Source organism: Saccharibacillus sacchari DSM 19268, from assembly GCF_000585395.1.
Classification (GTDB): Bacteria; Bacillota; Bacilli; order Paenibacillales; family Paenibacillaceae; genus Saccharibacillus; species Saccharibacillus sacchari.
In genome coordinates, this window is record NZ_KK073875.1 from 2,826,045 (window position 1) to 2,941,387 (window position 115,343).

At 55.8% G+C, this 115,343-nt stretch carries 95 protein-coding genes and 1 pseudogene (2 of these 96 cut by a window edge); 58 read left to right on the forward strand and 38 right to left on the reverse strand.

The annotated features are described in order from the left end of the window. From SACSAC_RS12165 to SACSAC_RS12180, 4 genes are all read left to right on the forward strand, one after another. A protein-coding gene (locus SACSAC_RS12165; protein ID WP_037286696.1) for a DUF2339 domain-containing protein crosses the window boundary here: on the forward strand, positions 1-2,553 show its 3' portion. It extends 66 nt beyond the left edge of the window; the window shows 2,553 of its 2,619 coding nt (coding positions 67-2,619); its start codon lies beyond the left edge, outside the window; the stop codon is at positions 2,551-2,553. Between the two features lie 40 nt (positions 2,554-2,593). Further along, positions 2,594-4,003, forward strand: a complete 1,410-nt coding sequence (locus SACSAC_RS12170) for a DUF3999 family protein (protein ID WP_169833770.1) — start codon at positions 2,594-2,596, stop codon at positions 4,001-4,003. Next, the gene (locus SACSAC_RS12175; RefSeq protein WP_051507070.1) at positions 4,000-4,404 is read left to right on the forward strand and encodes a DUF4085 family protein; all 405 of its coding nucleotides are present in this window, start codon (positions 4,000-4,002) and stop codon (positions 4,402-4,404) included. The genes SACSAC_RS12170 and SACSAC_RS12175 overlap by 4 nt, the downstream gene beginning before the upstream one ends. Before the next feature lie 166 nt (positions 4,405-4,570). After that, positions 4,571-5,275: an NAD(P)H-dependent oxidoreductase gene (locus SACSAC_RS12180; RefSeq protein ID WP_051507071.1), complete on the forward strand. Its 705-nt coding sequence runs from the start codon at positions 4,571-4,573 to the stop codon at positions 5,273-5,275. Positions 5,276-5,470: 195 nt separating this feature from the next. Here the strand turns inward: SACSAC_RS12180 and SACSAC_RS12185 are convergent, their stop codons facing one another. Next, the gene (locus SACSAC_RS12185) at positions 5,471-7,102 is read right to left on the reverse strand and encodes a formate--tetrahydrofolate ligase (protein ID WP_037286700.1); all 1,632 of its coding nucleotides are present in this window, start codon (positions 7,100-7,102) and stop codon (positions 5,471-5,473) included. Positions 7,103-7,388: 286 nt separating this feature from the next. After that, positions 7,389-8,801 carry a family 43 glycosylhydrolase gene (locus SACSAC_RS12190; protein WP_037286703.1) on the reverse strand — a complete coding sequence of 471 codons (1,413 nt, stop codon included), beginning with the start codon at positions 8,799-8,801 and terminating at the stop codon, positions 7,389-7,391. A 401-nt stretch (positions 8,802-9,202) separates the two neighbouring features. On the opposite strand from SACSAC_RS12190, the gene SACSAC_RS12195 reads away from it, so the two are divergent. The 7 genes from SACSAC_RS12195 to SACSAC_RS12225 all read left to right on the forward strand — a co-directional run bounded on the left by SACSAC_RS12195 (position 9,203) and on the right by SACSAC_RS12225 (position 19,789). Beyond that, positions 9,203-10,525: an extracellular solute-binding protein gene (locus SACSAC_RS12195; protein ID WP_037286706.1), complete on the forward strand. Its 1,323-nt coding sequence runs from the start codon at positions 9,203-9,205 to the stop codon at positions 10,523-10,525. 3 nt (positions 10,526-10,528) lie between these two features. Continuing rightward, positions 10,529-12,343, forward strand: coding sequence for a cache domain-containing sensor histidine kinase (locus SACSAC_RS12200; RefSeq protein WP_037286709.1), 1,815 nt, complete (start codon positions 10,529-10,531; stop codon positions 12,341-12,343). Next, positions 12,336-13,955 (forward strand): response regulator, encoded by a 1,620-nt coding sequence (locus tag SACSAC_RS12205; RefSeq protein WP_037286712.1) that lies wholly within the window; start codon positions 12,336-12,338, stop codon positions 13,953-13,955. Before SACSAC_RS12200 ends, SACSAC_RS12205 begins: the two co-directional genes overlap by 8 nt. Positions 13,956-14,545: 590 nt before the next feature. Further along, positions 14,546-15,871 carry an ABC transporter substrate-binding protein gene (locus SACSAC_RS12210; RefSeq protein ID WP_037286714.1) on the forward strand — a complete coding sequence of 442 codons (1,326 nt, stop codon included), beginning with the start codon at positions 14,546-14,548 and terminating at the stop codon, positions 15,869-15,871. Between the two features lie 195 nt (positions 15,872-16,066). Then, entirely contained in the window at positions 16,067-17,002 is a 936-nt protein-coding gene (locus SACSAC_RS12215) for a carbohydrate ABC transporter permease (protein ID WP_211251338.1), read from the forward strand. A gap of 27 nt (positions 17,003-17,029) precedes the next feature. Beyond that, positions 17,030-17,842, forward strand: a complete 813-nt coding sequence (locus tag SACSAC_RS12220; protein WP_037286717.1) for a carbohydrate ABC transporter permease — start codon at positions 17,030-17,032, stop codon at positions 17,840-17,842. A gap of 150 nt (positions 17,843-17,992) precedes the next feature. Continuing rightward, on the forward strand, positions 17,993-19,789 hold the full coding sequence (locus SACSAC_RS12225) for a glycoside hydrolase family 2 protein (protein WP_037286720.1): 1,797 nt from the start codon (positions 17,993-17,995) through the stop codon (positions 19,787-19,789). Positions 19,790-19,956: 167 nt separating this feature from the next. Here the strand turns inward: SACSAC_RS12225 and SACSAC_RS12230 are convergent, their stop codons facing one another. Continuing rightward, the gene (locus SACSAC_RS12230; protein WP_037286722.1) at positions 19,957-20,373 is read right to left on the reverse strand and encodes a hypothetical protein; all 417 of its coding nucleotides are present in this window, start codon (positions 20,371-20,373) and stop codon (positions 19,957-19,959) included. 261 nt (positions 20,374-20,634) lie between these two features. Between SACSAC_RS12230 and SACSAC_RS12235 the strand changes: the two genes are divergently transcribed. The 4 genes from SACSAC_RS12235 to SACSAC_RS12250 all read left to right on the forward strand — a co-directional run bounded on the left by SACSAC_RS12235 (position 20,635) and on the right by SACSAC_RS12250 (position 23,690). Further along, entirely contained in the window at positions 20,635-20,820 is a 186-nt protein-coding gene (locus tag SACSAC_RS12235) for a hypothetical protein (protein ID WP_037286726.1), read from the forward strand. A 291-nt stretch (positions 20,821-21,111) separates the two neighbouring features. Then, positions 21,112-21,393 carry a hypothetical protein gene (locus tag SACSAC_RS12240; protein WP_037286729.1) on the forward strand — a complete coding sequence of 94 codons (282 nt, stop codon included), beginning with the start codon at positions 21,112-21,114 and terminating at the stop codon, positions 21,391-21,393. A gap of 205 nt (positions 21,394-21,598) precedes the next feature. Then, complete coding sequence (locus SACSAC_RS12245) at positions 21,599-22,723, forward strand: alpha/beta fold hydrolase (RefSeq protein WP_051507072.1); 1,125 nt, start codon at positions 21,599-21,601, stop codon at positions 22,721-22,723. Positions 22,724-22,814: 91 nt separating this feature from the next. Further along, entirely contained in the window at positions 22,815-23,690 is an 876-nt protein-coding gene (locus tag SACSAC_RS12250; RefSeq protein ID WP_037286732.1) for an SDR family oxidoreductase, read from the forward strand. A 101-nt stretch (positions 23,691-23,791) separates the two neighbouring features. Here SACSAC_RS12250 and SACSAC_RS12255 read toward each other — a convergent pair whose 3' ends face one another. Genes SACSAC_RS12255 through nikA form a run of 5 tightly spaced genes read right to left on the reverse strand, consistent with a single transcriptional unit; the run spans position 23,792 to position 28,710 of the window. Beyond that, complete coding sequence (locus SACSAC_RS12255) at positions 23,792-24,571, reverse strand: ABC transporter ATP-binding protein (RefSeq protein WP_037286735.1); 780 nt, start codon at positions 24,569-24,571, stop codon at positions 23,792-23,794. Further along, the gene (locus SACSAC_RS12260; protein WP_037286738.1) at positions 24,568-25,365 is read right to left on the reverse strand and encodes an ABC transporter ATP-binding protein; all 798 of its coding nucleotides are present in this window, start codon (positions 25,363-25,365) and stop codon (positions 24,568-24,570) included. The genes SACSAC_RS12255 and SACSAC_RS12260 overlap by 4 nt, the downstream gene beginning before the upstream one ends. Next, positions 25,362-26,222, reverse strand: a complete 861-nt coding sequence (gene nikC / locus SACSAC_RS12265; protein WP_084778029.1) for a nickel transporter permease — start codon at positions 26,220-26,222, stop codon at positions 25,362-25,364. Before nikC ends, SACSAC_RS12260 begins: the two co-directional genes overlap by 4 nt. Next, complete coding sequence (gene nikB, locus SACSAC_RS12270) at positions 26,219-27,166, reverse strand: nickel ABC transporter permease (protein WP_037286740.1); 948 nt, start codon at positions 27,164-27,166, stop codon at positions 26,219-26,221. Before nikB ends, nikC begins: the two co-directional genes overlap by 4 nt. Beyond that, positions 27,166-28,710 carry a nickel ABC transporter substrate-binding protein gene (gene nikA, locus SACSAC_RS12275; RefSeq protein ID WP_169833809.1) on the reverse strand — a complete coding sequence of 515 codons (1,545 nt, stop codon included), beginning with the start codon at positions 28,708-28,710 and terminating at the stop codon, positions 27,166-27,168. The genes nikB and nikA overlap by 1 nt, the downstream gene beginning before the upstream one ends. 182 nt (positions 28,711-28,892) lie before the next feature. On the opposite strand from nikA, the gene SACSAC_RS28000 reads away from it, so the two are divergent. Beyond that, positions 28,893-29,066: a hypothetical protein gene (locus SACSAC_RS28000; protein ID WP_156950994.1), complete on the forward strand. Its 174-nt coding sequence runs from the start codon at positions 28,893-28,895 to the stop codon at positions 29,064-29,066. A 516-nt stretch (positions 29,067-29,582) separates the two neighbouring features. Here the strand turns inward: SACSAC_RS28000 and SACSAC_RS12285 are convergent. Both SACSAC_RS12285 and rluF read right to left on the reverse strand, forming a co-directional pair. Next, on the reverse strand, positions 29,583-30,044 hold the full coding sequence (locus SACSAC_RS12285; protein WP_084778030.1) for a DoxX family protein: 462 nt from the start codon (positions 30,042-30,044) through the stop codon (positions 29,583-29,585). 387 nt (positions 30,045-30,431) lie between these two features. Continuing rightward, positions 30,432-31,145, reverse strand: a complete 714-nt coding sequence (gene rluF / locus SACSAC_RS12290; protein WP_037286747.1) for a 23S rRNA pseudouridine(2604) synthase RluF — start codon at positions 31,143-31,145, stop codon at positions 30,432-30,434. A 291-nt stretch (positions 31,146-31,436) separates the two neighbouring features. Here rluF and SACSAC_RS12295 point away from each other — a divergent pair, with 291 nt between their 5' ends. After that, positions 31,437-32,207: a virulence RhuM family protein gene (locus SACSAC_RS12295; protein ID WP_425414806.1), complete on the forward strand. Its 771-nt coding sequence runs from the start codon at positions 31,437-31,439 to the stop codon at positions 32,205-32,207. A gap of 12 nt (positions 32,208-32,219) precedes the next feature. Here the strand turns inward: SACSAC_RS12295 and SACSAC_RS12300 are convergent, their stop codons facing one another. From SACSAC_RS12300 to desA, 3 genes are all read right to left on the reverse strand, one after another. Next, complete coding sequence (locus SACSAC_RS12300) at positions 32,220-32,822, reverse strand: response regulator transcription factor (RefSeq protein ID WP_037286750.1); 603 nt, start codon at positions 32,820-32,822, stop codon at positions 32,220-32,222. A gap of 3 nt (positions 32,823-32,825) precedes the next feature. After that, complete coding sequence (locus SACSAC_RS12305; protein ID WP_037292725.1) at positions 32,826-34,001, reverse strand: sensor histidine kinase; 1,176 nt, start codon at positions 33,999-34,001, stop codon at positions 32,826-32,828. Between the two features lie 180 nt (positions 34,002-34,181). Further along, a complete protein-coding gene (gene desA, locus SACSAC_RS12310; protein ID WP_037286752.1) occupies positions 34,182-35,267 on the reverse strand; it encodes a Delta(5) desaturase DesA in 1,086 nt (361 codons plus the stop codon). 258 nt (positions 35,268-35,525) lie between these two features. Between desA and SACSAC_RS12315 the strand changes: the two genes are divergently transcribed. The 3 genes from SACSAC_RS12315 to SACSAC_RS12325 are packed head-to-tail and all read left to right on the forward strand — an operon-like array spanning position 35,526 to position 38,195. Next, entirely contained in the window at positions 35,526-36,536 is a 1,011-nt protein-coding gene (locus tag SACSAC_RS12315) for an ABC transporter substrate-binding protein (RefSeq protein WP_211251339.1), read from the forward strand. Between the two features lie 43 nt (positions 36,537-36,579). Beyond that, complete coding sequence (locus tag SACSAC_RS12320; protein WP_084778032.1) at positions 36,580-37,404, forward strand: ABC transporter ATP-binding protein; 825 nt, start codon at positions 36,580-36,582, stop codon at positions 37,402-37,404. Further along, positions 37,401-38,195: an ABC transporter permease gene (locus SACSAC_RS12325; RefSeq protein ID WP_245608630.1), complete on the forward strand. Its 795-nt coding sequence runs from the start codon at positions 37,401-37,403 to the stop codon at positions 38,193-38,195. Before SACSAC_RS12320 ends, SACSAC_RS12325 begins: the two co-directional genes overlap by 4 nt. A 552-nt stretch (positions 38,196-38,747) precedes the next feature. Here SACSAC_RS12325 and SACSAC_RS12330 read toward each other — a convergent pair. The 3 genes from SACSAC_RS12330 to SACSAC_RS12340 form a co-directional block, all read right to left on the reverse strand. Next, positions 38,748-40,304 carry an S-layer homology domain-containing protein gene (locus tag SACSAC_RS12330; protein ID WP_037286755.1) on the reverse strand — a complete coding sequence of 519 codons (1,557 nt, stop codon included), beginning with the start codon at positions 40,302-40,304 and terminating at the stop codon, positions 38,748-38,750. Between the two features lie 27 nt (positions 40,305-40,331). Continuing rightward, a complete protein-coding gene (locus SACSAC_RS12335) occupies positions 40,332-42,389 on the reverse strand; it encodes a YheC/YheD family protein (protein ID WP_037286758.1) in 2,058 nt (685 codons plus the stop codon). A 189-nt stretch (positions 42,390-42,578) separates the two neighbouring features. Further along, on the reverse strand, positions 42,579-43,454 hold the full coding sequence (locus SACSAC_RS12340) for an AraC family transcriptional regulator (RefSeq protein WP_037286759.1): 876 nt from the start codon (positions 43,452-43,454) through the stop codon (positions 42,579-42,581). Between the two features lie 267 nt (positions 43,455-43,721). Between SACSAC_RS12340 and SACSAC_RS27080 the strand changes: the two genes are divergently transcribed. The 6 genes from SACSAC_RS27080 (at position 43,722) to SACSAC_RS12370 (ending at position 54,340) form a co-directional block, all read left to right on the forward strand. Beyond that, on the forward strand, positions 43,722-48,911 hold the full coding sequence (locus tag SACSAC_RS27080) for a DUF8202 domain-containing protein (RefSeq protein WP_245608736.1): 5,190 nt from the start codon (positions 43,722-43,724) through the stop codon (positions 48,909-48,911). 84 nt (positions 48,912-48,995) lie between these two features. Further along, a complete protein-coding gene (locus tag SACSAC_RS12350; RefSeq protein WP_051507074.1) occupies positions 48,996-50,009 on the forward strand; it encodes a response regulator in 1,014 nt (337 codons plus the stop codon). Positions 50,010-50,150: 141 nt separating this feature from the next. Beyond that, positions 50,151-51,752, forward strand: a complete 1,602-nt coding sequence (gene dcuS, locus SACSAC_RS12355) for a DcuS/MalK family sensor histidine kinase (protein ID WP_037292733.1) — start codon at positions 50,151-50,153, stop codon at positions 51,750-51,752. Continuing rightward, positions 51,749-52,471, forward strand: a complete 723-nt coding sequence (locus SACSAC_RS12360) for a response regulator (RefSeq protein ID WP_037286761.1) — start codon at positions 51,749-51,751, stop codon at positions 52,469-52,471. The genes dcuS and SACSAC_RS12360 overlap by 4 nt, the downstream gene beginning before the upstream one ends. Positions 52,472-52,505: 34 nt before the next feature. Next, a complete protein-coding gene (locus SACSAC_RS12365) occupies positions 52,506-53,351 on the forward strand; it encodes a GNAT family N-acetyltransferase (protein WP_051507075.1) in 846 nt (281 codons plus the stop codon). Positions 53,352-53,383: 32 nt separating this feature from the next. Beyond that, on the forward strand, positions 53,384-54,340 hold the full coding sequence (locus SACSAC_RS12370; protein WP_037286763.1) for a helix-turn-helix transcriptional regulator: 957 nt from the start codon (positions 53,384-53,386) through the stop codon (positions 54,338-54,340). A 100-nt stretch (positions 54,341-54,440) separates the two neighbouring features. On the opposite strand, the gene SACSAC_RS12375 is transcribed toward SACSAC_RS12370, so the two are convergent. Beyond that, positions 54,441-55,019 carry a TetR/AcrR family transcriptional regulator gene (locus SACSAC_RS12375; RefSeq protein ID WP_037286765.1) on the reverse strand — a complete coding sequence of 193 codons (579 nt, stop codon included), beginning with the start codon at positions 55,017-55,019 and terminating at the stop codon, positions 54,441-54,443. 244 nt (positions 55,020-55,263) lie between these two features. Between SACSAC_RS12375 and SACSAC_RS12380 the strand changes: the two genes are divergently transcribed. From SACSAC_RS12380 to SACSAC_RS12390, 3 genes are all read left to right on the forward strand, one after another. Then, complete coding sequence (locus tag SACSAC_RS12380; RefSeq protein WP_037286769.1) at positions 55,264-58,308, forward strand: hybrid sensor histidine kinase/response regulator; 3,045 nt, start codon at positions 55,264-55,266, stop codon at positions 58,306-58,308. Positions 58,309-58,400: 92 nt separating this feature from the next. After that, positions 58,401-58,805, forward strand: coding sequence for a LytR/AlgR family response regulator transcription factor (locus SACSAC_RS12385; protein WP_051507076.1), 405 nt, complete (start codon positions 58,401-58,403; stop codon positions 58,803-58,805). Between the two features lie 5 nt (positions 58,806-58,810). Then, on the forward strand, positions 58,811-59,956 hold the full coding sequence (locus SACSAC_RS12390) for a response regulator (RefSeq protein WP_037286772.1): 1,146 nt from the start codon (positions 58,811-58,813) through the stop codon (positions 59,954-59,956). A 623-nt stretch (positions 59,957-60,579) separates the two neighbouring features. Here SACSAC_RS12390 and SACSAC_RS12395 read toward each other — a convergent pair. Further along, complete coding sequence (locus SACSAC_RS12395; protein WP_037286775.1) at positions 60,580-61,305, reverse strand: DsbA family oxidoreductase; 726 nt, start codon at positions 61,303-61,305, stop codon at positions 60,580-60,582. Between the two features lie 106 nt (positions 61,306-61,411). Further along, positions 61,412-62,308: a LysR family transcriptional regulator gene (locus tag SACSAC_RS12400; RefSeq protein WP_037286778.1), complete on the reverse strand. Its 897-nt coding sequence runs from the start codon at positions 62,306-62,308 to the stop codon at positions 61,412-61,414. 129 nt (positions 62,309-62,437) lie between these two features. On the opposite strand from SACSAC_RS12400, the gene SACSAC_RS12405 reads away from it, so the two are divergent. Together SACSAC_RS12405 and SACSAC_RS12410 are read left to right on the forward strand one after the other, a co-directional pair. Further along, the gene (locus SACSAC_RS12405) at positions 62,438-63,181 is read left to right on the forward strand and encodes an acetoacetate decarboxylase (protein ID WP_037286780.1); all 744 of its coding nucleotides are present in this window, start codon (positions 62,438-62,440) and stop codon (positions 63,179-63,181) included. 123 nt (positions 63,182-63,304) lie between these two features. Next, on the forward strand, positions 63,305-64,336 hold the full coding sequence (locus tag SACSAC_RS12410; RefSeq protein ID WP_037286782.1) for a ketopantoate reductase family protein: 1,032 nt from the start codon (positions 63,305-63,307) through the stop codon (positions 64,334-64,336). A gap of 175 nt (positions 64,337-64,511) precedes the next feature. Here SACSAC_RS12410 and SACSAC_RS12415 read toward each other — a convergent pair whose 3' ends face one another. The 4 genes from SACSAC_RS12415 to pepT form a co-directional block, all read right to left on the reverse strand. Then, positions 64,512-65,132, reverse strand: a complete 621-nt coding sequence (locus tag SACSAC_RS12415) for an acetate uptake transporter (RefSeq protein WP_037286784.1) — start codon at positions 65,130-65,132, stop codon at positions 64,512-64,514. A gap of 263 nt (positions 65,133-65,395) precedes the next feature. After that, complete coding sequence (locus SACSAC_RS12420; RefSeq protein WP_037292737.1) at positions 65,396-66,331, reverse strand: aldo/keto reductase; 936 nt, start codon at positions 66,329-66,331, stop codon at positions 65,396-65,398. 205 nt (positions 66,332-66,536) lie between these two features. Then, on the reverse strand, positions 66,537-67,142 hold the full coding sequence (locus SACSAC_RS12425) for a pentapeptide repeat-containing protein (RefSeq protein ID WP_037286787.1): 606 nt from the start codon (positions 67,140-67,142) through the stop codon (positions 66,537-66,539). An 18-nt stretch (positions 67,143-67,160) separates the two neighbouring features. Then, complete coding sequence (pepT, locus tag SACSAC_RS12430; protein ID WP_037286790.1) at positions 67,161-68,396, reverse strand: peptidase T; 1,236 nt, start codon at positions 68,394-68,396, stop codon at positions 67,161-67,163. 321 nt (positions 68,397-68,717) lie between these two features. On the opposite strand from pepT, the gene SACSAC_RS12435 reads away from it, so the two are divergent. Further along, entirely contained in the window at positions 68,718-69,266 is a 549-nt protein-coding gene (locus SACSAC_RS12435) for a guanylate kinase (RefSeq protein ID WP_037292738.1), read from the forward strand. A gap of 476 nt (positions 69,267-69,742) precedes the next feature. Here the strand turns inward: SACSAC_RS12435 and efeB are convergent, their stop codons facing one another. The 3 genes from efeB to SACSAC_RS12450 form a co-directional block, all read right to left on the reverse strand. Further along, a complete protein-coding gene (efeB, locus tag SACSAC_RS12440) occupies positions 69,743-70,981 on the reverse strand; it encodes an iron uptake transporter deferrochelatase/peroxidase subunit (RefSeq protein WP_037292739.1) in 1,239 nt (412 codons plus the stop codon). 170 nt (positions 70,982-71,151) lie between these two features. Continuing rightward, on the reverse strand, positions 71,152-72,438 hold the full coding sequence (gene efeO, locus SACSAC_RS28005) for an iron uptake system protein EfeO (protein WP_051507077.1): 1,287 nt from the start codon (positions 72,436-72,438) through the stop codon (positions 71,152-71,154). A gap of 38 nt (positions 72,439-72,476) precedes the next feature. After that, positions 72,477-73,940, reverse strand: a complete 1,464-nt coding sequence (locus SACSAC_RS12450) for an FTR1 family iron permease (protein WP_037286793.1) — start codon at positions 73,938-73,940, stop codon at positions 72,477-72,479. A gap of 307 nt (positions 73,941-74,247) precedes the next feature. On the opposite strand from SACSAC_RS12450, the pseudogene tatA reads away from it, so the two are divergent. The 14 genes and pseudogenes from tatA to SACSAC_RS12520 form a co-directional block, all read left to right on the forward strand. Further along, positions 74,248-74,406 (forward strand): annotated as a pseudogene (gene tatA, locus SACSAC_RS28435) (twin-arginine translocase TatA/TatE family subunit); the annotation flags it as partial. A 109-nt stretch (positions 74,407-74,515) separates the two neighbouring features. After that, on the forward strand, positions 74,516-75,235 hold the full coding sequence (gene tatC, locus SACSAC_RS12460; RefSeq protein WP_037286796.1) for a twin-arginine translocase subunit TatC: 720 nt from the start codon (positions 74,516-74,518) through the stop codon (positions 75,233-75,235). A 316-nt stretch (positions 75,236-75,551) separates the two neighbouring features. After that, entirely contained in the window at positions 75,552-75,752 is a 201-nt protein-coding gene (locus SACSAC_RS12465) for a cold-shock protein (protein WP_018976919.1), read from the forward strand. Positions 75,753-75,887: 135 nt separating this feature from the next. Beyond that, a complete protein-coding gene (locus SACSAC_RS12470; protein ID WP_037286799.1) occupies positions 75,888-76,103 on the forward strand; it encodes a cold-shock protein in 216 nt (71 codons plus the stop codon). Between the two features lie 233 nt (positions 76,104-76,336). Next, entirely contained in the window at positions 76,337-77,335 is a 999-nt protein-coding gene (locus SACSAC_RS12475; protein WP_037286803.1) for a beta-ketoacyl-ACP synthase III, read from the forward strand. Positions 77,336-77,356: 21 nt separating this feature from the next. Beyond that, positions 77,357-78,730: an ATP-grasp domain-containing protein gene (locus SACSAC_RS27085; RefSeq protein ID WP_051507078.1), complete on the forward strand. Its 1,374-nt coding sequence runs from the start codon at positions 77,357-77,359 to the stop codon at positions 78,728-78,730. Positions 78,731-79,300: 570 nt separating this feature from the next. Then, positions 79,301-80,311: an NAD-dependent epimerase/dehydratase family protein gene (locus SACSAC_RS12485; protein WP_037286805.1), complete on the forward strand. Its 1,011-nt coding sequence runs from the start codon at positions 79,301-79,303 to the stop codon at positions 80,309-80,311. Further along, complete coding sequence (locus tag SACSAC_RS12490) at positions 80,308-81,312, forward strand: MBL fold metallo-hydrolase (RefSeq protein ID WP_245608631.1); 1,005 nt, start codon at positions 80,308-80,310, stop codon at positions 81,310-81,312. Before SACSAC_RS12485 ends, SACSAC_RS12490 begins: the two co-directional genes overlap by 4 nt. Positions 81,313-81,360: 48 nt before the next feature. After that, positions 81,361-82,704: a F390 synthetase-related protein gene (locus tag SACSAC_RS12495; protein ID WP_037286807.1), complete on the forward strand. Its 1,344-nt coding sequence runs from the start codon at positions 81,361-81,363 to the stop codon at positions 82,702-82,704. Then, positions 82,682-83,923, forward strand: coding sequence for a GNAT family N-acetyltransferase (locus SACSAC_RS12500; RefSeq protein WP_051507079.1), 1,242 nt, complete (start codon positions 82,682-82,684; stop codon positions 83,921-83,923). The genes SACSAC_RS12495 and SACSAC_RS12500 overlap by 23 nt, the downstream gene beginning before the upstream one ends. Positions 83,924-84,213: 290 nt before the next feature. Beyond that, a complete protein-coding gene (locus tag SACSAC_RS12505; protein ID WP_037286809.1) occupies positions 84,214-85,338 on the forward strand; it encodes an ABC transporter ATP-binding protein in 1,125 nt (374 codons plus the stop codon). Beyond that, the gene (locus SACSAC_RS12510) at positions 85,328-86,146 is read left to right on the forward strand and encodes an ABC transporter permease (protein WP_037286811.1); all 819 of its coding nucleotides are present in this window, start codon (positions 85,328-85,330) and stop codon (positions 86,144-86,146) included. The genes SACSAC_RS12505 and SACSAC_RS12510 overlap by 11 nt, the downstream gene beginning before the upstream one ends. Beyond that, positions 86,143-86,964 carry an ABC transporter permease gene (locus SACSAC_RS12515; protein WP_037286815.1) on the forward strand — a complete coding sequence of 274 codons (822 nt, stop codon included), beginning with the start codon at positions 86,143-86,145 and terminating at the stop codon, positions 86,962-86,964. The genes SACSAC_RS12510 and SACSAC_RS12515 overlap by 4 nt, the downstream gene beginning before the upstream one ends. Next, positions 86,961-88,031 (forward strand): ABC transporter substrate-binding protein, encoded by a 1,071-nt coding sequence (locus SACSAC_RS12520; RefSeq protein WP_037286817.1) that lies wholly within the window; start codon positions 86,961-86,963, stop codon positions 88,029-88,031. Before SACSAC_RS12515 ends, SACSAC_RS12520 begins: the two co-directional genes overlap by 4 nt. A 114-nt stretch (positions 88,032-88,145) precedes the next feature. On the opposite strand, the gene SACSAC_RS12525 is transcribed toward SACSAC_RS12520, so the two are convergent. Beyond that, on the reverse strand, positions 88,146-88,727 hold the full coding sequence (locus SACSAC_RS12525) for a hypothetical protein (RefSeq protein WP_037286820.1): 582 nt from the start codon (positions 88,725-88,727) through the stop codon (positions 88,146-88,148). A gap of 213 nt (positions 88,728-88,940) precedes the next feature. Between SACSAC_RS12525 and SACSAC_RS12530 the strand changes: the two genes are divergently transcribed. Continuing rightward, entirely contained in the window at positions 88,941-90,872 is a 1,932-nt protein-coding gene (locus SACSAC_RS12530; protein WP_037286824.1) for an acyltransferase family protein, read from the forward strand. Positions 90,873-90,989: 117 nt separating this feature from the next. On the opposite strand, the gene SACSAC_RS12535 is transcribed toward SACSAC_RS12530, so the two are convergent. Beyond that, positions 90,990-91,508: a hypothetical protein gene (locus SACSAC_RS12535; RefSeq protein WP_037286826.1), complete on the reverse strand. Its 519-nt coding sequence runs from the start codon at positions 91,506-91,508 to the stop codon at positions 90,990-90,992. 523 nt (positions 91,509-92,031) lie between these two features. On the opposite strand from SACSAC_RS12535, the gene SACSAC_RS12540 reads away from it, so the two are divergent. The 3 genes from SACSAC_RS12540 to SACSAC_RS12550 all read left to right on the forward strand — a co-directional run bounded on the left by SACSAC_RS12540 (position 92,032) and on the right by SACSAC_RS12550 (position 93,943). Beyond that, on the forward strand, positions 92,032-92,400 hold the full coding sequence (locus tag SACSAC_RS12540; RefSeq protein ID WP_037286828.1) for a potassium channel family protein: 369 nt from the start codon (positions 92,032-92,034) through the stop codon (positions 92,398-92,400). A 20-nt stretch (positions 92,401-92,420) separates the two neighbouring features. Continuing rightward, the gene (locus SACSAC_RS12545) at positions 92,421-93,053 is read left to right on the forward strand and encodes a pyroglutamyl-peptidase I (RefSeq protein WP_037286831.1); all 633 of its coding nucleotides are present in this window, start codon (positions 92,421-92,423) and stop codon (positions 93,051-93,053) included. 326 nt (positions 93,054-93,379) lie between these two features. Beyond that, positions 93,380-93,943, forward strand: a complete 564-nt coding sequence (locus SACSAC_RS12550; RefSeq protein ID WP_156950995.1) for a hypothetical protein — start codon at positions 93,380-93,382, stop codon at positions 93,941-93,943. A 408-nt stretch (positions 93,944-94,351) separates the two neighbouring features. Here SACSAC_RS12550 and SACSAC_RS12555 read toward each other — a convergent pair whose 3' ends face one another. Then, positions 94,352-95,797, reverse strand: coding sequence for an aminotransferase-like domain-containing protein (locus SACSAC_RS12555; RefSeq protein WP_037286835.1), 1,446 nt, complete (start codon positions 95,795-95,797; stop codon positions 94,352-94,354). Between the two features lie 112 nt (positions 95,798-95,909). On the opposite strand from SACSAC_RS12555, the gene SACSAC_RS12560 reads away from it, so the two are divergent. Further along, positions 95,910-96,545, forward strand: coding sequence for a LysE/ArgO family amino acid transporter (locus SACSAC_RS12560; protein ID WP_037286838.1), 636 nt, complete (start codon positions 95,910-95,912; stop codon positions 96,543-96,545). A gap of 28 nt (positions 96,546-96,573) precedes the next feature. On the opposite strand, the gene SACSAC_RS12565 is transcribed toward SACSAC_RS12560, so the two are convergent. Beyond that, positions 96,574-98,073 carry an alpha-amylase gene (locus SACSAC_RS12565; RefSeq protein ID WP_037286841.1) on the reverse strand — a complete coding sequence of 500 codons (1,500 nt, stop codon included), beginning with the start codon at positions 98,071-98,073 and terminating at the stop codon, positions 96,574-96,576. Positions 98,074-98,462: 389 nt separating this feature from the next. Here SACSAC_RS12565 and SACSAC_RS12570 point away from each other — a divergent pair, with 389 nt between their 5' ends. Then, positions 98,463-99,050: a nitroreductase family protein gene (locus SACSAC_RS12570; RefSeq protein WP_037292747.1), complete on the forward strand. Its 588-nt coding sequence runs from the start codon at positions 98,463-98,465 to the stop codon at positions 99,048-99,050. A gap of 92 nt (positions 99,051-99,142) precedes the next feature. On the opposite strand, the gene SACSAC_RS12575 is transcribed toward SACSAC_RS12570, so the two are convergent. Together SACSAC_RS12575 and SACSAC_RS12580 are read right to left on the reverse strand one after the other, a co-directional pair. Next, positions 99,143-100,054, reverse strand: a complete 912-nt coding sequence (locus SACSAC_RS12575) for a DUF72 domain-containing protein (RefSeq protein WP_037286843.1) — start codon at positions 100,052-100,054, stop codon at positions 99,143-99,145. Positions 100,055-100,153: 99 nt separating this feature from the next. Next, positions 100,154-100,609: a pyridoxamine 5'-phosphate oxidase family protein gene (locus SACSAC_RS12580; RefSeq protein WP_037286847.1), complete on the reverse strand. Its 456-nt coding sequence runs from the start codon at positions 100,607-100,609 to the stop codon at positions 100,154-100,156. 124 nt (positions 100,610-100,733) lie between these two features. On the opposite strand from SACSAC_RS12580, the gene SACSAC_RS12585 reads away from it, so the two are divergent. Further along, positions 100,734-101,666, forward strand: a complete 933-nt coding sequence (locus SACSAC_RS12585) for a helix-turn-helix transcriptional regulator (protein WP_037286850.1) — start codon at positions 100,734-100,736, stop codon at positions 101,664-101,666. A 20-nt stretch (positions 101,667-101,686) separates the two neighbouring features. Then, positions 101,687-102,049: a nuclear transport factor 2 family protein gene (locus SACSAC_RS12590; RefSeq protein WP_037286853.1), complete on the forward strand. Its 363-nt coding sequence runs from the start codon at positions 101,687-101,689 to the stop codon at positions 102,047-102,049. A 67-nt stretch (positions 102,050-102,116) separates the two neighbouring features. On the opposite strand, the gene SACSAC_RS12595 is transcribed toward SACSAC_RS12590, so the two are convergent. The 3 genes from SACSAC_RS12595 to SACSAC_RS12605 form a co-directional block, all read right to left on the reverse strand. Next, positions 102,117-103,616: an amidase gene (locus tag SACSAC_RS12595; protein ID WP_037286856.1), complete on the reverse strand. Its 1,500-nt coding sequence runs from the start codon at positions 103,614-103,616 to the stop codon at positions 102,117-102,119. A gap of 85 nt (positions 103,617-103,701) precedes the next feature. Continuing rightward, positions 103,702-105,303, reverse strand: a complete 1,602-nt coding sequence (locus tag SACSAC_RS12600) for a histidine kinase N-terminal 7TM domain-containing diguanylate cyclase (RefSeq protein WP_037286859.1) — start codon at positions 105,301-105,303, stop codon at positions 103,702-103,704. A 129-nt stretch (positions 105,304-105,432) separates the two neighbouring features. Then, positions 105,433-105,936, reverse strand: a complete 504-nt coding sequence (locus tag SACSAC_RS12605) for a cupin domain-containing protein (RefSeq protein WP_037286863.1) — start codon at positions 105,934-105,936, stop codon at positions 105,433-105,435. Between the two features lie 174 nt (positions 105,937-106,110). On the opposite strand from SACSAC_RS12605, the gene SACSAC_RS12610 reads away from it, so the two are divergent. Both SACSAC_RS12610 and SACSAC_RS12615 read left to right on the forward strand, forming a co-directional pair. Beyond that, a complete protein-coding gene (locus tag SACSAC_RS12610) occupies positions 106,111-106,713 on the forward strand; it encodes a TVP38/TMEM64 family protein (RefSeq protein ID WP_037286866.1) in 603 nt (200 codons plus the stop codon). Positions 106,714-107,237: 524 nt separating this feature from the next. Then, positions 107,238-109,337, forward strand: a complete 2,100-nt coding sequence (locus tag SACSAC_RS12615; RefSeq protein ID WP_037286869.1) for a glycoside hydrolase family 36 protein — start codon at positions 107,238-107,240, stop codon at positions 109,335-109,337. A gap of 365 nt (positions 109,338-109,702) precedes the next feature. Here SACSAC_RS12615 and SACSAC_RS12620 read toward each other — a convergent pair whose 3' ends face one another. Continuing rightward, positions 109,703-109,885, reverse strand: a complete 183-nt coding sequence (locus SACSAC_RS12620; protein ID WP_037286872.1) for a CsbD family protein — start codon at positions 109,883-109,885, stop codon at positions 109,703-109,705. Between the two features lie 479 nt (positions 109,886-110,364). Between SACSAC_RS12620 and SACSAC_RS12625 the strand changes: the two genes are divergently transcribed. Beyond that, positions 110,365-111,900: a hybrid sensor histidine kinase/response regulator gene (locus tag SACSAC_RS12625; protein ID WP_037286876.1), complete on the forward strand. Its 1,536-nt coding sequence runs from the start codon at positions 110,365-110,367 to the stop codon at positions 111,898-111,900. A 92-nt stretch (positions 111,901-111,992) separates the two neighbouring features. Here SACSAC_RS12625 and SACSAC_RS28440 read toward each other — a convergent pair whose 3' ends face one another. Together SACSAC_RS28440 and SACSAC_RS12635 are read right to left on the reverse strand one after the other, a co-directional pair. After that, positions 111,993-113,492 (reverse strand): HNH endonuclease, encoded by a 1,500-nt coding sequence (locus SACSAC_RS28440; protein ID WP_245608632.1) that lies wholly within the window; start codon positions 113,490-113,492, stop codon positions 111,993-111,995. Between the two features lie 55 nt (positions 113,493-113,547). Beyond that, positions 113,548-114,912: a TrkH family potassium uptake protein gene (locus tag SACSAC_RS12635; protein WP_037286879.1), complete on the reverse strand. Its 1,365-nt coding sequence runs from the start codon at positions 114,910-114,912 to the stop codon at positions 113,548-113,550. A gap of 152 nt (positions 114,913-115,064) precedes the next feature. Between SACSAC_RS12635 and SACSAC_RS12640 the strand changes: the two genes are divergently transcribed. Next, positions 115,065-115,343: the start of a 1,4-dihydroxy-2-naphthoate polyprenyltransferase gene (locus SACSAC_RS12640; RefSeq protein WP_037286882.1), read on the forward strand. The gene runs 675 nt beyond the window's last position; only the first 279 of its 954 coding nucleotides appear in the window; it begins with the start codon at positions 115,065-115,067; its stop codon lies beyond the right edge, outside the window.

A 115,343-nucleotide genomic window follows, 5' to 3' on the forward strand; every position in this document is an offset into this window, starting at 1 on the left:
CAGGAACTGCTCAAAGAGTACGAATCGAGCGATTTGATCCACGAGAACGAAAGGCTTCGCCGCGAAACCGAGGAAGACAGGCGCAAGCTGAACGAACTTCGGCAGGAATCCGCAAAGTTGAAAAAAGAAAACGCGGATCTGCGGGTATCGCTCAGCGAACAGATTTTGGATGAGAAGTTGAATATTTTGCGGTTGTCGAACCGCAAGCTGGAAACCTATTTTGCCGGAGAAGATTCTTTGCGCAAAAACCGTCTGCGGCAGTTCGAAGAAACGACGCGCGAGCGGATACATAAGATGATGCAGGCTTCGCGCAGGCTGACCGACGGCGAGCAGCAGGAGTTCCGCGCCAGATTGGACGATCTTTCCCTTCATTTGGAGCGCAGTCTGGAACACCAGCGAAGAATGCAGGAAGAAGCGAACCGGCGCACGTTGGGCCCGCTGAACGAAGAATACAACCGGATGACGGACGAAGGGGTCGACGAAGCGACGATTCAGCGCCGCATCCGTCAGAATCGACTCGAAATGAAGATCGGATTGAACTGGATCAACAAACTGGCGATTCTGCTGATTCTGATCGCGGTAGGATTGGCGTTCAGCTACGGGTACTCCAACTGGTTCAACGATTATGCGCGCGGCATCGCGTTCTTCGCGTTCGGTGCGCTGCTGCTCGGAGCCGGAGAATTCCTGTATCGGAAAAACCGCCGGACCTTCGCGCTCGGGCTGCTCGGGGGCGGGACGGCGGTACTGTACGGATCGATATTCTACAGTTATTTTTTACTCGGCATCATCGGGATGTTCGTGGCGTTGGGACTCTCCGTGCTGGTCACGCTAACCACTGTCCTTCTTGCCTTGCGCTATGATTCGAAAACGATCGGCGCGCTCGGACTGGTCGGCGGCTATCTGCCTCTGCTGTCCTACGGGTTGGCTGAAGGGCTGACAGGAACTGCCGCATACGCGGCGATGGTCTATCTGCTCCTGCTCAATCTGCTGCTGCTTCTGGTGTCGCTGCACAAACGCTGGACGGCGGTCGCTTATATCAGCTTTATTTTGAATACCCCTGCCATGCTGCTGCTCGTCTGGTTGGCAGACAGCCGTTGGATCGGCGCAGGCTACGCGTTCGTCACGTTCCTGATGTACCTCGGCTCGACGCTGGCCTATCCGCTGCGCTTCAAGCAAAAACTGGCGGAATGGGATGTCGTCTTGCTCGGCGTCAATACGTTCGTCGGCTGCGGCATCATGTATGCGCTGCTCGAATCGTCGGGCGCGATCGAGTTCCGGGGACTGCTCGCTTTGCTGTTCGGCCTGCTGTACGTGGGGCTCGGGCGGCTAGCGGAGAAGTTCGTGCCCGAGGAAAAGAATACCCGTCTGCTGTTCTACGTTACCGCACTGGTCTTTGCAATTCTGATCGTACCGTTCCAGCTTCAGTGGGAGTGGGCGGCGCTGGGCTGGTTGGCCGAAGCTCTGGTGCTCTGCATCTACGGAAGCCGCGCCGGTTCGAAAATGCTGGAAAGAGCCGGCTGGGCGGTCTTGCTGCTCTGCATGCTCGCCTTCGTGCTGGTTGATCTGCCGCAGCACGGCCTGAGCCTTCTGATGGCGGCAAGCGAGAATTCCGGCGTCTTCATGATCAAATACACGCTCATTACGTTGGGAACGCTCGGCCTGTCGTTGTTCTACGTCTGGGAATGGCGGAAGAACGGCAAAGCGGAAGGCGGTGCGTCTGCCGTATCCGACGGTCATGCGCCGCGCGGAAGCTATTCGTCCGAAGAACGCCATCTGCTCATGTTCATCCGGTATGCGGCGATTCTGAACACCTGGTTCTACGGGCTGTATGAAGCCTTTTACGTCTACGATCTACTGCGTTCGTCTTCGGACGCGCATTACTTATTCTATAAAGCGCTGCTGGCGGCAGGCGTCACGGCTCTGCTGTCGCTGGGCATCTCCCGTTTGCCGCTGATCCAGGATCGGATTACGAGAGTGTACGCGCAAATTCAGTACGGCGTAAGCTGCTTTATCGGGATTGCGCTCATGCTGACGGTTCCGGTGCTGCATCGAGATTGGAGCCTGAACGGAGCAGCCGACTATATCGCTTTGTTGGTGCTGTTGGCGGTGAACGTCCTGATTTTCTGGAGCGTCAGTCAACGCTTGCAGCATGCGGTGCGACGTTATCCCGAAAACGGAGAATGGTATCCGGTCGGGATCGCGGTCTATGGTCTGATCATGCTTAGCGCGTTGCTCGGCGTGCAGCTGCACGTGGAAAACGCGGGTATGGTCTACAGTCTGGCGTATCTGCTCGTGGCGCTGGCGTGTATCGTCTACGGGTTCCGCCGTCGCTATGTGTACATCCGGCGCATGGGCCTTGCGCTCACCCTGCTGTGTACGGCCAAGCTGCTGGTCTTCGACCTCGGGCTTAACAGTACGGGCAGCCGCATCATCGCGTTTTTCGCTGCCGGATTTATCTTGCTGGGCATCTCGTATATGTACCAGCGCGTATCGAACCGTCTGGAAGAGGAGGCGGCAGGGAAGGAGAATGAAGATGCGGAAGCGGAGAATTAATCGAAGCCGGGGCGGGCCGGGAAAAGTCGGGAGCCTGCGTATGAAAAAAGGACTGGCTGCCGCAAGCGCGATGCTTGTCCTGCTGGCGACGCTTGCGCTGCCGGGAACGCCTGACTTCGGAGGAACGGCTTCTGCGGCGAATGCGGATACAAGCAGCGTAAAAGCTGCGACCGCGATAGCATCGACCATGCAGGCCAGACCCGCCGAAAACAACGCGGAAGCGTCGGACAGCTGGGCATTCGCCAAAGAAATTCAAGTCGCGCAAGGCGCGCAATATCAGGCGCTGTTCTTGGACCCTGACATTTACGGAAGGGCTGAAGAGAATTTAGGCGATGTGCGTATCGTCAATGCGTCGGGGCAATTCATGCCTTACTATACGGATTCCGGCGAGGAAGGCGAGCGTGGATTGGATCGCGAATACCCGCTGGAGCTGATCGATCGCGCAGACGGGAAAAAAGAAATCCGGTTTGACTTTCGCGTCGTTCAGGCAGCGGAGAACGAAGACGTTCGCGGCAGTCGGTTAACGTTCTCGCTGCCGCAGGCTTCGTTTCTCAAAAAAGTCAGCTTGGACGGCAGCTACGACGGACAACGTTGGGAAGCCGTGACCACGGGCGAGCTGTATTCGACGGGCGAAGGCGCGTTCCGCAATGTCATTGAATTGAACGAGCCGGCCAAATACGGGTATTATCGGGTGAAGGTGCCGAACGGACCGGAGCCGTTCGATCTGGAAGGCATGGCGCTGATCGACGTGGGAACCGCCGTGAGCGGGGAAGACTTCCGTCGGACGAAGGAGATTCCTTTCAATGTGGAGTCCTCGTCGGGCATGTCGGAAGTCGTGATGTACAACGCGGACAAGCTCCGGATCGATCGGATCAAGCTGAACGCCGCCGCTTCGGACGGTTCCAGCGGATTCAGCCGCGCATTCTACGTGAACCGGGAAAAAGGAACCGGAGCCAACACCCGGATTTTATCGCCCGGCCGACTCAATCGGCTTGAGCTTGCAGGATCGACGGTCGACGATACGGAAATACGGTTGGCCGATCCGATCCGCAACGAAAAGCCGATGGTCGTGATCAACAACGGCGAAAATCCGCCGTTGGACATCGCTTCGATCGAGATCGGATACCGGGTCGACCGATTGGTATTCGAAGATACGGGAACAGGTCCTTACCGTCTGGTTTATGGCGCGGAAAGACAAGAGACGCCCCAATACGACATCTCGGCTTTCCGCACACAGATCGAACAATCCGGCCCGGGCGAAGCGACGCTCGGCAAGGAAAACGCGTCGCAGTTCGTGCCGCCTGCCGCAGAGGAAGCTTCGGGAGCCTATGATGGCGAAGGTCCTCAAATCGGCGCGAGCGCCTCGCTTCAGATCACGTTCAACTTGATCCTGGTTGCGGTAGCGTTGGTGTTGATCGTGTTTTTGGGAAGGAAGTTGAAGAAGAAGTGAAGTTTTTTTCGGAAGAGGATTACCGTAAGACGCAAATCAGCGGCATGTTGGCATTCCCGCTGAGCCGCGAAGGTTGGGACGAATATTTGGAATTTATGCGCGGGATCGAGGTCGACTACGAAGAGCAGGCCAAAGCAAGTCTTGAACGCAACCGAGAGAGCCTGCTGGCCTTGCTGCCTTCAAGCCTGCATCCTTATATTCACAATGGAACGATCAACCGCCCGTATACGCCGCCGGATTTGGCACAGCTGATTGCGGACTGGAATCAAGAGCTGCTGGATCGCAATCGTGAACAGGGGCGGAAGTGGAGAGAAGCTTACGAGTCGATCAAAGACCGGCTTCCGTCCGGCGCCGTCGAACTGAGCATCGAGGCGGAGGATTTGAGATTGGAAAGCGTTTGAGTTTGCGGAAAATTAGATAGCGCCCGGAAGAAGAGATTTGGCCTTTGCGGGCCGAATCTCTTTTTATATGCCCAAGTGGTTGCAGAACTAAGAATCGGGATGAAGGATGAAGCGTAAGGTCAAACTGCGGTAAGATAGATGCAAAGATACGGAGGAGGAGAAAAAGATGACCGATCAAACCCAAAATACCCTGGAATCATCGAAAGAAGCAATCAAAACCCAACTGCTGAACGCCTACAAATTTCGCCATGCGGTAAAAGATTTCGATCCGGAACGTAAAGTGACGAAGGGGGACTTCGACTTTATTCTGGAAGCGGGCCGTCTGTCGCCAAGCTCGTACGGCTTCGAGCCGTGGAAATTCGTCGTCGTGCAAAGTCCTGAGCTGCGTGACAAGATTGCCGTACATGCAGGCGGCGCGCGCCGCCAATTGGCATCCGCCAGTCACGCGATTCTCGTTTTGGCGCGGCTTCCGCACGAAATGGTCGCGGACTCCGAATACATCTCGCATATGCTCAGCGACGTGCAGCGTCTGCCGGAAGAAATCGCGAAGATGAAGCGAAGCACGTATGACTCGTTTCTGCGTACTGGCTTCGCGCTGCAAGACAACGAACGCGCGATGTTCGAATGGGCTTGCCGCCAGACGTATCTGGCGCTCGGCAATATGATGACGGCTGCGGCGATGCTCCAGATCGATTCTTGTCCGATGGAAGGCTTCGTGAAGCATGAAGTGGAGCGCGTATTGGCCGAGGAGGGCCTGATGGACGACAGCCGCTTCGGCCTGGCTTGCATGGCGGCCTTCGGCTACCGGGCAGGCGATTCGCCGACGCCGAAAACCAGACAGCGGACGGATGAAGTGGTGGAGTGGCGATAATTCGTCAGACGCTAACGGAACGCGATGATGCTCAGAGCTATACGTTCCGTTAGCGGTTCGGTTCAAGTCTATTGAAAGGCTTCGCTTACAACAGTAGAGATAAGGGAGGAGGCCGATAGCGGCATCCTCCCTTATTTTTGCACGATTCGATACAGCTTCGATTACGTGATTCCGCCGGCTTCGCGACGGGCGAAGCTACAACAATCCCTCGATCGTGCCGTCCGTCTCCAACCGCATCCGCGAAGCCGCCGGAACCTTCGGGAGGCCCGGCATGGTCATCGCATTGCCTGTCTCGACGACCACGAAGCCGGCGCCGGCGGATAGCGATACGCGCGACACGCTGACGGTAAAGCCTTCCGGCGCGCCGAGCAGAGACGCCCGGTCGGAGAACGAATACGGCGTTTTCGCCATGCACACGGGCAGTTCGCCAAAGCCGCGCCGTTCAAAATCAGCCAACGCTTTCGAAGCGGCCGGCGCGTAAGAGACGTCGCTTCCGCCGTACAGCCGGGTCACGATCGTTTTGATTTTGTCTTTGAGACTCAGCGAAGCTTCGTACAACGGCGCATACCGCGAAGGCTTCTCCTCTAGGATCCGCATCAGGCTGCGGGCAAGCGCCGCGCCGCCCGCAGCGCCTTCGGCCCAAACGTCGGACAGCTCGGCCGCGACGCCGAGTTCGCGGCAGGCGTCGAAAATCAAGCGCAGCTCGCTCTCGTGATCGGCGGCAAAATGGTTGACCGCGACCAGCACCGGCACGCCGAAAGCTTGAAGATTGCGCAGATGCCGCTTCAGGTTGTCCATGCCTGCCGCCAAAGCCCGCGTATTTTCTTCGCCAAGCTCCTTCGCCGGCACGCCGCCGTTATATTTGAGCGCCTTCGCGGTCACGACCAATACGGCGGCATCCGGTCGAAGACTGGCCTGGCGGCATTTAATATCGAAAAATTTCTCTGCGCCCAGTTCGGCCCCGAAGCCCGCTTCCGTCACGACCACATCGCCCAGTTTGAGCGCCGTCTTCGTTCCGATCACGCTGCTGCATCCGTGCGCGATATTGGCGAACGGCCCGCCGTGCACGATCACCGGCGTTCCGTCCAGCGTCTGGACAAGGTTCGGCTTAATTGCGTCTTTGAGCAGGATCGCCATGCCTTCCGCCGCGTCCAGCATAGCCGCCGTAACCGCTTCGCCTTCGAACGTATAGCCGACGACCATCCGCTCCAACCGCTTTTTGAGGTCCGCGGCGTTCTCGCTCAGGCAGAGAACGGCCATGACCTCCGAAGCGGACGTGATCAGGAACCCGCTCTCCTGCGGCAGTCCGTTACCCGCCCCCAAGCCCGTCACGATGCTGCGCAGCCCGCGGTCGTTCATGTCGACGGCGCGTTTCCAGACGACCTTTTTCGGATCGAGGCGCAGCGCGTTGCCTTGGTAGATATGATTGTCGATCAGGGCCGACAACAGATTATGCGCGGACGAAATGGCATGCAGATCGCCCGTGAAATGCAGATTGATGTCTTCGGCGGGCACGATCTGCGCTTTGCCGCCGCCTGTCGCGCCGCCTTTCATGCCGAAGCACGGTCCGAGCGACGGCTCGCGCAGCGCGGCGACCGCGTTCACGTCCAGCGCCTGAAGCGCCTGCGTCAGCCCGATGGTGGTCAGCGTCTTGCCTTCGCCGGCCGGCGTCGGGTTGACCGCGGTGACCAGCACCAGCTTGCCGTTCGGACGGTGCTTCCGTTCCTCCGTCAGCGAAGGATTCAGCTTCGCCTTGTACTTGCCGTAGAGCTCCAAATGCTCTTCGTCGATGCCGGCTCTTGCGGCCACTTCAATAATCGGTTTCATGCCGTAAACGTACCCCCTGCTTTGCAATAATGCGAACAGGGGTATTATCGTCGATCGCCGCCGGGGATGCAACGGCGTACGTCACGCCTACGCAAGCCGCCGCTCGAAGGCGAATGCTCGATTTGACCTGCGGCGCGCTTGCGAAAAGACGCCCTCACCTGTTTGCGCATCAAAAAAACGGATCCCGGAATGACTTCCGGGATCCGCCTATCATTCGTTTGCGCTGTAACTGCAAGAGCTCCGTGCTTGAGCCGGAGATTGTTTTTCAACCTGCCGCCGCGCCGTCTTACTTCCCGATCCGGAACAAATCGAACCCGTCGATCTCCGCGTAGCCGTCCCCTTTGGAAAACCGGATCGTGTGCTTGCCTTTGGTCAGGCTCATTTTTTGCGTGGAAGTTCCCCAGTTGTCCCAGCCCTGGTTGGTCACGTAGAAGTCGCTCGGGGTCCCGCCGTCCACGGACAGCTTCAAGGTCGACCAGTTTCCGCCCGCCGTGCCGTTGCCCGTGCGCGCATACAGGACGTACGTCCCGTTTTTAGGCACGTCCACGTCGATCTCCACATAGCTGTCCGGCGTGTCGATATAGCCGACCTTCGCGCCGCCCGAGCTGTCCGGATGCTGCGAGACTTTCGCGGTTCCGGCCAGCCGTCCGTTTTCCGCTTCGTACCGGTCGCGCTCCGGCTCGCCGCTCGGCAGTTCGATCGGCGCGTTCGGATTCACCGGTTCGCCGAAGTTCGGCGTTTTATCCGCGTTCCACGTGAAGCGCTGCGCCCGGACTTCTCGATCCCAGCCGGAGCCCTGACGTTTGGCCGCATGGTACACGATCCAATCTTCGCGTCCGTCCGGCGATTCGGTGAAGCTGGCGTGGCCCGGTCCGTAAACGCCGTTGCCGCTTTTGAATACCTGGTCCGGCCGCTTGGTCCACGAAGCCGGATCCAGCAGGTCGGCGCTTTTTTTAGACGTCAGCAGGCCGAGCGAATAATCGTCGGTCCAGCTGCCGCTTGCGGAGTAGACGACGCTGATGTCGTTGCCTTTGGTGAGGATCTGCGGTCCTTCGTTGACGAACGGCGTATGGTTGGTTTCCCAATTATGTTCCGGACGCGCGATCTCGACTCTCGGCGAATCGATCGTCCACGGGTTGCTCATATGCGCGATGTACAGGATTTGCTGCACGTTTTCCGTGCCTTCCCAACCCGACCAGATGAAATACAGCTCGCCGCGGGCTTTCAGCACGGTGCCGTCGATCGCCCAGCGGTTGGTGGAATCGGCGATCGGCCCTTTGTCCGTCCACGTGCCTTTCGTCGGGTCGAGCGAACGGTTCTCCATCACGTACATGCGATGGTTGGCGTTGTCGCCGTCGTCTTTCGCGTAATAGATGTACCAGGCTCCGTCGATATGATGCAGCTCGGGCGCCCATACGTTGTGCCCGCCCGTTTCGATCACCGTCGTCTCGCCCGCGTCGATGCCGGTCATCGTTTTCGATTTCCACAGCGTGACGTTGTTTCCGGTCGTTTTGGTGTAATAGTAATAGCCGTCGGCGTGCCGGTACATGAACGGGTCCGCGCCGTCCTGCATGATGACGTTGTAGAAGTCGGTTTTCGTCGTCGAAGCGGCTTTTGCCGTATCGAAAGTGCCGCCGCTGAGCGTCGTGCCGAGCAGCATGAGCGCAAGCCCTCCCTTGATCCACGTTTTGCTCTTCATTTCTCCGTCTCCCCTCGAGTAGTCTTCCATAGTATCTTATCAACGCTAAAAGTAAGGTTATGCCCGCCTGAAACCCACCTAAAGCGTGTGGGTTTCAGGCGAACATCATCCTCTGATTAAGAGTTGATAAGCTACTAGATAAGCGCTTACAAAAACCTCTTCGTGCATGGTGCGGAAAAGTACGTCTTCACCGTAACGCAGCCGCAAAGCCTTGAACAGGACGGATCTTTGGAGCGACCCGTCTTATTTTTTGAAAAAAGCTTTCTTTTACGGGGGAATGGACATATTTTTAGGTGTAGACGGTATTTTGGGGAAAAGTCGAAAAGCGTCGCTTGCGCGGCATTTGGATTTACAATGGAGAAAAAGCGGGAACGGATCGGATAACGGAGAGGAGACACGCGATGCGCCGTTCGGATTTTTGGTATGGGAAAAGGACGCCGCTGTGGCTGGTGCCCGTGCTGATCGTCGGGGTGCTGCTGCTCGGGCTGTGGCTGACGGGCGAAAATGAAAGCGGATACGAAAGACCGGCCGCCGCGGAAGAAAAGGTGTCGATCGAGTTCTGGACGCCGTTCAGCGGAGGAGACAGCTCGTTCATGAACGCGCTCGTGGCGAAGTACAACGAAGAGAATCAAGACGGGGTAGCGGTGCGCATGAACAACAACAAGCTGGACGACTACTACGCGAAGCTGTCCACGGCCATCGTGACGGGCGAAGCGCCGGATATCGCGATCGTGCACGTGTCGAAGTATGCGCAGTACGTGCCCGCGGAATTCGTGTCGGTCGTCGGGGAAAAGGAAGCGGAGGAAGCGGGCGTGGACTGGGACGGCTACAATCCGAACATCCTGCGCAAAACGGTCGTGGACGGCAAACATTACGGCGTGCCGCTGGATGCCCATTTCGGCGTGCTCTACTACAACAAAAAATGGCTGGAGCAGGCGGGGTTATACGAGGACGGCATCGTCAAGATGGGACCGGGCGAAGAAGGCTTTACCGATTTTTTGAAAAAGCTTCGCGACGAAGTGCCCGAGGACGTGGCCCCGCTCGCCGTGCCGAACATCCGCATCGACTCGCTGTGGCTCTGGTGGTCGCTGTACAGCCAGATCGACGGAGGCGGCAAGCTGTATGACGAAACGGGCACGCGTGCGCAGCTGAACGAACAAGCGGCGAAGCGTTCGCTCGATTACGTCGACTCCTTGTATCGCCAAGGCTTGATTCCGCCGGACATCAACGACGCGACCAGCCAGTTCGCCCGGGGACGCGCGGCCACGCTGTTTCTCGGCGTATGGTCGATCGGCTTGTTCGAGCAGGCCGACGATCTGGACTTCGGCGTGATGCCGCTGCCGCAAATTTACGACCATCCCGCTTCGTGGGGCGACGCGCATACGCTTGCGCTGCCGGCCCGGGCGGACGCCGATCCGGCAAAAAGGCAGGCCGCGCTCAAGTTCGCGGACTGGCTGACGCAGCACGGCGACGTTTGGGCGCAAGCGGGGCATATTCCGGCGTACGAAGCGGCCGCGAATTCGCCGGAATTCCTGGCGCTGCCCCGCCGCGAAGATTACGTGAACGCGGCCGACGACGTCGCCTATTTCCCTGACCATCCCAAGCAGGGGAGGATCAACGACGAATTGGTCGCCGAGCTGGAGCGGCTGTGGTCGGGCAGTCTGACGGTCGACGGCCTGCTGAAGCGGATCGGGCCGAAAATCGACCGGATTTTGGAGGAATAGCCTATGCGGAAGATCGCGGCTTATTGGAGAGACCGATACTGGAAAGACCGGGGCCTCGCGTTCAAGCTGATCTGGATCAATCTGGTGCTCATTGCCGTGCCGCTGCTGCTGTCCTCGCTGCTGAGCGGGATCGGGTACTCCAAGTCCACGCAGCGCAACGTAGGCACGTACCAAGCGGATGCCGTGCGGGAATTCAGCGCCAATCTGGACATCTATATGAACGAGCTGGCGCTGCTCACGACGCTGCCTTACCAGACGCCGGATCTGCTCGATTACCTGGAACGCCGGGACGCGGACCAGTCGACGCTGTACGAGGAACGGAAGCTGTTGGAAGATTTCATGCGGCGCATCCGCGTGAACGGCCGGGTAGACACGATCGGGATCACGCTTCAGGCGGAAAAGGTGCGTTCCTACGTGGAGCCGCCGGACAGCCCGGGGCGTTTCACCGAAGGATACGATCCCGATCTGAGCGCCTTTTTGTCGCAGGCTTCGTCCGGCCTTGCCGTGTTCGTCAGGCCGCACGCCGTGCTGTCGGACAACGGCTCGACATACGAGGTATTCTCCGCGGTGCGCGTGATTCGCAGCCTGGAAAGCGGCGAACCGCTCGCCATTTTGAAAATCGACGTGCCGGCGAACGACCTGAACGAACGGATCGCCAATCTGTCGGGCAGCGGGGAACGCTCGGTCGCGGTGCTCGACGGCAAAGGCACTCCGATCTACGAAAACGGAAACTTTCCCGACTCTACCGGCAATCTGGGCGCGTATCGGGGCGAAGGCACGGTCACGCTGGGCAGCGGCCGCTCCGCCGTGCTGATGACCTACGTAACGTCGCCGGTGACGGGCTGGACGGTGCTTCAGGCGGTGCCGCTTAGCGTGCTGCTCAAAGACGCCGAGACGGTCAACCGGCAGATGCTGCTGGTCGGGCTGGTCTGCCTGGCCGCTTCGATCTTCGTATCCGTGCTCTATTCGCTGCGCATCACGCGGCCGCTGAGCGTGCTGCGGCGTTCGATGAAAAGGGTGGAAAAAGGCGAGTTCGGACTGTCGATCCCGGTCGAAAGCGAAGACGAGATCGGCCACCTCAGCCGCACCTTCAACCTGATGGTTTCCCGGCTCGGCAGCTTGACGTACCGGCTGTACGAGACGGAGATTCGCGAGAAAAACGCGGAGATCGCGTCGCTGCAAAGCCAGATCAATCCCCACTTTTTGTACAACACGCTGGGTTCGATCAGCATGTACGCGGAGCTTGAAGGCAACCGGGAAGTCGTCAGCATGACCAACCATCTGAGCGCCCTGCTGCGCTACAGCATGGGCGGAGGACGTTCGGAGGTGACGATCCGCGAAGAAATCGAGCATATTCGCGGCTATCTGGCGATCCAGAGCATCCGTTACGAGGAACGGCTGCGCTACAAGATCGAAGCCCGGCCGGGGCTGCTGGAGCAGCCGATCATCCGGCTGACGCTTCAGCCCGTGGTGGAAAACGCGATCGTGCACGGGCTGGAGCGCGGAAGCGGCGAAGTGGAGATCGGGATCGCGATATCGGCGGAGAACGGACAGGTGTCGATCGCGGTCGAAGATAACGGTCCGGGCATGGACGACGAGGCGCTGCGGCGTCAGAACGCCAAGATGGAGGAGGGGCTGCTGCCGGACGGCCCCGGCGGTCACGGGCTGGTCAACGTGCACCGCAGGCTGGCGCTCAAGTACGGCCGGGGGTTCGGCGTTCGGTTGGAGCGTTCGGCAAGCGGCGGCATCCGCGCGAACATCATGCTGCCGCGCGCAGCGGAAGAAGAATCGGAAGAAGGGAGAGAGGGCCTTGGATAAACGAACGGTATTGGTCGTCGACGACGAAGCGATCTTTCGCAGAGGACTGCGCCATCTGATCGGCACGTCGGGCAAAGATTGGGAAGTGGTCGGGGAAGCGAAAGACGGCCTCGAAGCGTTGGAGGAGATCGAGCGCCTGAAGCCGGAGCTGGTCATCACGGATATCCGCATGCCGCGCCTCGACGGCATCGGATTGCAAGAACAGATTCGCGAGCGTCACCCGAATATTCGCTGCTTCGTGCTGAGCGGGTACAACGATTTTCGTTACGCGCAAAGCTCGCTGCGTTACGGCGCCCGGGATTACCTGCTTAAGCCGGTAGACAAAGAAGAGCTGTACCGGGTGCTGGATCAGGTGGAGCGCGAACTGCTGCAAAAAGAAATGCAGCAGGAAAAACGCCTGCCCGCGCAAAGCGCCGCCGCTTCTTCCGAAGAACGCGAACGGCTGCTGGACGGGCTGGTGCGCGGCGAACTGCCGCACGCGCGTCCGGGCGAACTGCGCAGAGCGGGCATCGAGTTCGAGCGCGGCATCTACTGCCTCGTCGTCGAGCTGGACAAAGACTCGGTCGAGCGGACCCGTTACGAACGGCAGGAAGCGGAGCTGTTCTCGCTGTATATCCGCCAATTCGTCGAGGAAGCGCTGACCGGCGTCCGGGCGGGCTTCGTGTTCCGCCGCGGCGAAAGCGTCGTGGCGCTGCTCGACGCCGAAGTCTCGGCGGAATCCCGCGAAGAGATCGCGGGGCTGTCCCGGCATATCGCGGCGAAGATCAGACGCGAAGGCAACTTGACGATCACCATCGGGATCGGGGGAGGCGTGCACGGCATCGAAGAAGCGTCGAAGTCGTACGGCGAAGCGAAGATCGCATTGCTGTACCGGCTGACGTCCGGCGGCAACCGGGTGCTGCTGTATGAAGACCCGCCGCGCCAGGAAGCGTCGTCGGCCAAAACGCCGCTGACCCACCGCGGCTATCTGGAGCAGGCGCTGCTCGAAGGCGGCGACGACGATCTCGGCGAACGGGTCCGCGAAGGCATCGAGCAGCTGTGCGGTTCCGCCGCTAGTCCCGGCGTCATTCACGAGCAGGTCTGCCGGATGCTGCTCGAAGCGTACGGCTTGGCCGTGGACCGCGGATTGCAAAGCGATTGGCCGGAAGGCCGCGATATCGGCGGAGCGCTGCAAGGCGCGCTCGCGATCAGCTCGCGAACGGAGCTGGCCGCCTACTGCGCCGGGATGCTCCGTTCGCTGCAAGCGCTGATCCGCCGCAGCGACGAAGGCGGCGGCATGCACGCCGTGGACAAGGTCGTCCGGCATATCGAGGAGCATTACGCGGAGCCGATCACGCTCGGCAGCATGGCGGAACTGGTGTATCTCAACGCTTCGTACTTGAGCAGTCTGTTCAAAACCCGCCTCGGCCGCTCGTTCGTCGAGATCCTGACCGCCGTTCGGGTGCGAGAAGCATCGAAGCGCCTGCTGCACACCGACGACAAGATCGCTTCGATCGCCTACGAGACCGGGTTCTCCAATATCCGGCATTTCAACCGCGTGTTCAAAACGGAAACCGGACGCACGCCGAAAGAATTCCGTGAGACGCTGCGCCCCGACCGGGCGAAGGCGTGATCGGAATTCGATCGGAGGAAAGAGGCGAGCAGGACGGAAGCTATCGGTCAGGCGGCAAAGCGGGTAATCGCGTGCAGCGGGACTCGTACCTTGTCGACGCTAAAAGTAAGGTTACGCCTGTCTGAGATTTCGTACCTACAGCGTGCACGAAGCCTCTAACGGATCGCATGTCCTTTAAACGCATCAATCCAGCCTGTTTTGGATTTTAACGGATCGCATGTCCGTTAAAATGCCGAAACAGGCTTTTTTGCGCTCTAAAAGCACCTTCATTCGCTTTAAGCGTCACCTGAATCCGTTAGCCGTCTCGCGCCCTCGAAAAAGGCTTCTAAGCGTCGCCTGAATCCGTTAAATGTTCGCGCAAGCCCGGGAACGGCAGCGTTACCCTATAGCGGCACGGCTTGTCGGAACGAAACCCAAACATATGTCCACTTCCCCTAAAGAAGCGTCATTCAGTCCCGCGGCGTTCAGCCTTATGATTGATTTGTAAGCGCAATCAATAAATGTCGCGGGGTTAATGGGCACTCGAATTATCGGGCACTCGGAGAAGTTCGACAAAGATTCCAAAGCATATTCATAAGGGAGGCTCAACCATGAGAAAAAGACATCTGTTCCAAACTGCCGTACTGTCGTTGGCGCTCATGCTGCTGCTCAGCGCCTGCGCGGCGGGAGACGCCGGCACGAGTTCGGGAACGACCGGAACGACCGACGCCGGAGGCGAGGGCGGCGAAGCGCCGGCCGGCAAAACGACCATCTCGTACTGGACGCCGTTCAGCGGCGGAGACGGCGAGTTCATGACCCAGATGATCGAGAAGTTCAACGCGGAGAACCAAGAGATTCACGTGGAACAACTCGCGAATCCGGCAGCGGATTATTACACCAAGCTGCAAACGGCGATCGCGTCGGATCAGGCGCCGGATCTTATGGTGCTGCACTCCTCGCGCATGCCGCAGTTCGTCCCGTCCGGCTTCGTGACGCCGCTCGACGACCTGGCCGCCGAAGCCCAGCTCGATTGGGGCGAGTTCAACCCGACGATCCTGGAATCGACCGTGTACGACGAGAAGCATTATTCCGTTCCGCTCGATACCCACGCGATCGTCATGTATTACAACAAAGAACACCTGGAGAAAGCGGGCGTGCTCGGCGAAGACGGCAAGCCGGTCTACGACCAATCGCCGGAAGGCTTCACCGAATTCCTGACCAAGATCAAAGACGCGGTTCCCGCCGACGTTGCGCCGCTGGCGCAGCCGGACGTGCGGATCGACTCTTACTGGATGTTCTGGGCCTTCTATAACCAATTGGCCGAAGGCGGCACGTTCTACGACGACGGCGGCAAAGCCGCGCTGAACAATCCGCAGGCGCTGCAAGCGCTGGAATACGTCGACAGCCTCTATACGTCGGGACTGATCCCGCCGAAAATCAACGATGCCGTCAAGCTGTTCCAAGACAAACGCGCGGCGGTGCTGATCACCGGCGTATGGAGCACGGGCGCTTTCGAAAGCGTCGAAGGATTAGACTTCGGCGTCGTGCCGATGCCGCAGATTTACGACCAACCGGCGACTTGGGGCGATTCGCATACGCTGGCGCTGCCGAAGCACGGCACGGAAGATCCGGCCAAGCAAAAAGCCGCGCTGATCTTCGCCAAGTGGCTGGCCGACAACGGCGAGCTGTGGGCGAAAGCCGGCCATATCCCGAGCGTGACCAACGTGCTGGAATCCCAAGCCTTCAAAGACATGCCGTACCGCAGCGATTACGCGGCTTCGGCGGACTTCGTCAAATACTGGCCGCGCAACGAAAAGCAGGGCCAGGTCAACGACAACGTGGTCAAAGAATTCGAGAAAATGATGGCCGGCAAGCAGGACGCGAAAACGACGCTCGAAAAAGCGAACGCGGCGATCGATAAAACGACGGGCCAATAAACCGCGGATCACGACGACAAGCAAGCGAAAAGGCGGTCCCGCCGCGGACCGCCTTCCTTGTTTCGAAGAACGGTCCCGCGGTGCGGCAGCCGAAGCTTCCGTTCGCGATCCGTCGTGCCGATGCCGCATCATCTTCGCTTTTCCCGTTACCGGGTTTTCCGTTCTTATCTTCCTTATCCGAAAGGAGCGACGATCATGGCTACCCAAACATTGGCGGACGGCAAAAAAACCGGAGCTCCCGCCCGCGCGCCGCGAAGCTCGCTGCGTCGACAGGGCTGGGTCACCGGCGTCCTGATGGTGCTGCCGTACACGATCTTTTTCTTGCTGTTCTCGATGATTCCGATCCTGTACGGCTTCGGCGTCAGCTTCTACGATTGGTCGCTGCTCGGCGACAAAACGTTTATCGGCTTGCAAAACTACGTCAACCTGATGCAGGACGAAGAGTTCCGCGCCAATCTGCTGAACACGGTGCTGTTCACCGTCGTCAGCGTGCCGCTGATCACCGGGGTAGGCCTTTTGCTGGCGGTGATGGTGAACGGCATCCGCAAAGGGCAGGCGTTCCTGCGCATTTCGTTCTTCATGCCCTACGTGCTGTCGGTATCCGTCATCTCCAGCATCTGGGTTATCTTTCTTCAGCCGTACACGGGCCTGCTGAACCGGGTTCTGCGCGGCATCGGATTGATCAACAGCGAAATCTTCTGGCTGTCCGATTCGACGCTGGCCTGGGCTTCGATCATCATGGCGACGCTGTGGTGGACGATCGGCTTCGTGTTCGTGCTGTTCCTCGCCGGTCTTCAGGACATTCCGGAGTCGTATTACGAAGCGGCCGGGCTGGAAGGCGCCAACCGCTGGCAGACGTTCCGCTATATCACGTTCCCGTCGCTCTCGCGGGTAACCGTGCTGGTCGTCGTGCTCCAGACCATCGCTTCGTTCAAAATCTTCGGCCAATCCAAGCTGATCACGGGGGGAGGACCGGCGGGCGCGACCAAAACGGTCGTGTTCTCGATCTACGAGAACGGCTTTCAGACCTTCCAGATGGGCTACGCTTCGGCGATCGCGTTCGTGCTGATGCTGGTCATTCTGGTCATCTCGCTGCTGCAAACGCTGCTGCTGCGCAGATTCGGCGAATAATCGGAAAAGAAAAAGGAGGGAGTTCCCATGCTTGATCGCATTTATCCGTATGTCGTCCGCATCGCGGCCGTGTTGTTCGCGCTCATGTTCCTGACGCCGATCTTCTGGATGCTGTCGCTCTCGCTGACGCCCGAAGGCGGCAGCCTGTTCGCCGGCGGGTTCAACGTCTCGCTCGACAACTACAAGACCGTGCTGAGCCGCGCCCCGATCTTCGGTTGGATGGGCAACAGCCTGGTCGTGTCGGTCGTCACGACGGCGTTGGTGCTGCTGCTCGCGTCGATGGCGGCGTATTCCTTTTCCCGTATCCGGTTTCCCGGCAGCAAGGTGCTGTTCATCCTGTTCCTGTCGGCGATGATGATTCCCGGCGAAGCAACGCTGATCCCGCTGTACCTGCTGATGCGCGACGTCGACCTGCTCGGCACGAGAGTCTCGCTGATCCTGCCCGCGATCGCGGGTCCGATGGGCATCTTCATCCTCAAGCAATTTTTCGACGGGCTGCCCAAAGACCTGGAAGAAGCGGCGCGGATCGACGGAGCGGGCTTTTTCAAAATCTGGTACCGCATCTTCCTGCCGCTGTCGCGCCCGGCGCTGGCCGCGCTCGGCATCTTCACCTTCATCGGCTCGTGGAACGACTACGTCTGGCCGCTGATCTCCATCTCGGACAAAGCGTATATGACGATCACGCTCGGCCTGCCGATGTTCCAAAGTTCGTACAATCAGGAATACGCCCTGCCGATGACCGCCAACGCGCTCGCCGCCATTCCGGTGCTGATCGTGTTCCTCATTTTCCAAAAGCAGATCATCAAAGGCATCGCGTTCACGGGCGGCAAAGAAATGTAGCAAGTTTCCGTCATGTTGGCGGTTCGAGGTCATCATGCACGGAAATCTTAGGGTAATCATGTAAAAAAAGACGATGCGGCGGGCGCTCTCGTACGAGCAATAATCGAGGTATGGAAGCGCCCCCCGCCGATCGCATCCCAAGGAGGATTTATGACGACTTCAAACGAAAACCATCTGCCCCGCCCCGAGTATCCGCGTCCGCAATTTCAGCGTGCCGAATGGTTGAACCTGAACGGCGAATGGGATTTCGCGTTCGACGACGCGCGCCGCGGCGACCGCGAGCGTTGGTTCGAAGGCGGCGGGGAAGCCTTCGATCGGCGCATCCATGTTCCGTTCGCTTTTCAAAGCAAACTCAGCGGCATCGGCGATCCGGGCTTCCATGATGTGGTCTGGTACCGCCGCGGCTTCGACGTGCCCGAAGAGTGGAAAGGCCGCCGCGTCGTGTTACATATCGGCGCGTGCGATTATGCGTCCACTGTTTGGATCAACGGCCGCTGGGCGGCGTCGCACGAAGGCGGACATACCCCTTTTCACGCCGATATTACCGATCTGTTGAATACGGAAGGCGGGAACACGCTAACCGTGCGCGCCGAGGATTTCAGCCGCGACGTGACGCTGCCCCGCGGCAAACAGTTTTGGAAAGAAGGTTCGGAGAGCATCTTTTACACGCGAACGACCGGGATTTGGCAGACCGTATGGCTGGAGCCGGTAGAAGACGCGCATGCGGAAAAGGTGAAATTCACGCCCGATATCGACCGGAACGAAGTGCGCGTGCGGGCGTTCTTCTCGCGCGGCGCGTACGAAGCGGATGCGGGACAGGAGCCTGTCACGGCCGTGCTGCGGATTTCTTTTGACGGAAAAACGATCGCGGAAGACCGGTTCCCCGTGCTGCATGCCGAAGAAGCGCGCGCGATCGGGCTGAACGATTTCAACGATCACGGGCTGGGCCGCTGGTGGACGCCGGAGAAGCCGAATCTGTACGACGTCGAGCTGGAACTGATCCGAGGCGGTCAGACGGTGGATGCCGTGAGCAGCTACTTCGGCATGCGCAAGGTTTCGATCGAAAACGGCCGGCTGAGCTTGAACAACCGTCCGTATTATATGCGTCTGGTGCTGGATCAGGGCTATTTCCCGGAAGGCATCCTGACCGCCCCGTCGGACGAAGATTTCGTGCGCGATATCCGGCTGACCAAAGAAATGGGCTTCGACGGCGTGCGCAAGCATCAGAAGATGGAAGACCCGCGTTTCCTGCATTGGTGCGACCGCATGGGACTGCTCGTCTGGGGGGAGGCGGCGAACGCTTACGCGTATTCCGAAGAGTACGTCCGCAAGTTCACCCATGAATGGCAGGAAGCGGTGGACCGCGATTACAACCATCCGTGCATCGCGGCCTGGGTGCCGATGAACGAAAGCTGGGGCATCCCGAACGTGCAGATCGACCGCCGCCAGCAGGAGCACGGCTTGACGCTGTATCATCTGACGCGTTCGCTCGACGAGACCCGCCCGGTCATCTACAACGACGGTTGGGAGATGGTGAAGACCGACATCGTCGCGATCCATGATTACGAGTGGCGGGAAGAGGTGCTGACCGAGCGCTATTCGTCCGCGGAAAAAGCGACGAACGCCATGCCGGCCAACCGGCGCATTTTCGTCGGGGACGGCGCCTACGAAGGCCAGCCGATTCTCGTAACCGAATTCGGCGGCATCGCCTACCGGAAAAGCGAGCAGGAAGGTTGGGGTTACTCCGGCGCGGACAACGACGAAGACTTCCTGGAACGTCTCGGCGCCGTGATCCGTCCGCTGACCGTTTCCGGCGTCGTGCAGGGCTTCTGCTACACCCAGCTGACCGACGTGGAGCAGGAAATTAACGGACTGGTAACCTACGATCGGGTGCCGAAAGTGCCGTTGGAGGACATTCGGAAGGTAGTACGGGGCGAGAACCGGTAAATCCTGCGTATCAAGAAGAAATTTTCTGCATCGAAAAAAAACCGCTTGAATCTGTATGCTTCGGCCGATCGGCTGAAACGAACAGGTTTGGCGGTTTTTTGCGCGACGCATCGGGTCTTGACGCAAAAGCTGCCAAGTCCGATCCGTCCAGCGTTTACGAGCGCATCTCATGCGGATTTTTCGTAAAAGCGTCCCAGCTTCATTTTCCCGATCAACCCGTAGCCGAGGCCGAACACCAAGCCCGACGCCGTATAAAAAAGATGGAACAGCAACGCTTCCGGCGAAAACGGCGAACCGCCTCCGTACATAAGCAGAATCAGCAGCGTCGGCACGAAAAAAACCGCAATGCATCCCAAAGGATACAGCACGTACCGATAGCGCTCGCTTTTCCGGTCGACCGCATAGACGAGTCCGACGTAAGCGGGATAAGCGACGAGGACAAACCCGAGCAGGCTCGCGAAAATCAAAAATCCCCATTCCGATCCGAGCGATTGACCGTAAATCCAATCGAGCGCGCCGACGTAGCTTCCGATTCCGGCGGCATACGCCAAAATTCCGAGCAGGGTCATGGCGGCAGCGAACATGAAGCACCTCCGATTCGTGATGAGAGGAGTGTAACACAGCTTTTGTGGGCAAAAACAGATCAAATTTCAGATATGTCCGCATAGAGGAGACTAAAATCTTCTTGATGTATACGGAAATACGATGACACACAATGTTCACGGTAAAGTGGTGTTTTTTCAAGGCGGACACTATATTCAACTAAATGAAAAACCGATATAATGTAAGCGTAACCAATTATCGCAAATCGTACTTAGTTTCATCATCCAAGGAGGATGGCAGACATGGCAGCAGCATTAAAAGAGTTCAAAAACTGGGTCACCGGCGCGCGTCAATCGGAGAAAACCCTCGGCGACGACGAATATCGCAGACTGGAGTTCTCGGTCGAACGCCACCTGCACACGCCGCAAGTCCCAAGCCCGATCACGTATCAGGAAGAAGCGCGGATCAAGATGGTTCAATATCATTAATTTTTTGCATATTTTGCATATATAGAAAAGCCGAAAGATGAATCGGACGCTTTTCCATCAGGCCGCAGACGACGGGTTTCCCGCGTGTGCGGCCTTTATTTGCGAGTTGAAAAAAGCTTTGTCGCGGTACAAGGATGCTTGCACAGTATCAAGAAGATCGAGGAAGGCCCAGCCGCCGTTCGTGACATCCGATCAACCGTTCGAACAGGCAAGCGACAGGCTCGGCGATTGTGTTACAATGAGAACGCATAAAATCCCGTTAAGACGGGCAGCGAAAAGGAGATTTGGAACATGGGCGAACAAACCATTAACGAGAGCGAAATGATCGCGTATATTGCGGATAAAACGGGTGTCGGCGAGGAAGGCATCAAGACGGTATTGAAGCACGAGCAAGCTTTTATTGCAGCCGCAGCGAAAAAGCCGGGCGATACGATCGAGTTGGACGGCGACGAGCTGGTTGATTACGTAGTGGCTCAGAAAAACGTCAAGCTGAACGAACTCGAGATCGAGAATGTTTTGGATGCCGAAATGGCTTATCTGATCGATAAAGGTCTGGCAGGCTACGAGGACTAATAGCAATTCGAGACAAGTCACTAGGAATTTTTGAAAACTGATTACGGCGCAGGGGTTTGAACGTATGTAGCGTCGATGAACAGAGCACGTAACGAATAAAGCGCGTTTTCGCGGGAGAATTTGCAGAGGTACGCCACAAGCGGGAGAATCGGCAAAGTTTCACGCAGAAAAATGCGCTTTTTGTTGTAAATGGAGGGAAGCGACGATGGATCAGGATGAACGGGCAAAAAGAAAAGCGGCGATGGAGCAACTGGTCGCCCAAGCGGATGCGGGTCTGCCTGCGCAGCCAAGTGCTCCGGAAGAGCCGGAAGACAAGTCGGAAAGGCAGAAATCCGGGAAGAAAAAGAAAAGCGTGCTTCGGCGGCTGTTCTCGATACTCGGTTGGGTCTTGATCGTGCTGCTCGTTGTGTTGTTGGCGGGGTTCGTGTATCAGGCGGTGGGGGAGCAAAACGATCGCGCGACCTATACGGCGCCTGGAACGCTTGTGAACGTGGAAGGGCATCGCATGCACGTGTACAAGGAAGACAAGCCGGGCAAAAGCATCAGCGAGCCGACGGTGGTGCTGATCTCCGGTTGGGGGACGGCAAGTCCTTATGCGGACTTCTCGCCGATGTATGCCCTGCTGCGGGAACAGGCTTCATTCGCAGTCGTGGAGCGATTCGGCTACGGGTATAGCGACGTAACCGACGAGAAGCGCAATATCGACCGGATTACCGAGGAGCTTCGCGAAGCGTTGATTCAAGCCGAGGTGAAGCCGCCTTACGTCCTGACGGCGCACTCGCTGGGCAGTCTCGAAGCGATTCGTTTTGCGCAGCGCTACCCGGACGAAGTCGCCGGGATCGTGACGATCGATTCGGGCTCGCCGGAATTCTACCTGACTTTCCCCGAGCGGAACATGCAGTTGCAGCGCATCGCGATCAAGTCCGGCATCGTGCGCGCGCTGTATCACGTGAACGGTTTTGCGGAATATCTGAACGGACAGCGCAACGGTCTTCGCCTGCTGTCGCCCGAGATGAAAGAACAGGATCGGCTGGCTACGCTGCTTGTCGCGATCAACGATAACGTGACGGACGAGATTCGCAACGTGCACGTCAACGCGCGAAAAGTCATCGACGACAAAACGCAACTCGATATTCCCCTAACCCAGCTTGTGGCCGACCGATTCGGCGAGGTGACCGAGGATTGGTTGGATACGCAGCGCAAATTCGGAGAGTCCTGGTCGACGCAATCCCAAACGACCGTCGTGCAAAATTCGGCGCATTCCATCCATGCCTATGATCCTCAAGCCGTCGCGGACGCGGCACTGGAGCTGATGGGGCCTGCGCGCTAACGAAAAGAGAGTTGACTTCGTTCTTTCCTGAAACTATAATGGTTACAATTAAGAGTTTCACCTAACCTTACTCTCGAAGGAGCGAATACACATGGGCAAAATTATCGTTACCGGAGCTTCCGGTCATCTGGGTTCGGCGGCTGTCCGTCATCTGATCGATCTTGGCGTGCAAGCAGGGGACATCGTAGGCGTCGTGCGCGACAAAGAGAAAGCGGCGGCGCTGGCCGAGCTTGGCGTCGAGCTCCGTCTGGGCGATTATGACAATGCGGCTTCGCTGCCTGCGGCATTCGAAGGCGGAGAAAAGCTCCTGTTCGTCTCGGCTTCTTCGATGGATAACACGCTGCGTATTCGCCAGCATGCGACAGTTGTCGAAGCGGCGCGCAACGCGGGAATCAAGCATATCGCGTACACGGGCATCGCGTTCGGCGAGCGCATGACGATCGGATTGGAAAACGTCCACCTGGCGACCGAATACATGATTCGCACGACAGGGGCCGATTATACGTTCCTGCGCAACGGCTTCTATCTGGAGCTGCTGGTGAACGAAGGCACGCCGGGGATCGCGGCAAGCGGCGCGGTCGTTTCCGCTGCTCCGACAGGCAAGCTGAACTACGTGACTCGCGACAATCTGGCCCGTGCGGCTGCTGTTGTACTGACGAAGGAAGGCCACGCCAACAAAATTTACGAGCTGACGGCTCCTCAGCCGTTCTCGTACGACGAGTATGCAGCCGTGCTGTCCGAAGTATCCGGCAAGCCGGTCGCTCATAAAGCATTGCCTGCTGCTGAAGCGGTCAGCACGCTGGTATCCGCGGGCGTGCCGGAAGGCGGCGCGGGCTTCCTGATCCATGTGATCGACGGCGCGATCGAACGCGGCGAGTTCGCCCATCCTTCGAACGATCTGGTTGACCTGATCGGGGATGCTTATACGCCGCTGAAGAGCGCGGTGGGATCGGTTTTTAAAGGTTGATAAAAGGCTAAGCTGCATAAAGTCTAAAAGCAAAGAAGCCGCCTCGTCACGGGGCGGCTTCTTTTTGTTATAAAGCGATGAACGGCACATCTTGAGACGGCTCAAAAAATCGAAATCAATTCCTTCGTATACGCATGCCGGTCTTCGGCCATGAGTTCATCGGCGCGGAAGCGATCCACGATTCGGCCTTCTTGCATCACCATGATCCGTTGGCTCATCCGGTGAACGGCGGCCAGGTCGTGGGAGATGAACAGATATGACAAGCCGAGCGAGGTACGCAGCTTGGTCAACAGGTCGAGCACCGCGCCTTGCGAGATCACGTCCAGGCTTGCCGTCGGCTCGTCGAGCACGACGACGTCCGGCTCGATGCCGATTGCGCGCGCAATCGTGACGCGTTGGCGCTGCCCGCCGCTGAGTTCGTGAGGATAACGATTCGCCAGCTCGGCAGGAAGCTCGACGGCCTCAAGCAGCTGCCGGATATAGGCTTCGCGCGACGTGTAGGCGAAATGCTTCAGTTGCGTACCCCGAGCAAGCTGCTCATAGGGATCGATCAAGGAATCGGCGATCTTGAGCTTGGGGTTCAGCGCGGCTGACGGGTTTTGAAAAACGATCTGGATGCTGCGGCGATGCGGTCGCAATTTGCGGGCGTTCAAGCGAGCGATATCTTGGCCGCCGAGCACGATTGACCCGCGTTCGGCGTCCTCGATGCGCAGCAGGCAGCGGGACAGCGTGCTTTTCCCGCAGCCGCTTTCGCCCACAAGGCCGAGGCATTCGCCGCGCTCCAGTGAGAAGCTCACATTGTTGACCGCGGGGCGATCGGCTCCGACGTAAGTGCGCGAGAGTTGGGTGACGCTAAGAACAGGCGAACTTTGTCCGATCATAACGATTCCTCCTCAAGCCCCGACTTCAACGAACGGCTTAAGACAGGCGCCGCATCGATCAGATTCCGGGTATATTCATGCTGCGGATGATCAAGGATGCGGTGTTTGCCGCCCGATTCGACGATCCGGCCTTCCTTCATGACGGACAAGCGATTGGCGTAGCGCCGAACATGGCGCCAGTCATGCGTGATGAACAGGATCGCGCATCCGGTTTCCTTTTGCTTGGCGACGAGCAGTTCCAGCACCCGATGGCCGGATACGCTGTCGAGCGCGGTGGTCGCTTCGTCGGCGATCAGCAGACGCGGCGATAGCAGCAGCGACGTAGCGATCGCTGCCCGCTGCAGCTGCCCGCCGCTCAGTTGAAACGGATAACGTCGCAGCAGCGCGGCATCCAGCCCGACCGATTCCAGCGCTTCGGCGGCTTTGGTTTTGCGCACGCCTGCCGATTTTTCGCCATGCACCTTCTGATATTCGTCGAAATGCCCGCCGATACTGCGAAACGGGGTGAACGCGCCTTGGTAGTCCTGAAAAATATAAGAGATCCGGCTGCCGCGCAGGGCGCGCATTTCTTTGGGAGTGCGTTCCAGCAGATTGTTTCCTTCGAACAGGATTCGCCCGGACGCATGGAGATTCGGCGGCAAAAGCTGTCCGATCGACTGCGACAGCAGGCTTTTCCCGCTGCCGCTTTGTCCGACCAACGCCATAAACTCGCCTTCGCGTACCGCCAGGGAGACGTTGTCCACGATGGTGCGGTCGCGTCCGGCGATGCTTAATTCCTCGATGGACAGGATCACGGCTGCACCTCCTTTTTCACGTCGAACCGATCCCGCAAATAATCGCCCAGCATGTTCGCCAACAGCACGACCGATACGATCGCGAGGCCCGGGTAGACCATCAGCTCGGGACGGGATTGGAAGTAAGGCCGCGAGTCGTTCAGCATAGCGCCCCATTCCGGCGTCGGCGGCTGCGCGCCCAGTCCGATGTAGGACAGCGACGAGATGAGCAGGATGATTTTCCCGAGGTCGAGACTGGCGAGTACCAGCACATGCCCGGCGATATGCGGCAGCAGGTGCTTGGTCATGATGCGCGCGTCCGATAATCCGTTAGTGCGGGCGATGCGGATATAATCTTTTTGCGACTCGGACAACACGGTACTGCGGACAAGACGCGCATAGCTGACCCATTTGACGATGACGATCGCCAGCACCAGATTGCCGATACCCGCGCCGAGAAGACCGCTGAGCACGATCGCCACGATCGTATCGGGAAAAGCAAGAAAGCCGTCTGCAATGCGCATGAATACTTTGTCGACCCAGCCGCGTTTGTAGCCGGCGATAAGGCCGAACGGAATGCCGATGACCAATGCCGCGCCCAGTGCAAGCAGGCTGTAGCCGAGCGTCTGACCGCCGCCGAGCAGCAAGCGGGTCAGTACGTCGCGTCCCAGATGGTCGGTGCCCAGAGGGTGCAGCATACTCGCGCCGAGCAGGCGTCCGCGCAGGTCGGTCAGCGTCGGATCATGTTTCAGGACTAAAAAGGTATAGGCGGAGGCCGCGATAACGAGCAGCGCAAACAAAGTCGCGACAATCGCTTGAACGCTGTGTTTTTTGGACTTGGATGGACGGGTGCGAACGCGCAAAGGCATGCTTTTCATCGATGGGCCTCCTTTTCCTTCAGTTTCATTTCGGGATTCAAGTAACGGTACGACAGATCGACGGCCGTATTCACGATGAACACGACGGCCGCCATGATCAGGATATAGCCTTGGATCAATGGGTAATCGCGCTGGCGGATCGCGTCGACGACCAGCTTGCCGATCCCCGGATACGCGAACAGCACTTCAATCACGACGACCCCGCCGATCAGGCTGCCGAGGCTGACGCCGAACACCGTAATGACCGGAGGCAGGCTGTGACGCAGCGCATGCAGCCAGAAGATTCGGCCTTCGGACAGCCCTCGTGCCCGCGCCGAACGCACGAATTCCTGACTGAGCGAATCCAGCAGGCTGGAACGGAGCAAGCGTACGTAGACGCTGGAGATCGCAAGCCCCAACGTAACGCACGGCAGAATCAATGAAGCAAAACCGTCGCGTCCCATCGTCGGCAGATTGCCGAAACGCACGCCGAACAGGTCGATCAGGATCAGACCCAGCCAGAAGCTCGGAACCGCCGCGCCGACGATCGACAGCATGCGGCTGATCGTATCGATCCAGCTCCCGCGATAGACGGCCGATAACGAGCCGAGCGGAACGGCGATCAATAGCATGACCAGCAGTGCGCCGAGCGTCAGTTCCGCCGTAGCAGGCAGCGCGCTCATCAGGGTCTGCATCACGGGTTGTCCGGTGGAGTACGAATTGCCGAAGTCCAGACGAACGAAATCGAGCAGCCATTTGCCGAATTGGACAAGGAGCGGATCGTTGAAGCCCATCTCTTCCCGCATGGCTTCGACCTGCTCCTGACTGACGGAAAGCTCGTCAACGTTCAAAATCGTCAGCACCGGATCACCCGGCGCGAGCCGGATGAACAGGAAACTGACGAACATGATGAACAGCAGGAATATGAAGACTTCCAAAAACTTGCGCAGCAAAATGCGAAACATTACATCACGTCCAGCTTATTGGTAATCATGTAGTATTCGCTGAGCGAGCTGACCCAGTTTTTAACCTTTTTGCCGTTGTAGGCAACAATGGTGGACGGGTGCAGCACGAACGAATTCAACACGTTGTCGTGTACATAGTTGGCGGCCTGCTCGGCAAGCTCGGCGCGCTTTTCGGGAGCGACGGTCAGATTCAGCTCGTCGATGATCGCCGTCAATTCAGGATCTTCCGAACCGCTAAAGTTGAGGGCGCCCGTCGGGTGGTACGTCGCGTTCAGATAGTAACCGGCGTCGCCGCGCGGCGCGGTCAGGTTGCTGTAAGTCGCGATGTCCCAATCCCGATTGGAGGCCATGTATTCTTCCGGCGTATCGATCTGGCGGATTTCCACGTCGATGCCGATCTGTTTGGCGTCCGATTGGAACACCTGCGCGATCAGCGGCAGGTCGGCACGGGCGGAGTAGGTGAGCAGCGTAAGCTTCAGCGGCTTGCCGTCTTTGGCCATGATGCCGTTTTCCAGTTTGTAGCCTGCGGCTTCCAGATGCTTCACGGCAGCTTCCGAACCGGATTCGGTCGACTTGTTGTCATACTCCGGCGCGAACGGCAGGGAAGGCAGGAACGGTCCGATCGCGGCTTCGGCGTGGCCGAGCAGGATCGTATCGACGATGCCTTGACGGTCGATCAGCGCGTCGAGCGCTTTGCGCACGTTCAGGTCTTTGATGCTTTCGCGTTCCATATTCATTGTCAACTGATGCACGCGGAACGTCGAGGCGGATTCCACGACCATGCCGTCGATGGCTTTGAGCGATTCCAAGCTTTCCACTTCCGGACGGTAGACGATGTCGACCTGCCCGGATTTGAGCGCGAGCGAGCGGGCGTTGGCGTCTTCGTTGAACGAGAACGTCACGGTATCGAGCGGCGAAGCGCCGTCCCAATACCCGTCGTAGCGGCTCACTTCAAGCTTGCTGCCCGGCGTAAAAGACGTCAGCGAGAACGGCCCGGTGCCGATCGGCTTGTTCACGATGTCCGGCTCGCTTACGTCGATGATCGACGTGTTCGGATTCACCAACTCGGAAGCGAATTCCGGAAACGGCTGGGTGGTCGTAATCGACAGCTTGTCGCCGTCCGCTTCGATGGTGTCGATTTTGAGCGCGTTTTGGATCGCGACGCTTTCGGTCAGGGCGCGTTCCAGCGAAGCTTTTACGGCGTCTCCGGTCATCGGCTTGCCGTTCTGGAACGTCACGTCGTCACGCAGGTCGATCGTCCAATGCTGCCCGTCTTCGCTGTCCCAGCTCTCGGCCAGCCACGGCGCGACGGTCAGGTTTTCTTCGTCGAGACGCACCAGCGTTTCCGTGATGCCCGCACGCAGCGGCACATAGCTGGAATCGACGTGCGGATCGAGCGAACTGGTGGCAAAGTTATATAGGAAGTGAACGTTTTTGGCAGTTGCGGCGGAATCGGACGATTGCGCGGCGGTTTCCGGGTTGGAAGATCCGCAGGCGCTCAGCAGTCCGGCTCCAAGAACCAAAGACGCCAATAATGGAAACATTTTTTTATTCAAAGGTAATACCCCTCTCTAATTCGTAACAATTATCATTAACACAACGAAGTTTATATTATCGTAATGATTACGTTTTGACAAGTTGTGTAAGTTGTTTCATATCGAGAAAGGGGGTTCAGACGCCTGCTTGAAAAACGGGTATTAATAATTAGAAAAGGAGGGCGATAAACATGTTACCCAGAAATTTAAACGGGGCCGACGAAGAAGCGGCCAAACGAAGAGCCGAGCATCAGGCGCAGAAGCCGAGAAATACATCGATTAAACGGACTTTGATCACGATTGCGATTACCGTTGTCGTCGTATTTCTGGCGGTGTATGCAATCGATTATTTCGGAATCTTGTAAAAAAGGGTCCGTGCTTGGGTTGAAACGCGAAGAAGGCAAGCGAACATAAAGATGGAAAAGGCGAAAGGCGAAAAGACGAACCTTGGGAGGTTCGTCTCGGAATTCGGAATTTCGGGAAACCCGGCTCTCCAAGGAGAGCCGGGTTTTGTGAGGATCAGATCTTTTCGAGGAGATCCGAACGGCGAGAAAGTCTCGAATCGAAGCATGCTCGACTTTTATTGTGCGTGCCGAATCGCGTGGCGGATTTTAACGGAACGAGGCGGCGCTTAGCGAGCGTTTTGATGGGTTTTGAAATCTTAACGGATTCAGCCGACGCTTAGAATAAAATCGGACTATTTTTGGGTCTGAAAAAAGGCGAATCATGCGTCTAAAAGATATGAGATCCGTTAAAATTGCGCCAATAGTTATTTCATGCCTCTAAAGGACATGCGATCCGTTAGCCTTGAATTCTACACTTTTATTCCAGTGCTTTGCCCCGGATATCGTGAAGATCTCCATACTGTTAAAAAGCGAAATTCACGCGACGCTCGAAGGTTGCGAAAGCGCGGAACGCTCCGAAGCGGCGGCAGCCAATTCGGCGTCTCCATCGCGAGCGGCGAGCAGACTGTCCACGCCTACGCCGATCTCTTTGGAAGCGATAAAGTAGGCAGCCAGCGCCATCAGGGCCAGATCCAATTCATAGCCCGGGGAACCGTTGCTTCCGAGCAGTCCGGCAGGCAGCTTAACGGTGATGATGGCACCAATCATTACCGCGATGAAGCCGACGGCAGACAAGCGGGTTAGCAAACCGAGAATCATCATCGTGCCGCAGACTAATTCCAGCATCGCAATCATATAAGCGAGAAACCCCGGCAGTCCTAGCGCGACAAACCAATCCGCCGTATTCCCGATTCCTCCAGTCAGTTTCGAAATCCCGTGCCCCAAAAAGATGATGCCCAACACAAGCCGCATCCCGGTCGCCGTCCACTTCATCGTCATCTTCAATCGCTCCTCGCAAGGTTCTATGTAAAGGTAAGTTGTTAACTAATTATAATATAACTAGTTAACTTAAGTTCGTCAATTACTTTTTGTAATTTGTTGAGTGATACACAAAATCCTACCCAATACAAAAAAGACGAACCGATAAAGGTTCGTCTCAACATGTCGAGAAAGCCTAACGTAGCTGGAAGCGAGAAGACGGAGAGAGAAATTCAGTGAAAGACGCCTTTGAACTCGGAAAATTCCTTATTTAAATCTAATCCCTTTTCCGAGTGAGACAGCGAATTGAACGAATTTCTCTCGCAGTCTTCTCGCTTCCCGCGCCCAAGTGGCTTTCTCGCCAGCCCAGACGAACCGATAAAAAGTTCGTCTTTCCGTTTAAATCATTTAGCTGTTGCGCGGCGTATAGTCCAGATCTTTGAACAACCGATCCAGTTCCTTCGCCGTCAGATCGCGCCATTTGCCGACCGGAAGGCTGTTCAGGTGGATGTTCATGATACGAATACGCTTGAGCGCGCGCACGTTATACCCCAGCGCTTCGCACATGCGGCGAATCTGGCGGTTCAAGCCTTGCGTCAGCGTAATTTGGAAAATAAACTTGGACAACTGCTCCACTTCGCACGGCAGCGTCGTCGTATCCAGAATTTCGACGCCCGCCGCCATCTTTTTCAAAAACTCGGGGGTAATCGGACGGTCGACCGTGACGATGTATTCCTTCTCGTGACGGTTCTCCGCGCGAAGAATCTCGTTCACGATGTCGCCGTCGTTCGTCAGCAGGATCAGACCTTCGGAGTCTTTGTCCAGCCGTCCGACGTGGAAGATCCGCTGCGAATGGCCGACGAAATCCACGATATTGCCTTTGACGCTTTTTTCCGTGGTGCTGGTGATGCCGACCGGTTTGTTAAGCACCAGGTAAACATTCTCCTGCGCGGCCTTTTCCTTGATCTGCTTGCCGCTTACCCGAACGTCGTCGCCCGCCTCGACCTGGCTGCCCAGATCGGCCTTTTCGCCGTTGATCGTGACTTTGCCTTCCGCAATGATCTTGTCCGCCCCGCGTCGCGACGTGAAGCCGGACTCGGCGATATATTTATTGATTCGCACTGGTTACGCACACCTTTCTGATTGGGGAAAATACTCTGTTTACCATATCGCAAAAGGGGCCGGGTGTACAGGTTATGGTGATTGAGAAAGCCCATATACGGTCATACCCGAATCGATGTGAAACTGGAGAATGGAACCGTTTGGATGACGCAAAAGGCAATCGCGGAGCTGTATCAAACAACTTCGCAGAATATCACTCTACATATACGCAATATTTATCAGGAAAATGAACTGGAGGAAGAGTCAACTTGTAAGGATTACTTACAAGTTCAAAAAGAAGGCACGCGGCAGGTGAATCGAAACGTAAAGCATTACAATCTCGAACTGATCATCGCGATCGGTTACCGTGTCCGTTCCCATCGCGGCACTCAGTTCAGGCGTTGGGCGACGGAACGGTTGAACGAATATATGGTCAAAGGCTTTACGATGGATGACGAACGGCTTAAAGAAATGCGAACGTTCGGTCAAGATTATTTTGATGAATTGCTCAAGCGCATTCGTGATATTCGCGCATCCGAGAAAAGATTTTATCGGAAGATTACGGATATTTACGCCACGGCGATTGATTACGATCCCAAGTCGGAACCAGCTACCCTGTTTTTTGCCACGGTTCAGAACAAACTCCATTTTGCCATACATGGACAGACGGCCGCAGAATTGATAGCGAATCGCGCCGATGCCGGGCAGCAAAATATGGGTTTGACGACATGGAAAGGCGACAAAATTCGAAAATCCGATATTATCGTCGCCAAAAATTATTTGACCGAAAAAGAGCTGGGATCATTGAATCGAATCGTCACTATGTATCTCGATTATGCGGAAGATCAGGCAGAGCGCCGCTCACCGATGTATATGAAAGATTGGACTGATAAATTGGATGCCTTTTTGAAATTCAATGATCGGGAGATTTTGCAGAACGCAGGCAAAATATCGCAGGAAGTGGCGGAGAAGTTAGCTTCCGAACAATACGATAAATTCAAAAGCCACAGACTAAGCGAAGAAGTGAACGTATCCGGCGATTTCGAAGAATTCATCAAAGAAAACCGTTTGGATCGCAAATGAAAAAAAGCCGGTTCACTTGAACCAGCCTTTCTCCTTGAACCTCGTTATGGCTTCGATCCGGTTGCCCGCGCCGAGCTTGTCGAGGATGACCGATACATAGTTGCGAACCGTGCCGTTGGTCAGCGACAGCGTGCTTGCGATCTCCTTCGTGTTTTTCCCTTCGGAGATCAAGTGAAGCACTTCTTTCTCCCGATCGGTCAGCGGATTGGCTTCGGCATAAGGCGCGTCGTCGACCAGTTCGGGCGCGTAGATGCGCCGGCCGGACATGACGCTGCGGATCGCCTCGGCCAGTTCTTCGCTCGGGCTGTCTTTGAGCAGATAGCCGTGCGCGCCTGCTTTGATCGCTCGTTCGAAATAACCGGAGCGGGCGAATGTCGTCAGAATCAGCACGCGGCAGCCGGAACCTTTTAACTCCTCGGCGGCTTCAAGTCCGGTTTTCTTCGGCATCTCGATATCCATCACGCAAATATCCGGTTTGTGCAGCAGCACGAGCCGAACCGCTTCTTCACCATCGCCTGCGCGTCCGACCACTTCCATATCGTCCTCCAGATCCAGCAGTGAAGCCAGTGCGCCAAGGAGCATCCGCTGGTCTTCCGCAATGACGATTCTGATCATTCGTTATCCCTCCTTATTTGCTCCTTCGGTTGACGGAGCGTTACTATCCGGTTCCCGCTGCGCCAACACGTTCGGAATACGCAGCGTCAGCATCGTACCGCGTCCTTCCGGGGGAGCCGAAGAGATGTCCAGGCTTCCGTTGACGAACTCCAACCGTTCCCGCATGCCCCGAAGCCCGCTGCCCCGAACATTACCGCCGTCTTTTAGTCCATTGCCGTTGTCGGCGACCCGAACGACCAACTCGGCGGGAAGCGGCTCGATCTCGATCAGGCAGGAGGTCGCTCCGCTATGCTTCACGATATTCGTGACCGCTTCTTTTAGGCACATGCTGACCACGTTCTCGTTGAGCAGCGACGTGCGCGTCTCTGCCGGATCGCCGATCAACGTGAACTCGATCTCCGCTGCTTTCAAAATCTGCCGCAGCCGATGAATCTCGTCCTCCACATGCGTGCCGCGCATCTGGGTGACCAGCTCGCGCAGTTCTTTTAATACAACGCGCGCAGTTTGCTGAACGTCACGAATTTCTTCTTCCGCCCTGTTGGGGTCTTTCGTCACCAGCTTTGCCGCCAGGTCGCTTTTGAGTCCGATCAGCGCCAGCTTTTGTCCCAGCGTATCGTGCAGGTCGCGCGCGATGCGTTGGCGTTCTTCCATCACGACCAGTTCGGAGATGCGCTTGTTCGCGTCTTCGAGTTGGCCTTCGAGCCGCTCGCTGCGATTGCGGTTATACGTGGTGACCGGCAGCAAAATGACGGCGATGATGGTCAGCGCGACAAACGGCCATTGCGTGATCAGCAGCGGATTCAGATGGATGTAGCCGACGTAAGCCGAAGCGAGCACCGCGGCGAGCTGGATCGAATACAAAGTGAAAAATCCGCTTTTGCTGCGAATATTTCCGACGAAATACGCCAGGAATACCGCAAAGTAAATATAGCCGAACATCAAAGTCATCGAGACCGAGAATAACATCTGCATGCTCGTCCAAAAATATCGCAGCCGTCCTTTAAAAGCGAAAGCGAGCAAATAACATACGAAAAATCCGATAACCATAAAAATGCCGGTAGCGGCTTGAATCGCGGAAGACGAACGGAAAATGAAGTAAAACGGCAGGATATAAAAGACGACCCATACATAAGGATTAAGTCCGGTACTGCGTTGAAAAATCTGATACCACTTCTGCATGACGGTCTGCCCTCCACGGATTTTTGCCGGAATCGACACAAGCCTTCCCGGTGCGTGCGCCGCCTGATTTTTTGAGACCATTATAACCCGCGCCCTCCTTTTTCCCAAATCGTATCTGTATTCAGCCTGCACGCCAAAAACCCCGGAATACGGGAAACCGGGGTTTTCGAAAACAGCATATCAGTCTTTCGGCAGTGCAGGCGCTTTCGGCTTCAGCTCGCGCGCGACGGCTTGCACCGCATTGCCGGGCAGGCCGCTGCGTACTTTTCGACCATAGCCGGTAAATGTCTTCGTTTCTTCGTCCCACAGACGGAACTTCAACGATTGCAGGCTGGTGCGCAGCGTGATCGTTGTCGCTTTTTGCAAAGGAACGGAAGAGTCATGCGCTTTTGCCAGATTATAATTTGGTACTTTCGGACTCAGATGGTGCACGTGGTGGAAGCCGATATTGCCCGTGATCCATTGCAGCGGCTTCGGCAGTTTGTAGTACGAGCTGCCTTCGACGGCCGCGTTCACGTAGCTCCACTCTTCCTCATGCTCAAAGTACGAGTCTTCGAATTGATGCTGCACGTAGAACAACCAGATGCCGAACAGTCCCGAGAAGAAGAAGACCGGAACCTGCACCAGCAGGAACGCCTGCCAGCCGATCGCCCAGATCAGCGCCGCGTACAGCAGCACGATCAGCACGGTGGTCAGGTGGGTGTTGATGCGTTCTTGGCGCTTGGCGCCTTTGCGGTTGAAGCGGGACTCGATCAGGAACACGAAGATCGGGCCGAGACCGAACATGACGAGCGGGTTGCGGTAAAAGCGGTATGCCAATCGTGTCCAGAACGAAGCTTCGGCATACTCTTCAACCGTCAGCAGCCACATATCGCCTTCGCCGCGTTTGTCGAGGTTGCTGCTTGTCGCATGATGGCGGGTGTGGCTGTATTTCCATTTGCGGTACGGCATCATGGTGATGACTCCGGTGATCGTACCGACAATATCGTTAGCTTTTTTGTTTTTGAAAAACGATCCGTGCGTGCAGTCGTGGAAAATGATGAACGTTCGGATCACGAAGCCCGAGGCCACGAGCAGAAGCGGCAGCGCGAGCCAGTAGGAGACGGACAAACTCAGGTAACCGCCGACCCACAGCAGAATCAGCGGAACCAGCGTGTTGACCATTTGAAGAATGCTGGCCTTGGAATCGGTTTTTTCGTAAGGCTTCATATGCTTTTTCAATTCCGCAATCGGGTTGGCGGATGTCGTATTCGTGGACGGGTTCATCAATGTAATCCCCTTTCGCGGACGCCGCTCGGGCATCTCAATAATCTTAGTATAGAAAAAAGCGCTTGCGCCGCGTAGTCATAAACGTCAGATGACAGGGGTGACAAATGTCATACAGCAGATTGTCTTATTTAAATTTATGAATATACAAAATGCGAACACAGGAGTAGAATAGGGACGGTTGAATAAGATTGTGAACGAATGAACAATCTTATTCATAGAAACTGAATGATAAAAAGAATAGGGGCTGGAAAAGAAATGAAGAACACTCGCCAAACCAAACGGATTTTTCACGGGAAACGTCCCGTTATGTGGATGATGCTAACCGCTGCTTTCGGCGTGGCGTTGGCAGGCTGCGGGAATGCGGCAGAATCCAATACAACTGTGGCTGCCAACGCACAGACCGAGACAACCGCAGCCAGCGAAACGATCACACTGGGACTTCTTCCATCAATCGACGCGATTCCGTTCATCGTGGCGCATGAGCAGGGCTTCGATGCCGAGCAAGGCGTCAATCTGGATATCCAGACGTTCAAAAGCGCGAAAGATCGCGACGTCGTATTCCAAGCGGGTAAAGTCGAAGGCTTGAGTGCCGATCTGGTTGCGATTTCGATTTATAACGAAGCCGGGCAAGACGTGAAAATCACCAGCACGACCTTCGGCGAATTCGATCTGTTGACGGGCAATCCGGACGTGAAGAGCGTAGCCGATTTGAAAGGCAAAACCGTGATTTTGTCCAAAAACACCTCGACTCAATACACGATGGCGATGATGCTGGAGCAAGCCGGCCTCACCGAAGACGACATTACCGTAACGGAAGTCCCGCAAATCCCGACCCGTCTGGAATTGCTCAAAAACAACCAAGCGGATGCCGCCGTTCTGCCGCAGCCTTTCGTAACGATGGGCAAGGAAGCGGGATTGAACATCCTGGGCTCCACGCATACCGCAGAAATCAATCCGTTCGTGCTAGCTTTCCCGCAAAGCGTCATTGACGAAAAAGCCGACGCGATCCGCGATATGTATGCGGCGTACGATCAGGCTGTCGAATATATGCAAACGCACGATCAATCCGAATACATCGACCTGATTATCAAGGAAGTCGGATACCCGGAAACCTTGAAAGATCAAATCGACGTTCCGGACTATCTGTCTGCCAACCAGGCCGATCCGGCACAGGTCGATTCGGCTTTGGACTGGGCGCGCGAAAAAGGACTGTTGACTAAAGATTTGCATGCGGCGGATGTCATCTCTGACGTGCAATTCAAATAAGATCAGTACAAGTAAGGCATGAGACCAGCAAAGGAGGGGAAGAATGGAAAAAGGTTCTGTGATCGATGCCCGATATGTCGCTGAAAAGGAAGAGCAAGGTCTTGTGGCTCGCGCGCTGACCGTCGACTACGGAGAAGGCCCCGTGCTGGGACCGCTTGATCTTGACCTGCCTGCAAAAGGCATCTATACCGTACTCGGCCCTTCCGGTAGCGGGAAATCGACCTTGCTGAGAGCGGCAGCAGGCTTACTGACCGGCTTCGGCGGAAGTCTGAGTTATAGCGGCCGCTCAATGGGTCGTGCAAAGGCAGCTGGCGCAGATATCCGCGTCGGCCTTGTCCCGCAGAATTACGGACTGCTGCCTTGGCAGACCGCTATCGCGAATATTCGAACGGCGCTGAAAATTTCCAGACCGGAGGAAGATCGCGCCCAGCGCGAAGCGAATTCACTTCGTTGGCTGGAGCTGATGGGGCTGTCCGGCCTGGAAAGACGCTACCCGCGTGCTTTGAGCGGCGGCCAGCAGCAGCGCGTGGCGATTGCCCGGGCTTTTGCCATCAGACCCGATTTGCTTCTGCTGGATGAACCGTTCTCCGCGCTCGATGCGGTTACGCGAGAAGGCTTGCAGCGTCTGTTAATGGAAAGTTGGCGTCAGCAGCCATCTACCATGTTGTTCGTCACGCATGACGTCGAAGAAGCGATATTGCTGGGACGCAAGATCGTGATGCTGACGGCTTCCGCTGGTCATCCGATTCTGATCGATAACGAAATGGTCTTTTCCCTCGCGGACGAAGACAAGCGCGATCATGATGCTTTTCACGAGCAGACCCGTTATATTCGCCGAATCATGCGGGAAGGGCGGGGATCGAAATGAAAGCTGAGAAAAAGACAGGGCAAAATAGCATAAATGGCAAACCCAAAGGCAGTCTAGGTGCGATGCTGCTTCGTTTACTATCGGTATTCGTCGTTCTGCATATCCTATGGGGACTGATTGCTGCACTATTGAAGCGCGACATGCTGCCTTCTCCGCTGGTCGTCTATCGAGCGTTATTCAAGTTGGACGGCGGAGAAATGCTGCTGAATATCGGCACCAGCATGGGCCGGGTCTTGGCCGGAATCGCGCTGGCTTTAATCATCGGCTTGCTGTTGGGCCTGCTGATGGGACGTTCCCCGCGTTGGAACAAACTTCTCGATCCGGTCGTCTACCTGACCTATCCTATCCCGAAGATCGCCTTGCTTCCGGTTGCCATGCTGTTTTTGGGGCTCGGAGAAGCCTCGAAGATTGTCATGATTGCCCTGATTCTGGTTTTCCAGGTCATTATCTCCGTCCGCGACGGTGTCAAAGCCATTCCGGCCAACACGTATGATGTCCTGACCAGCCTGGGCGCGGGGCGCATGGCGAAGTTCACCCAAATCACTTTGCCCGGCGCATTATCTTCCATATTGAGTACCATCCGAATCTCCCTCGGCACCGCCTTCTCGGTCTTGTTCTTCACCGAAATCTACGGTACCGAACACGGCATGGGCTATTTCATCATGGACGCTTGGCTTAGGCTCGACTATCCCGGCATGTACGCCGGAATCCTCCTGTTCAGCGGCGTGGGCTTTCTGCTCTTCGTGTTGGTCGACCTGTTTGAACACCGCTTCATGAAGTGGCGGGCGTAGAGAAAGTCACTTTAGCGGTGGGAAGCGAGAAGACTGCGAGAAAAATTCGTTCAATTCGCTGTCTCACTTGGAAAATTGGATTTAAATTTGAGTGGAAGTTTTCCAAGTTCAAAGGCGTCTTGAACTGAATTTCTCTCTCCGTCTTCTCGCTTCCAGCTACATTGAGCTTTCTCGGCATGTTAAGGGATAACTACATCCTTGTCGGCTTCCTAACAAGAAGCCGACAACTTACCCCGCCCCAAAGCGATGACTCCTTTAGTTTCTCAAAAGTAGAAGCGTCCCACTTTTAGCAAGGACGCTTTTAAGCTCCTATTTGAAGGCGAAGCCATAGCGGAGGGAGGAATTCAGTGTAGGAGCGTTAGCGGTCGCCTTTGTATTTGGGAAGCTTCCTTTATAAAATCCAATTCAGCTTCCCAAATGCAACACGCGACCGGAACGAATTCCTCCCGCAGCGCCCCGCGAAGCCAATCAACGAATAGGAACTACAAAAAGAAGCGAAGGCTCATGCCCTCGCTTCTTCTTTATGTCAATCAGCTAAGTTGATCAAAGTCTCTACTTCGTGGAGACGTCGCCCAATCCTGTACTGTGTAACAGGTTTACCAACAAAGCCGCCGCTTCTCCGGCCGTGCCTTGCCGCTGCGCTACGATCTGTCCGCGGTCGCCCTGGAATAATCCTGCGGCGTAGGCTGCTTCGACATAAGAGCTAGCCCAATCGGAGATGCTTCCGGAATCCGGGAAGGCATCCTGCGCGCTTGTGCCGCTCGGTGTACTCAGCGTGCCCATCGGCAGGTCGAATTGCCGGCTGGCGTTGACCAGAATCGCGATCATTTCTTCGCGGGTGATGGCTCCGCCTGTCTGCGCGTTGTCCGGCAGTCCGTCCAGCAATCCGGCGCTGCGCAGCGCCGCAAGCGAAGAGGCGTCTGCGCCGTAGGCTTCAAGACCGAGCGCTCTTACTGTCATGCGGGCAAAAGATTCGCGGTCCAGTGCCGAAGAAGGCTCGCGATCTTCAAGAATGCCTTTGACGGAAGCTTCGCCCAGGGCGCTATCGAACCATTTGCCCGACGCGGCCGGCAATTCATATCGAACCAACAAAACAGGATTGCCGCCTGTCGTATGCAGAACGGCTTGACCGTCTTTGAACGTAACCGGAATCGGCACATATTTGCCGTCGACCAACATAACCGCTCCGAGCCTGCCGGTGTCCGAGCCTTCCGGAACCGGAATCATTTGTTGCCCGTAGCGCTTGTCGTAGCCGGTGATTTCGGCGGCTTTCGTGCCGCTGCTTGCCAACATCCGGAACGTGTAGGCATCGCCTACCGGAACGGCTCCGGCAATTTTTCTCCATGCGCTTTCACTCGTTATTGCTGCCGACTTTTCGATCTGGATGCGAATCTGTACCTGATCGGAAGAGACGCCTAGCCGTTCGGCCGCTTGGCTCAGGCGCAACCGATCGACCGGGAATACGATGCCGACGTCGGCGGTGCTGACGGAAAGCTTATTCGTATTGTTGGCCAATGGCGCCAGCGTTTTGCCGTCGAACACGATTTGCATATCGGTGGCTTTCAGCTGAGGCAGGCGGTATGCTAAAGTTTCTCCGCGCTTGGCTTGTTGCGAAGCCAGAGTAAGGCCTTCCGCGTTCAGTCGCAACTCCGCCCTTGGCGTACCGCTTTGTCCGGTCGAGCGGATCAGGCTGGCCGATCTTCCGGTCAGATCGCCCGCGGATACGGCGAGGACTTGAATCGATTCTTCTGTCGAATTTGTTGTTGAGGCAGTAGGCGTATCAACAGGTGTATACACATAAGAAGGCTCGGGAGTTGGGAGTACAGTTCCGCCACCCGTATTTCCGCCCGGGCTACCTCCTCCCGACTCGCCTTCCGTCAGGTCCAGCTGCGCATTCGGATGGTCTGTCGGTTCGGCATATGCCGCGCCGATGCCCAGATACTGGCTCAAATAAGTGAAGGAATCGCCGTCGTAGGCTGCCGGGTCGGCATTGGAAATAGCCGGAGCGCTGGACAGGAGCTGTGCAGTAAGGCCGGTGGTCAATACGGCTGAGCGAAGGATGACTTTCTTCTTGCTGTTTTTGCGGGCTGCATTTTTCTGTTTGCTCATAAGGCACGCTCCTGATCTTGAAGTGGGTTAGGGAGTGAATTTCATCAGACGGATGCAGGAAGGAACCAGTAAAGCGGAGGCTTCCAGTTCCCGATTGATGACGCCGACCTTGTTCATGTTTGCTTCGTACAACCAGATGGAACCGTCCTGTTCGATCCCGAGATCGAGTCCGATTTCCCACAGGCGGTGCTCCAGACGCTCTTCGATCCGGGCGGCTACGGCATAGGCAAAGCTATCGATCTTCGCGTCCATCTCTTCTTCGCGTCCGGGGAACTGGTAGGGCAAGAACCAGTACCACTGCGTGAAGGCGCGCAGGTTGGAATGATGATTCACGACTTTATGCCGCTGCTGCGTCGAGATGTACGGCATATGACCGATAATCCGGAAGACTCCTTCCGCGTCCCGAATCAGATGGACGCGTATATGGAACGGCAAGCCTTCCGGGGTGACGCTGTCGATGAATTTTTGCAGAACCATGTCTTTGCTGGCCGCCAAGCCTTCAAGCAGGGCGGACAATTGCTCGGCGCCGAGCAGGTGGCTGTACACCGGATCGTCGACTCGGTAATGCTCGCCTTCCCTTTGCACCACGATGATGGCGGAGCCTTTCGTCCCGCCGCTCGGCTTGATCACCGTTTGACCGTGCGCCGCAATAAACTCCAACGCGCGTTCCGCCGAGTCCAGCGCCATATACGGAATCAAGTGCGGTTCTACCGCCGGATCGCCTGCCAGCATCTCGTACGCTTTCACTTTGTTGAAACTTCCGGCAGGTCGCGAGTGCGTGTTGGGAATGCTTTGCAGTCGGGCATACGCTTTTTCCGAACGTCGCAACCCGCGCTCTTTGAGGCGATCGTACACGACGTCAGGCAGGCGGCGGTACTGTGCTGCCCAACTCCCGCCTTGAAATACCATGGCTTTCAGCAATGGAGAATCGTAAGCCGCGTCGACGGGACGGAACCAAAAGAAGTCGGTTTCGTGGGCGGCGCTGGCAAAAGCCATGGCGTCGTGCAGACGGAAATCTTCGTCTTTTTCGGCAACGAGCATTCCGATCGAGCGACGGTTGCGGACAAGACCGCTTCGGACCTCGTGCAGATGACGGCAGAAATGGAAAAGCCTCACGGCGCGCAAGTCCTCGTGATCGCGGGTTTCCGGCGAAGCGTTGGCTTCAAGAAAATAAATGCGGCCTTGCTCGTTCATCAACAAATCAATTCCCAACTCGTTGCATAAAAACGGATACGGACGGTTGACGGCTTCCGCCAGCCGAAGAGCCGTTTGTTCCAGCTTGATCCGCATAGCGTCAGCTTCGTTTCCGTACAAAGATCGAAGCGTTTCTTCCAAATCGGGGCTTCGGCCGCCTGCGCTGAGGTTGCTGACGAATCCGCCCGGACGCCCGACGCGTGCATACGTACGCGTAACCTGGAAGTCGCCGTTGCCGTCGCGCTGAACATGCACCCGATAATCAACAGGCTCGTTTTGAGCGGTCAGTGTCGGCAGGTAAGGCTGAACGAGATAGGTTTGCTTGGCGATCAAACTGCGAAGCGATTTGCGCAGCTCGCGCAAATCCTTCCAACGGGAAGCACCGCTGCTTTCTTCGAACCGATAACGGCTGCCCGCTTCATTTTTGACGCGGACGATTCCGCCGCCCCGCCGTCCATCTGACGGCTTCAAGATAATGTCGCCGTACAACTTCAGCATCGTCTCGGCCGCGGCCGGAGACTCAAGCTTTTCCGTAGGGAGCAAGAACTCGGCGTAGTCGGTTTGCAGATATGTGGTAACGCTCTCTTTGTTGCCGATCAAATGAACGGCGAACGGGACCTCAGTACGGAGAATTTTTTCCTGTTCGGGACGCATGGCGGAAAGTTCGGGCGATTCGTTTAGCACAACGTCCGGATACGGCGTCTCGCGTTGATGGAATTGGCCGTTACGCGGATGCAGTGCCGTAACGGTTCCGCGTTCCGTATCGATTCCGTTGACGCTGAAAAAGCACAATTCGATGCCTTGCAGCTCCGCCTCCGCGATGAGCGCATCGATACGGCTGCGGCCGACGGATTCGAACGGATCGCTGCGATGGTAGACGCCGATTAACATGAAAACCTCCTGTTCGAGTAAAGAAACAAATTTAAGTTATACTTCGGTCGAAACTGGATTTTTTTGAAGGTTTTCAAGGTCTGATTCCAATAAAAAATCACTTTGGAGGTTCAAACCTTCAAAGTGATTTTTTTAGAATATGTCAAAGCTTCCTAAGAATACGAATTTCGACGGATGGCGGCCTTTAGGTTAGAGCCTTTTCGACACCGGAATCCAAATCTCGCTCCGATAATCGGGCGCGTTCTGATCCCGCATCTCATTCCATAACATCTCCGGTCCTTCAGCCTGCTGATAAGCAGACGACGGGAACCATTCCGAATAGATGCGTCCCCAAATATCCTGCAAAGTATCCGGGAATTTGCCGACTGATTCGAATACCGCCCAGGTGGACGCCGGAATTTCAAGCGAAGTCCATCCGTCGGGGGCCGAAAGGGTGGTGGCAGCTCCGATGTAATGATCCAACCCGCCTTTTTCCTCCATGCGCTCCTCGGAGAAATTCGTCGATGCGCTGACGAGGCCGATCGGATCGGTGTTCGACAACTCCTTCATGATCCCGATCTTCTCCATATCGAGACTCTGCCACATTGCGGCAATCTCCGGGTTCACCCCGTTGAACACGATCGGAACCCGTTTCATAATCCCCACAACCCGAAAAGCTTCTTTTTCCGCAATGCGATAATTCATTTGATTTCCTCCTTCTATCGTTAACCGGAAAGTCATAGGCGGATAGGCTTTCAGCAGATGTCCCCCGCGGCGCGCTTCGGAAGGCGTGACATCATGCAACTGCCGGAAAGCCCGCGTGAACGCGTCGGCCGAATCATATCCGTACTTGAGCGCCAGATCGAGCACGCGCTCCTCTCCGCTTTGCAGCTCGAATGCCGCCAACGTCAGCCTTCTGCGCCGAATGTATTCGGACAGCGTCACGCCCGCCAGAAACGAGAACATTCGCTTGAAATGATGCTCCGAACAAACGGCGATCCGCGCTGCGTGTTTCAAGTCGATTTCACGATCCAAATGTTCTTCGATATAAGTCATCGCTTCATTCATCTTTTTCAAAAAATCCACGGCATGTCCCTCCTTGTTTCTTAAGTTATCAAAAATCGACGACACCGATCCGACCTTTTGCGTTCTGATTTAAACGGGTTGGCGCAAGGGGCTTGCGATCATGTTTCAAGATCATGTACGGTGCAGCGCATCGAGGGTTTGTAGCGGAAAAGCGACTTGTATATTTTTTGTAGATGCGGCTTTGATATGCTTGCGCAAGGTTGCCGATAAGGCACGCTGGAGAAGAATGCAGATCATTTTATCGGGAGGGGTAATGAATTGTTCAAGATGAAAAAAGAAGCGGGTTTGCACAAGGGGTTCAAACTCGCGATGGCGGCAATGCTGGTCCTCGGAAGTTTGACGGGGCTCGGCACGCAAGCAACGGAAGCGGCACCGCCGCAGCCTGTTCCGGGCGGGGTCGGAACAGGGCTGATTTCGTGGGTCGACGTCGGAAGAAGCACGGATAAGCAGGAAGGCGAGAAAATCGCGGCACTGACGGATTTGGCGCCGAACGTTACGCGAACTTGGACGTCCAACTCTAAAGGAACCGCCGCCGCTTATAAAGCTGCTTCTTTAAATTTCAATGCCGCTTACACCGGTTATGATTATTTCAGAACACTTGTATCGGGAGAGTTTGCGGCAAGCGGCGTTGATGAACGGGAAGTATTTTCGGTTCAATCGACGCCTTCCGCTTCTACCGGTTATCCATGGGAGCTGGGAGGCGGGTATACGGCTGCAAGCAGATATCTTTCTTCGGGCAGCATTACTTCTTACTTCGGTTCCAAAACGCATCGCACGATTACGAATTCTTCAAGCGAGCTTGATATGACCCAAGTAGATTTGACGAAAGCGAACATATTGAACGTATCCAGCATTCCCGACGAGTGGACATTGAATGTAAGCGGGGGACAGGCGCTGCGTTCGACAACAAATGAAGTGGACTTTTCGAGTCCGGTTACCTCGCCGAGCACATACTACTTTGGCGCGGCGCATAATTCCGTGAATCGAGGGCCGGTATCCGAGATGATCGTATTTGATCATAAGCTTTCGGATACGGAGCGTCAGCAGGTCAATAGTTACTTGGCTTTTAAATACGGCATCACGTTGAAAAACAACAGTGAAGCCAATGTCGATTATCTCGCCAGCGACTTGGGTCTAATCTGGGATGCAAGCGATAACCTGGGCTATGGCTACCGGATTACCGGAATCGGCAGAGACGACGCTAGCGGTTTGGAACAGAAGCAATCCAAAGCCCAAGATGCCCAAGGGATCGTCACTTTGGCGCTGGGGACGGCGATTGCGGGTTCCAATGAAGCCAATGTCGCGGCATTCGCTGCCGACCAATCATTTTACAGCTTCAGCGACAACGGGGGCAGCACCGGTTACACCGTTGATCTCAGCAGCGGAAGCGGCTCTTCCTTGCTTGAGTTGAAGCATATGCCGCGCATCCATAAGGTAGAAGCAACCGGCGATTGGACCAATGAACCGATCACGTTAAAAGCGGACGGCGCGGTTCAGCAGTCGGGAAGACAGTATTATTTGATTTCTTCCGCGGCGGCGAATATGAGCAACGCGCAGTTGCATCCGTTGAACGCGAACGGAGAGGTTACACTCAGTAGCGGCAGCCTGCCGGACGGAACGTTCTTCACCTTTGCCTACGTGGATACGGCTAATCTGGTTCCGGGCGATCCGGGAGGCGTCGCTTCGCCGGTACTGTGGATGAGATCCGACCGGGGCATTCAGCAAAACAGCGGCGGCGCAGTAGCGGAGTGGAAAGATCAGAGCCCGTCCGGCAACGACGCTTCTCAGCCGACGTCGGCTGCGCAGCCGACGTACTGGGACGACGCGTCTCATAATATCAATTTCAATCCGGTATTGGACTTTGCCAACGATTATCTGACTTTGGACGTGAATAAGCTTCCGCTCGGCAAAAAAGCCCGAACGATCGTTGCTGTCGCGAAGTCGGACACCGTGGGAAACTCGATCGGTTATGTGATTGGATGGGGAACGGCTAACGGTTCGAATACTGCTGTCGGTATGCTTAGAAACGAAAGCAGAGTCGGATTGACGCCCATGAACTCTTCGACGGACCGCTCCCAAACGATGTACTCGGTTCTGAATCTGATGAACGACGACTTTCCTCATGAACAATTTTTGACATGGACGGGCGGAGAGAACGGAGACGCCGCGAACCAAGCCAGATTGTACAGCAAAATGAAAAGAGTCGAAGATGATCAGCCCAATGGACTCGGACAAGACGTTCCGAAAAAATGGGATACCGGAACGCTTGACGGAGCCGTGATCGGCAAAGTCATCCCGGCTTCTGTTTCCAACTACTATTGGGACGGAACCATTCTGGACATCATCGTCTATGACCGCGTGCTCACCGATCTTGAACGCCAACAAGTCAGCACTTATCTGGCGATCAAGCACGGATACACGATCGCTCCGGGCAATCCGGACGATACGTCGTACCTTGATTCGCAAGGCAACAAAATTTGGAACTCATTAGCCGCCGTCAACGGCGCATACACGAATCGGATTACAAGCATCGGCAGAGACGATGCCAGCGATTTGAAGCAAAAGCAATCCAAAGCCCAAGAAAGCGGCGCCCTTGTGACGCTGGCGTTGGGCAATGAAATCAAAGCAACCAACTCGGCTAATTTGAATGAGTTTGCTACCGATCTTGCCTTCTTTACATTTGGCGACAACGGAGCAAGCGCGGATTACACGCAAAGCATCCAACAAGCTCAGGACGTGTCGCTCAAACGAATGGAACGCCTCCATAAAGTCGACACGAGCGGCTGGACCAATCAAGACGTAACGCTTCAGGCGGATATCGCGCAGCGGGACGCTTCGCAGCCGGAGCAATATTATCTGGTGGTCAGCAGTCAGGAAGATCTCGGCAATGCGAGCTTCTTCCCGCTGGATGAAAACGGCCGGATCACGTTAAGCGGCAATCAGCTGTCCGAAGGGAACTTCTTCACCTTCGCGCATGCGGACAAAACAGCGCTGGGCACAAAAGTCTCTTCGGTCGACAACCACCTGGGAACGCTGAAACAAGAGGATTATACGCCTGAAAGTTGGACGGCTCTGCAAACCAAATTGACGGCGGCAAAAAATCAATTGGATAATCCTCAAGCTTCGCAGGCGCAGATTGATCAGGCGCTCAAGGAACTATCCGAGACTTATGAAGGCCTGGAGCCGCTGGGAGCTACCTTCGATAATGCCGTGTTAGAAAAAGATGCTTCTGGCTCTCGCATCGCGATTACTTTAGATCGTAGCGTGACTTTCGACGGACAGACGCCGGCAGGCTTTACGGTTCGAGTGGGCAACACGGACGTTCCGATCGATCCGGCAAACATCATCGTCGATCCGCTTGAACCGACTCGGGTCTTAATCGAACTTCCGGCGGAACTCGATCTAACGAATGTCGATCAGGTCGGCGTATCTTACGATTCGGCATCGGGCAATCTGGAAGGATTGAACGGACAAAGCGTAGGAAGCTTCAGCGATACGGCTTATAACGGATTCGGCGCCGAACTTACAATCACGCGTCCGAGCCCGATCACCGGCAAACCGGCCTTCACGGGTACGGCCGATTTGGTCACAGAATCGCTTACCGTCGTGATCCGCGACGCGCAAGGTCATATCATTACAGGAGCGGGCGGTCTTGCTGGGGTCGACCCGATCACAGGGGAATGGAGTTTTGATTCTGAAGAGTTGCTTCCTCCGGGAACGTATACGGTCGAAGCGACAGCCGTCAGCAATAATCAAACCGCTGTGAAGATCCGAACCTTTACGGTTCTCGCAAGTACTGACAAAACGGCTTTGCAACAGCGATATAACCAGATCGTCGGCGAAAATCTTAACGGCGCATCTTACACGCCTGCGACCTGGAATGAATTGCAGCAAGCTTTGAACGAAGCTGCGCAAGTCTTGAATGACAAAACGGCTACCCAAGCTCAGGTTGACGCGGCATTGAGTCGCCTGAACGCGGCCCGCTCGGGACTTGCCCTTGTACCGACGGAACCGTCGAACCCGACGACGCCTGTCGTTACGCCTTCCCAGCCGTCTGTTCCTCCGGTCGTCTCGGCACCTCCGGTATCGACGACGGCGCCGACCAAGCAGATTATTTCCGTGGACGTGGCTTCGGGCTCCGCGGACCTGAGCGACATCACGAAGGTCGAGTTGGAACGCACCACCAATGCCGACGGTTCGCTAAGCGACCTTGTTGCTTTCACGCCGACTAAGGCGCAGGAAGCGATCGACAAGGCGTTGGCCAAAAACGATCCGACGGCCCGGATTTTGATTCCGGACCCGAGCGATGCGGTATCCGAAGTGAATGTGAATATTCCGAAAGAAACCGTGGCGCTGCTGCAAAAGAACGCGATCGATTTGGAGATTCATAATCCGAACGGTACCGTGATCGTGCCTGCTTCTTCGCTGCAAGGTTGGACGGACGATCTGTACTTCCGCCTCGTGCCGATCAAGCAGCAACAAGAGCGTCAGCAAGTCGAGAATCGCGCCGTCACCGAACAAGTGGTACGCGAACTGAGCGGCAATGAAGCGGCGAGAGTCGTTTCCAGACCGATGACGATCGAGACTAATATTTCGAGCCGTCCGGTTACGTTGGTTCTGCCTTTGGACGGAACCAAGCTGCCGGCAAACGCGACGGAACGCGAGAGTTTCCTGCGCGAACTGGGCGTCTATATCGAGCATAGCGACGGAACCAAGGAAGTCGTGCGCGGCGAAGTCGTGACGATGGATGAGGCCGCGGCGGGCAGCAACAAACTCGGCCTGCGCTTCGGGATTCAAAAGTTCAGCAACTTCACGATCGTGCATTTGGGCGAATCGCAGCATCACGAGGCTTATATCCAAGGGTATACGGACGGCACGCTGCGTCCCGACAATAAGGTGATTCGTGCCGAAATGGCGGCCATGCTGACGCGTCTGGGCGTGCTTGCATCGCCGACGGCATCTGCGAAAGCTTCGGCCTTCAGCGATTCGCGCAGCCGTTATTGGGCACACGATTACATCGGGCAAGTCGTCGAAGCCGGCTGGATGAAAGGCTATATCGACGAAAGCTTCAAGCCTGACGGCGCAATTACGCGCGAAGAAATGGCTTCGATCGCGTTCAACTATCTGGGCCTGAGCAAAGGCGATGCGTCCGGTTCGTTCCCGGACGTGCGTGCTAACGGCTGGTCCGGCGGAATCATTGCCGCCGTTCAAAGCAAGGGCATCATGACCGGCTACCCGGACGGAACTTTCCGCCCGCAGCAGGAGTTGACTCGTAGTGAAGCCGTTACGATTCTGAACCGTCTGTTCGAACGCGGGCCGCTGCACGGCGCGCCGACATCGAACTGGCCGGATGTGCAGCCCGGACATTGGGCTTACGCCGATCTGATGGAAGCGGCATTGGATCATGCTTACGCAGACCGCGACAATGGCGGAGAAGAATGGACATCCGCAAATTAAACAGCGGCGCAAATCCCCGTTTCGGCAAAGCCGGGCGGGGTTTTTGCTACACCGACTTACACCTTCGGGAAAGGGGAATGAAAGATGAGGGCGCTGCTGGTAGAAGAAGAACGTACGGAGCTGCTGCGTTTAAAAGCAATGCTGGAACAAGAGGACGGCATTCAGGTTGTGGGCATGTCGGAAAAAGGCGCCCGGCTCGAAGAACGATTGAAAGAATTGGCACCGGATATCGTGTTCCTCGATCTGGACGCGCAAGCAAACGGCAGATTGGAGCTGGCGGCCCGAATCCGTGCGGCCGATCCCGTAGTCGATATCGTATTCACCGCGTGCTCCGATCGCCATGCGCTTGAAGCTTACGCGGTATATCCTCTGGACTATATGCGTAAGCCCGTCGATCATATCCGTCTTGCGCGGACGATCGGCATGGCCCGCCGAAGATCCGAGCACGGCGCGCAGGCGATATCGGACGGAACTGCCGATTCGCGGCTTGTTTGTCTCGGCTCGCTCACGATTCGGCGCCCGAACTCGGAAACGGCTTATCCGAGATGGAGAACGACCAAAGCGCAGGAATTGTTCGCCTACTTGCTGCATCATCGGGGACATATGGTCAGCCGGGAAAGCTTGTTCCGCTTGCTGTGGCCGGAATTCGATGCCGAGCGCGCAGCCGCGCAGCTTTATAACACGATTTATACCATTAGGGCGGTGTTGAAAAGCGAAGGACTGCATATCACAATCGCCAAAGGAGGTCCGGCGGCGGGATATCGATTGGATCTCGGAACGGTTCGGCTTGACGTCGATCTATGGGAGCAATCGCTCCTTGCATTACCGTCGCTCGGCCGGGATACCGCGAGTCGTTACGAGACCGTGTTGAACGCGTATACCGGAGATTACTTGCAGGAATCGGATTATAGCTGGGCGTTGGAAGAGCGTCTGAGACTGAGGGAACTGTGGCTGGATAACGCCTGTCGCTTGGCCGGATTCTACCATTCGCACGGAATGGACGAAGAGGCAAACTCCATGCTGCACCGGCTTCACTTGACGAACGTTTTGCCAAGCTTGGTGCCGATCGAACATGCGTCGGCATCTGAACGTCCTTAATCCGAACCTGTTCCTCTTCAAGCCCGAAGCCTTCCGATTCGATCGGAGGGCTTCTTTTTGCGCCGATGTATCTTTGTTCATCGCGAGCGACGGGGGCTTGCCGTACAATGCGTAAGAATCGCGAAGAAGGCAGGGATGCGGATGAAGATCGGAAGATTCAGGATAGGCCTGCAAATAACGATTACATTTATGGTGTTAACCGTGGTAGCCGTGGCCCTATTGGCTTTGTACGCCATGATCAGCATTCAAATTTCGAATTATACGAGAAACGGATTGGAGCAGCGGGCAGCCGGTATTGCCCGTACCGTTTCTTGCTCGCCGACGATCCGGTCGGCGCTCTCCCCGGGCGGAAATCCGGCTATCGCGCAGCCTTATGCCGAAGACGTCAGGCAGGCCAATGATATTCAGTTCGTTGTCGTGATCGATATGAAAGGCATTCGATTGTCGCATCCCGATCCTTCGAGGATCGGCGAGCGTTTTATCGGCGGAGACGAACAACCCGTGCTGCGCGGGGAAGAGACGATCTCGACGGCGACGGGTTCTTTGGGCAGGTCCGTACGGGCATTTTCCCCGATCTACGGAGAAGACGGTCAGCAAATCGGCGCCGTAGCCGTAGGTTTACCGATCGGCAGCATTCAGGACGCGATCGGGCAAAACATGGGATTGTTGTACGGGGCTATTCTAATCGGCGGATTATCGGGAGCGATCGGAGCAGTTTTGTTGGCTCGTCGTTTCAAACAAATGATGTTCGGCATGGAACCGCATGAAATCGCGCGCGTGTTGGAAGAACGCAGCGCCATGCTTCAATCGGCCAAAGAAGGAATTCTTGCGGTAGACCGAGAACTGCATATTACGTTGATGAATGCCGAGGCCAAGCGCATGATCGGCGAGACGGCAAACTCTCCGGAGTCGGATTTTCGCTCGTTGATCCGAATGGACCGGGTCGTGTCGGCCGGTGAACCGATTTGCGATCTGGAGGTGGAGACGGGAGGCGCGGCGCTGCTCGTCAATGTCGTGCCGATTCATATCGAGGGACGAATCGAAGGCGCGATGGCTACCTTCCGCGACAAGACGGAAATCGTTCTGCTGTCGGAGCGTCTGTCGGGCATTTCGCTCTATGCCGAAGCTTTGCGGGCCCAGACTCATGAATTCATGAACAAGCTGCATATCATCATGGGCTTGAACCATATGAAGCGTTATGATCGCCTGAGCAGTTATTTGCAAGAAGTCGTTCCGAGCCTCCAGATCGAAGCCGGCGTTGTGACCAACCAGGTTAAGGACCCGGTCATGACCGGATTTTTGCTGGGGAAACTCAGTCGCTTAAGAGAAACGGGCGTTCGACTGACGGTGGATGAACAAGGAATTCTGCCTGAAGCGGCCCAACCGTCGATTTCGCGGGAACTTGTGACCATCGTAGGCAATCTGTTGGAAAATGCGATCGAAGCTCCCCGCCGCGAAGGTGTATCGAAAGAAGTTTATCTCGGTTTCAGGCATCAAGACGATCGTCTGGTGATCCAAGTGCGAGATAACGGAACCGGAATCTCCGTCGAGTCGTTGGACAATATGTATGAACAAGGCTATTCCACGAAAGGAGACGATCGGGGCATCGGATTGTATCTCGTTCGCCGCAGCACGGAACGCTTGGGCGGTTCGGTATGGTTTCATCGCGAAACAGGGGAATTTCACGGGGCCCGGTTCACGGTGGAACTTCCTTATCGAACAGAAAAGGAGGAAGAGCCATGATTCGGGTGCTTATCGTGGAAGACGACCCCATGGTCGCAGAGATGAATCGCTTTTACTTGGAGCAGGTCGAAGGATTTGGTTGCATGGGCTGGGCATCTTCGCCGGATGAGGCGTTGACGCTGCTTGAAGCCGAGGAGATCGATCTGGTTCTGCTTGACCTGTACATGAAGGCGGAAAGCGGTCTGGCTTTGCTGGCCGAGATCCGTCGTCGGGGTCGTCCGCTGGATGTGATCGTGATCTCGGCGGCCAGCGATAAAGGCAGTATTCAGCAGGCTTTGCAGAACGGAGTCGTTGACTACCTCATTAAGCCCTTCGAATTTGCGCGCTTTCGGGAGGCTCTTGACGGTTATCGGGAACGGAATCGAATGTTGCGCGATCGCTCCAACCTCGATCAGGCACAGCTTGACGCGCTCACGCGTCCCAATGCGAGCACTTTGAACGAAGCAGGAGTTCGCGGAGCCACATTGCCGAAAGGCTGCACGAAGCCGACGCTGCGCCTGGTGTGGAAAGCTGTCGAGGCAGCGCCGGAAGCTGCTTTTTCAGCGGAGGAGATTGCGAACGCCGCCGGGCTGTCGCGGGTATCGGCCGGGAAGTATCTGACGCTGCTGCATGAATTGAACGTGCTGGAGATGGAAGCGAAGTACGGCGGAATGGGGCGTCCGGTACAGCGGTATCGGATACTGCCGGAAGCCCGAAGTTTGATTTCCGCTTACGTGTGAATCCGAATCGACTAACAGAAAAGGAGAAGGCCTTATGGAACGGAATGAAAAGCTGTATGATTTTGAGCCGGGAGATTCGGTGCTGAACCAGGCTCCGTTTACGGATGACGAGGCCCGATATGATCTCGTGCACGGGATTGCTTCCGATCCTTCGTCGCTTCGTTTGAAGGCCGGGGATCATCGGCTGCTCTTCGTGCGCACGCCGGGGCGGAACGGCTGGCTATGGATGGATTCAAGCCTGAGTCAAGAAGAGCGCGAAGGGCGGATGCTGGCGCTTATGGAGGAGACGGATCGCCGGGGAATCGAACTCGGCGGCGTGCACGGCAAGCCGGAGACGGTCGTTTTTTTCGCTGAACGCTATGCGCAGTCGCATGGTTTGGACCATCGATCGAATATGCAATTGGAATCCTACGTCTGCCGGGAGGTACATCCGCCGTCGGGAGTTGAAGGTAAAGCGCGCGTTGTTTTGCCGGATGACGCCGACGTTGTTGCCGAATACTTGTCCGGATTTATGCGCGATGCGTTCGGTACGGAGCAAAGCAGCGAGTCGTTGGCCGAGGCAGCGGCGGATCTGGCTTCTTCGGGCAATCTGTACTTCTGGGAAGCGAACGGAGAACCTGTCGCGATGGCCAACATGGCTCCGGCTTCTCCGAGGTATCGCCGAATCAATGAGGTCTATACGCCGCGCGAGTTCAGGAAGAAAGGCTACGCGAGCGCTTTGGTATCCGAGATCTGCCTTCGTCTGAACGCGGAGGGGATTACGCCCGTATTATATGCCGACTGCGACAATCCGGATTCGAACGGGGTTTACCGCAAGATTGGTTTTAAAGAAAACGGTCGGTTGTTGGATACTCGGTTCGTAGAGCGAACAGCGGAATAAAAATAAAGACGCGGTCCGAAGGGGGAAAGCCATTGAACAAGACCGATCGAATGTTGGCTATTTTGCTCCGCCTCCAGCGGGAACGGACGGTTCGGGCAGAAGATCTGGCCGAGACGTTCGAGACGAGCATTCGGACGATTTATCGGGATATGCAGGCTTTGAGCGAAGCAGGCGTTCCGCTGCTCGGTACGCCGGGCACCGGATATTCGCTGGTAGAAGGATATTTTCTGCCTCCTGTCATGCTGACCGAAGACGAAGCGCTGGCGGCATTGATCGGAGCGGATCTGACGAAGCGGTATTTTGCGGGGAAAGTGCGTAGAGGAGCGGAGACGTTTGGGGAAAAGCTGGAGCATATTCTGCCGCCCAATCTGCGCGAGGAAGTCCGACACTTGCGCGAGACGGCCAGACTGGCACCTGATCGGGCAGCAGAGCAAGATGAAGCCGAGCTGGAACGCGCCGAGCTTTTACGGGAAGCCGTGATGCAGAAAAGAAAAGTCGAATTTGCCTATGCGAAAGCGGGCGAGGAAGATTCGATCGCCGCGCCGGAGCTGCGACGTACGGCCGACCCCTATGGAATTGCGCTGGTACGCGGCGTCTGGATGCTGATTGCGTACTGCGACCGTCGCCGCGAAATTCGTCATTTCCGCGTTTCCCGTATCGCTGATTTGCAGCTCAAGCCGGAACGTTTTCTTCTGCCGGATGGTTTTCGGTTGTCCGACTATCGGGGCAAGGACGATCGGACGCTGCAGGCGGTTATACGCGCCGACCGGTCCGCTGCGGAGCGGGTGAAGGAACTGCGCTCTTACTATCTGGAACGGATCGAACCTGCGGACGAAGGGTATTTGCTGCATTTTCGGATGCGACAAATCAAGGATCTGCTTCCGCTATTGCTCGGCTTGGGTGATACGTTTGACGTAGTCGAACCCGAGGAACTGCGCGTGCTGCTTCGGAACGAACTGCAAAATATGTTAAGGCGATGCGAGCCGTAGAAAAATTTCGGTAGTCGCCGCAAAAAAAGCGAACGAATGCGGCATCTCGCGGTTGTTCGCTTTTTCGTAAGAGCAAGCCTGTTTTTTCTTCCGAGAAACGCTACTCCGCTGCCGGAAACCGATCCAGGATCATCGTTTCCAGCAGCGCATAGGTCTTCTCCAGATCCAATTCGGGATAAAGCAGCTTCTGAAGCGCAAGGCCGTCGAAGCAGGCAAGAAGAATGGCAGATAGAGATTCGCGCTCCTGATCGCCGAGGCCAAGCAGCGCGGAATCCAGCACGCCGGCGATGCCTCCGCGTCCGACCTCCAGCAGTTGGGAGACGTCGTTCGCAAGCGCCGTATCCCGCAATCCTTGGGCGAAGAACTCGTACCGAAGTTTGTACCATTCCGGGCCGTGCTCGTCAGAGGTTTTGCGGGGCGCGCCTTCCTCGGCTCCGAATAGCTCGGATGAACGTCCGGGCATCGTATCGCCGAACTCCTTCTCGTACCGTTCGCGGCTCTGCTTGACGACCTCGCGCAAAATTTCTTCTTTGGTTTTGAAGTAGTAATGAATCAGGCCGGGAGCGGGGAGTCCGGCCTCTGCCGCGATCTCCTTGATCGACGAACTTTCGTAGCCTTTTTCTGCAATCGTTCGCGCTGCCGCCTCAACGATTTGCCTTTTGCGAGGATTCTTTTTCATGCGGCACCCTTCTTTCCTATAGCCTTGACAAGGTACTGGCGGTTCTTTCCATTTAGCGTAGCAGGTCGCCCGAACAGCCGCAATCGCGTTTTGCGCAAGCCGTTATGCGAATCGGAACTTTTGAATGGAAAAACCGTGTATAATCTTCAGTGAAAATCCATTTTTCGAATGGTGCAAATAAGCGATTACAACGCGTGCAGAGCCTTATGGCCTTGTCCGAATGAACAGGAATGAGAGCGATACGATGCTGAAAAAGTGGCTGATTCTCCTATTGGCTTTCTGTTTGATCATTATTGTGCCTGCGGTCGGGCTAATGGATATAATGACGTCGCAGCGCGGCTTGCCCCGTGCGGAGGACGGCAAAGTCGATTTGAGCGGCTGGGATTATGCGCAGCGGGGCGCGGCGACGCTAAACGGAGAGTGGACCTTTTACCCCGGACGATTGGTTGACCCTGCCGAGCTGACGGAAAAAGCATCGGGAGGAACCAAGCTTCAGGTGCCGGGCGCGTGGAACGACGCAATGCCGGACGGTCCGCTCGGCTACGGAACTTATCGGTTGGAGATTGATTTGGGTCGGTCCTTCGATGAAGATTTCGGACTGCGTGTCGCCAATGTTCGCATGGCAAGCCGGGTCTATCTGAATGGCGAAGAAGTCGGAGGAAGCGGCGTGCCTTCGGAAGACCGGACTTTGGATGTACAGAAAAACGTACCGTACACCGGCTTCATTCACCTGAGCGGGACCAAAGCGGTACTGGTGGTGCAGGCCTCGAATTTCAGTTACGCCTCGGGCGGGATCTTCGATTCGATTGTCATCGGGCCGGAAAGCGTCATTTTGCTGGATAAACAGGGCGACTGGATTCGGGACTTTGCTTCGCTCTGCGGATTCTTTTTGCCGGGTATGCTGTTTTTATTATTGTATGTGCTGCACAAGCGCGAGCTTCCGCAGCTTTATCTGGGTCTGTTTTGCATGCTCGGGGTCATCTACGTTTTGACGCATGGGGAAAAGCTGCTCGATTATTTCCTTCCGGACATGCCGTATATGGCGATGTTGAAACTCCAAGCCGTGTCTTCGAACCTGATCTATCTGTTCCTGATCGCCTATATGGATGCACTGATTCCGGGGATCATTCACAAGCGGGTGCTGCAAGGATACGCTTCGCTTGCTGTATTGGGGGCAGTATTGGGTTTGGTGCTGCCGATGCCGATCTTTTCGACGATGGAAAGTATTTTACTCTCCGTGGCCTTCCTCAGTCTGGCCTATACGGGCTGGGTGATGATTCGCTGGGTGAAAAGAAGCGCGGAGGATTGGTATCTGGTCACGCTGGGACTGATGAGTATTTCCGCATTCATCTTGTTGAATCTGATCTATCTAATCGCTCAAGTGGATACGCGGTGGTTGGCGATCTACGAGCTGGTTCTGTTCGTGCTGGCGCAGACCGTGCTCTTGATCCGCCGCTTTGTCCGGGCATTTGCGGATGTGGAGCGATTGTCGGGCCGATTGCTGACCTTGGATGGATTGAAGGACGAATTCATGGCGAACACGTCTCACGAACTGCGGACGCCGCTGCACGGCATTATTAATATTGCCCGCTCCATGTTGGAAGGGGCCGCAGGGCCGGCTTCGGCCAAGCAGCGCGAGAACCTGGCCATGATCATGACGACGGGTCAGCGGCTGTCTCTGTTGGTCGGCGATATTCTTGATTTCTCGAATTTGAAGGAGGGACGTCTTCGTCTGGACGTGCGCACCTTGCACCTGCCTTCTGTCGTCCGTTCGGTGATCGAGGTTATGACGTATACGCTGGGGGATAAGCCGATTCGGATCGTGCAGGAGTGTTCCGAAGATCTGCCCGGCGTACGAATGGACGAAGACCGGTTACGGCAAATTCTCTATAATCTATTAGGCAATGCTGTAAAATATACGGAGCAGGGCGAGATTCGAATCGGCGCATCCGTCGACGGCGATCAGGTGAAAGTCGAAGTCGCGGATACCGGAATCGGAATCGAGCGAGAACGCTGGCCTGATATTTTCCGACGCTTCGAGCGTACGGACGAAGCGTCGGGCATGGAAGGAACGGGGCTCGGACTTAGCATTACCCGGCAGCTTGTCGAGTTGGGAGGCGGCCGGATCTGGTTGGATTCGACACCGGGCGAAGGTACAAGTTTCTTTTTCACCCTGCCTGTATCTTCATCCGCACCGGAAGCTTCCCAGACTGGCGTGTTGGCGTTCGCTGAAGAGCCGCACTCCAGAGGCACGGTTCCCGAAGCTCCGGGATTTGCGGTTGCCGATGCCGGGCGCGTGCTCATTGTCGATGACGATCCGGTCAATCGGCGGGTGCTGCTGAATCTGCTGGCGACTGCCGGTTACGAGGCAGAGGCCGTATCAGGCGGAGCCGAAGCGATCATATTGATGGAGGAAAAGCCCGGCTTCGAGCTGGTGGTGACCGACTGGATGATGCCGGGCATGTCGGGTCTTGAGTTGTGCCGCCGATTGCGCGAGCGTCATGCGCTGGCCGTATTGCCGATTCTGCTGCTCACCGCGCGAGGGCTGCCGGAGGATATCCGGGCAGGCTTCGAGGCGGGCGCCAGCGATTTTCTGAGTAAGCCTGTCGATGCCGGCGAATTGAGGGCGCGCGTGCGTACCCTGATCGGAATGCGCCGTTCGGCGGAAGAAGCGATTCGTACGGAGATGGCGTTTCTTCAAGCCCAGATCAAGCCCCACTTTTTGTACAACGCGCTGAACGTGATCATTTCCGCATGCAGCACCGATCCCGATAAGGCGATTGATTTGTTGATCGAACTGAGTCACTATTTGCGAGGGAGCTTTGACTTCCATAACCGGGATCGTCTTGTACCGCTGCAAAAAGAGCTGGAGCTGGTCGAGGCTTATGTGGCATTGGAGCAAGCGAGGTTCGATGATCGACTGGTCTTTGAATATGAAGCGGATGATCTGGTGGGCGTGTTCGTCCCTCCGCTCAGCATTCAGCCGCTGGTCGAAAATGCGGTTCGTCACGGCGTGATGCAGCGTTCGGCCGGAGGCGTGGTCCGATTGGAGATTCGGGATACTGGTTCGACGGTGTCCGTACGGGTTAGAGACAATGGAGTGGGTCTTGCCCCGGAGGATTTCGACGAGATTATGGCCGGTCGAACGGGCGGCGTAGGCCTGCGCAATATTCATCGTCGCCTCTCTGCTTTGCACGGCGCGGCGTTACGGCTTGAATCAGCTTCTTCCGAGAACGAGAGCGGTACGGAGATCGGATTCGACCTTCCCAAGAATGCAGTGTTGAAGTAAGAAATTCCCAGTTTTCTTGTTCAGAAAATGTTCAGCCCTTTCCGGTATGATAAGTACGAGTACCCGCGTTTTCCGGGAAAGGGATGAGAATCATGCGGATTTATCTATTGGATGGCGATCGGGAATCGCTGGCACGGACAGCCCGCATGTTGGGCGGTTATCCCGACGTCGAATTGATTGGCAGCTCCTATGAACCTGAAGCGGCATTAAGCGAAGCACGGGGTCTTGAACCCGACGCTTTATTTATAGAAACGCGTCTCGGCTGTATTTCCGGACTTGCGGCTTCCGAGCGCCTGCTGCGCGAATTGCCGGACTTGCGTGTTGTCTACGTGACGGCAAGCCGCGAATATGCGGTTGAAGCTTTTGAACAACGGGCATTCGATTACCTGCTTAAACCGCTGACGCTGGAGCGACTGGAGCGGACGATTCTCCGTCTGCGGCGTTCCTGCGGAAGCATTGTTCATACGCGGCAAGAAAGACTAGATAAAGTGGAGTGATACGGATGCGAGCAATGCTGATCGACGATGAAAAGCCCGCACTGGCACATCTGGAGCGGCTGATTCGTGCCGATGGGCGATTGGAGCCCGTAGCGCTATGCACATCGGCACGCGAAGGCATCGAATGGTTGGACAAGGAACGGATCGATGCCGTATTTCTGGACATCGGAATGCCGGAGATGAACGGGTTGGAAGCAGCGGAGCATATCCAGCAGCGCTATCCCGGCATTGCGATCGTCTTCGTCACGGCGTATTCCGATTATGCCGTGGAGGCATTCGACTTGCAGGCGATCGATTACCTGCTCAAGCCGATCGGTCCTGCGCGCTTGCAAAAGGCGATAGCCCGAATCGTTCCGGACTCTTCGGAAGCGGAGGCGGCTGCTGCGGGGGGGATCGATGCTGCTTCACAAACATCAGAAATGCCCGGCGTTCTGATGTTTCGTCGGCTGGAACTCTATGATTCCGCAGCCCGCAAGGTTCGTCCGGTCAAGTGGCGCACCGCCAAGTCGCAGGAACTCTTCGCCTATCTTCTGCATCAGGGCGAGCAATGGGTACCGCGAGGCGAGCTGACCGATCTGCTCTGGCCGAGCATGCCGGGCGACAAGGCCGCTACGCACCTGCATACCTCCGTCTACCAGATTCGCAAGCTGCTGAAGGAGAGCAAACCGGAGATGGCCCTGGAGTATCGCCAAGAGAGCTATCGCCTGCTGCGCGGCGGCGTAGAGACGGATGTTGAACGTTTTGAACGCGAATATGAAGAACTGATCGGTTCGGTAAAAGGAAAAATAGATCCGGCCGAGGCCCTGTTGGCATTATGCCAAGGCGGCTACCTGGAACACCACGACTACCTATGGGCCGAATCCCGAGCCGAAAAGCTAAACCGCCAACGGTTCCGCCTGGCCCTTGAACTGGCCCAAGAAGAAAAGGCCGCAGGCCGAACCGACGAGGCGATTCGCCTTCTAACCTCTCTTCAAGAGGAAGAACCCTACGCCGAAGAAATCTGCCGCCAACTCATGTCTGCCCACCAATTCGCCGGCAACAAACGTCTGGCGCGCGAATGCTACCGGGCATTTGAAATGCGCCTCGAAGAAGAACTGGGCGCAGAACCGGAGCCTTTGACTCGCCAGGTGTATGAACGATTGGAAGAGTGAAAAACGCCACCGAGCGCATTGGATTCGCGCAACTTGAAGACGGCACGCATAACTCGGTTAAGCCAAAAGAGCCATGAGCAGCTATGCTTGGGGGAATCTCGGCGAACAGCCTATCCAAATGTGTGCAAAGCGTCAACAATTTCACTAGTTTTACGACTTTTCTTTTGAGATGCTGACTTTTGATCAACATTTTGCTTCATTTTGGCTCAAATTCGAGTCAAAATCCGAAAAATGTTGATATTCCGTCAGCATTTTCAAAATCCAGTGCCGAAACACGCTAAAATGTGCGCAAAAGGTCAACATTGCAACGCATAACGCATAACGCATAACGCATAACGCATCCTACAGCTGTGCACATAAAAATAGCGTTCCGGAATCTTTCCCGGAACGCTATTTTTATGTTTTTATCCCTACCTAACACCGCGAAGCCAGTGTTAAGCTTGGAGAATTCCGATTCGTGACGCGCGCCAAACGGAGGGAGAAATTCAGCGAGAGACGCCTTTGAACTCGGAAAATTTCCACTAAAATTTCATTCCAGTTTTCCGAGTGAGACAGCGTCTCGACCGAATTTCTCCCGCAGCGCCCCAGCGCGGCCTTCCACGAATAGGAATTCCGAAGAAGCCTTACTCAGGCTTCCCGCCCCCCGGCACCGCACACGAGCCGTCCGAACATCCGTCCAGATCCGCCGAATCGTCGCCGAGCACCGTCAATGCGGGACGCTCGCCCCACGCGCGTTCCAACGCTTGATCGAACACGCTGTCGGGCTGCGCGCCGGAAACCGCGAACTTGCCGTCCAATACGAAGAACGGCACGCCGCGCACGCCGAGCTGCATCGCTTCGTCTTCGTCGGCCCGAACCTTATCGCCGTAAGTATCGGATTTCAATACGGCCAGCACTTCGTCCTTGTCGAGTCCCGCTTCCGCAGCCAGCTTCGCCAGCTCTTCATGATCGCCCAGGAATGCGCCTTCCGTGAAGTAGGCTTGCATCAGACGCTCGGTCAAAGCCGGCGACAGTCCTTTTTCGGCCGCGAAGTGAGCCAAGCGATGCGCATCGAACGTGTTCGTGTAACGCATATTGTCGAAATCGTAATTCAGGCCGACGCCGCGTGCCGCTTCGCTGACGCTGCGGTTGGAAGCCATGGCCTGCTCGCGGCTCATGCCGTACTTGCCGGCGAGCAGATCGTGAATATCGCCGTTATGCTGCACCGGAGAGTTCGGATCGAGTTCGAAGCTTTTATAGACGACTTCAACCTGATCTTTGTTCGGGAAACGTTCTAGAGCGTGTTCGAGGCGGCGTTTGCCGATATAACAGAACGGGCAGACATAGTCCGACCAGACTTCGATTTTCATGGGAAAAGACTCCTTTTGGCGACGGATGCTTTTTCGATCGCACCCGAATCGCTGAATGATAGATGTTACTTTACAATCCTTCGTTACATTATAACACTAAATGATATTATAATACCAACTGAACTTTGAACATGGCGCGGTTTTGTTCGTAGTACGACAGAATAAAGTCGCGAAAATTTTCGGCCGAAGAAGACAGTGTCCGATGTTTGCTCCAAGACAAACCTACGGGATACGTGGCCGAGTCGTCCGCGATTTCGATATGATTCAGTCCCAATGCCCGGCAAATCGAGATCGGAAGCAGCGCTACGCCTTGATCGAGCTTGATGATCTCGACCAGCAAATGCGAGTCGACCTGGAAAGCGATATTCGGCACGAAGCCGGCTTTCCCGCAAAGCAACGTCGTAAAATCCCGATATTCCGCATTGTTGGCCAACGTAACGAACGGTTCGTCGGCAGCGCGGTTTAACGGGATTTTGGTCGTGCCCGTTAGCTTATGGTTCGAAGGCAGCGCCAACACGATGTCTTCGTCCACCAAAACGCGGCTTTCGATTTCTTCGTCTTCGATCGGATGGCCCGTTATTCCCAGATCGATGTCTCCCTTTTTCAAACTCGTGCATATGTCGCTTTTGACTCCCAACGCTTGGATGATTTTCGATTCGGGAAAAAGGTTGATATAGTCGCTGATCAGTCCCGTCAGGAATCTCGGATTCGTGATCGCGATGTTCAAGGTTCCGGAGATCAGCTGCTCTTCCGAATGAATTTCCCGTTTCGCGTTTTCGATCTCGGTAAAAATTCGGTTGACATGCTTCAAAAGAATTTTTCCCGAAGGACTCAATCGAATGTTTCTTCCCGTCCTTTCGAAAAGGGCCGTGCCCAATTCGTCTTCGAGTCTTTTGATGGTAAGGCTCAAAGAAGGCTGCGCGATATTCAGCTGTTTGGCTGCTTTGGAAACGTGCTCCGTATAGGCGACCGTCTGAAAATATTTGAGCTGAAGCAGTTCCATTCGCATCCCTACCTATTGATTAGAATAAATGTGTACATAACTAATTATATATTAGATTAAATTTAAAACCAGAGGTACGATGAATGAACAGTATAAAACTTCAAGCGACGATAAGGAGGACATGATTCCATGAAAATCGATGTAACCAACATAGCGAAAAATCTCAATACGCCGCTGACGGCGCCCGCTTACCCTTTACCGCCTTATCAATTCGTTAACCGGGAATATCTGAACATCGTTTACCGCACGGATATCGAAGCGCTGCGGGCAGCGGTGCCGGAACCTCTCGAGATCGTCGACCCTTTGGTCCGATTCGAAGTGATGTGGATGCCCGACGTTTCTGGTTTGGGCGCTTATACCGAAGCCGGGCAGGTCATTCCCGTCCGATTCGACGGCGAGGACGGCGATTACGTGCATTCGATGTACGTGGACAATTTTCCGGCGATCGCAAGCGGTCGGGAGCTTACGGCTTATCCCAAAAAGTTGGGCGCGCCCAAGCTTTACGTGGACTCGGACACTTTGGTGGGCACGCTGGACTACGGTTCGCTACGCATAGCCAATGCCACCATGGGCTACAAGCATTTCGAGATGGACAAGGAAGCAGCCAAAAGCGAAATTTGCCGACCTAATTTTATGGTGAAGATCGCGACGGATTACCAAGGAAATTTACGGATTTGCGATTTGGTGCGAACGCAAATCACGGATATTGAGGTCAAAGGGGCTTGGAGCGGTCCGGCACGGCTTCAATTGTTCGAACATGCCCTGGCGCCTCTTGCGGATCTGCCCGTATTGGAAGTCGTATCGGCATCCCATATCCTGACGGATTTAACCTTGAATGCCGCGCAGCCCGTGTACAACTACTTAATGGCTTGACCAAATTAAAAGTAAGGTTACGCCAACCTGAAACGCACCTAAAGCGTGTGCGTTTCAGGTTAACGTAAGCCTCCGATCAAGGTTGGTCAAGCTACCTAGAGAAACGATAAGGGGGATTTTAGGATGAGAATCGCGGTTTTGGGAGCAGGTTCGTTGGGAACCATAGTCGGAGCCTATCTGGCTTCGGGAGGCATGGACGTCGAGTTGATCGATGCGTATCGGGAACATGTGGACGCCTTGAATCAATCCGGTGCAAAAGTAACGGGGACGACGGAATTTCATGCCGAGGTCAAAGCCGTCACGCCTGAAAACAAGTCGGGAAAATACGATCTGGTCCTGCTGTTGACCAAGCAGTTGTACAACGACTCCGTTCTTGCGGAACTGCTTCCTTTTTTGAACGAAGACAGCGTGGTATGTTCCTTGCAAAACGGGATACCCGAACAAAAAGTAGCTTCGATCGTCGGGGAAAAACGCGTCATTGCAGGTTCCGTCGAATTCGGCGCGACTTTCATCGAGCCGGGCGTCTCCGCGCTTACGACCGAATACAATCAATTCAAGCAGTACGCTTTTCAAATCGGAGAACTGAACGGCGAAACGACCGAACGGATCGAGCGCATCCGATCGGTGTTGGAGCTGGTGGGCGGCACGCACGTTTCCGACAACTTGGTCGGAACGAAGTGGTCGAAACTGCTGATCAATAACGCGTTCAGCGGCTTATCGGCAGCGTTGAACGGGATGTACGGGGATATTCTCGACCATGAAACCGGCATCGAGAGCGCGGTTCATATCGCGGACGAGACGATCAAGGTCGGTCACGCGAACGGCATTACCTTTGCCAAAATGGGCGGATTCGACGTGGAGTCTTTGGAATTGAACAGCGAAAGCGATATTCCCGAACGCATTCTGACTCTTCGGACAACCATGGAGCCTTCCCGGCTGCTGAGAGCCAGCATGCTTCAGGATCTGGAAAAGAAACGCAAGACCGAGATCGATTATATCAACGGCGTCGTTCCGGCAATGGCCGAAGGAACCGGCATCCCGACGCCTTTCAACGACTTGGTCGTCGAGCAAATCCAGGCAGCCGAACAATCCGGAACCGTGCCTGATTTCGATATCAATATAAAGGCATTCAAGCAATTGCTCAACCTGAAATAAAAGGCGGATTTACGGTCATTGGAGCCGTACCCCCGCAAAAAAAAAAGACAGCCTACGAAAGTCGCGGTTACGACTTTCATAGGCTGTCTTTTTCGTGGAAACGATCCGCGTCGATCATGCGGAACCGTTCAATATCCAGCTTCGGCAAGAGCGCTTGCCGGGATGAATTCCCGACTTACGCGCGCGGTTTGAAGATGCCGAAGGCTTTGCCGATCGGCAGGAACTCGCGTCCGAAGTGGACGTTCAGCACATTGGCTCCGCAGCCGTACAGCGATACGATGCCGATTGCCAGTTCAGCATAAGCCGCCAAGGTGTGGAAGAATTCCGGCGCGCCGAATGCGTCAAACGTCAGGCCGAGGAACAAGACGTCGATCAGGCAGAAGATGATGAACAAGACTTTGTTTGTCTCCATCGCGCCGATCGTCATGAACAAGGTGAAGACCAGGTATCCGGCAAAAGCAAAACCAAGCTGTTTGCCGTCGACGGCGCCGGCAAGCTCGGGACCGAACGTGCCCATTTTCATCAACCAGTTGGTCGCCATGGCGAACCAGAAGAAGGCGTAGGCGGCGAAAGCGGTCATGCCGAACGTGTTATTGTGCTTCGCATCCTGGATGCTGGCGAAGAGCTGAGCGAAAGCGCCCAGGAAAACGGCCCAGGAAGCGGCGTAGCTGAGGCCTTCCGTCAATCCGAGCTTCTGCGACGAAGCAACGAGCGTAACGATGGCCAGACCGAACAAGCCGATTGCGCCGGGATCGGCGGTAACGACTTTGACGGTAGAAGGTGACGGGTGATTCATAGCTTTAATTATTCCTCCAACAATGCAAGATAGAAAGCAAGTGATTTCCGAACGGTTCCGTTCTTTGTGGAACTCAACTGACCTATTGTACTCGAAAAGAAAGACGAAATGAATATGGAATTTCGTGTTTTAGCGAAAATTTTCCGAAAAAATATGCAGGATCGAGACTGGATACGCTTACGAAAAGGGATATGTATGAAAAAACATAAAAAAAGCCCCGAAGGCAGCCTATGGCTGTCTGGGACTTTAGAAGATATCTACACTTAGTCGCGGAACAGGAAATCGATCTGTTCGATTTGCTCGGGCGTCAGTTTGACGTCGAGCGTTTTGAGGTTGGCCGCGACCTGCTTGTCGTTTTTGGCGCCCGGGATGACGGAATCGATCGCGTCTTGGGTCAGGTACCAAGCGAGGACGACGTTAGAGATGTCGGCGCCTTGAGCGTTGGCGATTTCGCGCAGGCGGTTTACTTTTTCCACGTTGCGTTTGAAGTTGTCGCCTTGGAACATCGGGTTTTTGAGCTTGCTCTCGTCGAGCTTGTCTTCCACGCCGTATTTGCCGGTCAGGAGACCGGAAGCGAGCGGGAAGTAAGGGACGAACGAGATATTGTTTGCTTTGGCGTAAGGCAGAAGCTCGGCTTCGGCGCCGCGTTTGAACAGGTTGTATTCGCCCTGGAACACGTCGACGTGACCGTCCTTGTTGGCTTCGCGCAGTTGCTCGATCGAGAAGTTGGAGACGCCGATCGAGCGGATTTTGCCTTCCTGCTTCAGCTTCGCGAGCTCGCCTACCGCTTCGTCTTTCGGCGTATGTTCATCCGGGAAATGGATATAGTACAAATCGATGTAGTCGGTACCGAGACGCTTCAAGCTGGCCTCGACCGATTCTCTCAGAAACGCCGGGGAGTTATCAAGCTCGACGCCGCCGTCGACGATTTTATGCGCGCCTTTGGTGGCGATGACGATCTCGTCGCGATGCCCGTAAGCTTTCAATACTTCGCCGATCAGCTCTTCCGAACGTCCGGGTCCGTAGATGAACGCCGTATCCAGGAAGTTAATGCCGCTTTCCAAAGCCGAGCGAACCGACGCTTTGCCGGCTTCTTCATCCAGGTTAGGGAAAAGGTTATGCCCGCCGACGGCATTGGTGCCGAGGCCGATCGGGTTCACTTTCAAACCGCTTTTACCCAAAGTTACTTTCTCGTTCACTGCTTTCGTCATTGCAAAACCCTCGCTTTCCGTAAATGAATGCAAAAATAAATTCGAACCGCATCTATATATTTTACCCGCAAAAAGAACCGACGTAACTCTCTAAGCTTAAAATCCGATTAAAAAAGTCGGGAAATGAAAAAACGGTGAACGGAAGCTTCCCGTCCACCGTATGTTTGAATCCTATCATCCGTTTATCGCGGGATCAGTCGACTTTCGCCCCGTAAGAACGCATAAACAAAACAGCTTGCTCCCGATCCATGCGTACGTTTTTCACGTCCAGTGCCTTGAAATCGACTCCGTCCAGTACGGCATCCCGCAGATCCGCGCCTTGCAGCTTGGCATTCCCGAGCATGCAGCGCGTTAGGTCCGCCCCGCGCAGATCGGCTTTTTGCAGACTGGTTTCGGACAAGTCGGCTTCGAAAAAGCGCGCCCCGCGCAGATCCTGCCGGTCCAAGCGCGCATGGCGCAGATTCGTATACGACCAATCGCCCCGTACCACCGTGAATCCGTCCAGCTTGGAGCCTGCAAAGTCCGACCCGGTCATTTTGCAATTATCGAACTTGGCCGCAAATAGATTCGCTTCAGTAAACTTGCAGTTCTCGAACGCCGATTCGATATGAATCGAGCCGTTCATCGCGGCACCGCGGAAATCGCATTCGGTGAAGCGGCAGCCTCGCGTCAAGATTTCCTCCAGCGAACCGTGCGTAAAGCGGCAGCGGACAAACGTGCAGTTGGTCAGCTCGCCGTCCCGCAGTTCCTGCGCGCCGAAATCGACGTCCTCGTAGCTGCGGTTTTCATATTCGAACATGGTTAAGTCGCCTCCCGTTTAGGCCTGACGCTCGAACGCCTGCACCACTTCCAAAATGACTTCCGTTGCTTTGACCATGTTGTCGGCGGACACGTATTCGTAACGGCCGTGATAGTTCTCGCCGCCCGTGAAAATATTCGGTGTCGGCAGTCCCATGTAAGACAGCTGCGAACCGTCGGTGCCGCCGCGGATCGGACGGATGTCCGGCGTGATATTCAGCTTTTTCATCGCGTCGCTCACCAGATCCACGATCTCGATCACCGGCTCGATTTTTTCGCGCATATTGTAGTATTGATCGCGCACTTCAAGCAGCACGTTCTCGTCGCCGTACGTCTGACGGAATTCGCCCGCGATGGTTTCCATCAGCTTTTTGCGATTCTCGAAGCTGTCACGGTCGAAATCGCGGATGATGTACGACAGCGTCGTCTGATCCGTCCCGCCGTTGATATCGAGCAGATGGAAAAAGCCTTCGTAGCCTTCCGTGAATTCCGGCGACTCCTGCTCCGGCAGACGACGGTGGAACTCCATCGCGATCTTGGCCGCGTTGATCATTTTGCCTTTGGCGGTGCCGGGGTGAACGCTGACGCCTTTGATCGTGACTTTGGCGGCAGCGGCATTGAAGCTTTCGTATTCCAGCTCGCCGAGCGGCCCGCCGTCCATCGTGTACGCGTATTTCGCGCCGAACGCTTGCACGTCGAAACGCTGCGGTCCGCGTCCGATCTCTTCATCCGGCGTAAACGCGACGCGCAGTTTGCCGTGCTTCAGCTCCGGATGCGCGATCAGATGGTTCAGCGCCGTCATGATTTCCGCCATGCCGGCTTTATCGTCGGCGCCGAGCAGCGTCGTGCCGTCGGTCGTCATCAGCGTATGGCCCACGTAATGCGACAGTTCGGGGAACTCGCGCGGGGACAAGACGATGCCGAGTTCTTTGTTCAGCACGATATCTCCGCCGTCGTAGTTGTCCACGATCTGCGGATTGACGTTCGCGCCGCTCAGCTCGGTTGCCGTGTCCAAATGGGCGAGGAAGCCGATCACCGGAACGTTATCTTTATCCGTATTGGCCTCGAGCGAAGCCATGACATAGCCGTTCTCGTCGAGCGTGATTTCCGTAAGGCCCATCTCCGTCAGCTCGCGCACGAGCTGCTCGGCCAGCTTCATTTGTCCGGGCGTGGAAGGGCAGGTCTCGCTGTCTTCATTGGACTGGGTATCGAAACGGGCATAGCGGTCGAGACGTTCGATCAGCTCTTTTTTCACGGGTAAATTCCTTCTTTCCGTTGGGCCGATTCCGGCGCAATTAGGCACGAACCCCCTTCGCCTTACAAGTGAGGGAAGGGGGTTGCGATGCCAGCGGGCAGTCCGGATCGGCGTTCGATTTGGCGCTCTTGTTCGAAAGGACAGAGGCGCGCATACCCTTATTTTAGCATGAAAAAGGGTTTCGAAAAAAGCCTGCGGCTTACGGTTCGATCGGTTCAAAGCTGGCGCATTTCGCGCGAACATGCGAAAATACACGTTGCATCTTATCAGGCCGGATCAGGAAAAAGAACTCCTGCGATTCGGCATTCGGAGGTTGGACATATGAACATATCGCTGGTTGTTTTTCAAGGGCCGAGCGCTTCGGGCAAAACGACGCTTCAAGCCGTATTGGGACTTCCTCGCATCGTGACCTGGACATCGAGAGCGCCGCGCGAAGGCGAAATCGACGGCGTCGACTACCACTTTACGAAGCGCGAGACGCTGGAGCGGATGATGGATGAAGGCAAAATGCTGGAAACCAGCGAGTACCGCGGCCATCTATACGGCACCTCATTGGCTTCGATCGAAGACGCCGCAGGCGGTGCCGGACTTCGCTCCATCGTGCTCGACCCGAGCGGTGCCCGCGTAGCCAAGGCCCTGCTCGGCGACCGCGCCTTGATGCTCGGCGTCTCCGCAGCACGCTCCGAATGCGAAGCCCGCCTGCTGGCACGCGGCTCCGACACGCAGCAGATCACGGCGCGGCTCGCCGGCTACGACGAAGAGATCGCCGCCCTCGAAGGATGCGATCTCATCATCCGAAGCGGCGAAGGCGCTTTGGAACGCGCAGGCGAGATCGTCCGCTCCCTGCGCCCCATGTTGGGCATCAAATAGAAAGAGCCGCTTCCAAGTTACGGAAGCGGCTCAGGCTGCGCTCGAAAGTTACTTCGGCGGGGGAAGCGAGAAGACTCCGAGAAAAATTCGTTCAAAACGCTGTCTCACTCTAAAAGCTGCTGGAAGTGAATTCAAGGAGAAGCTTTTGGAGTTCAAAGGCGTTTTGAACTGAATTTTCTCTCCGTCTTCTCGCTTCCAGCTACGTTGAACTCTCTCAATACGCCGAGCCGCTTCCAACTCCGGAAGCGGCTCTTTCTATTTTCTTGGTTTTAAAATTACTTTCTACCGACACCTTCAAATTCCTGCTCGTCAGGGAAAGCGAGAGCGGAGGGAGAAGTTCAGTGAAAGACGCCTTTGAACTCGGAAAACTCCCTTATTTAAATCCAATCCAGTTTTCCGAGTGAGACAGCGTCTTGAACGAACTTCTCCCGCAGCGCCTCCCAGCTTTCCGCCCCCAAACGAATAGGAATTTATCCTCATCCTTCCATTAGGCGTTGTCCGATATACTCCCCGGGCTTCCACCCGCCCGGACAAGCAAACATCCCGCTCGCGATATGCGACGTGTACTCGTTCAACTTGTCCATCTGGCTCATCAAGCGCAGCATCGGGATAAACTGTTCCTGCGGATTGCGCTGATAGCTGAGAAACAGCAGGCCCGCTTCGACGTTTCCGGTACGGGCGTCGATCCCGCCCGTGTACGAATAAGCGCGGCGGTGCATCTGCGCGCCGTTATCTTTCGCCAGGCGCACATGCGAATCCACAGGCAGCTCGCCGGGCGACACGGTGTCGAATTCGCCGCTTTTCCCATAGGCAGCCCCCGAATCCTTGTGCCGACCGAACGTATCCTCCTGATCTTTGAGCGAGGAGCGGTCCCAGACTTCCAGCAGCATGCGGATCTTGCGATAAGCGAGATAACTGCCGCCTTGCATCCAGCTAGGCTCGTCTTTCCCGCACCATACGACATCCTGATAGCCCGAGTTCGAATCGTGCAGCGAATTGGCCGTACCGTCCTTAAATCCGAACAAGTTGCGCGGCGTATTGCCCGGAGGCGAGCTGATAAAGCCTTCCTGCATCCACAGCACGGAAGCCGTAAATGCCGACAGCCGGATCAAATTGCGTACCGCGTGAAAAGCGACCTGCTGGTCTTCCGCGCACACCTGAACGCAAATATCGCCGCCGGACAGCGTTTCGTCGATCCGGTCTTTGGGCATTCGGGGGATATCGCCGAGATACTTGGGCGCTTGCGCAGCCACTCCGAACCGATCTTGGCCATCCCGGGAAAAGAAGGAAGGGCCGAAGCCGAAGGTGAGACTCAGCCGCGCCGCCGGAAGATCGACGCTTTCGCCGCTGTCGCTCGGCGGCAGCAATCGCCCGTTACCTTCCACGGCGGAAGAACCGCCCGTACTGAGATCGCAAAAACGCGTCCAGTCCCGCAGCAGCTGGATCAAGGTATCGCGGTCGGAAGCCGTCACCTTGAAGCTTACCAAATACATGTAAGTCTGCTGCGGCGTCACGATTCCCGTCTGATGCTCTCCGTAAAAGTCCAACCTTTCATTCGTGACCGAGGACGTTTCGCCGCTCGGCCGGGTTGGCGCTTCGGTCGCTCCGAACATTTTCATGATCGCGCCCAGACCGCTAGCCCCGAGCGCGAGCCCTCCTCCTGCTACCGCGGACATTTTCAGCATTTCGCGCCGGGTATAGCCTTTTTTCGGCATTCCGGCGTCGTCGGATGTGCTTGCTGTTTCGTGCGAGGAGACGCCGCTCGATTGCGCTAGGTGCGCTCCTTTTTCCGCTTCGATATCGGCTTCTCCGAGCTTGCGATCTTCGTCCCCGTGATTCATGCCGTTTCCCTTCTTCATCCCGTTCTCCCCCGAATCCGTTGCATTTACAGAATTTTCGCCGTTTGCGACATCAGTTCCGACAATTGGGACAGTTGATCGCTCAGCTCCCGAATTTGCTCCGTTTTAAGGTCCGTGTAGAGCGCGTATTGTCCGTCCTTGTTATACTGCGACAATGTTTTTTCCATCGTCTGGAACTGTTGGTCGAGCTGATCCGCCAGCTCCTGATGCCCGTCGTTCAGCGCCGGAATAATCGCGAAGTATACGGCTTTGGAGCCTTCCACGTTGGCAGCCAGATCGACCAGGTCGGTATGCGAATACGTTTCTTCCTCGCCCGTGATTTTCGACGTCGCCGCTTCGTTCAGCAGTTCCATCGCGCCCGCGACCATCGCTTCCGGTTCCAGTTTCAGCTCGGATACTTTGGCTTGCAGCGCTTTGACGTCCGTCATCAGCAGGTCGGCGTATTTGTCTTGACCTTCGAGCGAACCGTCTTCCCACAGCGCGCGTTCGATCCGATGAAAGCCGGTCCATTGCTCTTCGCTCTCGACGTCCGGCAGACGCGCGTCGATCTTCGGATCGAGGTCGCCCAGGCTTTCCGCGATCGGCTCAATGTTTTCGTAATAAGCGCGGGAGGTTGCGTAGGCGGCTTTGGCTTTGTCGATATCGCCTGCTTTGACGGCATCGGCGAACACTTGCGTTTCCTCGACGAAGCGATCCGTTTGCTCGCGCACATACGTCTCGTATCCCGTAACGGCCTGCGCCAACACTTCGGAAGCGGCCGCGGAAGTCTTTTTAGCCGTCAAAAGGTTATCGAGCGCGCCTTGCAGTTTCTCTGCGCTATCCGTCAGCGAAGGGTAGTCCATTTTGTCGTAAGCGGATGCGGAAAAGATCGGCATTTCGTATTTCTCGACTTCCGTATACAGCAGTGGGAATTGGTCGCGCACCGTGTTTTCGTAGGACAGCCATACATCGTTGATCGAGCCGCTGAGCGCTTTGACCTGGGCATCGTCGTTGGCGGCGAGCGCTTCTTGGAACTTAGCCGTTTCGTCTTTCATTTTTTGCGCGCCTTCGCGTACGGCAGCAGTTGCTTCATCGACTTCGCCGGCAGCCGCCGCGTCGCCCGTTGTTGCCGGTTCCGTCGTAGCGGCCGCTGTCTCGACAGCGGTGTCGGTACCCGGATCAGCGGCAGCGGTTTGGGTGGTTGCTGCTGTATCTTTGGCTTCCGTGCCGCAAGCGCTCAGCGCGAGCATCGCAGCCAGCGCCGCCGAAGAAAGGATCGCGTACGGCAGCTTGCGGCGCGTCGTTGTGCTCTTTTTTGTCAGGAAATGAGTCATGGTGAGTACCTCCGTAAAGTTGAATTTGGAAAAGCGGGTTATACGATCTGCTGTTTCTTACGGCGCATGAACGGACCGAGATATGTAGCCAGAGCGGCCAGCAACAGAAGCAGTTGAGGCAGCGTGCTGTACCAGGACGAATACAGACTGATCGAAGCGACGGACGGCAGATAAGGTTCGGTTGTGGACGGGATAAGCCCCGCCATCTGCAAGCTGTGAATGCCCGAACCGAGGAATTTGAAGCCCAGGTAGAACACGACAAGGCTGGATACGAGGAAAAAAGGTTTCAACGGCAGTCGATCGCCCAGCTTGAGGATCACGACGGCGACGAGCGCCAGCACGCCGAATCCGGCTGCGATACCGAGCAGCAGCTCACGCCCGGGCATCCGTCCGGCAAGGCCGATCAGGAAAATGACCGTCTCCAGTCCTTCGCGCACGATCGCCAGAAAAGCCAACAGCGCCAGCGAAAACATCCGCCCGCCCGATAACGCCTGGCGACTGTCATTGCGCAGCTTAGCGTTCCAGCGCTGAATATCGGAGCTTCTATGCAGCCAGTAGCCGACGTACAGCAGCATGGCCGCCGCCGCGACTCCTGTCCATCCGTTAAGGAGCGAGTTGCTTGCGCCGAATACGGAAGCGGAGAGCAGCAGCGAGACACCCGCCCCGGCCGCGATCGAGAAGACCAGGCCCGCGGCCGAACCGCCGACGATCCAGCGCTGGCCGCGCGGCGAGCCGGATTTGCGGACGAAAGCGAGCAGGGAGCCGACGACGAGCAAAGCTTCCAATCCTTCGCGAATCGGAATAAGCGCCGCGTCGATCCAGCTGTATCCGGCATCGGCGAGCGGCGTCAGCGAAGCGATCATGTTTTCCAGCAAAGGAAGTACCTGATCTTGCTGATTCGGATCGGACAGATAAGCGGGCAGCAGCACCAGGTCGCGTTCGGTGTCGGCATACACGGAAGCGGAGCGGCCCACGACTTCGCCTTCGACGGCCAGCCATTGGTTTTGCAGCTCTTTGGCTCCGCTTTGCGCGGCCTCCAGGTCGCCGGACTTCACGGATGCTTTAAGGCTGTCCAACTTGCCGATATACACGCTGAGCGTCATGCGCGTGCGTCCTTCATTATCGGTATACGCGCCTTGATCGTAGTTGGTCAGGGACAGGCGCAGAGCTTTCAGCTCCGTACCGATCTCTTCCGGTTCGCCGCCGATATAAGCGAGCGATACTCCGGCGATGCCGCGATCCACTTCGGCGGCGAGTGCGGCGGAGTCGCTTTTGACGGTCTGTTTGCTGCGCGTCCACCATGATTTGACCGGAGCAAAAGCTTCTTTCGAACCGTCGGTATCGCTGCTGCCGAGCCGGAGCAGGGCTGCATCGATTGCCGTGATCGCATCCTTCGCCTCCGGTAACGGACCCGAAGCGAGCGCTTGGGTTCCCAGAGTGCCGAATAGCAGCGATAGCATAAGCAAAATACCTAAAATCCGAAGCGGGAAGGCGCGTCGCATGGGGAATCGTCCTTTCTTCTTTGCACAGTCTTTCATAACTGATAATGATTATCATTTCGGTCAAAAGTATCTCGATTATAGGAGCGCGGGAGATTATTGTCAATGTAAAAATTTTAATAATCAAACTTGTGAAGACATGTAGGTAAATTCCTCAACCATGCGGGTTCATTCGAAAACAGTTTCTAAAACATGTAGGAAAATATATGTAAATATTTTCTGTTGACAACAAGCGGATCGCGCTCTATACTGACTTTATTTCAAATTAAATGATAATCATTATCAATATATGGATGCGGAGGCATTATAGATGGCTTTTGGACCGGGAAGCATTGCGGTAGTGGTGGGCGTGGCTTTGCTTGTATTTGGACCGAAGAAGCTGCCGGAACTTGGACGCGCGGCTGGAGAGACCTTGAAAGAATTCCGTAGTGCGACCCGCGGGCTGGGAGATGATTCCGCGCGGGAATCCCATGCTGCTGCTCGTAAAGCGGCGGAAAACACAGCGACTGCGCCTAATTTGGCAAAAGAAGCAACGGAAGACGAGGGAGGCCGACCCGACTCTCCCCGATGAGGTTCGGATGGGTTTGTTGGCACATATCGGAGAGCTGCGTCGCCGGCTGTTGATCTGCGTCGGCGTCTTTTTGGTGCTGTTTATTGGGGGATTTTGGGCGGCGCCTCCGGTCATTGGCGGTTTGGAGCAGTCGGGTGAAGCGCTTGGAATGTCGTTGCATGTGTTCCGAGTAACGGACGCGCTCAGTATTATGGTTCAATCCGCTTTCTGGTTGGCGATGATTTTGATCTTTCCGCTGGTGCTGTTCCAGATCTGGCAGTTTGTTAAGCCGGGGTTGCACGAGTCGGAACGCCGCGCGACCTTGCTTTATATTCCGGCAACGTTGATGTTGTTTCTTATCGGAGCGACGTTTGCCTATGCGATTGTGTTTCCGACCGTGCTGCGGTTTATGTTCGGACTGTCGGCAGACCTGGGGCTTGCGCCGGTAATCGGCATTCGGGAGTATTTCGACTTTATGATGCGGCTGGTAGTGCCGTTCGGCATTCTGTTTGAGCTTCCTCTTCTAATCATGTTGTTGACGAAGCTCGGCATCGTGACGCCGGTCTTGCTGCGCAAAATTCGCAAGTACGCTTATTTTGCGCTATTGGTCTCGGCAGGGTTCATTGCTCCTCCGGATGCCTTCTCGCTGCTTATCGTGACTTTTCCGTTAATCCTGCTTTATGAGATCGGGATCGGTATTAGTTCACTGTCTCAACCCAAGCGGCAAGCAGTCCGATATATGGAATAAACGGGTCTGACGGAAGGGTTATATCGAAGCCGTTTAGCGAGCTGAGGTCGCGCCGCAGCTCGCTTGCTTAATTAGAAAAGAAGCATTATGCGAAGAAGGAAACGTTTGCTTTTGAATCGTTGCTGTGTTAAGATATTAAGCAATAGGCGGTTGGGCAGTCCAGAATTATGTATTGGAAAGGGTTGTCATGTTTGGGGTATGGTACCTTTTCCAATATGTGATTTTTTTATATCCCCACGGAGCATAAAAAATGCATGTTGCCGGAACTTGGATATCCACCAAAGTTTCGGAAATAACTTTTTGGAGGTTTTCTTTCATGGAAACAGGAACAGTAAAATGGTTTAACGCAGAAAAAGGTTACGGCTTTATCGAAGTTGAAGGCGGAAGCGACGTATTCGTTCACTTCTCCGCTATTCAAGGCGACGGTTTCAAAACCCTCGACGAAGGCCAACGCGTAGAATTCAACATCGTTGAAGGCAACCGTGGACCACAAGCAGAAAACGTAACTAAGCTGTAAGAATACAAAGAACGGACTGCTCTTAACCATGAGTTGAGAGTGGTCCTTTTTTCAGTTTAATCATTGTCATTTTTTCATCTATGTAAAATTCGGGACCGGCTGCGGCCCCTATCCAATAACGGGGAGGCATCGAGCATGTATTTTCGTAAAAAGCAGGACGAGGAACTTGTGAAAGAAAGCACCGCGGTATGGAGTTGCGAGAAGGAAGACTGCAAAGGCTGGATGAGAGACAACTTTTCGTTCGAAGACGAACCGACTTGTCCGATCTGCTCGTCCCCGATGAAACGGGACACCAAAATGCTTCCGGTATTGGCTAATCCGACAGGAGAACCTAAACCGGAAAACAAGTAGACCGTGACGCTCGCCTTCGCAATGAAGGCGGGGACGTTCGGCCTTGCATGGAAATGAGACGAAAAATCGTCTTCGGTACGAATCGCCCGGTGACGGGCGGCGAACCGAAGACGATTTTTTGCGTTTTCCGAAGCGTGAGAAACCGCATCAACAGTCCGGCGTATGACGTATAATGAGGTCAAAAGATAAAAGGACATCGTTCGCGAGTCCAACATCCTGTAGGGGGAATGTTCATGGAAACGCGTCATGTCAAGATCACGGGAACGGGAAGATACTTACCGGGGACAGGCATTTCGGCAGAAACAATCGATCTTCGGCTCGGTACCGAGCCTGGCTGGGTGATGCGTAAAACCAGTGTCGCCAATCGGCATTTTGTTGGAGAAGAGACCGCTTCGCAGATGGGCGCCCATGCCGCCCGAGACGCGTTGCGAGCAGCAGGGCTGACCTTTGCGGACATCGATTGCCTGGTATGCGCCAGCGGCACGATGGAGCAGCCGATTCCGTGTACGGCGGCCTTGATCCAACGAGCCCTTGGCGAAGAAGAATCGGGCGTGCCTTGTTTCGATATTAATTCGACCTGCTTGAGCTTTGTGACGGCGCTGGACACGATGTCGTACTTGATCGAAGCCGGACGCTACCGCCGTATTCTGATCGTTTCTTCCGAGATTGCATCGAAAGGGCTGAACTGGACGGATAAAGAAAGCGCGGCGTTATTCGGAGACGGTGCAGCCGCCGCTGTCGTGGAGCGCTCCGCGGAAGGCGAATCGGCGCGGATCTTGAACGCCCGGATGACCACGCATAGCGGGGGAGCGAAGCACTCCGAGATTCGGGGCGGCGGAAGCGGGATTCCGGCTGGATCGTATCGCGAGGAAACAGCCGCCGATTATCTGTTTTCGATGGACGGAGAAGCGATCTTCCGCCAGGCCTCTCGTCTGCTGCCTGACTTTATGGACGGGCTGCTCGGCCATGCAGGGCTGACCATGGCAGACTTTAAGCTTGTCGTGCCGCACCAAGGCAGCGTGATGGCGATGAAGCTTTTGCAACGCAAGCTCGGAATCTCGCAGGAGCAGATGCTGTATATCGCGCCGCATTACGGCAACGTGATCGCGGCTTCGATCCCGCTCGGACTGGATATGGCGGTGCGCGAAGGACGCCTGGAGCGAGGCGACAACGTCCTGTTGGTCGGGACTTCCGCAGGCTTGTCGCTGGGCGGCGTTGTACTGGTTTACTAAGCGGCAAAAAGGAGGTCCCGCATGAACGGATTACGTGTGCTGATTACGGGCGGCCGCGCGCCGTGCGCGCTGGATTTGGCGCGCGGCTTTGCGGCGAGAGGGGCGGAAGTCTATACCGCCGAGAGCCTGGAGTACCCGCTGTGCGCGGCGTCGCGCGCGGTGAAGCGGAACTTCCGCGTGCCGGCGCCGGCGCAGGACCCGGCAGGCTACGCTGCCGCGCTGCGCGAGATCGTGCGCGGCGAGGGCATACGTCTGCTGCTGCCGACGTGCGAGGAAATTTTTTATATTTCCGCGTATCGGGGCAGCTTCGGCCCGGACTGCCGCGTTGTCGCGCCATCGCTTGAGACGCTGCGCGAACTGCACAGCAAGTGGGCGTTTATCGCGTTGTGCGCGCGGCTGGGGTTTGCCGTGCCGGAGACGTTCCGGTTGGGCGAAGGGATTGAAGAAGCGACGATTGCGGGCGAAGCGCCGCCGCTGCGATCCGGGGAACCGGCTTATTTGTTGAAGCCGGAGTTTTCGCGGTTTTCGGCCCGGCTGTCGAGGCACGTGGCGCTGGACGAAGCCCGCGCGCAGGCACGGCGCGAGGGCGGGGTGTGGGTAGCGCAGCGATACGCCGGAAGCGAGCTGCTGTGCACGTACGCGGTCGCGCACGAAGGGCGGCTGCTGGCGCACGCGGCGTACAGGGCGCCGCAGACGGCAAGCGGAGCGTCCGTCTGCTTTCGGTCGGACGACGACCCGCAGGCGAGGGAATGGGTGGAGCTGTTCGTGCAGCGGACCGGCTTCAGCGGTCAGATCGCATTCGATTTTATCCGTACGCAAGACGGAAACCTGCTGCCGATCGAGTGCAATCCGCGCGCGACGAGCGGCGTGCATCTGCTGCTGGCTCCGCAAGTTCCGCAGATGCGGAGCGGAAACGGCTTTTCTTATCCGTCGGAGCGGGAAGACGACCTTATCCGGCGCGGAGGGGGGAGAAGCGGTGCAACCGACCGACCGATATCTGAGCGGTCCGCAACGGGACCTAATGCTCCCGTCAACGAATCCATTCATGAACCGGATCTGCTTGAAGCGCTTGCTGATCCGGCCTGTATTGCCGAACCGTTGATCGCGAATCCCGTACATACCCCCATGCTGCTGCTTCCGATGTTGGGCAGCGGATTGGGTCAGCTGCATTCGCCCGCGCGCGCCGCGCGCTGGTTAAGCGATTTTCGCGGTTCGCGAGACGTGCTGCTGCGCCGCGGCGATTCCGCCGTGCTGCCTCAAGCGCTGCGCATGATGCTGGAGCTGCGTCGCACGGCACGTTCACTCGGGCAAACGACATCGGAAGCTTCCGTGTTCGATATCGGCTGGAACGGCCAGCCGATCGGGGAAAGCGAAGCTTTCGAACTTGCTCCATGAATCGTTTGGTCTATGGATCGTGCGTGTGCGGTAAAGGATCGCATGTCCGTTAAAAATCGCAATCCCTATATTCCGGGCTCTAAGCGTCATATCGATCCGTTACGCGTCACCGCCGTCCGAAAGGCACTTCACCCCTGCGCGTTTCGGGCGAACGCAAACCTGAAAACCGGTCCAAACCAGCTGCCGGCACGACGAACGCATTAAATCTGATTGAATACTCTAAAAAGCAAGTGTGCGTTCGAATCGAATCCTGCGCAAATTCAATCTGCTCAACGCGCCGGACAACGCTTTTGGCGCTGCGGCTTCCGTAAAAGTCCAGTCTATCCGTGCCAAAAGGAACCACGTCCTGCATGTGGATAAGCTAGGGATAGTACTGCGCGAAAAAACGTTATCCACATGTGGAAAAGTGATTTCAAATCGTCTTTGGGAGCACTTTTACACCAAAACCGGGGATATCCGGGGGATAACGGGGATAAGCTTGCTCGGTTTCTGCGGATTTCGGCGTTCAGAAAAAGTTGTTCACAGCGGCGAACGCCGCAATCGGGATACGCCGACTCGGGAGGGAAAAAGATGAAAATGCTGGTGACCGGGGCAACCGGGTTTCTGGGCAAAAGGCTTGCGTGCCGTCTGCTCAAAGACGGCCATGACGTGGTGGGATTGGGGCGCAACAAGCAGATTGGCCGATTGCTGGAGCAAGACGGCATCCCTTTTGTTCAAGCCGAACTCAGCGACAAAGAAGCAATTCGCTCCGCCATATCCCGCGATTTCGACGTCGTGGTGCATTGCGGGGCATTATCCGCGTCGTGGGGAACAGATGAAGCTTTCGAAGCGGCCAATATCCGGGGAACGGCCAATGTAGCGGAAGCCTGCATGCTTGGCGAGGTGTCGCGGCTTATCCATGTCTCAACGCCAAGCCTTTATTTCGGCATGCGCGAGCGTGTGAATGTACGAGAGAAAGATCCGCTGCCGACTAGGCAGATCAGCGCGTATGCCCGAACGAAGCTGGCTGCCGAACATGAGGTTCGACGCGTTAGCGAATTGGGGCTGGGGACGATTATTTTGCGGCCGCGGGCGTTATACGGACCGGGAGATCGGACGATTCTGCCCCGTCTGATCGAAGCGAACGAGAAGACCGGCGTACCGTTTATCGGCGGGGGCGAGGCTTTGATCGATCTGACTTACGTCGACGATGCGGTGCGGGCCATCCAGCTTGCGGCGATCGCTTCGGCTCAAGCACTCGGTGGGATCTACAATATTAGCGGAGGACAACCTATTCGTTTCGCCGAAGCAGCAGAGCTGCTGTTCGCCAAGCTCGGCAAGCCGCTGCGTCCCAAAAAAATTCCTTTTGCCGTGGCTTGTGCGGCGGCAACGGTCTTGGAGACGGCCGCAAGATTGCGACCGTCCGGCGGAGAGCCTTTGTTAACGCGTTCGTTGGTCGGTATGCTGGGAAGCAGTCAGACGTTGGACATCCAGGCGGCGCGTACGGCGCTTGGCTACGAGCCGTCAGTCGGGATCGACGAAGGATTGGACCAGTTCGTGAAGTGGTGGCAAGAACAGGAACGAAAGGACGGACCATCGTGAAGGAACGGGATAAACAGCGGCATGCGAACGATCCAACCAATCTGGCAGGAAGTTCGCTTGCTTCTTCGACGTCGACGCATCGCTTTTTGCGCCAACCAACTCAATCAAGATGGGATCGGCTATGGGAAGTGGTTAGCCCTTCTTCGCCAAAGGTCTCGCTGAAGATATTTTCTACCGGCAGCTGCCGTCATCCGGAGTGGGTGACGATTCGCGGCGGAAGCTTGCGCAGCATCCGTATCCCTGCTTTGTTTGCCTGCATCGAACATCCCGAAGCGGGCGCCGTGTTATTCGATACGGGGTATGCGGAACGCTTCTTTCGGGAGACCGATCCTTTTCCGGAGAAGCTTTATCGCATGGTGACTCCGGTCGATTTTGAACAGGGACAAAGCGCGGCGGAACGGTTGATAGCGGTTGGCGTTAATCCGTCCGATATTCGGCATATTATCGTCTCCCATTTCCATGCGGATCACGTGGCGGGGCTGCGGGATTTTCCGAATGCGCAATTTTTCTATGAACGCGAAGCGCTGGATTCCATGCGTCGGTTAAAAGGAATCGGTGCGGTCAAACGCGGCTTCTTGCCGGGTTTGCTGCCGGATGACTTTGATCAACGTGCCAGACCCTTTTCGCCGGAGTCGCGCATCGAAGTTCCTCATGATCTGCTGCCCGGATTTCCTTTCCGCCGGATCACGGATGTGCTCGGCGACGGCAGTCTGCTTGCGGTCGATCTGCCGGGTCATGCTTACGGGCAGATCGGTTTGCTGTTGCGCACGGAACAAGGCCCGGTTCTGTTATGCGCCGACGCCGCCTGGTCAGCCGTCGCTTACCGCGAGAATCGCCCGCCTAGCGGTCTTGCGGGCATCATCATGCCGGATCGCAAAGCGTATGCTGCGAGCTTCCGGGCATTGCGGCAGCTTCATGAAGCGTTCCCGGAGCTTACGATTATCGCTTCGCACTGCCCGGAAGCGGAGCGTCTATATACGACAGGCAGCGAAGAGGTTTGATAGCTTTACGCTCTATATAAGCATCATCCGAAAGGAGGAACCGATACGATGAACACCGATCCGCTTCATATCGTGATGCAGTACGCGGCGGCGCGCAGGCGCGCGGCCATTCGGGATCGCGCGCGTCTGGAGCGTTGGCAAGAATCGCGTATTTTGCGCCACGCGGAACGCGTGCGCGAAGCGTCTCCTTTTTACCGGGAGCTATGGCAAGGAATCGACAGTGCGGATTGGCGTCGTTTTCCGGAGATCGACAAACGCGCGATGATGGAGCATTTCGATACGTTGAATACGGCCGGCATACGGCGCGAAGACGCGATGAACCTGGCGCTGCAAGCCGAACGCACGCGAGATTTTACGCCGGAGATCGGGGGATTGACCATCGGGATGTCGTCCGGAACGTCCGGCAATCGGGGGTTGTTCCTGGTCAGTCGTCAGGAGAGACTTGCCTGGACCGGCACGATTCTGGAGCGGGTACTGCCGGGATCGCTGCTGAATCGGCATAACATAGCCTTTTTCCTGCGAGCGGACAGCAATCTGTATGGTTCGGTGCGCAGCAAAAGAGTGGCGTTCGTATTTTACGACCTGCTGCATCCTTTACGGCAACATATCGCTGCGCTGAATGCTCAACAACCGACGATACTCGCTGCGCCGCCGTCCATGCTGCGGCTGTTGGCGGGAGAACGCCGAGCGGGCAGATTGAAGATCGAACCCGCGCATCTGGTGTCGATGGCCGAGGTGCTGGACCCGCTGGATCGTCAGGTGATCGAGGAGACGTTCGGGCTCAAGATCCATCAGGTGTATCAGTGTACGGAAGGCTTTCTGGGGGCGTCGTGTAGTCACGGAACCCTTCATCTCAACGAAGACGTGGTGCATATTGAAAAAGACTACATCGACGCCGAACGCGGAGTGTTTATCCCGATTGTCACGGACTTCGTGCGTTTCGCACAGCCTATTATCCGCTACCGGTTGGGGGATTTGCTTACCGAGCGGAAGACGTCTTGTCCATGCGGTTCGCCTTTTACGGCGATTGAACGCATTGAAGGACGCAGCGACGATCTTTTTGTTCTGCCAGCCCGGACGGGCGGGGGCTTCGTCACGCTCTTTCCCGATTTTGTGTCGCGGGCGATCATCGCGGCTTCGGAACAGGTCGAAGCGTATCGCGCCGTACTGAACACGCCGCAGAGTTTGAGCGTGGAATTGGACGTGCGCGGGGACGCTGACCGGGCGGAAGCAGAACGCCATGTGCGACAGGCTTTGGCGGACTTATGCAGCCGGATCGGCGCGCAACTGCCGGAAATTGCGTTCGAACCCTACACGTTCGTTCCCGGCGCGATCAAGCTGAGGCGGGTGCAGAGGAGGTTTGCGGTGAATGAACGAATGGAGCCTGTATGAAGGCAAATCGTTGCAACGATGGCTTTTTGAAAAAACGTCGGCGATCGAGGCTGCGACGCATGATCCCGATTCGTCCGGCAGGGTGACCGTTCCCGGATCGGGCATCGCTTCCGCCTCGGCGTCGGATGATATCTCCACGCTGCGCTGGCTCTCCGCCATGCAAACGGAAGGCGTATCCGCGTTGATTGCCAACGTCGGTACGCATTTGCGCGCCGTCCATCACGAATCGTTAGGCGTTACGCTGCCGATCAGCGTGGGCGACCGGGAGTACGGCGCTTCGTACGTTTTTTCGCCGTATACGCATTACGTCAGTTACGCCCGGGAGGAGCTGTCGATGCTGCAATCGCGTGCTGCCCGAGCTGCATTGAGCGCATTGCTTACGCCTGTCGGCTGGCTGTTCAAAGTCTCGCGCTTCAACAAAGCCGTACAGGTGAACAATCGTCTGCTGTCGACCAACTTGTATCCGCCTATGGGAGCGGCTGAGATCACTTCGCTGGTGGAACTGCTGCTGCGCGGGTACCCGGACCGTACGCTTATTTTCCGCTCGCTCAATGCACGCACTACGCCTGTTTATCTGAAGACGTTGCAAGAGCTGGGTTTCCGCCTCGTTCCGAGCCGTCAGGTGTATCTATACGATTCCCCGGATCAAATTCCGTCGAAAGCACGCTGGCTGCAAAAGCGCGATTATGCTCTGTTGGACAAGCACGGGTATGACATCTGCGGCCCGGAGGAGCTGTCGGGTACCGATTCATCGCGTCTGTCCGAGCTGTATCGGTTGCTGTACATCGACAAGTATTCGGCGCATAATCCGGTGTTCACGCCGTTGTTTTTCGAGCAGGCGCTGCAAAAGGGGCTGCTCAAGCTATATGCGCTGCGCGCTCGCGACACCGGCAGGCTGGACGCGGTGCTGGGCTATTATATGCAGGACGGGATCATGACGACGCCGGTGTTCGGCTACGATACGACGGTGCCGCGGGAAGTCGGCTTGTATCGGATGTTGTCGGCCGTGCTGCTGCGGCAAGCGGCCGAGGAAGGCTGCCTGCTGCACGAAAGCGCCGGCGCTGCCCAGTTCAAGCGCAACCGCGGGGCGACGGCCGAGATCGAATACAGCGCGGTCTATGATCGGCATCTTCCGCTTTACCGCCGTATGGGCTGGGCAATGTTATCCCCGCTGCTGAACCGGGTCGGCGTGCCGATTATGCAAAAGTACAAGTTTTAAGCGGAGTTTCTATCGGATTTTAATCAACAAAGCGACTTACTACTTTGTCCCACTTCAAAACAGTAGGTTTACGTTTGGCTGAAACTCACACGGTTTAAGTGAGTTTCAGATGAGCGTAACCTTACATTCATTTAGGACAGAGTACTCCGTATACATAGAAATGTAGCGTCTATCTGTTTTTTTCTATAGAATAGCGGTTAGAAACAGGTTAACCATCAACAACCATAACGAGAGACGCGCCGGAGCCGATCGGGGTCCGGGTCTCTTGTTGCCAAAGGAGGAGTTTCGCCATCGCAGAGCCACATATTATTCGTTTCGAATCCATTATGAAGCGATACGACGACGGATTGACCGTATTGAAAAATATCGATTTCGAAATCGAGCGGGGCAAATTTTATACGCTGCTCGGTCCTTCGGGCTGCGGCAAAACGACCATCTTGCGCATGATCGCAGGATTCATGGAACCGACGGCGGGCTCGATCTACTTGGACGGCAAAGTGATCAATAAAGTGCCGCCGGAGAAAAGACAGGTGAACACCGTTTTCCAGGATTACGCGTTGTTCCCTCATTTGAACGTATTCGAGAACGTCGCTTTCGGGCTGCGGATCAAAAAGCTGAAAAAAGACGTGATCGCCTCCAAAGTGACCGAAGCGCTCAAAATGGTCAATCTGGACGGCTACGAAAACCGCGGCATCACCGAGATGTCCGGCGGTCAGCGGCAGCGCGTCGCTATCGCACGGGCGATCGTGAACGAGCCGGAAGTGCTGCTGCTCGACGAACCGCTGTCCGCGCTCGACCTGAAGCTGCGTACCGAAATGCAGTACGTGCTGCGCGAGCTGCAACAGCGTCTGGGCATCACGTTCATTTTCGTCACGCACGACCAGGAAGAAGCTTTGGCGATGTCGGATTATATTTTTGTCATGAACGAAGGCCGGATCGAGCAAAGCGGCACGCCGAACGATATTTACGACGAGCCGATCAACCGCTTCGTGGCGGACTTTATCGGAGAATCCAATATCGTGCCGGGCGTGATGATCGAGGATTATCTGGTCGAGTTCAACGGGAAACGATTTGAATGCGTCGATGCCGGACTGCGCGCAAGCGAGCCGATCGAGATCGTCATTCGTCCGGAGGACCTGGAGATTACGACGCAGGAAGCCGGCAAGCTGAAGGTGCGCGTCGATACGCAACTGTTCCGCGGCGTGCATTACGAAATTAGCTGCTATGACGAATCCGGCCAGGAATGGTTGGTGCATTCGACCAAGCGGGCCGACGTCGGCGCGCAGATCGGACTGACGTTCGACCCGGAAGCGATCCACGTCATGCGCTTCGGGGAAACGGAAGAAGAGTTCGACCGTCGTCTGGAAGCGTACGAGGAGGACGAAGAAGTCGAGGTTGGCAGTCATGAACGGTAAGAGCAGCGTAAACGCGCGTTCGCTCGCCTACATTCCGTATTACTTGTGGGTGGTGCTGTTCGTCATCGCGCCTGTCGTGCTGGTCGTTTACTATTCGCTTTTCGACGTGGAAGGCAATTTTACGTTCGCCAATTACGCCGACTTTTTCACCCCGGTGTATTTGAAAATGACGCTGAGTTCGTTCTGGTACGCGTTTCTGATCACGCTGTTTTCGCTGCTGATCGCGTATCCGGCGGCTTACTTGCTCACGCGAACCAAGCATAAACAATTGTGGCTGCTGCTGATTATTTTGCCCACGTGGATGAATCTGCTGCTGAAAACGTACGCGTTCATCGGTATCTTCGGCACGTACGGTCCGATCAACTCGTTGCTCGGAGCGATCGGCTTCGGCGAGCAGCAGCTGCTGTTCACCAGCGGAAGTTTCGTGTTCGTATCGATCTACATCTTCGTGCCGTTCATGATCATGCCGATCTACAACGCGCTTGAAGAATTGAATGTATCGTTGACCGACGCCGCACGCGATCTGGGCGCATCAAGCTGGATTACGTTCCGTCGGGTCATTTTCCCATTAACGCTGTCGGGCGTGAAGTCGGGCTGCATCTCGGTGTTTATTCCGGCGCTGTCGCTGTTCATGATTACGCGCCTGATCGCGGGCAACAAGGTCATCACGCTCGGCACCGCGATTGAGCAGCACTTCCTGGTGACGCAGGACTGGGGCATGGGCTCGACCGTCGCCGTGTTCCTGATCGTGGCGATGGCCGTGATCATGTTCGTAACCGGCGGAAGCAAGAAGGGGGTGCGGAGATGAGAAAGAAGAACGGAATCTCCAATCTGTACCTGGTACTCGTGTTTGCCGTGCTGTACGCGCCGATTCTGTATCTGATGTACTATTCGTTCAACAGCGGCGGCACCATGCATGATTTTGAAGGCTTTACGTTTGATTGGTATAAAGAGGTCTTTGCGGATACGCGTCTGATTATCATCGTGATCAACACGCTGATTATCGCGCTGTTGTCGTCGACGATCGCCACGATCATCGCGATATTCGGGTCGCTGGCGATCGAGAACATCCGGCGTGCCCGTTTCAAAAATACGCTGTTGTCGCTCAACAATGTGTTGATCGTCAGCCCGGACGTCATTATCGGCGCTTCGTTCCTGATCCTGTTCACGATGGTCGGCGTAAAGCTGGGCTTCGCCTCCGTCCTGATCTCGCACGTGGCGTTCAGTATCCCGATTGCGGTGCTAATGATCTTGCCGAGACTTCAGGAAATGAGTCCGACGCTGATCGACGCGGCCCGGGATCTCGGAGCCAGCAAAAGGGATGTGCTGACGAAGGTCATCCTGCCGTTTATACGCCCGGGTATCTTCAGCGGATTCTTCATGGCGTTGACGTATTCGCTGGATGATTTCGCGGTGACGTTCTTCGTGACCGGCAGCGGCTATTCCACGCTGGCGGTCGAAATCTACTCGCGGGCGCGGCAGGGCGTATCGCTGTCGATCAATGCGTTGTCCACGCTGATCTTCTTGTTCACCTTGTTCCTCGTCGTGGCTTATTACATCTCGACGCGGCGCAGTGAAAAGCGCAAAGTGGCCGAAGCCGCTTCGCGAGTGGGGGTGCCGGAATGAAGTCGATGACGCGTACGTTGATCCTGATTCTGGTCGTCGCTTTTGCGCTGATTCTTGTCGCGAACCGCTTGAACTCCAGCCAGGGCTACAGCAGCGGCAACACGTTGACGATCTACAACTGGGGCGATTATATCGACCCGGAATTGCTTGACCGTTTCCAAGAAGAGACAGGGATTACGGTGATTTATCAGACCTTCGATTCGAACGAAGCGATGCTGACCAAGATCGAGCAGGGCGGCACGACGTTCGATATCGCGGTTCCGTCCGATTACGCGATCGAGAAGATGCGGGAAGAAAAGCTGCTGATTCCGCTCGATCACGACAAGATTCCGAATATGAAGCATATCGATCCGAAGTTCTTGGATTTGTCGTTCGATCCGGGCAACGAGTATTCGATGCCGTACTTCTGGGGCACGCTCGGGGTGGTCTACAACCCGAACCTGACGGATTTGACGTTCGAGAGCTGGGAAGACCTGTGGGACCCTTCGCTTCGCAACGATATTTTGCTGACGGACGGCGCGCGCGAAGTGATCGGGACCGGGCTTGTTAGCCAAGGCTATTCGCTCAACGATACGAACGAAGAGCATTTGCAGCAGGCGCTGGATCATCTGATGCAGCTGTCGCCGAACGTCAAAGCGATCGTGGGCGACGAAATCAAACTGCTGCTCGCGAACGGCGAAGCGGCGGCGGGACTCGTCTTCTCGGGCGATGCTTCGGAGATCATGAGCGAGAACGAGGAACTGGATTACGTGGTTCCGGAAGAAGGCTCAAACCTGTATTTCGATAACATGGTCGTGCCGAAAACGGCGCAAAACGTGGACGGGGCGATGCAGTTTATCAACTTTATGCTCGATCCGGAAGTGAACGCGCAGAATACGGAGTATGTCGGCTATTCGACGCCTAACGACGCCGCGCTCGCATTGCTGCCGGAAGATATTTCGGGCGACGAGCGATTCTACCCGCCGGACGAGCTGACCGAGCGGTTGGAAGTATACGAGAACCTGGGGAAAAAGATGCTGGTTCGTTACAATGAATTGTTCCTGCAATTCAAGATGAACGGGTCGTAAACTGCGAGAGAAATTGCCAGCGTATGCTGGATGGGACATTCTCGACACATTGGCCGTTTCCGGTTTCGGAAACGGTCTTTTTGTTTTGACGAAAGGTTTGTTTGCGAACGCGGCCTAATCGATGTTCACGATCTCCCACTCGTTTGTTTCGTTTTGCATGAAAAAGTAAGTGATGCCTTGATTGACGATGCTGTCATCGGCTTGCTTGCGCGCGAAAAGAACGCCGATTCTGATTTGCCCGAGATCCTCGTGCTGTTCGACCAGATCCAAATCGTAAAACATGAACTGTTTGTCGCCGGCGCTGAAAAAGTAGCTTAATCCTCTGTTTTGGGCGGGATCGTCCTGCAGAATTTCTTTGAACCTTTCACGGTCCCGGTCTGCGATGGCTTTAAGGTTGGTTTTCATCTTGGAGATGATCTCTTCGTTCAAAAAGCTTTCTTCGCGCGCATCGAAATCAATAAAAACGCCGGGTTCGAAATCGGACTCGCCGATCTCCTCCGTATTTTCGTTTGCCGTCGAATCCGCGTCTGCTTCCGCCTGCGCAGGGTCGGCCAGCGCGCTTACCGGACTTTCCGCGGCGGGAGGATCTTTCCGATCGTCTGCTGATTGAAGCGAAGAATCCGAATGTCCGCATGCTGACAGAAGCAAAGTGCCGACCAAGCTTAAAATCAGCGTTTTGCGTGAGAAAGTATTCATGAATTCAAAGCCTCCTTGATGTTTTTAGCTCATACTCTATAAGAAGCTTCGAATAAGGAAAAAGTTGCATCCGAATTCCGTTCTGGAAAAAAACGGTCTCATTCTGGATATAAACGCGCGACCTGCTTATAATAGGGGTTAGCATATTCACAGTCGTAGGTTCGAACCCGACAAGGTCCTACATAAATCCGAATCACCGAAAGGGCAGAGGCCATGATTAACGGACAACACGCAGGCAATGAAGCGAAAAGTGAAAATAGGCGGTACGGTAGGGAAGACTCCCGACCGTCCGGCCGAAGAAATCCGGCGTCCGAACAGCCCAAGCCCAGCGCCGGACGTTATATGCCGGGGCTTGACGGATTGCGCGCGCTCGCCGTGTTGGCCGTCATTGCCTATCATCTTCATACGGAATGGGCACCCGGCGGTCTGCTGGGCGTCACGATGTTCTTTGTGTTATCCGGCTACTTGATCACGGACATTTTGTTGGCGCAATGGGACCGGACCGGAAAGTTCGATATGAAGGATTTTTGGATTCGTCGGGCGAAAAGGTTGCTGCCCGCCATGTTGGCGGTCGTGCTGGTGACGATTCTATGGTCGTTGGTCGTCGACCGTACAAGGCTGCCCGCCATGATCGGGGACGTGCCCGCCGCGCTGCTCTACTACAGTAACTGGTGGTCGATCTTCCATGAAGTTTCGTACTTCCAAAGCTTCGGCCCGCTCTCGCCGCTCGGGCATTTATGGTCGCTTGCCGTCGAAGAGCAATTCTATATCTTCTGGCCGATCCTGCTTGGAATCGGCTTGATTCTGGCTCAAAAGAACCGGGGCAAGCTTGCGCTGGTGTTGGCGGGACTTGCATTGGCTTCGGCACTGGCGATGGCGATCATGTACCGCCCGGGCGAAGATCCGAGCCGGGTTTATTACGGCACGGATACGCGTCTGTTTTCGCTGTTGATCGGGGCGGCGCTGGCGGTCGTATGGCCGAGCCGCAAGCTCAAAACGAACATCTCGAAGTCGGCCACGAAGACGCTGGATATTACGGCGACGATCTGCTTGATCGTCATTGCGGTGTTGATTTTCAAATCCAACGATTACGGCACGTTCCTGTATCGCGGCGGCATGGTTCTGTTGTCGCTGGCAACGACGATTCTTGTTGCCGCTCTGGCGCACCCGGCATGCCGGCTCGGCCGCGTATTGGGAACGAGGACGCTGCGTTGGATCGGCGCCCGTTCGTACGGACTGTACCTCTGGCATTATCCGGTCATCGTGTTGACCACTCCGCTCGTCAATACGGGAGGACCGAATATGCTTCGCATCGTGCTGCAATTGATTGCGAGTTTCGTATTGGCTGCTTTGTCTTACCGCTATATCGAGCAGCCTGTTCGTACAGGCGAGTTCGGGAAATGGTGGCGCCGCGTCATGAAGGAACCTGGCGTCGGGCGTAAACGTTTAGCGGGCACATTGGGCGGATCGGTGGCGCTCGTGCTGATTCTCGGCTTTGCGATGACTCGACTTGCTCCGCCGGCCGAAGCTCAAACGCCTTATGCGGGGACGGATATTCCGGCTGCGGGAACGCAGGCGACGGAGGTTGCTCCCGTCGGTGGTCAAGCGGAGACAGCCGGCACGGTTGACCCTGCAAACGGCGAAGCGGCGCAGACGATCCTGCCGGCCGGTACGGGCGTCGGCATGACGGCAATCGGGGATTCCGTGATGCTCGATATTCAGCCTTATCTGGAGGAGGCGCTGCCGGGAATTACGGTCGACGGCTTGGTCGGTCGACAAATGTCTCAGGCTCCGGCCCTTGTGGATCAGTTGGATGCACAAGGACAGATGGGAACGACGGTATTGATCCAGCTCGGAACGAACGGTTCGTTTACCGACGAGCAGATGAACAATCTGCTGGCGAAACTGCCGGACGCCACCAAAATTATATTGGTGAATACCCGCGTGCCGCGTCCGTGGGAGAGCGTCGTGAACAGTACCTTGCAGAACGCCGCGCAGCGGGATGACCGAATCCTGCTTGTGGATTGGTACTCGGCGAGCGCGGGACGCGATGATTATTTTGCCAGGGACGGCGTGCATTTGATGCCGGCCGGGGCACGGGCGTATACGCAGTTACTAGTGGAAGCGCTGAAAGGCGAATCGTAAGCTTCCAAAGCTTGAAGACGCGCTCTGGTCCTGTAGCGGAGAGTGAACGAAAAAAGACCGCGTTTCGCATCTGGCGAAACGCGGTCTTTTTTGTTGAAGCTCCGAGTGGAGCGGCTTTCAGAATTTGGAGGCCTTGGATCTTTTGTTGAAAGGAATCAGCAGCAGCGCGCCAAAGCCAATCAATACGAAGGCGAGCAGCGGTTGTTCCATGAACGTGCGCGTCGTCAAGGCTTCGATCGAGAATACGGCGAAGAACAGCAGCGAAATCACAGTCAGGATATTGATCGGGATGAGCAGCCAACGATTACGTCCGCCGAAGAAATAGAATTCGAGCAGGCCGATAGCCGGAGCCAGAATGAATCCGGGCCACATGACATCCCAACTGTTGAATAGCATAGCAACCTGGCAGACGATCGCAACCGTTACCAGCACGCCGCCGGGAATCAGCAGACCTGGCATTCTGCCGTGAGTCATGGAGAAATACATCCAGTGGAAGAACAAGCCGAGCGGAAGAATAAATAAGGAAGCCCAGAAGTACGCGAAGATCATGCCCGAATTCATGCCCGTCCCTTGTCCAAGCAGCAAATACGCACCCAGCAGAATCAGCAGCGGACCCAGAATCGCTTTCTTTGACATAACAACCTCTCCTCTGTTTGTTTGATCGTGCACGTCGGCACGTCGAAGTCTACATCCACTATACGCTTTTCCGGCATCCAAGCACCTCGTCCAGCGGATTGAAAAGCTCTCGGTCTCAAGACCGATTTACAGCCTTAGGGCGTGCACGCAAACTCAACGATGTGCATCTTTTACTGCCTTTTCACCCTCCGTGGATGTCGACTTGAAGCGTGTCGTCATCCACCAAAGGCCGCGTCAGTTCCCCTCGACGTGCCCCAGCACGCCTTCGGAAAACTTCCTTGCTGAGAACGAAAAATCAACAAAATCTGCTTCCGTCGGAGTTTGCATACACGCCCTAGTCGGATAAGGAGTGCGAGTACCTTGACCGCATCCCGTATAAGGTTTTCGAAGGTCGCAACCTAACATCTTAAGCGGGTACGGTACGAGTTTGACTTTGATTAGGGGTTGCGTCTTGACCTTCGATCAAGTTAGGTTAGAAAGAAGAAAAGCAGGAGCGTGATTCCAATTCGGAGGAGGGGCATGCATGATTTCGTTTTTATTGACATTGAAACGCCTGATTGGAGGGATCTTCAGAGCCTTTCGCTCCAAGAACTTTCAGGCTTTATTTGTTCTCGCGCTGATTTTCTTGATATCAGGGACCATTTTCTACGTGCGGGAAGAAGGGCTGACGATCGTGGACGCGTTATATTTCTGCGTCATGACGCTCAGCACGGTCGGACATCCCGACTTTGTGCCGACGACGAGTCTGGGCAAAGTGTTTACGATGGTCTATGTTCTGGCGGGTACGGGAATCTTCCTGGGCCTGATGCTGCATATCGCCTACGCGATCTTTAAGGAGAAGCGGCGCGAGGAGGACGGAGATTCGGATAAGAGCAAAAAGTCTACATCATAACCGATTGGGAGTGGTCCGTAATGAAAATTTTGATTTCCGGCTTTGAGCCTTTTGGCGATTCGCCGATCAATCCGACCCAAGAGCTGCTGGAGCGGATTGCCGAAGAGACGTTCGAGGGCATCGAGATACATACGCTGTTATTGCCCGTGCGTTATGACGATTGCGCCGATCGACTGCTTGCGGAGACGGAACGCCTGCAACCGGATGCGGTAATTGCTTGCGGTCTGGCTGCGGGACGTACGGCCGTTACGCCTGAGCGTGTCGCGATCAACATCAAAGATACGGAGAGCTATGCGGACAACGGAGGGCGCAGTCCGCACGACGAACCGATCCGCGAAGACGGTCCGGACGGTTTGTTCGCGACTTTGCCGATCCGGCGCATGGTGGAGGAACTTCGTGCAGCCGATATTCCTTCTTCCGTCTCGAATACCGCCGGAACTTACATTTGCAACAACACGATGTATGCCTTACTGGATGCATTAAAGGAAAAGCAGATGAACACGCTCGCGGGTTTTGTCCATTTTCCGGCGTCGACCCGTTTATCCGCTCTTAAGCCTGCGTTGCCTTCGCTCCCCCAGGAAACGTTGCTTGAAGGTCTTCGAATTATGATTAACGTAACGGCTCAAGCGGTTCGCGATCAACAAACAAACTGAATATGAGGCAGTATCCGCATTTCGATGCTGCTCGCCAAATTGCTTGCATCATCCGGTTTTGTCGGATTTTGCAAGTTTTTTGGCTTTTAGCGTTACAAAAGGTTTGAACGGGGTAATGTATACGGAAATCAGCATATTTTGCACTATTTACTCAACTCTAACCAAAAAAGCCCCTCGGGCAACCCGAGTAACTTTGGATAGCCCAGTCGCATAAACGATGAACACTGGTTTGAAACAAGCGGAACGCACGAGTTGACGGGTTATGCATGCGCATGTAACATTCGACGTTTTTCATTTTTTCATCAAGAGAAAGGCGGATGGCTTCAATGAGCAGTATACAAGGCAGAATGGGTTCCATCTCTCCAATTGGAGGTCTTGCAGCTTTAAACACTTCGTACACGCCGAGCCGTCATGGAAAAGCGCCGTTGGAAAATCGGAAGGTCAGCTTGGAAGCCGAACTGTCCCGCGTGCTTCAGCTTCCCGCTTCGGTTGCGGATCGGGACCAGCGGGCAATGCGCATTCGGCGGCATATCGCACTGCTTGAGCGGCATATTGCCCTGCTGGATGCGGCGAACGGAGAACGTCCTGAATTCACGGTTCAGGGACGTCCGGAGCGAGAACACTCCGACCAGGAACAGCAGCGGGAAGAACCCGTATTTGCGCTCCCTGAGGAAGATCAAGAAGAGGCCGCCCAGCAGGTTGCGTCTGCGGGTAGGATGCCGGCTCCGAAAGGCGGAGACGATTATGCTCGCGCCATGCTGGGTTCGTTCGATTCTCCAGGTTCGCTCTATTCGGCGCCAACGGCTCCGGGTACGGTGCAACCTTGGGAAAACCGTTCGGAAACAACCCGCGCCGCGAAAGTCGGCCGCAACTTTGACGTCAGTATCTAAACCGGAAGTCCCGCTTCCGGAAGCCCTTGCTTTCGGCATGCGCCGAGAGCGGGGGCTTCTTCATGTTTACCGGCATTCAACAAACTTTCAGCTGACATTCAGCTAATATTCAACAAGTAAGTTTACAATAGAAGAGCAGTAGGCAACCGGTTCTATCCACCGGACCGAATAGGGACAGGCGACATCTTCCATCCGCCCGTCGCAGCTTGTTTTGTTGCCGATCCGACCACACGCGGATCAGGGAACAAGGCGAAGATTGCCGCGAGGAAGGTGCAGCCGATGACTCCTGGACGGCATTCTCCCCTGTCTGTCGTCTGCTTTTTTTGAAAGGTCTCTCAGCCTAATTTCATTTCAACCCCAACAAAAACCCGGTCGCATCCTCCGTGCGCATCGGGTTTTTGTTGGCTTTTACCTGTTCGGATTCGAGAGCGAACGCATGACTTCGTCCCGAAGAATATCCAGTCCCGTGATCATTTCCGCCTGCGAAGCGTAGGCATACGAGAAGCGAATATGATGCAGATCGCCGGGCGCGTAAATATAACCCGGATTAATCAGCACTTTCCGATCCAGCAAACGCCGGAAAAAGCTTTTGTCCGCAATCGGGTGTCGGAAGCGCAGCCAGATGTAAAATCCGCCTTCCGGCTTCTCCCAATCGGCAAATTCGCCAAATCTGTCATGCAGAGCTTGTTCCGCAAAAACGGCTCGTGCCTGAAGCTCGCTCCGCAATTGCCAGGCATTATGCGCATACAATCCGGATTCCAGCCAGTGAGCCGCAATTTCTTGGGAAAAAGCACTGGAGCCGTAGTCGGTCTGCATTTTCACGTCGGCGAGTCGAGCGATGACGGGAGAGGGCGCGACGATCCAGCCGATGCGCAGTCCCGGACTCAGCGACTTGGACAGGCTTCCCAAATACAGCACCTGCCCGGAAGAGTCGGAGGCTTTGATCGGCGGCAAGCCCGGCGCGAACAGCAAGTCCCGATAAACGTCGTCTTCGACGATGGGAATGCGCAGATCGGAACAAGCATCGTAAACGGCGCCGCGCTCCTTCCCGGTCCAACTCCGTCCTGTAGGGTTGTTCAAGGTCGGTACCGCATACAGCAGAGACTGACGCCCGCTTCCTGCTCTGGCTAAACGTTCCCGGGCATCTGACGAATCCGGTTGGAAGGTCAACATGCGCATCCCGGCCGATTGAAAAGGATGGACCGAGTTCAGGTACGAAGCCGATTCGTGAAACACCGCCGATCTTTCTTCCAGAAGGCCCACCGAAATTAATTGCAGCGCTTGGAGCGCCCCCGAGACGATGCAGACATGATCCGGTTGCGCATGAATGCCTATTGCCGCAAGTTTGTTGCAGATCGCCAGACGCAGTCTCAAGCTGCCGAGCGGTTCGGAATAGCCGAGTGCACGAGGGTCGAGCTTGAGGTCGTGCAGGGATTGTTCCAGTTGCTTGGCAGGCAGCAGTTCCGGCGAGAGTTCGCCCGTTCCGAGGCGAATAAAAGACGGATCGGGTTCGCTTTCGTTGATTAGGCGAATCGTATGCAGATTCGGCCTGTGCACGCTCGTGCGGATATGCCGTTGCCAATTCGGCTGGGAACGGGCAAGAAGAGCATTCCAGGCACTGCCGGAGACGTAGGCGCCGGAGCCGCGTCTGGTCTCAAGCAGGCCGTCGGCTTTTAACTCGTCAAGTGCGGCTTGGACCGTGCTGCGGTTCACGCCGAAGCGCATAGCCAGTTCGCGCTGCGCGGGCAATCGCGTTCCGGCCACCCAATCGCCTTGTTCAATGCGTTCGGTGATCAGGGCGACAATCTGAGCTTGCAGCGTATGATGCGGATGCGAAGACAGTTTCCAATCCATGCGAGATCTCCTTTGCTCCGAAAAATTGGGTGGGTAAATATCCGTCCAATTGGCGGTTTTCATTTCTTCTGTGCATCGTAACATGGAAGAGGAAAAGGAGTCGATGTTCATCATGGAAGCTGTATTGCACGGATTCATATTAGCTCTTGGATTGATTTTGCCGCTTGGAGTACAGAATGTGTTTGTCTTTACGCAGGGAGCGGCCCAGCCTCGTCTGCCCCGGGCTATTCCGGCAGTGCTTGCGGCTTCGCTATGTGATACTTTGTTGATTGTGCTCGCCGTATTTGGAGTTTCGGCCGTCGTCTTGCAGTTTGAAGCGCTGCGCATGGTGCTGATGCTGGCCGGTGTCTTGTTTCTCGCGTATATGGGTTTTATGCTCTGGCGTACGCGCTCCGATGCGGCTGAAAACAGCAAAGAGGGAAGCGCACGCGCGCTTCCCTCTTCCAAACAAATCCTGTTTGCCGTGTCCGTGTCGCTGTTGAATCCGCATGCGCTGCTCGACACGATCGGCGTGATCGGAACGAGCGCATTGGCCTACGAAGGCGATGCCAAGATCCGTTTCACCTTAGCTTGCATCGTGGTGTCGTGGCTGTGGTTTATCGGTCTGGCCTGTGCGGGTTCGGTGCTGCGCCGATTCGACGGTCACGGCCGGGTGATGGGTTTGTTCAACCGTTGTTCAGCCCTATTCATCTGGGGCACGGCGCTAGTTCTGCTGTGGCAGTTGTTCTCGGACGCGTTGCTTGGTTAAGAACGCATGGAGCAGGTGAAATTGTCCTTTACTTAGCGTCATCGTCTGCCGCGCAATCCCGATTCTGATCGTCGTACGGAAGACCCCAGACCGATACGCTGCCTCCGTTTACCGGGAAGTCGGCAAATCCGTCTTCCCCGATCGTGATCTTGTCCTCGCGGTTGCCTGTCAGGTCGATCCATTCTTCGCCTGAACGCTCCGGACCGACATTCATGTGCTTTTGACCTTCTTCGCCGTTGGTGAGCACGACGGCGCAGCCGGAACCCGGGAATTCTTCGCTGCCCCGGCGCACCCATCCGATGGTGTTGGGATGATCGAAGTAGTCTTCTTGCTCGCCGTAAGCTTTTTGACAACGCGCATGCAGCAGCGGATCGATCATGTCTTTTTTACCGTCGATCGGGTGTTCGCCGCCGATGCCGAAGTAGTCGCCGTAGAACACGCAAGGATAGCCGTCGCGCCGCAGCAGAATCAAGGCGTAAGCCAGCGGCTTGAACCAGTCGTCGACCCACGATTCGAGAGATTCGCCCGGTTGGGAATCATGGTTATCCACGAAAGTAACCGCGTGCAGCGGGTGCGTCTGAACGAGCGTATCGTCGAAGATCCGCGTCAGGTCGAACGCATTGCCCGATTGGGAGGCCGCGTGCAGCTTATAGTGCAGCGAGACGTCGAACAGGTCGATGCGGTAATCCACGGTATCCAGAAACTCCCGGCAGGCATTCAGATCGTTATTCCAGAACTCGCCGACGATATAGAAATCTTCGCCGCGTTTGCGGATCATGTCTCCGGCGAATTCGCGGATAAAGTCATGATTGATATGTTTGATGGCGTCTAGGCGATATCCGCTGCATTGCAGGGTATCCACCAGCCAGCGTCCCCAGCTCATCATCTCCTGGCGAACTTCCGGCAAGCTGTAATCGATATTGGCGAACATGAGGTAATCATAGTTGCCGAATTCGCCGTCGACCTTTTGATCCCAGCTCCGATTTTCGTCGCCGATGCGGTAGATGCCGTTGTTGCCGGTCGCGTTATCGAAGTCGGTTCCGTTGAAATGACGATGGTCCCACTTGAAGTCCGAATACTGGTCGCCGCGGCCGGGGAACGTGAACTTGGTCCAGCCTTCGATCTCGAACGGTTCTTCGGAGATGACTTGGTTGCGATCGTTGGGATCGACTTCGACCACTTTGAAGCGTTCCGTTTCGTCCGCGCCGGCCTTGTGGTTCATGACGAGATCGACGTAGACGGCAATGCCGAATTCGTGGCAGGCGGCGATGGCGCTTTTTAGCTCTTCTTTCGTACCGTATTTGGTTCGGACCGTGCCTTTCTGGTCAAATTCGCCCAGATCGTACAGGTCATATATGCCGTAACCGGTGTCTTCTGCGGATTGTCCTTTGGTAACGGGCGGGATCCAGACGGAATCGATTCCCCAGGCTTTCAGTTCGGGCGCCATTTCTTTCAGTCGATTCCAGTGCTGTCCGTCTGCATCCACGTGCCATTCAAAAAACTGCATCATCGTATGATTTGCGGCCATAACAAAAAAAGCCTCCTTGGGTTCGATTAGATTCGCAAATGCTACCAGGTGTCCGAAGCCTTTAAGCTTCGGGAACAGGGAGAGAAGGCTGAGAAGCCTTTTGCATTCGATTGTATTCCGGCTAAACGCGCGATCAACTCGCTTGCTGGCCGGAATACTAAAAGTTACCCAAAAGAACCATAGAGCTAAACGAAGTTTACGGACGAACGACTCATTTTTTAGCGAACGCGTTTTCGTATGCCGATTTCTACGATTTTTCCGCGATAAAAATAGGCAGCTTCTGCTTGGGGGATCCGCCGGTACGGTTAATGATACGATGGGTTGTTTGTACAAGCACCCGCCAACGGATTACTTACTTTGAGGAGGCGTTTCACTTGACGACCGAAAACATGCTGGAACTGATGAGAAACAGACGCAGTATCTACGGAATCAGCAAGGAACAGACCGCATCCGATGAAAAAATCCGCGAATTGATCGAACAGGCGCTGCTGCATGTGCCGTCCGCGTTCAACTCGCAAAGCGCGCGCGTCGTCGTTTTGCTCGGCGAACATCACGACAAACTATGGGAGTTCACGACGAACATCTTGAAAGAGATCGTGCCGGAAGGCAACTTCGGTCCTACGCAGGAAAAAATGGATAGCTTCAAAGCAGGCTACGGCACGATTCTCTTTTTCGAGGACGAGTCGGTTATTCGCGGCATGCAGGAGCAGTTCCAGGCGTATCAGGACAACTTCCCGATCTGGTCGCAGCAATCTTCGGGCATGCACCAGTACGCGATCTGGACGCTGCTGGAAGCGGAAGGCTACGGCGCTTCGCTCCAACACTACAATCCGCTGATCGACGAGAAGGTCAAGCCGGAATGGGACATCCCCGAAAGTTGGAAACTGGTCGCGCAGATGCCGTTCGGCAAGATCACGGCTCCGGCTGGAGAGAAGCAATTTAAGCCGCTCGAGGATCGTTTGAAGTGGTTCGGATAAGGTACAGGTAGGGATTTCATACATGGAATAAGAGGAGAAAAAGACCGCTCTATCCGCGTCAACCGGCGCTGGAGCGGTCTTTTTGGCAGGGTTTAGAAAAGTTTTTCTTGCTGAACTTCCGGTTGCTCGGGCTTCTCCTGTTGCTCATTCTCCGATTGCTTCTGTTCCTGCGGCGGCCACGGCGCTCCTGCCGGAATCGGCTGGCCGAGCAGCTCCATCAGTTCCAGAGCGTTCGGCGTGGCATCCTTGTCGGAGTTATTGTTGAAGGCGACGTAGACGTGCTTGGACTGCTTTTCCAGATCCAGCAGGATGTCGCGCCATTCCTTCAGTTCCTCGGTGCTGTAGCGGTACAGATAGCGCAGCTTGCGCCAATTCGGATCGCTGCTCTTATGCCAGCCGCCCACGTTGCGCCCGTGCATGCGGACGTACGTCGCTTCGTCGCTGGTCGCCCGGGCGATGATCGGAATCGAGCCGCTGCCGGCCTGGGGTTCGTCGACCACGGTCTGAATCCAGCCTTCTTTGCGCATAAAATCGAGCGTCTTGTCCTGGAACTGCGGGGAGTACCACGACTGATGCCGGAATTCGAGCGCGCAGGGAATATCTTTCATGAATTCACGCGTGATGCGCAGCTTCTCGACGTTCTCGCGGGTGCAGTCGAACCAGGGCGGGTATTGGAACAGCGTCATCGTAAGCTTTTTGGCATCGATGACGGGTTCCAGACTGGTGTGAAAAGCAGCAAACATTTCTTCGGCGGTATCGAAGTAATTCTTTTTGCCGCGAAGATGATCAGTCATGCCTTGATACGCCTTGATCACGAACCCGAAGTCATCCGGCGTCTGCGACACCCACTTCTCGTAGTTTTTCACGGGTTGGATCGCGTAAAAAGAGCTGTCCAGCTCCACCACTTTGAACGTCTCGCTGTAGGCAGGCAATCGCTCGGCGGGCTTCTTTTTCCCGTAAAGCTCGTCATGGTCGCTGAAATTGGTCAATCCGACAGTGATGATGGAAATCTCCTCCTTGCATGGATGGGACGTTGGGTGTCAGCGTGTACATGCTCTCATTATTACACGTAACGTCGTCCAGGCAATCGGGAGTCGGGTGCACTATCCGGGGAAATTCGCAGACTCGTCGAAAAGCAGCCGTATCGGTTCTTCGAAGCCGGATACGAGAATCGCTTCACGGATTTGAATCTCGAATACGTCCAGACTGTCTCCGATCTGCTCGATCGTGTCGTCGTAACCGGGAATTTTGGCAACGAAAAAAGGCGCGGCTTCACGAACGCTGTACCGGCTGCGCTTGACCGTCGCTTGGTGCGAACGAACATGGGCAATGCCTTCGGCCGGAACGGTGGTGAACGCGATATTCGGATTGGCGGTCAGCTCGGCGACTTTGTCGTTTGTCCGGTCGGAAGCGAATAATAAAAGGCCCGGCTTTTGCGGATCCTGCACGAAATTCACGATACGGACATGCGGGATCTGATCGACGGAAGTGGCTAAACCCAATTTCTCGGTTTGTTGCAAAATCTTTTGATACAGGTGCAAGTTCGAAAGTTCGGTCATTAAAAAAACCTCCTCAATGAGTTGGACACCTTTCGAGCATAACGGATGATGTTGACAGCGGTATGGCAGCAATTCAAAATAAAGAAGTTGGCGAGTTGCTTAATAGATGAAAGAAGGAAAGCGGATGAGAACCGGACGGCTGGTTTCAACGGTGATGCTATTGTTGGAGAGGAAAAGGGTCGGGGCGCAGGAGTTGGCGGAATTGTTCGAAGTTTCCCGAAGAACCGTGTATCGCGATATCGAAGCCATTAATCGGGCCGGGATTCCTGTCGTTTCCTTCCCCGGTGTCGGAGGCGGATTCGGTATCATGGAACGTTACAAAGTGGATCAAAGATCGTTCACGGTTCCGGAACTTGTGGCGTTGCTTACCGGACTGGACGGAGTCGCTTCAGTGCTCGGCGGCGATGAGGTCTCGCATGCGCTCGCCAAAATCCAAAGTCTGATTCCCGAGCAGGCTGCGGCAGACCTGTTCCGGCAAGCGCAAAGCATGCGGATCGATCTGCGCCCGTGGAACGGAAACGACGGCAGTGCGTCCCTGCTCAAAATTGTTCAAAGCGCGATCCGGCAGCAACGGGTTGTCGTGTTCGATTATGCGGACCGCGCGGGAAGGACGGGCGAGCGGCGAGTCCGTCCTTATCGGCTGTTGTTCAAAGAACACCGGTATATGCAGGGATTTTGCTTGGAGCGGCAGCAATTCCGATTGTTCAGGCTGTCGCGGATGTCGGAGCTTAAGGTGACGGAAGAACAGTTTGAACAGACCGATAAGCCGCCGGAAGCGATGGACGAATTCGTGGAGCGGATGAGCCGAAACGAGTCGGACATCGAGCTGCGGGTAAGCGAAGAGGCTTTTCCCGCAGTGCGTGACTATTGCTCATGGGATCGGGTCGAGCGGGAAGGCAACTTTTATCGGGTGCGGTTTCCGTTTGTACCGGATGATGCGGGCTATCGCTTGTTGCTCGGCTTCGGCGCAGGCTGCGAATGCGTGGCGCCGAAGCCGGTGCGCGACGAGCTGCGAAAGCGTGTTGTCGCATTATATCGATTGTATGGAGAAGCGTGAGAGGAATAGGAGGAATACCGATGGCAAACGAACAAAAAGGGCCTGAGCGGTCGGCGGAAGAATTGGTGCAGCTTCAATTGGAGAACTACAACGCGCATGATCTGGAAGGGTTTCTGGCGGTCTATGCGGAGGATGCCAAGCTGTACAATCTGCTGGACGGAACGCTGATGGCAGAAGGTCGCGAAGCGATGCGGGAGCGTTATCGCAAGCGGTTTGCGGTAGATCAAGTACAGGCGAAGCTGGTGAACCGCATGGTAATCGGCAGCCGCGTGATCGATCATGAAGAGGTGACTCAGGCAGGCTCGGATCGCGTGCTTCAGGCAGCCGCGATCTATGAGACGAGCGAAGGATTGATTCGCGCGGCATGGTTCGTGAATGAGTAAAAAGACGCTCTCCTTGGGAGGGCGTCTTTTTTTGGGTGAGTTGAGGGGGAATGAAAAGAAATAGGTTTTAGTTTAGCATCGGGTTTCCTTTCATTCCTACCCACAGATCGGATTGTTCCAATTGTGTGGCGACTTGGAGTAGAAGGTCTTCGCGGCCTTTGGCCGCGATCATCTGGACGCCGAGGGGGAGGCCGTCTTCGGTCAGATGCAGCGGCAAGCTGGTTGCGGGTTGTCCGGTCAGGTTGGCAAGCTGGGTGAACGGGGTGAAGGCCAGGCTGCGCTCGAATATGTCGTACAGCATCCGGCGCTGTTCGTTGGCTGACAGTTCGCTGACGTTCATCCAGGGCGCAGCCGTCTCCGGCGTATGGGTAAGTTCGCCGACCCGAGGAGCGGGGAAGGCGGTCGCGGGCGTCACGTACAGATCGTAGCGGGCGGATAGTTCGGCCATTTGCGCGGCTGCCACGTCCCATTCGTTGAGACTGTGCACGAATTCGGCGGCGGATACGTTTTTGCCGGCTTCGGCGAACACCCAGGTGATGATATCGACTTCGTCCGGGCGGATCGCGCGCCCCAGCATCCGTTCCAAAGAGATGAACATGGCGGAGACTTCGCCTGCGTTCATGGTGTAGTAGTTCTCCATCAGGCGGACGCCGTTGACGGGGCTGAGCTTTTCTTCGACGTGATGGCCTTGATTTTCAAGCCATTTTACCGTCTGAAGCACGGCTTGCACGGCATCTTCGCTGACGGGCGATCCGACCGGCGAAGCGGTCGTGAAAGCAATCCGCAGCGGGCGCGAATGAGGCGCCAGCATGTCTCGGGCGTAGACGCCTGGGTACAGAGGCGTCTGGAAAGCGGCTTCCGGCTGCAAGACTTGCAGCAGATCCAGCAGCGCGGCGCTGTCGCGAACAGTGCGCGACAAGGCGAAGTCGATCGACGCGCCCTGCCATTGCCGGCCGACGCCGGGGCCGACCGGGGTTCTGCCGCGCGTCGGCTTGAGGCCGAACAGGCCGGTGAAGGAGGCGGGGATGCGGATCGAACCGCCGCCGTCGCTGGCGCCGGCGGCGGGCACGATGCCCGAAGCGATAGCGGCCGATGCACCGCCGCTGGAGCCTCCCGGGGAATACTGCGGATTCCATGGGTTGCGGGCAGGCCCGTGCAGCGTCGGCTCGGTGATGTTTTTCAAACCGAATTCGGGCGTGTTCGTATGTCCGAGCGGAATAAAGCCGCCTGCCCGAATGCGTGCGACATAGTTGGAGTCGCGGCTTGGGATGTTGTTTTGAAGTAACGCGGAACCGGACGTTAACGGTTCTCCGGCCAAAGCCTGCGAGATGTCTTTGAGCAGATAAGGCACGCCCGAGAATGGGCGGTCCGCGTCCGGAAGAGGAGCGGAAGCCGCTTCCTGAAGCGCAGCGGCTCGGCGTTCGCGCACCACGGCGTTCAGCGAGGGATTGACTTCGTCCATTCTGGCAAAGGCGGCTTCCGCCAATTCAGAGGCTGACACCTCGCGCTTGCGCAGCAGTTCCGCTAAGCCGACGGCATCGTATTGGACGTATTGTTCGAATTTCATGACAGCTCCTTCTTTCTAAGAAAAATTATAAAAGGACCGCAAAGCTTCCGATCGACCGCGTTCTTTCGAGTAAAAGCCAAGCGCTTTAAGCCAAAGTCGCGCTGCCTGAGATTTCGGCGTCTTCGCCCGTGTCGTAAGAGATTTGCACATTGTTGCGACCGCTCTGTTTGGCAAGATACAAGGCATCGTCCGCCATCTTGGTCAGCATTTTGAGCGGAAGACCGATCCGGGCTTCCGTCAGGCCGAAGCTGGCCGTGACGCTTACGGGACCGGCCGCGGTCATCACGGGACCGGAATCCAGCTCCCGCCGCACGCATTCGAGCAGCTTGAATGCGTCGTCGAGCGAGCGTCCCGGCATGCACAGCGCGAATTCTTCGCCGCCGTAGCGACCGAACACGTCTTTGTCGCCCAAGTAGATCTTGCATGCGTGCACGACGTGGCGGATGACGGTATCGCCTACGTCATGTCCGTACGTATCGTTGATCAGCTTGAATCGGTCGATGTCGAATAGCGCGATCGTCAGGGGTTCGAGCGTTTGCCAGGACTCGGCCAACAGCTTTTCGGAGCATTCGACGAAGTGCGTCCGGTTATAAATTTGTGTCATGCCGTCGTGAGTGGCCATCCGTTCCAGCTTGCGATGGAGCAGAACGTTCTCCGTCACGTCCAGGATAACAAGCGTGCGTCCTGCGTAGGTGCCGCCGCGCCGATGATGCACAGGCGAAGAGCGGGTGCGGTAATATCGGATTTCGCCTTTTTCCAGCCATTCGATCTGCCGCTCTTCGGCTTCAAGGAATCGCATGTCGGCATCTTCGGATCGGAGCTGTTTGCGGGGAAACACCTCTTTAGCCGCGGCACCGATCTGCTCGGGAGTCAGAAACGGAAACATCAGCGAAGCAGCCTTGTTGTAATCGGCGATTCTTCCGGCGGGATCAAGCACGATCACGCCGTCACGCATGCTTTCCAAAATGTTTTCGCGCACGACCGGCGTCGACGTCAGCATTCCCGCGGACAAAATGGACCAGCAGTACAGCAGGTTGGTCAAACTCATCGTGGCGGGAACAGGATCGATATGGTAAGGGGTCAGATTCATGATATAGATGAGGGAAGTTCCGATCGGAAGAAAAAGGCCGAGGAACATCGTCAAGGTCTGCTTGCGGTACACGTTGAGCGTCTGACGCATATGCCGAGCCAGCAGCCACATGCCGACCAAGCCGCATCCGAGCGTGTAACTGCCGTTGACGACATACCAAAAACCCATGACGAAATCGACGAGCGGCCACGGCGCGTCGGCGCGCAGTTCCATGCTCTGGTAGACGAGTCCGTGCAGATCGTTGGTCAGCATGAGGACGGAAGTGATCGCGGGAATCAATAAAATGCCGAACGCGGCGCGGGGCGTCGTCAAACGTTCGCGACCGACATAATGGATCACGACCAGAAGGTTCAGCGGCGAGATAAACGGCAGTCCCAGATACTCGAACGAAATCCAGAACTTGATTTTTTCCAATGAAGAGCTGGCAAGCTCCATCGAGCTGCCGAACGTATAAATCGCCGTCGCGACCGACATCAATACGAAGAGATGCATCCCCGAGAAGCGCGTTTTTTGAACGGAGCTGTATAGAGCAAGCAAAATGCTGAGCACGCCGGAAATGGCAAACAGGGCAATGAAAGTAGAGAAGGCGGCATTCATGAACGCAGAAGCTCCCGTCTATTAAAATAGTGATGCGCACGCCGAAATAGCATGAAAATCATAACACAAAAAAGCGCCGTAAAGGCGCTTCGCCGCAAAGGAAAAACGAAATTTATCCGTGTCTCCTGTTCATTTCCAGTATTCCAGCAAAGGACCGTTGTCTCCGTAGACGGGATCGGTGCGCGGGATTGGAACTTCGGCGATTTCTTGCATGGACGAAGCGTGCTTGCCGTCGTTTTCGTTCCTCGTATTGTAGTCCATTCCGTCCGGATATGCGCCCACGATTCGAAAATCGTCGCTTGCGGTGATTCGCTTATGGCCTGTGCCGGCAGGAAGCACGATCACATCGCCTGCTTTTAGGTCAAAAGATTTGCCGCCTTCCCCGCCTAATTGAATCAAGATTGAGCCATGCGTAACGCCGAGCACTTCATGCGTGTTGCTGTGGTAATGGGCATAGTTGAACACGCCATTTTCCCAACTGTTGCGCCAAGCATTGCCGTTGAATACCGATTCGCACCATTCGGGCTTATCGATCAAGGCTTCAGGGTATAAGATTACGGGCAGATTCGGGTTGTTGGGAATGCTCCCGTTGTCCTCGAAATAAAAGGTTTGCGCGCTGGGTTTTTCGCTCATTGGATACGTGCCTCCGTTTCCGTTCGTATGGCAATGATTACCCGAAACCGCAGGCGACTGATCGGCCGCGTTGCGAGAAAATCCACATTTTGCGGCAAAATCGTACATTTAACGGCTATAATAGCGGATATGCTGGCTGTAGCCGGACAAGGAACCCCGAGAGGAGTACCGAATTTGTTGATATCGAGCCTATTATCTTACATGACGGAGGAAAATCTGCACGAGTGGATGGAGCGCTTTCGCTCGTTGGGTCCGCTGCCGGGCATTTTCCTGACGTTTCTCAAATCATTTATTCCCCCTCTTCCGACTGCGGTCATTGTAGGGGTCAATGCCGCCGCCTATGGGCTGTGGTTCGGGTTTTTGTATTCGTGGATCGGCTTGATCGCAGGCTGCATGACGACGTTCCTGATCGTGCGCGCCATTGCGTCACATCCTTATTTCCTGCGCTGGGCCGAACGTCCGAAGGTGCAAAAAAGCATGGTCTGGGTTCGCCGCAACGCATTCAGCTTTGTTTTTATCTTAAGCATGATGCCGGCTGGCCCATTCGCTCTCGTCAACACCGCTGCCGCGATCGCCCGCATGCCCAAGCTGGCCTTTTTCCTCGCTATCGCGGGCGGCAAAGCGATCATGGTCCTGGCCGTATCTTACGTCGGCCACGACCTCGGCCGCTTCATCGAACGGCCGTACGAACTTCTTTACGTCGTGGCGTTTTTGGCGCTCTCTTTTTGGGGGAGCAGGAAGGCGGAAGCTTATTTCACTCGATCATCATCGGAGTGACGTGGACGAGGGGACTGCGGGGAGGGTCTGTTCCGGTCGCGTGTTGCATTCGGGAAGCTTGATGATATTTAAATGGAGGCTTCCCGAATGCAAAGGCGAGCGCTAACGCTCCTTCACAGACCCTCCCCTCCGTCCCAGTTCAGTCGCTCGCATGTGGGGGTTAGGTAGGGTAGGGCACCGTTTTCTTCATGGGAAAACGGTAAAGTGAAAATAAGGAACTTTTGAACGGCGCTCGTTTGCAACGCTGTTTTTTTTACCCTCCTTCGGCTTCGCCGGAGGATTCAGCCGATTGGCGGAAAAGGGAATGCAGTGAAGGAGCGTCAGCGTTCGCCTTTGAATTTGGGAAGCTCCCTCAGTCCAGTCTAATCAAAGCTTCCCAAATTCAACACGCGACCGAAACGGGTTCTCTTTGAAGCCACCCAGGCATGATCCCGCACGGCATTTTTTAAAGCGCTATCATCAGCGCGCCGTAGTAAGGTATAATCAGGCTTATCGAAGTTGAAATAGGCAGAGGGGGAAGAGGGATGGGCAAAAGGATCGAAATTTCCGAAAACGGTTTAAGCCTGGTGTTCGACGTAACGGAAAACAGGGACGTTCGGCTGCTGAACGGAGGCGTTTTGCCGTTTGAAGAAGGGCGGATCGAAGAAAAAGCAGAGCAGGGTTTTCGAGTGCTGGAAGTGCAACTTAGCGGGGAAGATCGGGACGAGTATCACGGGCGGAGCCATCGGGCGTCTTATCCGGGGCTGCGGATGAAATATGCTCGGCATTACGAGGAACGCAACGAGACGGGGCTGCTGTTCGCGTTGGAGATGAATGATCCGGCGACGGGGCTGGAGACGGTTTCTTTTTACCAGTTCCATGACGGGCTTGCGGTGTTCAAAAGCTGGACGGAGCTGCGCAACAAGGGAGCGGAGGAGCTGGGCGTGGAGTATGTGTCTTCGTTCTCGTTGAACGGATTGGCCAAAGACGGAGCGCTCGATCAGGATGACAAAATGAAGCTGCATCTAGCGCATAACGGTTGGCAAAGCGAGGTGCAATGGCGTTCCAATACGCTGCCGGAGCTGGGACTTGCGCATATGACGGATCGCAGCTCGAAACGGGTGAGCCTGAGCAATACCGGTTCTTGGGCGGCTGCCGAGCACTTGCCGATGGGGCTGCTCGAGAATGAAGAGGCCGGTACGACGCTGTTTTGGCAGATCGAGCATAACGGATCGTGGCATTGGGAGCTGCTGAATCAATTCGACCATCTATCGTTGCTTGCGAGCGGTCCGTCGGAGCACGATCACGGTTGGTGGAAAAAGCTGCTGCCCGGCGAGTCGTTCGTCAGCGTGCCGGTCGCGGTGGGCTTTGTGCGCGGCGGCTTTGAAGAAGGCATCGGCGAGCTGACCCGTTACCGCCGCGCCACGCGCCGTCCGAATACGGATAACGAGAAGCTGCGCATCATTTTCAACGACTACATGAACTGCCTGTGGGGCAATCCGACGATGGAGAACCTGCTGCCGCTGATCGACGCCGCCGCGGACGTGGGCTGCGAATATTTTTGTATCGACTGCGGTTGGTATTCGCCCGGCAAGTGGTGGGACGGCGTCGGCGAGTGGTTGCCGTCGAAGGAGCGTTTCCCGGAAGGCATCAAGCATGTACTGGACTATATTCGCGGCAAAGGCATGATTCCGGGACTGTGGCTGGAGATCGAAGTCATGGGCATCAACAGTCCGAAGCTTGCGGAGACGGACGATTCATGGTTCTTTATGCGTCATGGAAAAAGGGTCAAGGATCGCAGTCGTTACCAACTCGATTTTCGCAATCCGGCGGTTGTCGCGCATGCCGATGAAGTGATTCGCCGATTGGTTGAAGAGTATGGAGTCGGTTATATCAAAATGGACTACAACATCAATGCGGGCGTCGGGACGGAAACGGATGCCGATAGCCTGGGCGAAGGTCTGCTCGGGCATAATCGGGCGTATCTCGAATGGATCGACCGTACCTTTGCGACGTATCCGGAATTAGTCATTGAAAACTGCTCCAGCGGCGGGATGCGAATGGATTACGCGATGCTCAGTCGCCATAGTATTCAGTCGACAAGCGATCAGGAGGATTACGTGAAATACGCGCAGATTGCGGCAAGTTCGCCTGCCGCGCTGACGCCGGAGCAATCCGCAATCTGGTCGTATCCGCTGCGTGAAGGCGATGACGAGGAAGTCGTATTCAATATGGTGAACGCGCTGCTGCTTCGGGTGCATCAGAGCGGGCATTTGGCCGAATTGAGTGCGCCTCGCCGCGAGCTTGTCCGCGAAGCGCTTGATCTGTACAAGTCGATCCGGGGCGATATTCGCGAAGGGCTTCCGTTCTGGCCGCTCGGCTTGCCGAAGGTCGAAGACGGATGGGTCAGCTTCGGACTGCGCCGAGGCGGCAAGCGGTATGTAGCCGTATGGCGTATCGACGCGGAAGAGAGCGAAACCGCCCTCCCGGTATCCGGAATGATCGGCAAAGCGGCGGATTGCCGCCTGCTGTATCCGCAAGGAAAGCCGGGCGGAGACTGCGTCTGGGACGGCGAAGCGGGTGCGCTTAAGGTTCGTTTGGAAAGAATCAGGACCGCCCGATTATTCGAGGTCACGGAACGTTAACGATATTCGGGATATCTTCCCCGAACGGCAAAAAGACCACAGCCCGCATGCGCGGGGGTGGTCTTTTTATATGTGTTCGTAACCGCAGCCTTTATCAGCTTGTCAACTCTTAATAAGAGATTACGTTTTCCTGAAACACACACGCTTTAGGTACGAAATCTCAGGGGAGCGTAACCTTGCTTTTAGGGTTGACAAGGCAGAAGGCTTTGGCCGACGCCGATCGGCTCGACGTCGTTTGCTCGATGTAGGTCAATCCGTTAGGGTACGAGCGCACGAGCACCGTGCGTCGAACCGCCATGCTGCCTTTTCAACGTAAAAAGCAGCACGGTTTGCATGTCAAATGTAGGAGCTTCGCATTCGAAGCTTTAGTGTTTGTCTCTGTTTTTCACGTCGCCGATTTTATCTTGAACGGCACCTTTTGCTTTATCCGCTTTGCCTTCGGCTTGAAGACCCGGGTCGTTTTTGGCGTTACCGATTTGATCCTTGATCTCGCCTTTGGCTTTGTTTACGCCTGCTTTGATTTTATCGCCCAATCCGTTGTCTGCCATGATGAACAACTCCTTCTCTTCTACGGGATAAACTCACATGTGATGCTAGTTTATACTTACCCAGCCCCTTGGGGTTTTAAACGCCGGCAACTTAAAGCTCTCCTGTCTAATGAATGAGCGGGTCGGCAAAATCGATCAAGTCATCAATTGTTTTGATTGGACGCGGCCCCCCCGGAGAGTGCTATAATGATTCCAAATCCGGCATTTTGAGAAAATTGGAAACTTTTTGTCCAAGAGGCCAAACGAACGGTACGCATCCCCCGTTTTTCAATATAGAGAACGTTCCGGCACTTCGCAAACCGTTGCTCGCCTACTTCCTCTTCGGCACGAGAATCCAATCTGGTTGTCCTCACGATTATTCCCGATGGAGTTCCCGACTTCCTCGCTTCAGGAGCGATTGCGCTACCTATTTCGGCAATCCGATTACCGGCAGGCGCATTGCCTCTTCCCTATTTCCTTGGAAAGCAGGTGAATGACAAATGAAATATTCGATACAAACGGATCTGTGCCCCTCGCCCGCTCTTCGTGCGGCGGCCGATGACTTGCTGGCTCTTGCCGCAGGAGCGACACGGGCGGAGACGTTGTTTGTGGCAAAACGTACCGAAACCGGTATGCGTACCCTGATCGTGTGGGGCCGGGAGCATGAAGGAGTTCAGCCCGGGGAACTGTTGCTGCTGCAAGGTGATCCGGAACGCGGGATCACGGTTCCGCTGCCTTTCTCCTGCGGTCAGGAGCAGGGGATCATCGGAGCGCTGCGCGGCGGAGAAGCGTTAGAGGGTGATGCGGAAGCTTCCTTGAAGCGGACGGCTTCGGTTATTGCCCAGCTGGCCGAGTCGGAGCAGAAGAGCACTTCGCTCAAGCGGGAGGACGAGCTGCGCAAAAGCACGGAAACGGCTGAACGCTCCGCGCGCCATACCGGGGAGTTGCTTGCGATGATGGGACACGAGATTCGCACTCCGATGAACGGCATCGTGGCGATGTCCCAGTTGTTAAAAGAAACGGGATTGACCGAAGAGCAAAAGCAATATCTGAACATTATCGAAGACAGTCAGCAATCGCTCTTGGAGTTGGTCGGCAGCATTCTCGACTATGGCAAGCTTGAAGCTCGGCAGATGAAGCTGGAGACGGCTCCGATGGACCTGGTCGGCGCGTTGGAGGACACGGCGTATCAATTCGCAGCCAAGGCTGCTCAGCGCGAGGGGCTTGAATTGACGTTGGATTTGGATCTTGATCCTTCGCTGGTGCTGATTGGCGATGTGCGCAAGATTCGGCAGGTACTCAGCAATCTGGTCAGCAATGCCGTCAAATTCACTTCGTCCGGGGAGATTCGAATCATGGCGCGGCGCCTCGAAGGCGAGGGAGAAGATCGCGTCTGGATCGAGTTCTGCGTCCGCGATACGGGGATCGGCATTTCGGAGGCCGGGATCGGTCGACTGTTTCATGATTACGAGCAGGTGCATCGGCCGGATGAAGGAGACTACGGAGGCACGGGTCTGGGACTGTCGATCAGCAAGAGGTTGGTTGATCTGATGGGCGGCAAGATTTGGGCTGAAGGCAGAAAAGGTCAAGGGACTCTAATGACCTTTGTGCTGCCGCTTGAGTTGGAGCGCGAAGCCCATGCAGGCTTGACGGACACTTCTCATCTGCAAGGGCGCAGGTTGCTGCTGGCTGCGGCAGGTGCGGGAACGCGCCGTACCTTGTCCCGAATGGCTGTTCGACTAGGCCTGGAGGTGCGCGAGGCGACGAGCGGGTCGGAGGCGGCGCTGGCGCTGGTGCGAGAGGGGCCTTTCGATATGGTGCTGAGCGATTGGGACGTGCGGGAGGAAGAATCGCGGTTACTTGGACTTTCCGCCTCGAATTCGCCGGCAACGCCTTTGATCCTGTTGCTGCCGCTGGCTCATTCCAGCGAAGCAGAGCCTTCGAGCCGGACGTCCTTCGCTTACCTGACGAAGCCGGTTCGGCAATCCGAGTTATGCGAGGTGCTTAGGCTGGCATGCGGTCCGGCAACGGCATGACTTCTTAAAATCAAAAAGACCTTTCCGGTCAACGTGCCGATAACGGCTGTGACGGAAAGGTTTTTTTCATACGGATAATAAGAAAAAGCCAATCAGTGCTCGATAGGGCGTCGTTCGAATCCGCGAGCCGCAGGCAGATCCTCCAGCGGCTCGGCGTCTTCCATGAATTCATCCAGATCCCGGTCGGCCTTGTTCTGGTTGCATAGCATGCAGGCGCAGACGCAGTTGAGCGGCGTCGTATGCCCGCCTTTCGCGCGCGGCAGCAGATGGTCGATCGTATCGCCGTATTCGCCGCAGAAGTGGCAGGTGTAGCGATCTCGCTCCAGAATGTAACGGCGGAAGGAACGGTTCGTGTAAAGCCGACGAATCGTAAACCGATTCACGACGACGGCTGCATGTTCCCGAACGAGACAGCGCGCCATCTCCAGATCGGTCTCCTGCTGCCAGCGGCGCCCCTTGTCCGTTCGGCCGCGCATGCGTACCGTTCCCTGCTTGGTCGTGCGCAGCTCGGCTTCGCGCGTCGGTTCCAGCAGGGCCCCCTCCGGAGGCTCCGGAGGGGGACGACGGAATCGGCGTTTGGGAATCGTCTCAAGCGCGTCTTCTTCCAAGTCCAAAGATCGGGCGGGCCCGGCCGCCAGCGGCAGAGGCAGCGGGTCCGAAGCGGTCTCGTCATCGGTAAGCCTTGCTGCTCGTCTGCGCTTGCGACAGTCCCGGCAGGCGCCGCGCCGCGATTCATGTCCGGACCTCTTGCCCGTTCGACGCAGGAAGTCGCCCAGGGGCTTCGTTTCTCCGCAATACAGACATGCCTTAACCGTAACGGCTTCGGAGGCATGCGTCGGATGGTCTTCAATCGCGATAGATGCCGAAGCTTCGTCTTGATAAGGGAGAGCTTGCGGTGCAGGCTCCGGCTCCGTCATCAAATCCGGAGCGTATGCCAAACGATGGTCCGCTGAGGCCGTCCGATCGGACGGCTTGGGGTCCGGCCATACGACTTTAGGTCTCGGCGCGGCTTCAGCGGTGTATTGAGGTGCCGATTTGGCGGCTCCGCCTTGTCTTCGCTTACGCTGTCGCTTCCGCGGTTTGGAGTCGGGCTTTGCCGAAGCTGCCTCTTCGCTTGTTGAAGCCTTTGCTTGGGCTTCCGGCAGCGGAGAAGGCGGATTGCCGGAGCGTTGGACGGAACCTGTATCGACTGTTGCAGGCGCCGAACTTTTTTTTCGGCGTCGTCGTTTGCGTTTCCGAAGACTGGCGGTTGGCTCTGCTTCCGATGCGGATGGAGCGTCGGCCTGCTCGACGGGAGCCGAGGACGTTTTTTCGGAGTCCGCTGCCGCTGCCTGTTCCGCAGCTTGAGACGTGCTCGTCGGCGAGGCGTTTTTTTTGCGTCGACGACGCTTGCGCCCGCTGCGCGGCGGCTGAGATGGATCTTGCGCCGAACGGTCCTGTTGCTCTACGGAAGATTCGGCTGTACGTGTATTCGCAGTCCGTGCATCCGGTATGGATTGTCCGGTTTCGTTCGGCGTATCGGAGGAGGGGGGAGCGACAATGGTTTCAGATCTAGGCGTTGAAGAGTTGCCTTGGTTTCGTTTGCGTCTCATGGGTACGATCCTCCTTCCTGTTTCGTGAAGCATATTCGGCGGCCGTTCGCGTGAATTAACCGATCGTGACTTTGCCTTCCGGATAACGGAACGGTTCATTATCCATTCGCGGCGTTAACGTGAAGGCCAACGTGATCGGGCCGAGACGGCCGACGAACATCAGCATAATAATCATGAACTGACCGAACGGCGTGAGTTGAGAGGTCAATCCCATCGAGATCCCCGCGGTTGCATAGGCAGAAGTCGTCTCGAACAGAATGCCCAGGAACGAAAAGTTTTCCGTCGCGGACAAGATCATGGCGGCAACGACGATCAAAAGGAACGAGAGCAGCGAGAATGTGATTGCTTTATACACCCGGTCCGAACCGATTCGATAGCGGAAAAAGACGATATCTTGCTTGCCGCGTATCATGGCGAGCACGGCTCCGATGAGGATGGCGAACGTCGTCACCTTGATCCCGCCGCCTGCCGATCCCGGAGCCGCGCCGATGAACATCATGATGACCATGAAAAACTGCGTGGCTTGGCGCATTCCTGCCACATCCAGCGTCATCATGCCCGCCGAACGCGACGTGATCGATTGGAAAAGAGAAGCAAATATTTTCCCCGACGCATCCAATGATTTCAGTGTGGCCGGATTCGTGAATTCAAAAATGAAAATGACGACCGCGCCGACAACGACGAGCAATCCGGTCATGAACAAAACGACCTTACTATGCAGGGAAAGCTTGCGTTTTTGAGGAAAATCGAGCAAGTCGGCAATGACGATAAAGCCGATGCCGCCAAGCAAAATCATCGGCATGGCAATCAAGTTGACGAACGGGTCATCCACATAATGAATCAGACTGCCGGCCCGGCCTTCGATGGCTCCGAATAGATCGAACCCGGCATTATTAAAAATAGAAATGCTATGAAAAGCGCCGAAGTAAGCAGCCCGGCCCAGCGGCATTTCGAAGGCAAAACGGATAAACAACATTAACGCTCCGACAGTCTCGATAACCAAGGCATACAGCATCACTTTGCGAATCAAGCGAATGATGCCTTCCGTGGAATGTTGGCTCAGCGTCTCCTGAAGAATCAGACGCTCGCGGAACGTGATTCGGCGGCGAAACACCAAAGCGATCAGCGTAGCGACGGTCATGAAGCCCAGGCCGCCTATTTGAACGAGTCCGATAATGACCAACTGGCCGAACGTGGTCAGGTCAACGCCGGGATTCAATACGGACAGTCCGGTGACGCAGGTTGCGGAAGCCGCCATAAACACAGCGTCGAGATAAGGCATGGATTCGCCGGAGCTGGACGCTGCCGGAAGATAAAGCAGGCCGGAACCGGCCAAAATCATGATGAGGAATCCGACGGCCAACACTTGGGGAGGATTGAGTCTGAGCAGCGGATTTCGGCTTTTTACAGGTTTGAACATCTTAAGTCCTCGCGTTATAGGATAGAAATGGGATTTCCGATTCATTGTATTACCGGCGTGTGTCAAAGTAAAGAACTCGGTGTGTTGAACCGGTGACGACCCCGACTTTCCGTGCTAAGATTTGGAGATTGGAAAAAGGGAAAGGAGCTCTTATGCCGACGTTTCGAAGTTTCCTCGACCTGGTCGAGATCCGTACCAAAGTCGCCAGCATGCTGCCTTTTGCATTAGGGACCGTGTATGCCTTGCTGCGATTCGGCGAGTTTCGACCGCTGCATGCGCTGCTGATGCTCGTGTCATTGTTGTCGTTCGATCTGGTGGTCACCGCCATGAACAATTATTACGATTACCGCAAAGCCGTGCGCACGCACGGTTACGGCTATGAAGAGCATAATGCGATCGTCAAGCACGGCTTTAAGCAATGGGTCGTTGTA

Bases quoted from the DNA above. Each gene is read 5' to 3' on its own strand.
- SACSAC_RS12325 (WP_245608630.1), top strand. From the start codon at position 37,401: ATGAAAGCTGAGAAAAAGACAGGGCAAAATAGCATAAATGGCAAACCC.
- SACSAC_RS12620 (WP_037286872.1), bottom strand. From the start codon at position 109,885: ATGGCAGACAACGGATTGGGCGATAAAATCAAAGCAGGCGTAAACAAA.
- SACSAC_RS12635 (WP_037286879.1), bottom strand. From the start codon at position 114,912: ATGTTCAAACCTGTAAAAAGCCGAAATCCGCTGCTCAGACTCAATCCT.
- SACSAC_RS12615 (WP_037286869.1), top strand. From the start codon at position 107,238: ATGGGCAAAAGGATCGAAATTTCCGAAAACGGTTTAAGCCTGGTGTTC.
- SACSAC_RS12625 (WP_037286876.1), top strand. From the start codon at position 110,365: ATGAAATATTCGATACAAACGGATCTGTGCCCCTCGCCCGCTCTTCGT.
- SACSAC_RS12500 (WP_051507079.1), top strand. From the start codon at position 82,682: ATGAACGAATGGAGCCTGTATGAAGGCAAATCGTTGCAACGATGGCTT.
- SACSAC_RS12380 (WP_037286769.1), top strand. From the start codon at position 55,264: ATGCTGAAAAAGTGGCTGATTCTCCTATTGGCTTTCTGTTTGATCATT.
- SACSAC_RS12600 (WP_037286859.1), bottom strand. From the start codon at position 105,303: ATGAATGCCGCCTTCTCTACTTTCATTGCCCTGTTTGCCATTTCCGGC.
- SACSAC_RS12530 (WP_037286824.1), top strand. From the start codon at position 88,941: ATGATTAACGGACAACACGCAGGCAATGAAGCGAAAAGTGAAAATAGG.
- SACSAC_RS12320 (WP_084778032.1), top strand. From the start codon at position 36,580: ATGGAAAAAGGTTCTGTGATCGATGCCCGATATGTCGCTGAAAAGGAA.
- SACSAC_RS12215 (WP_211251338.1), top strand. From the start codon at position 16,067: ATGGCTACCCAAACATTGGCGGACGGCAAAAAAACCGGAGCTCCCGCC.
- SACSAC_RS12410 (WP_037286782.1), top strand. From the start codon at position 63,305: ATGAGAATCGCGGTTTTGGGAGCAGGTTCGTTGGGAACCATAGTCGGA.
- SACSAC_RS27085 (WP_051507078.1), top strand. From the start codon at position 77,357: ATGAACGGATTACGTGTGCTGATTACGGGCGGCCGCGCGCCGTGCGCG.
- SACSAC_RS12580 (WP_037286847.1), bottom strand. From the start codon at position 100,609: ATGACCGAACTTTCGAACTTGCACCTGTATCAAAAGATTTTGCAACAA.
- SACSAC_RS12390 (WP_037286772.1), top strand. From the start codon at position 58,811: ATGCGAGCAATGCTGATCGACGATGAAAAGCCCGCACTGGCACATCTG.
- SACSAC_RS12300 (WP_037286750.1), bottom strand. From the start codon at position 32,822: ATGATCAGAATCGTCATTGCGGAAGACCAGCGGATGCTCCTTGGCGCA.
- SACSAC_RS12485 (WP_037286805.1), top strand. From the start codon at position 79,301: ATGAAAATGCTGGTGACCGGGGCAACCGGGTTTCTGGGCAAAAGGCTT.
- tatC (WP_037286796.1), top strand. From the start codon at position 74,516: ATGGGTTTGTTGGCACATATCGGAGAGCTGCGTCGCCGGCTGTTGATC.
- SACSAC_RS12230 (WP_037286722.1), bottom strand. From the start codon at position 20,373: ATGTTCGCTGCCGCCATGACCCTGCTCGGAATTTTGGCGTATGCCGCC.
- SACSAC_RS12365 (WP_051507075.1), top strand. From the start codon at position 52,506: ATGGAACGGAATGAAAAGCTGTATGATTTTGAGCCGGGAGATTCGGTG.
- SACSAC_RS12570 (WP_037292747.1), top strand. From the start codon at position 98,463: ATGCTGGAACTGATGAGAAACAGACGCAGTATCTACGGAATCAGCAAG.
- SACSAC_RS12220 (WP_037286717.1), top strand. From the start codon at position 17,030: ATGCTTGATCGCATTTATCCGTATGTCGTCCGCATCGCGGCCGTGTTG.
- nikA (WP_169833809.1), bottom strand. From the start codon at position 28,710: ATGTTTCCATTATTGGCGTCTTTGGTTCTTGGAGCCGGACTGCTGAGC.
- SACSAC_RS12375 (WP_037286765.1), bottom strand. From the start codon at position 55,019: ATGAAAAAGAATCCTCGCAAAAGGCAAATCGTTGAGGCGGCAGCGCGA.
- SACSAC_RS12315 (WP_211251339.1), top strand. From the start codon at position 35,526: ATGAAGAACACTCGCCAAACCAAACGGATTTTTCACGGGAAACGTCCC.
- SACSAC_RS12190 (WP_037286703.1), bottom strand. From the start codon at position 8,801: ATGAAGAGCAAAACGTGGATCAAGGGAGGGCTTGCGCTCATGCTGCTC.
- SACSAC_RS12495 (WP_037286807.1), top strand. From the start codon at position 81,361: ATGAACACCGATCCGCTTCATATCGTGATGCAGTACGCGGCGGCGCGC.
- SACSAC_RS12535 (WP_037286826.1), bottom strand. From the start codon at position 91,508: ATGTCAAAGAAAGCGATTCTGGGTCCGCTGCTGATTCTGCTGGGTGCG.
- SACSAC_RS12595 (WP_037286856.1), bottom strand. From the start codon at position 103,616: ATGAAATTCGAACAATACGTCCAATACGATGCCGTCGGCTTAGCGGAA.
- SACSAC_RS12435 (WP_037292738.1), top strand. From the start codon at position 68,718: ATGAACATATCGCTGGTTGTTTTTCAAGGGCCGAGCGCTTCGGGCAAA.
- SACSAC_RS12330 (WP_037286755.1), bottom strand. From the start codon at position 40,304: ATGAGCAAACAGAAAAATGCAGCCCGCAAAAACAGCAAGAAGAAAGTC.
- efeO (WP_051507077.1), bottom strand. From the start codon at position 72,438: ATGACTCATTTCCTGACAAAAAAGAGCACAACGACGCGCCGCAAGCTG.
- SACSAC_RS12425 (WP_037286787.1), bottom strand. From the start codon at position 67,142: ATGTTCGAATATGAAAACCGCAGCTACGAGGACGTCGATTTCGGCGCG.
- SACSAC_RS12525 (WP_037286820.1), bottom strand. From the start codon at position 88,727: ATGAATACTTTCTCACGCAAAACGCTGATTTTAAGCTTGGTCGGCACT.
- SACSAC_RS27080 (WP_245608736.1), top strand. From the start codon at position 43,722: ATGAAAAAAGAAGCGGGTTTGCACAAGGGGTTCAAACTCGCGATGGCG.
- SACSAC_RS12400 (WP_037286778.1), bottom strand. From the start codon at position 62,308: ATGGAACTGCTTCAGCTCAAATATTTTCAGACGGTCGCCTATACGGAG.
- nikB (WP_037286740.1), bottom strand. From the start codon at position 27,166: ATGTTTCGCATTTTGCTGCGCAAGTTTTTGGAAGTCTTCATATTCCTG.
- SACSAC_RS12170 (WP_169833770.1), top strand. From the start codon at position 2,594: ATGAAAAAAGGACTGGCTGCCGCAAGCGCGATGCTTGTCCTGCTGGCG.
- SACSAC_RS12395 (WP_037286775.1), bottom strand. From the start codon at position 61,305: ATGAAAATCGAAGTCTGGTCGGACTATGTCTGCCCGTTCTGTTATATC.
- SACSAC_RS12605 (WP_037286863.1), bottom strand. From the start codon at position 105,936: ATGAGCGAAAAACCCAGCGCGCAAACCTTTTATTTCGAGGACAACGGG.
- SACSAC_RS12475 (WP_037286803.1), top strand. From the start codon at position 76,337: ATGGAAACGCGTCATGTCAAGATCACGGGAACGGGAAGATACTTACCG.
- SACSAC_RS12565 (WP_037286841.1), bottom strand. From the start codon at position 98,073: ATGGCCGCAAATCATACGATGATGCAGTTTTTTGAATGGCACGTGGAT.
- SACSAC_RS12360 (WP_037286761.1), top strand. From the start codon at position 51,749: ATGATTCGGGTGCTTATCGTGGAAGACGACCCCATGGTCGCAGAGATG.
- desA (WP_037286752.1), bottom strand. From the start codon at position 35,267: ATGAACCCGTCCACGAATACGACATCCGCCAACCCGATTGCGGAATTG.
- SACSAC_RS12255 (WP_037286735.1), bottom strand. From the start codon at position 24,571: ATGATCGGACAAAGTTCGCCTGTTCTTAGCGTCACCCAACTCTCGCGC.
- SACSAC_RS12235 (WP_037286726.1), top strand. From the start codon at position 20,635: ATGGCAGCAGCATTAAAAGAGTTCAAAAACTGGGTCACCGGCGCGCGT.
- SACSAC_RS12540 (WP_037286828.1), top strand. From the start codon at position 92,032: ATGATTTCGTTTTTATTGACATTGAAACGCCTGATTGGAGGGATCTTC.
- SACSAC_RS12550 (WP_156950995.1), top strand. From the start codon at position 93,380: ATGAGCAGTATACAAGGCAGAATGGGTTCCATCTCTCCAATTGGAGGT.
- SACSAC_RS12195 (WP_037286706.1), top strand. From the start codon at position 9,203: ATGCGCCGTTCGGATTTTTGGTATGGGAAAAGGACGCCGCTGTGGCTG.
- SACSAC_RS12560 (WP_037286838.1), top strand. From the start codon at position 95,910: ATGGAAGCTGTATTGCACGGATTCATATTAGCTCTTGGATTGATTTTG.
- SACSAC_RS12465 (WP_018976919.1), top strand. From the start codon at position 75,552: ATGGAAACAGGAACAGTAAAATGGTTTAACGCAGAAAAAGGTTACGGC.
- efeB (WP_037292739.1), bottom strand. From the start codon at position 70,981: ATGCCGAAAAAAGGCTATACCCGGCGCGAAATGCTGAAAATGTCCGCG.
- SACSAC_RS12415 (WP_037286784.1), bottom strand. From the start codon at position 65,132: ATGAATCACCCGTCACCTTCTACCGTCAAAGTCGTTACCGCCGATCCC.
- nikC (WP_084778029.1), bottom strand. From the start codon at position 26,222: ATGAAAAGCATGCCTTTGCGCGTTCGCACCCGTCCATCCAAGTCCAAA.
- SACSAC_RS12180 (WP_051507071.1), top strand. From the start codon at position 4,571: ATGACCGATCAAACCCAAAATACCCTGGAATCATCGAAAGAAGCAATC.
- SACSAC_RS12545 (WP_037286831.1), top strand. From the start codon at position 92,421: ATGAAAATTTTGATTTCCGGCTTTGAGCCTTTTGGCGATTCGCCGATC.
- SACSAC_RS12335 (WP_037286758.1), bottom strand. From the start codon at position 42,389: ATGTTAATCGGCGTCTACCATCGCAGCGATCCGTTCGAATCCGTCGGC.
- SACSAC_RS28440 (WP_245608632.1), bottom strand. From the start codon at position 113,492: ATGAGACGCAAACGAAACCAAGGCAACTCTTCAACGCCTAGATCTGAA.
- SACSAC_RS12555 (WP_037286835.1), bottom strand. From the start codon at position 95,797: ATGGATTGGAAACTGTCTTCGCATCCGCATCATACGCTGCAAGCTCAG.
- SACSAC_RS12225 (WP_037286720.1), top strand. From the start codon at position 17,993: ATGACGACTTCAAACGAAAACCATCTGCCCCGCCCCGAGTATCCGCGT.
- SACSAC_RS12510 (WP_037286811.1), top strand. From the start codon at position 85,328: ATGAACGGTAAGAGCAGCGTAAACGCGCGTTCGCTCGCCTACATTCCG.
- SACSAC_RS12585 (WP_037286850.1), top strand. From the start codon at position 100,734: ATGAGAACCGGACGGCTGGTTTCAACGGTGATGCTATTGTTGGAGAGG.
- SACSAC_RS12450 (WP_037286793.1), bottom strand. From the start codon at position 73,940: ATGCGACGCGCCTTCCCGCTTCGGATTTTAGGTATTTTGCTTATGCTA.
- SACSAC_RS12285 (WP_084778030.1), bottom strand. From the start codon at position 30,044: ATGACGATGAAGTGGACGGCGACCGGGATGCGGCTTGTGTTGGGCATC.
- SACSAC_RS12385 (WP_051507076.1), top strand. From the start codon at position 58,401: ATGCGGATTTATCTATTGGATGGCGATCGGGAATCGCTGGCACGGACA.
- SACSAC_RS12350 (WP_051507074.1), top strand. From the start codon at position 48,996: ATGAGGGCGCTGCTGGTAGAAGAAGAACGTACGGAGCTGCTGCGTTTA.
- SACSAC_RS28000 (WP_156950994.1), top strand. From the start codon at position 28,893: ATGTTACCCAGAAATTTAAACGGGGCCGACGAAGAAGCGGCCAAACGA.
- dcuS (WP_037292733.1), top strand. From the start codon at position 50,151: ATGAAGATCGGAAGATTCAGGATAGGCCTGCAAATAACGATTACATTT.
- SACSAC_RS12470 (WP_037286799.1), top strand. From the start codon at position 75,888: ATGTATTTTCGTAAAAAGCAGGACGAGGAACTTGTGAAAGAAAGCACC.
- SACSAC_RS12305 (WP_037292725.1), bottom strand. From the start codon at position 34,001: ATGCAGAAGTGGTATCAGATTTTTCAACGCAGTACCGGACTTAATCCT.
- SACSAC_RS12185 (WP_037286700.1), bottom strand. From the start codon at position 7,102: ATGAAACCGATTATTGAAGTGGCCGCAAGAGCCGGCATCGACGAAGAG.
- SACSAC_RS12520 (WP_037286817.1), top strand. From the start codon at position 86,961: ATGAAGTCGATGACGCGTACGTTGATCCTGATTCTGGTCGTCGCTTTT.
- SACSAC_RS12200 (WP_037286709.1), top strand. From the start codon at position 10,529: ATGCGGAAGATCGCGGCTTATTGGAGAGACCGATACTGGAAAGACCGG.
- SACSAC_RS12245 (WP_051507072.1), top strand. From the start codon at position 21,599: ATGGATCAGGATGAACGGGCAAAAAGAAAAGCGGCGATGGAGCAACTG.
- SACSAC_RS12515 (WP_037286815.1), top strand. From the start codon at position 86,143: ATGAGAAAGAAGAACGGAATCTCCAATCTGTACCTGGTACTCGTGTTT.
- SACSAC_RS12250 (WP_037286732.1), top strand. From the start codon at position 22,815: ATGGGCAAAATTATCGTTACCGGAGCTTCCGGTCATCTGGGTTCGGCG.
- SACSAC_RS12210 (WP_037286714.1), top strand. From the start codon at position 14,546: ATGAGAAAAAGACATCTGTTCCAAACTGCCGTACTGTCGTTGGCGCTC.
- SACSAC_RS12240 (WP_037286729.1), top strand. From the start codon at position 21,112: ATGGGCGAACAAACCATTAACGAGAGCGAAATGATCGCGTATATTGCG.
- SACSAC_RS12405 (WP_037286780.1), top strand. From the start codon at position 62,438: ATGAAAATCGATGTAACCAACATAGCGAAAAATCTCAATACGCCGCTG.
- SACSAC_RS12590 (WP_037286853.1), top strand. From the start codon at position 101,687: ATGGCAAACGAACAAAAAGGGCCTGAGCGGTCGGCGGAAGAATTGGTG.